This is a genomic window from Halosolutus halophilus (assembly GCF_022869805.1).
GTDB classification, from domain to species: Archaea; Halobacteriota; Halobacteria; order Halobacteriales; family Natrialbaceae; genus Halosolutus; species Halosolutus halophilus.
The window spans coordinates 2600785-2716127 of the sequence record NZ_CP094974.1 but is presented as its reverse complement, the minus strand read 5'-3'; the positions used below and the strand labels follow the sequence as shown (position 1 = coordinate 2716127).

At 64.0% G+C, this 115343-nt stretch carries 107 protein-coding genes (2 of these 107 only partly in view); 54 read left to right on the top strand and 53 right to left on the bottom strand.

Annotated elements, in window-relative coordinates; translation table 11 throughout:
- On the top strand, positions 1 to 374 hold the 3' end of the coding sequence (locus MUG98_RS13250; protein WP_265107923.1) for a cobyric acid synthase. Its footprint begins 1234 nt before the window's first position; 374 of the gene's 1608 nt are visible here — the last part of the coding sequence; its start codon lies beyond the left edge, outside the window; it ends in the stop codon at positions 372 to 374.
- A gap of 71 nt (positions 375 to 445) precedes the next feature.
- On the opposite strand, the gene MUG98_RS13245 is transcribed toward MUG98_RS13250, so the two are convergent.
- Positions 446 to 835, bottom strand: coding sequence for a ribbon-helix-helix domain-containing protein (locus tag MUG98_RS13245; protein ID WP_265107922.1), 390 nt, complete (start codon positions 833 to 835; stop codon positions 446 to 448).
- Positions 836 to 1206: 371 nt separating this feature from the next.
- On the opposite strand from MUG98_RS13245, the gene MUG98_RS13240 reads away from it, so the two are divergent.
- Together MUG98_RS13240 and MUG98_RS13235 are read left to right on the top strand one after the other, a co-directional pair.
- Positions 1207 to 1458 (top strand): MTH865 family protein, encoded by a 252-nt coding sequence (locus MUG98_RS13240; RefSeq protein WP_265107921.1) that lies wholly within the window; start codon positions 1207 to 1209, stop codon positions 1456 to 1458.
- Positions 1459 to 1690: 232 nt separating this feature from the next.
- A complete protein-coding gene (locus MUG98_RS13235; RefSeq protein ID WP_265107920.1) occupies positions 1691 to 3775 on the top strand; it encodes a bacterio-opsin activator domain-containing protein in 2085 nt (694 codons plus the stop codon).
- Between the two features lie 230 nt (positions 3776 to 4005).
- Here the strand turns inward: MUG98_RS13235 and hutH are convergent, their stop codons facing one another.
- Positions 4006 to 5628, bottom strand: coding sequence for a histidine ammonia-lyase (gene hutH, locus MUG98_RS13230; RefSeq protein WP_265107919.1), 1623 nt, complete (start codon positions 5626 to 5628; stop codon positions 4006 to 4008).
- A 122-nt stretch (positions 5629 to 5750) separates the two neighbouring features.
- Between hutH and MUG98_RS13225 the strand changes: the two genes are divergently transcribed.
- Entirely contained in the window at positions 5751 to 6104 is a 354-nt protein-coding gene (locus tag MUG98_RS13225) for a DsrE family protein (RefSeq protein WP_265107918.1), read from the top strand.
- A gap of 113 nt (positions 6105 to 6217) precedes the next feature.
- Here the strand turns inward: MUG98_RS13225 and hutI are convergent, their stop codons facing one another.
- The 3 genes from hutI to hutU are packed head-to-tail and all read right to left on the bottom strand — an operon-like array spanning position 6218 to position 10262.
- Positions 6218 to 7510, bottom strand: a complete 1293-nt coding sequence (hutI, locus tag MUG98_RS13220) for an imidazolonepropionase (protein ID WP_265107917.1) — start codon at positions 7508 to 7510, stop codon at positions 6218 to 6220.
- Positions 7507 to 8523 carry a formimidoylglutamase gene (gene hutG, locus MUG98_RS13215; protein ID WP_265107916.1) on the bottom strand — a complete coding sequence of 339 codons (1017 nt, stop codon included), beginning with the start codon at positions 8521 to 8523 and terminating at the stop codon, positions 7507 to 7509. Before hutG ends, hutI begins: the two co-directional genes overlap by 4 nt.
- Complete coding sequence (gene hutU, locus MUG98_RS13210) at positions 8520 to 10262, bottom strand: urocanate hydratase (protein ID WP_265107915.1); 1743 nt, start codon at positions 10260 to 10262, stop codon at positions 8520 to 8522. Before hutU ends, hutG begins: the two co-directional genes overlap by 4 nt.
- A gap of 82 nt (positions 10263 to 10344) precedes the next feature.
- Between hutU and MUG98_RS13205 the strand changes: the two genes are divergently transcribed.
- The 4 genes from MUG98_RS13205 to MUG98_RS13190 all read left to right on the top strand — a co-directional run bounded on the left by MUG98_RS13205 (position 10345) and on the right by MUG98_RS13190 (position 15838).
- Complete coding sequence (locus tag MUG98_RS13205; RefSeq protein WP_265107914.1) at positions 10345 to 11013, top strand: helix-turn-helix domain-containing protein; 669 nt, start codon at positions 10345 to 10347, stop codon at positions 11011 to 11013.
- A gap of 441 nt (positions 11014 to 11454) precedes the next feature.
- Positions 11455 to 11724 (top strand): hypothetical protein, encoded by a 270-nt coding sequence (locus tag MUG98_RS13200; protein WP_320443078.1) that lies wholly within the window; start codon positions 11455 to 11457, stop codon positions 11722 to 11724.
- Positions 11725 to 11795: 71 nt separating this feature from the next.
- A complete protein-coding gene (locus MUG98_RS13195) occupies positions 11796 to 13304 on the top strand; it encodes a ribonuclease H-like domain-containing protein (RefSeq protein WP_265107913.1) in 1509 nt (502 codons plus the stop codon).
- Between the two features lie 2 nt (positions 13305 to 13306).
- Positions 13307 to 15838, top strand: coding sequence for a DEAD/DEAH box helicase (locus MUG98_RS13190; protein ID WP_265107912.1), 2532 nt, complete (start codon positions 13307 to 13309; stop codon positions 15836 to 15838).
- Here the strand turns inward: MUG98_RS13190 and MUG98_RS13185 are convergent.
- On the bottom strand, positions 15835 to 16158 hold the full coding sequence (locus MUG98_RS13185) for a hypothetical protein (protein ID WP_265107911.1): 324 nt from the start codon (positions 16156 to 16158) through the stop codon (positions 15835 to 15837). The two genes, MUG98_RS13190 and MUG98_RS13185, sit on opposite strands and share 4 nt — an antisense overlap.
- Before the next feature lie 162 nt (positions 16159 to 16320).
- Here MUG98_RS13185 and MUG98_RS13180 point away from each other — a divergent pair, with 162 nt between their 5' ends.
- Positions 16321 to 16446 carry a hypothetical protein gene (locus MUG98_RS13180; protein ID WP_265107910.1) on the top strand — a complete coding sequence of 42 codons (126 nt, stop codon included), beginning with the start codon at positions 16321 to 16323 and terminating at the stop codon, positions 16444 to 16446.
- A 60-nt stretch (positions 16447 to 16506) separates the two neighbouring features.
- Here MUG98_RS13180 and MUG98_RS13175 read toward each other — a convergent pair whose 3' ends face one another.
- Together MUG98_RS13175 and MUG98_RS13170 are read right to left on the bottom strand one after the other, a co-directional pair.
- Positions 16507 to 16731: a DUF8149 family protein gene (locus tag MUG98_RS13175; protein WP_265107909.1), complete on the bottom strand. Its 225-nt coding sequence runs from the start codon at positions 16729 to 16731 to the stop codon at positions 16507 to 16509.
- A gap of 203 nt (positions 16732 to 16934) precedes the next feature.
- Positions 16935 to 17921 carry a PGF-CTERM sorting domain-containing protein gene (locus MUG98_RS13170; protein WP_265107908.1) on the bottom strand — a complete coding sequence of 329 codons (987 nt, stop codon included), beginning with the start codon at positions 17919 to 17921 and terminating at the stop codon, positions 16935 to 16937.
- 410 nt (positions 17922 to 18331) lie between these two features.
- On the opposite strand from MUG98_RS13170, the gene MUG98_RS13165 reads away from it, so the two are divergent.
- From MUG98_RS13165 to MUG98_RS13155, 3 genes are all read left to right on the top strand, one after another.
- Entirely contained in the window at positions 18332 to 18547 is a 216-nt protein-coding gene (locus tag MUG98_RS13165; protein WP_265107907.1) for a hypothetical protein, read from the top strand.
- Between the two features lie 118 nt (positions 18548 to 18665).
- Complete coding sequence (locus MUG98_RS13160; protein ID WP_265107906.1) at positions 18666 to 21497, top strand: DEAD/DEAH box helicase; 2832 nt, start codon at positions 18666 to 18668, stop codon at positions 21495 to 21497.
- A 282-nt stretch (positions 21498 to 21779) separates the two neighbouring features.
- The gene (locus MUG98_RS13155) at positions 21780 to 22574 is read left to right on the top strand and encodes a protein sorting system archaetidylserine decarboxylase (protein WP_265107905.1); all 795 of its coding nucleotides are present in this window, start codon (positions 21780 to 21782) and stop codon (positions 22572 to 22574) included.
- Positions 22575 to 22623: 49 nt separating this feature from the next.
- Here the strand turns inward: MUG98_RS13155 and MUG98_RS13150 are convergent, their stop codons facing one another.
- On the bottom strand, positions 22624 to 24834 hold the full coding sequence (locus MUG98_RS13150; RefSeq protein ID WP_265107904.1) for an AAA family ATPase: 2211 nt from the start codon (positions 24832 to 24834) through the stop codon (positions 22624 to 22626).
- 598 nt (positions 24835 to 25432) lie between these two features.
- Here MUG98_RS13150 and MUG98_RS13145 point away from each other — a divergent pair.
- Positions 25433 to 25567 carry a DUF7128 family protein gene (locus MUG98_RS13145; protein ID WP_265107903.1) on the top strand — a complete coding sequence of 45 codons (135 nt, stop codon included), beginning with the start codon at positions 25433 to 25435 and terminating at the stop codon, positions 25565 to 25567.
- A gap of 3 nt (positions 25568 to 25570) precedes the next feature.
- Here the strand turns inward: MUG98_RS13145 and MUG98_RS13140 are convergent, their stop codons facing one another.
- Both MUG98_RS13140 and MUG98_RS13135 read right to left on the bottom strand, forming a co-directional pair.
- Positions 25571 to 25816: a DUF7508 domain-containing protein gene (locus tag MUG98_RS13140; RefSeq protein WP_265107902.1), complete on the bottom strand. Its 246-nt coding sequence runs from the start codon at positions 25814 to 25816 to the stop codon at positions 25571 to 25573.
- A gap of 4 nt (positions 25817 to 25820) precedes the next feature.
- Entirely contained in the window at positions 25821 to 26300 is a 480-nt protein-coding gene (locus MUG98_RS13135) for a DUF5796 family protein (protein ID WP_265107901.1), read from the bottom strand.
- Between the two features lie 117 nt (positions 26301 to 26417).
- Between MUG98_RS13135 and MUG98_RS13130 the strand changes: the two genes are divergently transcribed.
- Positions 26418 to 27290 (top strand): shikimate kinase, encoded by an 873-nt coding sequence (locus MUG98_RS13130; protein ID WP_265107900.1) that lies wholly within the window; start codon positions 26418 to 26420, stop codon positions 27288 to 27290.
- Positions 27287 to 27610 (top strand): chorismate mutase, encoded by a 324-nt coding sequence (locus tag MUG98_RS13125; RefSeq protein WP_265107899.1) that lies wholly within the window; start codon positions 27287 to 27289, stop codon positions 27608 to 27610. Before MUG98_RS13130 ends, MUG98_RS13125 begins: the two co-directional genes overlap by 4 nt.
- A 325-nt stretch (positions 27611 to 27935) precedes the next feature.
- On the opposite strand, the gene MUG98_RS13120 is transcribed toward MUG98_RS13125, so the two are convergent.
- From MUG98_RS13120 to MUG98_RS13110, 3 genes are all read right to left on the bottom strand, one after another.
- A complete protein-coding gene (locus MUG98_RS13120) occupies positions 27936 to 28319 on the bottom strand; it encodes a PIN domain-containing protein (RefSeq protein WP_265107898.1) in 384 nt (127 codons plus the stop codon).
- Between the two features lie 306 nt (positions 28320 to 28625).
- Positions 28626 to 29075 (bottom strand): response regulator, encoded by a 450-nt coding sequence (locus MUG98_RS13115; RefSeq protein ID WP_265107897.1) that lies wholly within the window; start codon positions 29073 to 29075, stop codon positions 28626 to 28628.
- A gap of 17 nt (positions 29076 to 29092) precedes the next feature.
- A complete protein-coding gene (locus MUG98_RS13110; RefSeq protein WP_265107896.1) occupies positions 29093 to 31051 on the bottom strand; it encodes an MEDS domain-containing protein in 1959 nt (652 codons plus the stop codon).
- 355 nt (positions 31052 to 31406) lie between these two features.
- Between MUG98_RS13110 and MUG98_RS13105 the strand changes: the two genes are divergently transcribed.
- Positions 31407 to 31964 carry a lamin tail domain-containing protein gene (locus MUG98_RS13105; RefSeq protein WP_265107895.1) on the top strand — a complete coding sequence of 186 codons (558 nt, stop codon included), beginning with the start codon at positions 31407 to 31409 and terminating at the stop codon, positions 31962 to 31964.
- Positions 31965 to 32602: 638 nt separating this feature from the next.
- Positions 32603 to 33679 carry a CNNM domain-containing protein gene (locus tag MUG98_RS13100; RefSeq protein WP_265107894.1) on the top strand — a complete coding sequence of 359 codons (1077 nt, stop codon included), beginning with the start codon at positions 32603 to 32605 and terminating at the stop codon, positions 33677 to 33679.
- 31 nt (positions 33680 to 33710) lie between these two features.
- On the opposite strand, the gene MUG98_RS13095 is transcribed toward MUG98_RS13100, so the two are convergent.
- The gene (locus MUG98_RS13095; protein ID WP_265107893.1) at positions 33711 to 34265 is read right to left on the bottom strand and encodes an ArsR/SmtB family transcription factor; all 555 of its coding nucleotides are present in this window, start codon (positions 34263 to 34265) and stop codon (positions 33711 to 33713) included.
- Between the two features lie 130 nt (positions 34266 to 34395).
- Here MUG98_RS13095 and MUG98_RS13090 point away from each other — a divergent pair, with 130 nt between their 5' ends.
- On the top strand, positions 34396 to 36693 hold the full coding sequence (locus tag MUG98_RS13090) for a heavy metal translocating P-type ATPase (RefSeq protein ID WP_265107892.1): 2298 nt from the start codon (positions 34396 to 34398) through the stop codon (positions 36691 to 36693).
- Here MUG98_RS13090 and MUG98_RS13085 read toward each other — a convergent pair.
- The 4 genes from MUG98_RS13085 to MUG98_RS13070 form a co-directional block, all read right to left on the bottom strand.
- Positions 36690 to 36854 carry a heavy-metal-associated domain-containing protein gene (locus MUG98_RS13085; protein ID WP_265107891.1) on the bottom strand — a complete coding sequence of 55 codons (165 nt, stop codon included), beginning with the start codon at positions 36852 to 36854 and terminating at the stop codon, positions 36690 to 36692. The genes MUG98_RS13090 and MUG98_RS13085 overlap by 4 nt on opposite strands.
- A 75-nt stretch (positions 36855 to 36929) precedes the next feature.
- Positions 36930 to 37235, bottom strand: a complete 306-nt coding sequence (locus MUG98_RS13080; RefSeq protein ID WP_265107890.1) for a plastocyanin/azurin family copper-binding protein — start codon at positions 37233 to 37235, stop codon at positions 36930 to 36932.
- 139 nt (positions 37236 to 37374) lie between these two features.
- Positions 37375 to 38625, bottom strand: coding sequence for a ZIP family metal transporter (locus MUG98_RS13075; protein WP_265107889.1), 1251 nt, complete (start codon positions 38623 to 38625; stop codon positions 37375 to 37377).
- The gene (locus MUG98_RS13070) at positions 38626 to 39882 is read right to left on the bottom strand and encodes a multicopper oxidase domain-containing protein (RefSeq protein ID WP_265107888.1); all 1257 of its coding nucleotides are present in this window, start codon (positions 39880 to 39882) and stop codon (positions 38626 to 38628) included.
- Between the two features lie 626 nt (positions 39883 to 40508).
- Here MUG98_RS13070 and MUG98_RS13065 point away from each other — a divergent pair.
- Entirely contained in the window at positions 40509 to 41339 is an 831-nt protein-coding gene (locus MUG98_RS13065) for a hypothetical protein (protein WP_265107887.1), read from the top strand.
- A 538-nt stretch (positions 41340 to 41877) separates the two neighbouring features.
- On the opposite strand, the gene MUG98_RS13060 is transcribed toward MUG98_RS13065, so the two are convergent.
- A complete protein-coding gene (locus MUG98_RS13060; RefSeq protein ID WP_265107886.1) occupies positions 41878 to 44466 on the bottom strand; it encodes a heavy metal translocating P-type ATPase in 2589 nt (862 codons plus the stop codon).
- A 159-nt stretch (positions 44467 to 44625) separates the two neighbouring features.
- Here MUG98_RS13060 and MUG98_RS13055 point away from each other — a divergent pair, with 159 nt between their 5' ends.
- The 6 genes from MUG98_RS13055 to MUG98_RS13030 all read left to right on the top strand — a co-directional run bounded on the left by MUG98_RS13055 (position 44626) and on the right by MUG98_RS13030 (position 50029).
- Positions 44626 to 44931 (top strand): hypothetical protein, encoded by a 306-nt coding sequence (locus tag MUG98_RS13055; protein ID WP_265107885.1) that lies wholly within the window; start codon positions 44626 to 44628, stop codon positions 44929 to 44931.
- A 204-nt stretch (positions 44932 to 45135) separates the two neighbouring features.
- Entirely contained in the window at positions 45136 to 45855 is a 720-nt protein-coding gene (locus tag MUG98_RS13050; protein WP_265107884.1) for an alpha/beta hydrolase family protein, read from the top strand.
- Between the two features lie 83 nt (positions 45856 to 45938).
- Positions 45939 to 47114, top strand: coding sequence for a thiolase family protein (locus MUG98_RS13045; protein ID WP_265107883.1), 1176 nt, complete (start codon positions 45939 to 45941; stop codon positions 47112 to 47114).
- Positions 47115 to 47204: 90 nt separating this feature from the next.
- Positions 47205 to 47786 carry a hypothetical protein gene (locus MUG98_RS13040; protein ID WP_265107882.1) on the top strand — a complete coding sequence of 194 codons (582 nt, stop codon included), beginning with the start codon at positions 47205 to 47207 and terminating at the stop codon, positions 47784 to 47786.
- Between the two features lie 124 nt (positions 47787 to 47910).
- A complete protein-coding gene (locus MUG98_RS13035; RefSeq protein WP_265107881.1) occupies positions 47911 to 48312 on the top strand; it encodes a universal stress protein in 402 nt (133 codons plus the stop codon).
- A gap of 202 nt (positions 48313 to 48514) precedes the next feature.
- Positions 48515 to 50029, top strand: a complete 1515-nt coding sequence (locus tag MUG98_RS13030; protein WP_265107880.1) for an MATE family efflux transporter — start codon at positions 48515 to 48517, stop codon at positions 50027 to 50029.
- Positions 50030 to 50093: 64 nt separating this feature from the next.
- Here MUG98_RS13030 and MUG98_RS13025 read toward each other — a convergent pair whose 3' ends face one another.
- From MUG98_RS13025 to MUG98_RS13015, 3 genes are all read right to left on the bottom strand, one after another.
- Positions 50094 to 50546: a hypothetical protein gene (locus tag MUG98_RS13025; RefSeq protein WP_265107879.1), complete on the bottom strand. Its 453-nt coding sequence runs from the start codon at positions 50544 to 50546 to the stop codon at positions 50094 to 50096.
- Positions 50547 to 50680: 134 nt separating this feature from the next.
- On the bottom strand, positions 50681 to 51064 hold the full coding sequence (locus tag MUG98_RS13020) for a universal stress protein (RefSeq protein ID WP_265107878.1): 384 nt from the start codon (positions 51062 to 51064) through the stop codon (positions 50681 to 50683).
- Between the two features lie 88 nt (positions 51065 to 51152).
- The gene (locus tag MUG98_RS13015; protein WP_265107877.1) at positions 51153 to 51533 is read right to left on the bottom strand and encodes a VOC family protein; all 381 of its coding nucleotides are present in this window, start codon (positions 51531 to 51533) and stop codon (positions 51153 to 51155) included.
- Between the two features lie 132 nt (positions 51534 to 51665).
- On the opposite strand from MUG98_RS13015, the gene MUG98_RS13010 reads away from it, so the two are divergent.
- A complete protein-coding gene (locus tag MUG98_RS13010) occupies positions 51666 to 52631 on the top strand; it encodes an NADPH:quinone reductase (protein WP_265107876.1) in 966 nt (321 codons plus the stop codon).
- Between the two features lie 155 nt (positions 52632 to 52786).
- A complete protein-coding gene (gene tuf / locus MUG98_RS13005; RefSeq protein ID WP_265107875.1) occupies positions 52787 to 54052 on the top strand; it encodes a translation elongation factor EF-1 subunit alpha in 1266 nt (421 codons plus the stop codon).
- 16 nt (positions 54053 to 54068) lie between these two features.
- Here tuf and MUG98_RS13000 read toward each other — a convergent pair whose 3' ends face one another.
- From MUG98_RS13000 to MUG98_RS12990, 3 genes are all read right to left on the bottom strand, one after another.
- Positions 54069 to 55034, bottom strand: a complete 966-nt coding sequence (locus MUG98_RS13000) for a glycosyltransferase (protein WP_265107874.1) — start codon at positions 55032 to 55034, stop codon at positions 54069 to 54071.
- A 754-nt stretch (positions 55035 to 55788) separates the two neighbouring features.
- Entirely contained in the window at positions 55789 to 56100 is a 312-nt protein-coding gene (locus tag MUG98_RS12995) for a DUF7521 family protein (protein WP_265107873.1), read from the bottom strand.
- Positions 56097 to 56444: an ArsR/SmtB family transcription factor gene (locus MUG98_RS12990; protein ID WP_265107872.1), complete on the bottom strand. Its 348-nt coding sequence runs from the start codon at positions 56442 to 56444 to the stop codon at positions 56097 to 56099. The genes MUG98_RS12995 and MUG98_RS12990 overlap by 4 nt, the downstream gene beginning before the upstream one ends.
- A gap of 607 nt (positions 56445 to 57051) precedes the next feature.
- Between MUG98_RS12990 and MUG98_RS12985 the strand changes: the two genes are divergently transcribed.
- From MUG98_RS12985 to MUG98_RS12975, 3 genes are all read left to right on the top strand, one after another.
- Positions 57052 to 57207, top strand: coding sequence for a hypothetical protein (locus MUG98_RS12985; RefSeq protein WP_265107871.1), 156 nt, complete (start codon positions 57052 to 57054; stop codon positions 57205 to 57207).
- The gene (locus tag MUG98_RS12980) at positions 57204 to 58319 is read left to right on the top strand and encodes a tyrosine-type recombinase/integrase (protein ID WP_265107870.1); all 1116 of its coding nucleotides are present in this window, start codon (positions 57204 to 57206) and stop codon (positions 58317 to 58319) included. Before MUG98_RS12985 ends, MUG98_RS12980 begins: the two co-directional genes overlap by 4 nt.
- A gap of 192 nt (positions 58320 to 58511) precedes the next feature.
- Entirely contained in the window at positions 58512 to 58652 is a 141-nt protein-coding gene (locus MUG98_RS12975; protein WP_265107869.1) for a hypothetical protein, read from the top strand.
- Between the two features lie 20 nt (positions 58653 to 58672).
- Here MUG98_RS12975 and MUG98_RS12970 read toward each other — a convergent pair whose 3' ends face one another.
- Genes MUG98_RS12970 through MUG98_RS12930 form a run of 9 tightly spaced genes read right to left on the bottom strand, consistent with a single transcriptional unit; the run spans position 58673 to position 67120 of the window.
- The gene (locus tag MUG98_RS12970) at positions 58673 to 60508 is read right to left on the bottom strand and encodes a Na(+)/H(+) antiporter subunit D (RefSeq protein ID WP_265107868.1); all 1836 of its coding nucleotides are present in this window, start codon (positions 60506 to 60508) and stop codon (positions 58673 to 58675) included.
- Entirely contained in the window at positions 60508 to 62430 is a 1923-nt protein-coding gene (locus MUG98_RS12965) for a proton-conducting transporter transmembrane domain-containing protein (RefSeq protein ID WP_265107867.1), read from the bottom strand. The genes MUG98_RS12970 and MUG98_RS12965 overlap by 1 nt, the downstream gene beginning before the upstream one ends.
- On the bottom strand, positions 62430 to 64031 hold the full coding sequence (locus MUG98_RS12960) for a proton-conducting transporter transmembrane domain-containing protein (RefSeq protein ID WP_265107866.1): 1602 nt from the start codon (positions 64029 to 64031) through the stop codon (positions 62430 to 62432). Before MUG98_RS12960 ends, MUG98_RS12965 begins: the two co-directional genes overlap by 1 nt.
- Positions 64024 to 64395, bottom strand: coding sequence for a cation:proton antiporter subunit C (locus MUG98_RS12955; protein WP_265107865.1), 372 nt, complete (start codon positions 64393 to 64395; stop codon positions 64024 to 64026). The genes MUG98_RS12960 and MUG98_RS12955 overlap by 8 nt, the downstream gene beginning before the upstream one ends.
- A complete protein-coding gene (locus MUG98_RS12950) occupies positions 64388 to 64915 on the bottom strand; it encodes an MnhB domain-containing protein (protein WP_265107864.1) in 528 nt (175 codons plus the stop codon). Before MUG98_RS12950 ends, MUG98_RS12955 begins: the two co-directional genes overlap by 8 nt.
- Positions 64916 to 65455 carry a DUF4040 domain-containing protein gene (locus MUG98_RS12945; RefSeq protein ID WP_265107863.1) on the bottom strand — a complete coding sequence of 180 codons (540 nt, stop codon included), beginning with the start codon at positions 65453 to 65455 and terminating at the stop codon, positions 64916 to 64918. It abuts the gene before it with no gap.
- Positions 65452 to 65811, bottom strand: a complete 360-nt coding sequence (mnhG, locus tag MUG98_RS12940; protein ID WP_265107862.1) for a monovalent cation/H(+) antiporter subunit G — start codon at positions 65809 to 65811, stop codon at positions 65452 to 65454. The genes MUG98_RS12945 and mnhG overlap by 4 nt, the downstream gene beginning before the upstream one ends.
- A complete protein-coding gene (locus tag MUG98_RS12935) occupies positions 65808 to 66089 on the bottom strand; it encodes a cation:proton antiporter (RefSeq protein WP_265107861.1) in 282 nt (93 codons plus the stop codon). The genes mnhG and MUG98_RS12935 overlap by 4 nt, the downstream gene beginning before the upstream one ends.
- On the bottom strand, positions 66086 to 67120 hold the full coding sequence (locus tag MUG98_RS12930) for a monovalent cation/H+ antiporter subunit E (RefSeq protein ID WP_265107860.1): 1035 nt from the start codon (positions 67118 to 67120) through the stop codon (positions 66086 to 66088). Before MUG98_RS12930 ends, MUG98_RS12935 begins: the two co-directional genes overlap by 4 nt.
- Positions 67121 to 67371: 251 nt before the next feature.
- Here MUG98_RS12930 and MUG98_RS12925 point away from each other — a divergent pair, with 251 nt between their 5' ends.
- From MUG98_RS12925 to MUG98_RS12905, 5 genes are all read left to right on the top strand, one after another.
- Entirely contained in the window at positions 67372 to 67560 is a 189-nt protein-coding gene (locus MUG98_RS12925; protein ID WP_265107859.1) for a CbtB domain-containing protein, read from the top strand.
- A complete protein-coding gene (locus MUG98_RS12920; protein WP_265107858.1) occupies positions 67560 to 68309 on the top strand; it encodes a CbtA family protein in 750 nt (249 codons plus the stop codon). The genes MUG98_RS12925 and MUG98_RS12920 overlap by 1 nt, the downstream gene beginning before the upstream one ends.
- Positions 68306 to 68647, top strand: a complete 342-nt coding sequence (locus MUG98_RS12915) for a (2Fe-2S) ferredoxin domain-containing protein (RefSeq protein WP_265107857.1) — start codon at positions 68306 to 68308, stop codon at positions 68645 to 68647. The genes MUG98_RS12920 and MUG98_RS12915 overlap by 4 nt, the downstream gene beginning before the upstream one ends.
- 126 nt (positions 68648 to 68773) lie before the next feature.
- Positions 68774 to 69961 (top strand): thiolase family protein, encoded by a 1188-nt coding sequence (locus tag MUG98_RS12910; RefSeq protein WP_265107856.1) that lies wholly within the window; start codon positions 68774 to 68776, stop codon positions 69959 to 69961.
- A 72-nt stretch (positions 69962 to 70033) separates the two neighbouring features.
- Entirely contained in the window at positions 70034 to 71104 is a 1071-nt protein-coding gene (locus MUG98_RS12905) for a quinone-dependent dihydroorotate dehydrogenase (RefSeq protein WP_265107855.1), read from the top strand.
- A 50-nt stretch (positions 71105 to 71154) separates the two neighbouring features.
- Here the strand turns inward: MUG98_RS12905 and MUG98_RS12900 are convergent, their stop codons facing one another.
- Both MUG98_RS12900 and allB read right to left on the bottom strand, forming a co-directional pair.
- Complete coding sequence (locus MUG98_RS12900; protein WP_265107854.1) at positions 71155 to 71364, bottom strand: hypothetical protein; 210 nt, start codon at positions 71362 to 71364, stop codon at positions 71155 to 71157.
- Between the two features lie 209 nt (positions 71365 to 71573).
- Positions 71574 to 72941 carry an allantoinase AllB gene (gene allB / locus MUG98_RS12895; RefSeq protein WP_265107853.1) on the bottom strand — a complete coding sequence of 456 codons (1368 nt, stop codon included), beginning with the start codon at positions 72939 to 72941 and terminating at the stop codon, positions 71574 to 71576.
- Positions 72942 to 73101: 160 nt separating this feature from the next.
- On the opposite strand from allB, the gene MUG98_RS12890 reads away from it, so the two are divergent.
- Positions 73102 to 74097, top strand: a complete 996-nt coding sequence (locus tag MUG98_RS12890) for an NAD-dependent epimerase/dehydratase family protein (RefSeq protein WP_265107852.1) — start codon at positions 73102 to 73104, stop codon at positions 74095 to 74097.
- Positions 74098 to 74409: 312 nt separating this feature from the next.
- Positions 74410 to 74769, top strand: a complete 360-nt coding sequence (locus MUG98_RS12885; RefSeq protein WP_265107851.1) for a hypothetical protein — start codon at positions 74410 to 74412, stop codon at positions 74767 to 74769.
- Between the two features lie 111 nt (positions 74770 to 74880).
- Here MUG98_RS12885 and MUG98_RS12880 read toward each other — a convergent pair whose 3' ends face one another.
- Positions 74881 to 75543 (bottom strand): MaoC family dehydratase, encoded by a 663-nt coding sequence (locus tag MUG98_RS12880; protein ID WP_265107850.1) that lies wholly within the window; start codon positions 75541 to 75543, stop codon positions 74881 to 74883.
- 495 nt (positions 75544 to 76038) lie between these two features.
- On the opposite strand from MUG98_RS12880, the gene MUG98_RS12875 reads away from it, so the two are divergent.
- Together MUG98_RS12875 and MUG98_RS12870 are read left to right on the top strand one after the other, a co-directional pair.
- On the top strand, positions 76039 to 76506 hold the full coding sequence (locus MUG98_RS12875; RefSeq protein ID WP_265107849.1) for a helix-turn-helix transcriptional regulator: 468 nt from the start codon (positions 76039 to 76041) through the stop codon (positions 76504 to 76506).
- A gap of 150 nt (positions 76507 to 76656) precedes the next feature.
- Positions 76657 to 78333 carry a DUF7282 domain-containing protein gene (locus tag MUG98_RS12870; RefSeq protein ID WP_265107848.1) on the top strand — a complete coding sequence of 559 codons (1677 nt, stop codon included), beginning with the start codon at positions 76657 to 76659 and terminating at the stop codon, positions 78331 to 78333.
- A 171-nt stretch (positions 78334 to 78504) separates the two neighbouring features.
- Here MUG98_RS12870 and MUG98_RS12865 read toward each other — a convergent pair whose 3' ends face one another.
- Positions 78505 to 79008, bottom strand: coding sequence for a DUF7344 domain-containing protein (locus tag MUG98_RS12865; protein ID WP_265107847.1), 504 nt, complete (start codon positions 79006 to 79008; stop codon positions 78505 to 78507).
- A gap of 182 nt (positions 79009 to 79190) precedes the next feature.
- Positions 79191 to 79352 (bottom strand): DUF7563 family protein, encoded by a 162-nt coding sequence (locus MUG98_RS12860; RefSeq protein ID WP_246969724.1) that lies wholly within the window; start codon positions 79350 to 79352, stop codon positions 79191 to 79193.
- A gap of 530 nt (positions 79353 to 79882) precedes the next feature.
- On the opposite strand from MUG98_RS12860, the gene MUG98_RS12855 reads away from it, so the two are divergent.
- The 4 genes from MUG98_RS12855 to MUG98_RS12840 all read left to right on the top strand — a co-directional run bounded on the left by MUG98_RS12855 (position 79883) and on the right by MUG98_RS12840 (position 82034).
- Positions 79883 to 80011 carry a hypothetical protein gene (locus MUG98_RS12855; protein WP_265107846.1) on the top strand — a complete coding sequence of 43 codons (129 nt, stop codon included), beginning with the start codon at positions 79883 to 79885 and terminating at the stop codon, positions 80009 to 80011.
- Positions 79992 to 80336: a winged helix-turn-helix domain-containing protein gene (locus MUG98_RS12850; protein WP_265107845.1), complete on the top strand. Its 345-nt coding sequence runs from the start codon at positions 79992 to 79994 to the stop codon at positions 80334 to 80336. The genes MUG98_RS12855 and MUG98_RS12850 overlap by 20 nt, the downstream gene beginning before the upstream one ends.
- 228 nt (positions 80337 to 80564) lie before the next feature.
- A complete protein-coding gene (locus MUG98_RS12845; RefSeq protein WP_265107844.1) occupies positions 80565 to 80840 on the top strand; it encodes a PadR family transcriptional regulator in 276 nt (91 codons plus the stop codon).
- 204 nt (positions 80841 to 81044) lie between these two features.
- Positions 81045 to 82034: a DUF1616 domain-containing protein gene (locus MUG98_RS12840; protein WP_265107843.1), complete on the top strand. Its 990-nt coding sequence runs from the start codon at positions 81045 to 81047 to the stop codon at positions 82032 to 82034.
- A gap of 251 nt (positions 82035 to 82285) precedes the next feature.
- Here MUG98_RS12840 and MUG98_RS12835 read toward each other — a convergent pair whose 3' ends face one another.
- Positions 82286 to 82822, bottom strand: a complete 537-nt coding sequence (locus MUG98_RS12835) for a DUF7344 domain-containing protein (protein ID WP_265107842.1) — start codon at positions 82820 to 82822, stop codon at positions 82286 to 82288.
- A gap of 413 nt (positions 82823 to 83235) precedes the next feature.
- On the opposite strand from MUG98_RS12835, the gene MUG98_RS12830 reads away from it, so the two are divergent.
- The 5 genes from MUG98_RS12830 to MUG98_RS12810 are packed head-to-tail and all read left to right on the top strand — an operon-like array spanning position 83236 to position 88531.
- Positions 83236 to 83814 carry an acyltransferase gene (locus tag MUG98_RS12830; protein ID WP_265107841.1) on the top strand — a complete coding sequence of 193 codons (579 nt, stop codon included), beginning with the start codon at positions 83236 to 83238 and terminating at the stop codon, positions 83812 to 83814.
- Positions 83811 to 85025 carry a DegT/DnrJ/EryC1/StrS family aminotransferase gene (locus MUG98_RS12825; protein ID WP_265107840.1) on the top strand — a complete coding sequence of 405 codons (1215 nt, stop codon included), beginning with the start codon at positions 83811 to 83813 and terminating at the stop codon, positions 85023 to 85025. The genes MUG98_RS12830 and MUG98_RS12825 overlap by 4 nt, the downstream gene beginning before the upstream one ends.
- Entirely contained in the window at positions 85022 to 86005 is a 984-nt protein-coding gene (locus MUG98_RS12820; RefSeq protein WP_265107839.1) for a Gfo/Idh/MocA family protein, read from the top strand. Before MUG98_RS12825 ends, MUG98_RS12820 begins: the two co-directional genes overlap by 4 nt.
- Positions 86006 to 86037: 32 nt before the next feature.
- Entirely contained in the window at positions 86038 to 87489 is a 1452-nt protein-coding gene (locus MUG98_RS12815; protein WP_265112456.1) for a nucleotide sugar dehydrogenase, read from the top strand.
- Entirely contained in the window at positions 87482 to 88531 is a 1050-nt protein-coding gene (locus MUG98_RS12810; protein WP_265107838.1) for a glycosyltransferase family 2 protein, read from the top strand. Before MUG98_RS12815 ends, MUG98_RS12810 begins: the two co-directional genes overlap by 8 nt.
- On the opposite strand, the gene MUG98_RS12805 is transcribed toward MUG98_RS12810, so the two are convergent.
- A complete protein-coding gene (locus MUG98_RS12805; RefSeq protein ID WP_265107837.1) occupies positions 88516 to 88719 on the bottom strand; it encodes a hypothetical protein in 204 nt (67 codons plus the stop codon). The genes MUG98_RS12810 and MUG98_RS12805 overlap by 16 nt on opposite strands.
- A 438-nt stretch (positions 88720 to 89157) precedes the next feature.
- Here MUG98_RS12805 and MUG98_RS12800 point away from each other — a divergent pair, with 438 nt between their 5' ends.
- Entirely contained in the window at positions 89158 to 90144 is a 987-nt protein-coding gene (locus tag MUG98_RS12800; RefSeq protein WP_265107836.1) for a polysaccharide deacetylase family protein, read from the top strand.
- Positions 90145 to 90313: 169 nt separating this feature from the next.
- On the opposite strand, the gene MUG98_RS12795 is transcribed toward MUG98_RS12800, so the two are convergent.
- Together MUG98_RS12795 and MUG98_RS12790 are read right to left on the bottom strand one after the other, a co-directional pair.
- Positions 90314 to 91351: a CARDB domain-containing protein gene (locus MUG98_RS12795; protein WP_265107835.1), complete on the bottom strand. Its 1038-nt coding sequence runs from the start codon at positions 91349 to 91351 to the stop codon at positions 90314 to 90316.
- Positions 91352 to 91635: 284 nt separating this feature from the next.
- Positions 91636 to 92754, bottom strand: a complete 1119-nt coding sequence (locus tag MUG98_RS12790) for a DUF354 domain-containing protein (RefSeq protein WP_265107834.1) — start codon at positions 92752 to 92754, stop codon at positions 91636 to 91638.
- Positions 92755 to 93246: 492 nt separating this feature from the next.
- On the opposite strand from MUG98_RS12790, the gene MUG98_RS12785 reads away from it, so the two are divergent.
- Entirely contained in the window at positions 93247 to 94272 is a 1026-nt protein-coding gene (locus MUG98_RS12785) for a GNAT family N-acetyltransferase (protein ID WP_265107833.1), read from the top strand.
- Positions 94273 to 94494: 222 nt separating this feature from the next.
- Here the strand turns inward: MUG98_RS12785 and MUG98_RS12780 are convergent, their stop codons facing one another.
- From MUG98_RS12780 to MUG98_RS12760, 5 genes are all read right to left on the bottom strand, one after another.
- Positions 94495 to 95901 carry a sulfatase-like hydrolase/transferase gene (locus tag MUG98_RS12780; protein ID WP_265112455.1) on the bottom strand — a complete coding sequence of 469 codons (1407 nt, stop codon included), beginning with the start codon at positions 95899 to 95901 and terminating at the stop codon, positions 94495 to 94497.
- A 444-nt stretch (positions 95902 to 96345) separates the two neighbouring features.
- A complete protein-coding gene (locus MUG98_RS12775; RefSeq protein ID WP_265107832.1) occupies positions 96346 to 97845 on the bottom strand; it encodes a hypothetical protein in 1500 nt (499 codons plus the stop codon).
- A gap of 220 nt (positions 97846 to 98065) precedes the next feature.
- Positions 98066 to 98995: a hypothetical protein gene (locus tag MUG98_RS12770; protein ID WP_265107831.1), complete on the bottom strand. Its 930-nt coding sequence runs from the start codon at positions 98993 to 98995 to the stop codon at positions 98066 to 98068.
- 191 nt (positions 98996 to 99186) lie between these two features.
- Positions 99187 to 100710: a flippase gene (locus tag MUG98_RS12765; protein ID WP_265107830.1), complete on the bottom strand. Its 1524-nt coding sequence runs from the start codon at positions 100708 to 100710 to the stop codon at positions 99187 to 99189.
- Positions 100710 to 102338, bottom strand: a complete 1629-nt coding sequence (locus MUG98_RS12760) for an alkaline phosphatase family protein (protein ID WP_265107829.1) — start codon at positions 102336 to 102338, stop codon at positions 100710 to 100712. Before MUG98_RS12760 ends, MUG98_RS12765 begins: the two co-directional genes overlap by 1 nt.
- A gap of 451 nt (positions 102339 to 102789) precedes the next feature.
- Here MUG98_RS12760 and MUG98_RS12755 point away from each other — a divergent pair, with 451 nt between their 5' ends.
- Entirely contained in the window at positions 102790 to 104373 is a 1584-nt protein-coding gene (locus MUG98_RS12755) for an alkaline phosphatase family protein (protein WP_265107828.1), read from the top strand.
- A gap of 164 nt (positions 104374 to 104537) precedes the next feature.
- Here the strand turns inward: MUG98_RS12755 and MUG98_RS12750 are convergent, their stop codons facing one another.
- Positions 104538 to 106238, bottom strand: a complete 1701-nt coding sequence (locus tag MUG98_RS12750) for a hypothetical protein (RefSeq protein WP_265107827.1) — start codon at positions 106236 to 106238, stop codon at positions 104538 to 104540.
- A gap of 547 nt (positions 106239 to 106785) precedes the next feature.
- On the opposite strand from MUG98_RS12750, the gene MUG98_RS12745 reads away from it, so the two are divergent.
- Entirely contained in the window at positions 106786 to 107769 is a 984-nt protein-coding gene (locus MUG98_RS12745) for a glycosyltransferase (protein WP_265107826.1), read from the top strand.
- A gap of 316 nt (positions 107770 to 108085) precedes the next feature.
- Here the strand turns inward: MUG98_RS12745 and MUG98_RS12740 are convergent, their stop codons facing one another.
- From MUG98_RS12740 to MUG98_RS12730, 3 genes are all read right to left on the bottom strand, one after another.
- Positions 108086 to 109111 carry a CARDB domain-containing protein gene (locus MUG98_RS12740; protein ID WP_265107825.1) on the bottom strand — a complete coding sequence of 342 codons (1026 nt, stop codon included), beginning with the start codon at positions 109109 to 109111 and terminating at the stop codon, positions 108086 to 108088.
- A gap of 387 nt (positions 109112 to 109498) precedes the next feature.
- Positions 109499 to 110605 (bottom strand): CARDB domain-containing protein, encoded by a 1107-nt coding sequence (locus tag MUG98_RS12735; RefSeq protein ID WP_265107824.1) that lies wholly within the window; start codon positions 110603 to 110605, stop codon positions 109499 to 109501.
- 149 nt (positions 110606 to 110754) lie between these two features.
- On the bottom strand, positions 110755 to 111984 hold the full coding sequence (locus tag MUG98_RS12730; RefSeq protein WP_265107823.1) for a DUF1616 domain-containing protein: 1230 nt from the start codon (positions 111982 to 111984) through the stop codon (positions 110755 to 110757).
- Between the two features lie 433 nt (positions 111985 to 112417).
- Here MUG98_RS12730 and MUG98_RS12725 point away from each other — a divergent pair, with 433 nt between their 5' ends.
- Together MUG98_RS12725 and MUG98_RS12720 are read left to right on the top strand one after the other, a co-directional pair.
- A complete protein-coding gene (locus MUG98_RS12725; protein WP_265107822.1) occupies positions 112418 to 113746 on the top strand; it encodes a PGF-pre-PGF domain-containing protein in 1329 nt (442 codons plus the stop codon).
- Positions 113747 to 114114: 368 nt separating this feature from the next.
- On the top strand, positions 114115 to 115343 hold the 5' portion of the coding sequence (locus MUG98_RS12720) for a prenyltransferase/squalene oxidase repeat-containing protein (protein WP_265107821.1). 70 nt of this gene lie beyond the right edge of the window; 1229 of the gene's 1299 nt are visible here — the first part of the coding sequence; the start codon lies at positions 114115 to 114117; its stop codon lies off the right edge, out of view.

Here is a 115343-nt window from a genome sequence, read left to right as displayed (position 1 = left end):
AGCACCTCGAACGGACGACGGTCTCGGTCGACGGTTCGGCTTCGCCGCTACTGGCCGGTGCCGACGGGACTGCCTCGGGATACGAGATCCACGCGGGGCGGACGGCGGCGCTCGAACCCGTCGATCGGCCCCTTGGTGACTCGAGCGCCGCCGTGGGGGCCGTGCTCGGCACCTACCTCCACGGCGCGTTCGACAACGCGAACGTCCGGGAGGCCTTTCTCACCGCCGTCGCCGCGTCGGCGGGCGTCGATCGACCGGCAGGCGGGACCGGCGATGTCGCCGCGAGGCCCGCGGACGAGACGCCGTTCGATCGGGCTGCGACGCTCGTCCGCGAGCACGTCGATCTCGCGGCGCTGGGTGCGCCGTTCCAGTGAAAACGGACCCATCACGCTTCGAGGTCGTCCGGCGACGATCGTTCCGACGCTGTGGCGGGATGCCGACCCGCTCAGGCCGACCCGTCCCGGTACGTCCCGAGCAGTTCCTCGAGGATGATACACTCCTGGTCGGTCGGATCGTAGTGGGTGTCGATGAACCGTTCCGCGGCCTCGTAGTTGCCCCGAAGTCCCTGTTTCCGGACCGTGATGACGGCATCGAGGAAAAAGGTGCCACCGTCGGTACCCAGCGCCTTCCCGTGGTCCTCTTCGCTGATGTCGAGTTCGGCCTTGATCTCGTCGAAGTTGAATGTCTTCACCTCGTGGTCGGCGTTGACCAGAGTGAGTACGTACTCCGCGGAGAACCGATAGAACTCGGATTTGCTCTCGAACATACCGTCTTCGACGAGCGCGTCGATCTGCTCGACCACGTCGTCCGGGTACCGGACGGTATCCTTCGCCATGTCATCTCGTTTCACGTTCTGGCTCATTATTGTTTCGACGCGTATCACCGTTCGTCCGTTTCGTACGTGCCTTGGTCCCTGATCGACGGCGGTGAGGCGGGCGAGGACCCTCCCCGAGTTCGTGCACCGACTCTGACCAGTCACTGAAACCACGAGTCCGCACTGACTGGCATGCAAGCGAATTCGCGCGTCCTCGGTGATCGACTACCCGTCCGGTGGACTCGCCGACTCGACCGATCGATCGAGGAGATTGTTCGCAGATATGACGAATGACGGACTAGAAATCGTTTAGAGACCCCCTCCGACTAACTGCGCACGGTACCGCAACTACCTGCAAATTTATTATTTATCGTGCGCAACAGTGAGACGCAATGGTAGACGAATCCGAACTCCGCGAGCAGATGATCGACGCGTTCGAAGGCGCAGATTACCCCATCTCGAGTCCGATGGACCTCGTGCCGGCACTGCCGAACGGACCGGGAACGAAGTTCGAGTCCGGTGACTACTCGATCACCGCGATGGAACTCAACACCAAGACGTCCGGTGGTGACTTCCCGTACGACGACCCCGAAACGTTCGTCGACGACATCATCGAGGACCTGAAGGAGCAGGGCGAAATCTAGGAACCGCTCCTGCGGTCGAGGGGCCGATCCGTATCCGTTCGACCGTCGTTCGCTACCCGGGGCAGCGGCGCGTTCCCCGGTCATCGATTTCCGACGTCGACGCGGCCGCCGGTCCCGTATCATCAGGTTTTTATTTTGGAATGTTATCGAGGTAAAAGAGAGCGGTCCGCCGGAATCGGTGGGCCAGTGGGCTTTCGAATCTCTGCGTCGAACCCGATCGAGCGGACTCCACATGGCAGGAACGAACCGGGACGACTGGATCGTCGTGATTACGGGATCGGACGAGCGCCAGCGCCGGCTTCTGTCGGCGCTTCGAGACGAGACGTCGATGACGGTCACTGCGCTGCCGCCCGACGCCGACTTCGAGACCCGTCTCGACCCGCCCCCGGACGCCCAGGGGGATGCTGTCTCAGGTCGGAACGACGAGGCGACGACTCGTGACGACGGCCAGCGGACGGCTGCCCGTCCGGCTGGTATCGTGGTCTCGCTCGATCGGCCGACCGCGCTCCGGACCACGCTCGAACGCGTCCACGAGGAGGCCCCGTCCGCCCCGACGATCGTCGCGCCACGAAACGGTTCCGAACGGGTCGCGACCGCCGCTCTTCGGGGTGGCGCGACCGAATACGTCCCCGCCGAGAGCGACGAGGACGCGATCGATCGGATCGTCGCGGCGATTCGGTCCGAGCGCGACGCCGAGCAGGAGAACAACGTGGAGCCGGAAGCTACAGACGAGTGGCGGGTACTCCGCAATCTCGCCGACGAACTCCCGGACGAGGCCTTCATCATCGGCGAGGAGGGGACCTATCTCGACGTGAGCGTCCGTCCCGACGCTGCGGAGCTGTATACGCTGTCCCACGACAAACTGGTCGGGAACAACATCGACGAGGCGTTTCCGAGTGCCACCGCAGCACAACTCCAGTCGTGTATCGACCGCACGATTCGAGCCGGTGAAGCGCAGTCGATCGAGTACGAAGCTGAGACGAGCGACGGGAAACGTTGCTACGAAGCACGGATCGTTCCGATCGACGACGAAATCACGGAATCCAGTGCAGTCCTGTGGTTGGCACAGGACGTCACCGAGCGCGCCCAGCGCGTCAGCGAACTCCGGTCGCGGCGCGATCGGCTCGAGACGCTCAACAGGATCAACGCGGTGGTACGGGAGGTTATCGAGACGCTCGTCGAGGCCCCCTCGCGGGACGCGATCGAACGCGAGGTCTGTGACCAGCTCGTCGACTCGGAGCTGTACTGTGGCTCGTGGATCGCCGAACGGACCACCGATCGGCAACTCGCCTACCGGACCGGATCCGGCAGTGCCGACACCTTCCTCGAGAGGGCCAGGGAGCTACCTGCCGATCGGCAACCGCCGCTGCAGCGGGCGGCTGCGACCGGCGAGGTGCAGACGGCGAACGGACTCGCCGAGGCCGACGCGCTCCCCGAGCCGCTACAGGAGGCTGCGGCCGACGACGACGTGGCGTCTCTGATCGCCGTCCCGATCAGTCACGAGGACGCGACCTACGGAGTTCTTACCGTGCTCGCGAGTCGCGACGACGCCTTCAGCGATCGCGAACAGGCCGAGTTCCGGCTGCTCGGCGAGTCGATCGGGTTCACGATCCAGGCGGTCAAGAACCGCCAGTTGCTCTTCGCGGACACCGTCGTCGAACTCGAATTCCGCATCCACGGCGGCGATACCCTCTCGTTCGACCTCTCCGAGACGTACGACTGTACCTGCTCGCTCGAGTGGGCCGGGACGACGGCGAGGGGCCGGTCGTTCCAGTTCGTGACCATCGAGGGACTCGACGGCGAGACGGTACTCGAGGAAGCGACCGATCACGACTCGGTCGAGTCGTGTCGGGTCATCCACGACGGCGCTCGTCGCTGCACGATCGAACTCCAGCTGTCCCGCTCGGGCGTCCGGACCCTCGCGAATCACGGGGCGACGATCCGGGACGTGACGGTCGAGGACGGCGTCGGCTCGTGTCTGGTCGAGGTGTCACAGGACGCCGACGTCCGGGAGATCGCCGAGGCGCTGACCGCCGTCTACGAGAACACCGACCTGGTGGCCCGGCGGGAAGTCGATCGACCGGTCCTGACGGCCGCCGAGCGCCGCTCCCGGATCCTCGACGAGTTGACCGATCGCCAGTTGACGACGTTGCGGCTGGCGTACTACGGCGGCTTCTTCGACTGGCCACGCGAGAGTACGGGCGAAGAAATCGCCGAGGCGATGGACGTCTCGCCGCCGACGATGCACCAGCACCTCCGGAAAGGTCTCAAGACGGTCCTCGGCGAGTTCTTCGAGGAAGGCAGCGGGACCGAGTAGCGCCCGTTCGGTCGGCTAGCCGGCGGGTACAGCAACAGAAACCGCCGATCCGACGGGAGCGGGAAGTGGTAGGTGGTGTGTTCGAATGGATTCCCGCCGTCGGACGGCCTTCGTTCGAGTCGAAGGCACGGCGGGCTACGAACCGGATACGGAAAACGTTATTCAATACCGATGTCCGTCGCGAGTCCCCCGGTCTGCGACGGGCGAGCCACGGACCGCCTCGATCGCGTTCACGACGGTTCGAACGACTCGAGTGCCCGATCGAGTGCGGTATCGAGACAGCCCGCGGCGAGCAGCGCCGCGACCGCCTCGAGGTCCGTGTGGATGGGGCGGTCCGTCGTCAGCGGTGGGACGACTTCCCGGACCAGGTCCCGGACCGCACTCGTGCCGACGCCGAGCGAGAGGTCGTCCGCCGCGAACGCGTCGTCGACGTACTCGGTGGCCTCCGTCCCGCAGACGAGTTCGGCAGCCACGATCGTCCGGGCGTTCTCGACGGCGGTTCGCGCGTTCAGTCCGGCCTGTGCGCTCATGCTGACGTGGTCCTCCTGGTTCCCGCTGACGGGCGTGTTGTCCGTCGATGCGGCCCCGATCGATCGCATCTCGTTGAGCAACGCCGCGGCCGTGTACTGGGCGATCATGTACCCCGATTCGAGACCGCTGTCTGCGGCGAGAAACGGCGGGAGGTGGTCCTCCTGGAGGTTCGGGTTGAGAAGCCGATCGACCCGCCGTTCCGCGATCGCCGCGAGGTCGGTCAGCGCGAGGCGGGCGTACTCGAGTCGGAGGGCCAGCGGTGTGCCGTGGAAGTTTCCCCCCGAGAGGACCGCGCCGCGATCGGTGCCGGAGGCGCGATCGTCGACGTCGTCCGCGGGGAAGACGAGCGGATTGTCCGTCGCGCTGTTCAGTTCGATTTCGACGGCCTCGCGAAGGTGTGCGAGCGCGTCCCGGACCGCGCCGTGGACCTGCGGGAGACAGCGCAACGAGTAGGCGTCCTGGACCCGATCGCAGTTGCGGTGGGCCTCGACGATTTCGCTCCCGTCGGTGAGCCGACGGATCAATTCGGCACTCTCGCGCTGGCCGGCGTGTGGGCGGACGTCCTGGATCGCCTCGGCCGACGTCGCCGTCGTCCCCAGCGTCGTCTCGGTGGTCAGCGCGCCGGCGGCGTCCGCGGCGCGGACGAGTCGTTCGCCGTCGACGACGACCATGGCCGCGAGGGCTGCCGTCAACTGCGTTCCGTTGATGAGGGCGAGTCCCTCTTTCGGGGCGAGCGACAGCGGTTCGCGATCGATCGCCGCGAGCGCCTCGTCACCGGACACTCGGCGTGTCGTCCCGTCGTCGGTCCCGAGATTTGCGCCGTCGACGATCGCCTCGCCCTCGCCGATGAGCACCAGCGACATGTGAGCGAGGGGGGCGAGGTCGCCGCTGGCTCCGAGGCTCCCGCGGGACCTGACGACCGGGTGGACGCCCGCGTTGCACATGGCCACGAGCGCGTCGACGACCCGTTCGCGAACGCCCGAGTACCCCTTGACGAGGGCGTTGATCCGCGCGACCATCATCGCACGGACCTCCTCTCGCGCGAGTTCGCGACCCGCGCCCGCAGCGTGACTCCGGAGGAGGTTGATCTGCAACTGTTCGAGGTCGTCCGGCGGGATTCGTTCGTCGACCAGTTCGCCGAACCCGGTGTTGAGACCGTACACGGCGTCACCGCTCTCGATCACTGATTCGACCCTGTCGCGGGACTCGCGAACCCGATCGCGGGCCGACTCGGGGACGCTGACCGGTGCGTCGTCGCGAGCGACTGCGACGACGTCCGCCGGCGTGAGGCTCTCGCCGTCGAGTTCGACGGTCGTCGTCATCGTCCGTCACCTCGTGGCGATTCCAGCGCGTCACCCGTCCCGGTCGTCGTCGCGATCGATCGTGGCCCCCACGCGCACGACCGCGGAAGGCCCATGCCCGTCATCTCGAAAGGGGTGACCGCATGCCAGACGCAGCAATCGTCGTTCTCGCGGGTACAGAATCGCCGTCCGACCTCGGTCGCGTCGTCAACGCCCTCCAGGTAACCAAGGAGTTCGACGACGCGGGTGACGACGTCGAACTGATCTTCGACGGGGCCGGGACCCAGTGGGTCGGCGAACTCGAGGACGAGGATCACGACTACCACGCGCTGTACGCGGCAGTCGCCGACCACGCGCAGGTCTGTGACTACTGTGCCAGCGCCTACGGCGTCGAGGACGAGGTCGACGCGAGCGAGGCCGACCCGATCGACGAGTTCGAGGGCCATCCGAGCATCCGCTCGCTCGTCGGCGACGGCTACGAGATCATCACGTTCTAACCGGCCGAAATCGAGTCGTTCTCCCCGTTCGATCGGTCGCGTCTGGGCGTTCGCCCGCCGCTCGATCGGCCGCCGAACCGTTCGAACGGAATCCGCTGCACGCGCTGCGGTGGTCATGGTCCCACCTCGACGCCCGTTTTGATGACCGTATCGACGGCCGAGCTATCGAACCGGTACGCGAGGTGGACGAAGGACGGGGCCTCGAGTACCACGGCGTCCGCTGGTGCACCCTCGCGTAGCGTCCCGGTCCCGTCGTCTCGATCGATCGCCAGTGACGCGTCGTGAGTCGCTCCACGCAACGCCTCCGCCGGCGTGAGCCCCATCTCGACGGTGGCGAGCGTCTGGACGAATTCCATCGTGCGGGCGTGACAGTTCGGGTTGAAGTCCGTCGCGAGCGCGACGGGTGCACCCGCCTCGAGGAAGGTTCGGGCGTCGGCGTACGCTTCGCCGAGGCCGAACGCCGTCGCGGGCAGGAGCACGGGAACGACGTCCGCCGCCGCGAGCGCCGCCGCGTCTTCCTCGGTCGCGTGGAGCAGGTGGTCCGCACTTGCAGCCCCGAGGTCGGCGGCCAGTTGCGACCCGCCGAGACGGGTGAACTCCTCGGCGTGGACCTTCGGGGTGAGACCGGCCGCCGCCCCCGCTTCCAGCACGCGCCGCGACTGGGCGACGTCGAAGACGTCCGCCTCGCAGAAGACGTCGCAGAACTCGGCGATCTCCTGGTCGGCGACGGCCGGGACCTGCTCTCCGACTACCCGCCCGACGTACTCGTCCGCCTCTCGCCCCTCCGGCACCGCGTGGGCTCCCATGAACGTCGGCACGACGTCGATCGGGTGCCCGTCGGCGACTCGATCGATCGTCTCGAGCAGTCGTAGTTCGGTCTCGACGTCGAGTCCGTACCCCGACTTGACCTCGACGGTGGTGGTTCCGCTGGCGAGCATGACGTCGAGGTGCGCCCGCAGATTCGCGCGCAGGTCCGCGTCGCTCGCGTTCCGGGTCGCACGAACCGTCCGAAGGATGCCGCCGCCCTCCGCGAGGATCTCCTGGTAGCTCTTCCCCCGGAGTTTGGCCGCGAACTCGTCCGATCGATCCCCCGCGAAGACGGCGTGGGTGTGCGGGTCGACGAACCCCGGCACGACCGCGTTTCCAGCGGCATCGATCGCCGTCTCGGCGTTCTCGGGCGGATACTCGCGCGTGATCTCGTCGCTCGACCCGACGGCGACGACCTCGCCGTCGATCGCGGCGAACGCCGCGTCCTCGCGGATCTCCAGCGGCCCGTCGTCCGACTCGCGGTCGATCGCCCGCGAGTCGTCGGGTCCCGCGGCCGGCCCGACGATCAGTTGGCCCGCGTCGTAGACGACGCAGGTCGAACCGTCGGGGTGGCTATCGGCCGGCGAGGTACCGGTCATCGTCGCCCCTCCAGATAGCCCGCGAGAACGTGTGCCACGGCTCGCGCCGCGGCGTCGACGGTCAGCCCGTCCCGATCGAGCGGCGGCGCGCACTCGACGATCTCGACGCCGGCGAGCCGATCGTCGCTCGCGAGCAGTCGCAAACAGCGGAACAGTTCCCGCGTCGTGACGCCGCCCGGCGTCGGCGCGCTCACTCCTGGCGCGGCGCTCGCGTCGAGGACGTCGCAGTCGACGCTGACGTAGAGCCGATCGACGTCGCCCGTCGCGTCGAGCGCTCGCATGGCCGCGTCCACGGGATCGTCCTCGACCTCTTCGGCCGTGACGATTTCGCCGCCGCGATCGCGAACGAACTCGTGGTACGTCGTCGAGTTCTCGAAGTGTCGCGCCCCGAGACAGGCGTACCGATCGAGCCCCGCCTCGAATAGCTGTCGGTAAGGCGTGCCGCTCGTGGGTCCAGCGCCGTCCCTGACTTCGCGCACGTCGAGGTGGGCGTCGAGGGTGACGACGCCGACCGAGCCCTGATCGAGCAGCGGGGCGACGTTGGGGTACGTGAGCGAGTTGTCGCCGCCGAGGAAGACGGGGAGTGCGTCGACGTCGTGGACGCGATCGGTCGCCTCGCGGACTGCGTGCTGGACCGCGTCGACGGAGTCGTCGGCGTCACCGTGCTCGTGGTCGTCGACCAGCGAGCGGAGGTCCCCGAGGTCGCCGATCGATCGGACCGGCCCGCCGTCGACGTGGTGCGTCTTCGTTCGCGCGAGCGATCGGCGGATCTCCAGTGGCCCCTCGCGTGCTCCCGCTCGTCCGATGACTGCCCCGTCGTAGGGTTCGCCGACGAGCACTGCCTCGACGTCGGACCCGCCGGACGCCGAGAGCCGATCGATGGCCACGTCCGCGACGACGTGACCGAACAGTTCGTCGTTCGGATCGGCCGATGCCGATCGAGCGGTCTCGTCCCAGCCGCCGGCGGCGTCCCAGTCGGGATGGGTGACGAACGTCGCCTCGTTCGCCGTCATTCCCGGTCCTCCATCGGGACGTGAACGCCCGACTCGCGGGCCTCGGCGATCGCGTCCTCGTAGCCGGCGTCGGCGTGGCGGATGACGCCCATCCCCGGGTCCGTCGTGAAGACGCGGCGGGCTTTCTCCGCCGCGAGGTCGCTCCCGTCGAGGACCACGTGGTTGTTCGCGTGGATCGCGTTGCCGATCCCGACCCCGCCGCCGTCGTGGACGCTTACGACGTCAGCACCGGCTGCGCAGTTGAGCAGGGCGTTCAGGATCGGCCAGTCGGCGACGGCGTCGGAGCCGTCTTTCATGGCTTCCGTCTCCCGGTTCGGGCTCGCGACGGAGCCCGCGTCGAGGTGATCGCGCGTCACGACGATCGGCGCGGAAACCTCACCGGACGCGACGAGGTCGTTGATCCGGAGGGCGAAGCGAGCGCGTTCGGTTAGCCCGTCTTCGTTGCCACCGGAACGATATCCCAGCCAGCAGACCCGTGCCGGGAGTCCCTGGAACTCGACTCGCTCCTGTGCGAGGTCGATCCAGCGGTGGAGGTGGTCCTTGTCGGGGAAGAGTTCTTTGACCGCCTCGTCCGTCCGGTGGATGTCGGCCGGATCGCCCGACAGCGCGACCCAGCGAAACGGTCCCCTCCCGCGGCAGAACAGCGGCCGGACGTACGCGGGGACGAACCCGGGGTACTCGAACGCCGCGTCGTGGTCGCAGTGGTCGGCGACCTGCCCCCGGATGTTGTTCCCGTACTCGAAGGCGATCGCGCCCGCGTCCTGCATCGCGAGGATCGCGTCGACGTGGCGCTCCATCGTCGCGAGGCTCTCCGCGACGTACGTCTTGGGGTCGTCCTCGCGGAAGCGATCGGCCTCCGCGACGGTGTAGCCGGAGGGGTAGTACCCCTCGAGTTCGTCGTGGGCGCTGGTCTGGTCGGTCACCACGTCCGGGACGAATCCCCGATCGAGCATCGTTTCCAGCATATCGGCCGCGTTCGCGTGGACGCCGACGCTGTAGGGCTCCCCGGCCTCGGCCGCGGCTTCGGCGCGCTCGATCGCCGCGTCCAGGTCCTCGGTCTTTTCCTGGCAGTACCCCGTCTCGATGCGGCGATCGATCCGCTCTTCGTCGACCTCGGCGGCGATGCAGACGCCGCCGTTCATCGTCACCGCGAGCGGTTGCGCGCCGCCCATGCCGCCGAGACCGCCGGTGACGACGATCTTGCCCCGCAACCCCTCCGTGTCGGGGTAGTGCTGGGTCGAGAGTTCCGCGAGCGTCTCGTAAGTCCCCTGGATGATCCCCTGCGTGCCGATGTAGGCCCACGAGCCGGCGGTCATCTGCCCGTACATGATCAGGCCCTTCGCCTCGAGTTCGTGGAAGTGCTCCCAGTCGTCCCACTTGCCCACGAGGTTCGAGTTGGCGATCAGGACTCGTGGCGCGCGCTCGTGGGTCTCGAACCGGCCCACGGGTTTGCCGGACTGGACGAGTAGCGTCTCCTCGTCCCCGAGTTCCCGGAGTTCCTCACAGATCGCGTCGTAGGCGTCCCACGATCGGGCCGCCCGGCCGGTGCCGCCGTAGACGACCAGTTCTTCGGGCTTCTCCGCCACCTCGGGGTCGAGGTTGTTGTTCAGCATGCGCAGCGCCGCCTCCTGTCGCCAGCCGCGACACTCCAGATCGGTGCCGGTCGACGCTCCCCGGTACTCGCGCCACTGATCGCTCGGTTCACCGACCGCCGAGTCGCGGGAATCGGACTCCTGCATGCGTCGGTGTTCGTCACTCACTTCCAAGGCCGTGTGGTGGGCGCACGCCTGTCCTTTTATAATTGGACGGGGATCTAGACCCGTGCACGAGGTCACGTTTCGCCTGTCGGGGACGGACGGCTACGCCGCGGTAACGGACGCTCTCGCCGTCGAGATCGCGCTCTGGTGCAACGACCACGCCGACCTGTTGCGCGTCCGCGGACCGCCGACCGACGTCGATCGGGTCTGCGATCGCGTCGACGCGATCGCTGGCGTCGACGACGCGCTGGTCGACGGCGGACGCGCCGTCGTCGTCACGGACGCGTGCGTTCGCGGCGCGGACGAACCGACGGTCGACGCTCACCTCGCCGCCACCGGCTGCGTCCTCCTCCCGCCGTTGCGGTACGAGGACGGAAACCGGTGGTGTCGCGTGCTCGCCCTGTCGGCCGATCGGCTCACGGCGCTGTACCGGTCGCTGCAGGCCGAGTTCGACGTGACCGTCGCCGAGAAGCGATCGCTCGAACCGGGAATCGACGGGGCCGCCACCGAGTCCCCGCTCGGTCTCGAACGGGTCCTGCCGTCGCTCACGCGCAGACAGCGACAGGTGTTCACGCTGGCCGTCGAGCGCGGCTACTACCGGTCCCCCCGGGAGACGTCGATGGAAGCCATCGCCGACACCGTCGGGATCGATCGGCGGACGGCGGAGGAGCACCGCCGCCGCGCGGAGGCGAAACTCGTCGACGCCGTCGTCGAGTACTATCGTCGACACTGACGGCCCGATCGCACTGATTCCGTCTCCGATCGTCGACGGCGGTTGCTATTCGCGTGGTTCGAATCGTCCGGTAGAACGCAACCGAGTACGTCGCGTAGAACGCGCCGACGGTCGCGACGAGAGACGCGACCCCACCCAGGACGAGTAGCGGCAATGGGAGTTCGGGAACGGCCAGTCCGGAGAAGAGGTCGTCGTCGCCGTCGTCTCTCCGTTCGGTCTCTTCCGTGTTGCCGCTCGATCGAGACCACCCGGCGACGAACTCGTTCGGCACGGGTCTCTCCGGAGATCCGTCGCCGTTCAGGCAGCCGTGATAGTCACGGAATCTTAAAAGTCACCTATGTGAACCCGAGCACCGATCCGACCGACCTCTCATCGTTCGAGTGAGAATGGTGCACCGACGCAGGCGACGGCCGACGGAGGGTGGCTGGAGGTGACCGGCGCGTGTCAGTGAACGCGCCGGTCGACGCGCTCTTCGCGGGGTCGAACGGCCGGTACTACACCGAGTGGCAGGTGCGTAGACGACTCAGTGCCGGGAACTGGAAACGCTGCATTCGACAGCGATCGCCGGACCGTCGGCTCGTCGGAACCGGGGACGGTGCCCTGCTCTTGCTCGTCCCGATCGAGCCGGACGAACTGCCCGCGTGGGCGGAGATTCGCGTCGCCGGGCGGGGTGCGCGCGTGGTCGATACGCGGCGTCCGATTCCGAAGTGACGACCCGAACACGTCACCACACTCGCCGCGGTCCGCAAACGCTTTTCAGCGATCGGTCTCACCGTACGAGTATGACCGTCGAACACGGTGCGGGTGCGGCGCTGCTCGCGGTGCGCTGTGACGCGCTCGCCGGACCGGCCGGCGACGCACCCGCGGCGGACCGGCTGGCCGACGTCCTCGCCGTGTTCGACCCCGACCTCGTCACCGTCGTCCGCGACGGGGTGGACGTCCGGACCGTCAGCCGACTTCGTCGGACGTTCGACGGGCCGGTGCTCGATCCCGGCGGCTCCGCGTCGGTTCGATCGGAGACCGTCGGCGGCGTGACGGTCGGCTTCGCCTCGCGACTCGCTGCGCTCTCGGACGCCGCGCCGGGCGCTGGCACCGAGGCCGGGACCGGCGTCCTCACCGACGCCGACTACGTCGTCTGCGACGGCCTCGAGACGAGGGCCGACGAGGTCGCCATGGAAGCCGCCCTCGAGGGTCGCGACGCGATCGCCCGCTACCAGGCCCGATCGACGACCGAGACGACGTTCCTCACGGGATCGCTCCCGGCGAATTACGAGCACGTGTGGACGGCAACTGCAGACGGCCGGGACGTTCGACTCCCCGTGCGCGGACTCGGTCCGATTCGGCGATCGGGCGCGCCGGAACTGGCCCGTCTCACGTGCACCGCCGGCGGTTCCGTCTCGGTCACGTCCGTCCCGGCGGACCGGTTCGGCTTGCAGGCCGTAGACGGGGTCGGGCCGACGACGGCGCGACGACTCCGCGAAGCGGGGTACGACTCCCGGGCGGCCGTCGCCGACGCGTCGCCGGACGAGTTGCGATCGGTTCGAGGCGTCGGCGACGCGACGGCGCGAACGATGCGTGCCAGCGCCCGGGCGCTCGCCGAGGGACGGGTCGTTCGCCGCACGTCGGAACCCGTTCCGCCGGCGGATCGAGAACCGCTGTTCCTCGACGTCGAGACGGACGGCCTGTCGCCGACGGTCATTCCGCTGCTCGGCGTCTACGACCCGGAACGCGACGCGTACGTGGACTTCGTCGACACAGACCCGTCGCGGGAGGATCCCGGGACGGCGACGCGGGCGTTCCTCGAGTGGCTGGCCGCCGAGTACGATCGCCCCGCGCTCGTGACCTGGAACGGCTACGAGTTCGACTACGAGCACCTCGATCGGTTCGTGACCCGCTACGCGCCCGCGTTCGCCGAGTACTGGCAGGAGGACGTGGTCAAGTACGATTGCTACGACTGGGCCGTTCGGCAGGACCACGCGCACTTGCCCGGCCGAACGAACCGGCTCGAGGACGTCGCGGGCGCGATCGGCTGTGAGCGCGAGGGCCCCGCCGGCACGATCGACGGGGCGACGTTCGCCCGGCGGCTCCGCCGATCGATCGAGTCGCCGGAACCGATCGAGATCGACTGGGAGGCGGCCAGACGGTACTGCGAGGCCGACGTGCGCGAACTGGCGGCGGTCTACGACGCGGTCGCGGCCGCCGAACCGGCGAGCGACGAGCAGGCTGGCGATCGGTCGACGGGGGCGGCCGAGGACGACGAATCGACGCAGGCAGCACTGGGTGACTTCTGACGATGGGCGACGAGAACTGGACTCGCGGGCGGGCCGAATCGGCCACCGACGACGGACTCGCACTGTCCGCCGACGAGTTGCGGGAGACGTATCCCTCGCGTCGCTATCGAGGTCAGATCGACGAGCGAATCACGATCCCGGCGCAGGCGGCCAGTCACGTCCCGGCCGCCGAGGTACTGCCGCCGGACCTCGCGTCACGGCTCGGGTTCGACCTCTGGAGCCACCAGGCCGACGCCCTGGACGCGCTCGGGAACGGCGAGAACGTCTGCGTGGCGACCTCGACCTCGTCGGGGAAGACGTACGTCTACGCGCTCCACGTCGCGCGGCGGTACCTCGAGGACCCCGAGACGCGGGCGCTGATCGTCTACCCCACGAAGGCGCTCAGCCGGGATCAGGAACGCGAACTGAACGACCTGCTCCGGGGGACGCTCGACCTGGACGTCACCGTCGGCGTCTACGACGGTGACACGAAAAGCGACGAGAAGCGTCGCATTCGCGAGGAAGCGAACGTCGTCATCACGAACTTCGCCGGGCTGAACCAGTACCTGGAGGGTCACCACAGATGGGCCACGTTCCACGCCAACTGCGACCTGATCGTCGTCGACGAGGCCCACTCGTGGACGGGACTCGGCGGGATGCACGCCGCGTGGATCCTCCGGCGGACCCACCGGATCGTCGGCTGGTACGGCGGTGACCCCCAGTACGTGCTGACCTCGGCGACGATCGGGAACCCCGCCGACCACGCCCGGGAACTCACGGGCGACCCGGCGACGGTGATCGACGCGGACGGATCGCCGCAGGGAAAACGCGATCTCGTGTTCTGGGATCCGCCCGCGACGGACGGAGGCGGGACCGGAACCGGCGCCACGACGGACGACGGTACCGCCGACGGCTGGGAGACGATCTCGAAACGCCCCGCGACCGTCGAAGCGCCCGAGGTGTGGGCCCACCTCTGCTACCACGGCGTCCCCTCGTTGCTGTTTTGCGGGTCCCGAAAGGGGACCGAATTGGCCGTCGATCGGGCCGAGTCGTTCCTCGCGGAGTCGAGGCTGCCCTACCAGGGAGCGGCCGCGCTCGCCCCGTACAACGCCGGTCACGGCAAGCAGTCGCGCCGGGCGACCGAGAACCGCCTGAAGGGGGGCCGCCTCGACGGGGTGGCGACGACGAGCGCCCTCGAGGTCGGGATCAACGTCGGCGGCGTCGACGGCACCGTGCTGCAGGGGTATCCCGGCTCCAGACAGTCGTTCTGGCAGCGGATCGGGCGCTCCGGCCGGGACGAGCGCGACGCCCTCTCGGTGTTCGTCCCCAGCCACGCGACGCTCGACCGGTACATCCTCGAGCACCCCGAGTACGTCCTCGAGGAGGACCACGAGAGCGCCGTCGTCGACCTCGAGAACAATCCCGTCTACAGGCAGCACGTCAACTGCGCCGCCCAGGAACTCCCGCTCACCGAGGCGGACGCCGATCGGTTCGGCGGGCGGGAGCGACTCGAACGCGCGGTCGAGTTCGGTCGCCGACTGGGTGACCTCGAGGGCTCGCTGGCCGGCGGCGTCACCTACGCCCACCGCGATCGACCCCAGGACGAGGTGAGTCTCTACGCCTCGGGCGGCGACACGTTCGAAGTCCGCCTCGTGGGGGAGGAGTCGATCGATCACGAACCGATCGGGCGCGACCGGGCCTACCGGGACTATCACGAGGGCGCGATCGTGCGGTTCCAGGGCGAGCAGTACGAGGTCGTCGCCCTCCGCGAGGACCGCCCGCAGCCGGTCGTCGAACTCGAGCGCGTCGACGTGGACTACTACACCCAGTCACAGGGACAGGTGCGGATCTACGACACCGAGGTTCGGGAATCCCGAGCGGTCGGCCCGTTCCGGCTCAACTACGGCTACGGCACGGTGACGATCCACTACGGGACGTACATGCGACGCGAGGTCGGTTCGGGCGACGTTCGCGCGGTCGGACTCGAGACCGGCGTGGGACCGCTCGAGATGCGCACGCAACTGTGCTGGGCCGAGGTTCCCGACGACGTCGAACGCGCGGTCCGGGTCGCCCACAGCGACTATCACAACGACGAGTGCGACGAGATCCCGCCCCGCCTGCACGGCTACCTCGGCGGGATCCACGCCATCGAGCACGCGATGATCGCCGTCGCACCCCTCGAGTTGAACGTGGACGCCGCCGACCTGGGCGGCCTCGCGACCAACCGACTCCCCGAAACGCCCGAGACCAGCGGCTGGTTCATCTACGACGCGATCGAGGGTGGCGTCGGGTTCGCCCGGAGCATCTACGACGAGTACGAGGCCGTCGCGCGGCGCGCTCGCGAACTGATGGTCGACTGCTCCTGTGGTCGCGACGAGGGCTGTCCGGCGTGTCTGATGGACGATCGGTGTGGAAACGACAACCGGCCACTGTACGCGCCCGCCGCGACGGACGTAATCGGCGCCCTGCTGGGCGATCGCGACCCCGAAGTCGACGGTTCCGAGACTGACGACTCCGGGACGGGACAGCGACGACCGCCTGCTTCGATCTCCTAGTCCTCGCCTGCGTCGTCTCCGTCCACGTTCTCGGCGTCGTCGGCTCCGTCTGCGTCATCGTTCCCGCCAGCAGCCAGTTCCTCCGGATCGACTTCGCCCGCGAGGAACCGTTCGCCCAGGTCGGTGACCTCGTACATCCCGATCACGGGTTTGTTCAGCAATCCGTGTTTGGCGAGTTCGCGACACCGCGTGGCAACTTCCGGGCCCCGCAGGGGAACGTCCTCCGCGACGTGGTCGGGAGAGAAGACGTCCTCGGACTGCAGCAGTTCGAGTATCTCATCGTCTCCGTAGTTCATCCAGTCGGGTAGCTCCTCGTCCATACGGTCGTCTTTCTCGCGAACCACCGTTTGTGTGTCGTCTCACACCGCCACTCCAGGGGGATCTTTCGTAACGGACCGGAATCGACCGTTCTCGACGGCGTGGTCGAACGGGTGCGATCGCAGGGCCAAGGCTTGTGACTCGTTCCGGGAAACAAAGCGGGTATGGATTCGAAACGTCCGGACGTCCGTGTGGACGATCGACCCGACGAGGAAGGACGCGTCACTCACACTTCCGACGAATCGGACCGCTCGCTGGTCGACCGCCTTCTCTCGTATCTGCGACCGTGACCGGAATACCCGATCGCGTGCGCGTTGCTGGAACCGATACCTGTCGACGTCGTCGGGGGACTACGCCCCGTCGAGGAGGCCGAGTTCCTCGGCGACGAGATCGGCGATTCGATCCGCGACGTCGGGATCGACCCTCGCGACTTCGTCCCCGTCGTGGAGCTGGTCGTTGTGGCGATCGATCGCGTCGGCCACGTCCGCGAGCGGGACGCGGGACGTCGTCTCGCAGTCGGGACAGTGGATGGGCACCGCTGGCTCGCTGTCGTCGTGATCGGCTGGCGGGGTCATCTGTCGACTCTCTCGTGGCGAGCGTCAAATTCTCACTGGTTCGTCCCACCGTGCTTCGTCGGCTCGTTCTCGTAGCTCGTTCGATCGGGACGACACCGGATCACGGACCGCGCCGGATCTCGGATCGCGTTCTCGTTCGACACCGACGAGCGGCGACGAACGAGACTGCCACAGGCCACGGCGGAGCGGCGACGAGTGATCCGTCACCGACGCGTCGCGAGGAGACCAGCGATCGCCAGGACGGCGATCGCGACGGCCGCGCCGAAGCCGGGGAGCCCGTCGCTATCGTCGTCGGAGTCGTCGGTCTCGACGTCAGCGTCGTCCGTCGACTCGTTTCCGTCGTCCGTCGACGCGTTCTCGTCGCTTTCGTCGTCACTCTCGTCGTCGAATTCGAACGTGGCCGGATCGCGATCGAGTTGGAGGACGACGACGACCTGCCCGTGGGTGTCGTCGGTCCGATAGGTCCACTCGCCGCCGACCTCCTCGTAGGACTCGGCGGCCTCGGTCGGATCGATGTCGGAGTCCCAGCCCTCGCCGCCCGGTTGCTGCTGGATGTAGCCCACGACCTCGATGTCGTCGGCGTAGTCGCCCTCGATCTGGGCCTCGCCGTACTCGATCGTGGCGTTTTCGGGCTGGCCGTGCATCTCGATGCAGTGGCTGTCCATGTAGCCGTCGCCCTGCGGCAGGTCGCTCGTGCCGAACTGGTCGGCGTCGAGTGGCTGCTCGTAGCCGTCGGTAAGCGGGTACTCGACGGTCATCGGATCGGCGTGAGGATGCCACTCGAGTTCCTCGCCTGTCGGTATCGTCACGGTCGTGTTCGGGACGGTCTCGCCGACGATCGAGTCGCCGGCCTCGTTGAGCAGCGTCACGCAGATTTTCCCGGAGCCATCCCCGAGGTAGGGGTCCCGGTACTCGTCGCGGGGATTGACGTAGCTGATCCAGGTGTCGTCGTTCGCGACCGCCTCGAAGTACTCGTCGCCCTCCTCGGGCGCGGGTTCGACGTACGCCTCTTCCGTGACGTTTTCCTGCATCGTCGCGGTCGTCACGCGATCCGAACTCGTCGTCTGGCTGCCGACGGCGGCGGGCGTTCCCGTGACGGACCCCACCACGAGGAGGCCACAGAAGAGGACCGCACCGAGTGCGGCGAGACCGCGTCCGTCGATCGGCCGGGGAAGTCGGGATCCCACCATGATTACGCCTCCTCGGGAGCGTCACGATTCGGCCCTCCTCGGTCGCCGATTCGGGTTGTCGAACCGTACGACCACGCGACTGACCGTGTCGTGGGAGTGTCTGCGAGCGATTCGATTCGCGTGACCGTCGTTCGATCGTTCGGTGCCGATGACTGTCGTGGACTTGGACTGGTCATCTCTCCGAACGTCCGGAATCATCGGTGTATACTATGAGCCACGTACTGGGGCGTAAAGGCCGTCTACCTGGGAATACGCCGATTTAGGCGCTCGCTATGGCACGGTAGGTGTCGACAACTCGCGACCGCTCTCCGACCCCTCTGGAAGCGACCCGCGATCGAGCGGCGAGGACGGGCGGCGGGCTTGCCTGGACACGCCCAACCGATTTCCCACGGGCGATCCTACGGTCGGTAATGCTCCCACTGGCTGGTGTCGACGAGCAGCAGTCGTCGAACCGGACGTCGCCGTCTCCCTCGATCCGGAACCACCTTCGAGACATCGCCGTGATCGTCGGCTTCGTCGGCGTCACGTACGCCGTGCTCCGGTACCTCGAATTTCGCGAAAACGACCGCCCGCTGTCGGAGACGACCACCGATCGCATCGAGGAGACCGTGGCGATCGACGGGTGAGAGCAACGGATCGGGCGGCGAAGAGGGGGACCGCTCGGCAGCCGAATCCGACGTCGAAAGCGTGCTCGATCGTGCCGGGAACGTGGCCCTTATCCGCCGTTCACCCCTAGACCCGCCGATGACCGACGGGGACGTCGCGGCCTTCACGCACCTCGGATCGACGGTTCGCGGGGCGCTCTCCGAACGCGGGTTTTCGACGCCGACCGCACCACAGCGACTGGCGATTCCGCCGCTCGCGGCGGGCGAGAACACCCTCGTGATCGCGCCCACCGGGAGTGGCAAGACCGAGACGGCGATGTTGCCGGTCTTCGATCACCTCGTTGCGGACGACGGGCCGCCCGAAGGATTCGGCGCGCTATACGTCACCCCGCTGCGGGCGCTCAACCGCGACATGCGCGAGCGCCTGGAGTGGTGGGGTGACTACCTCGATCTGGACGTCGACGTGCGTCACGGCGACACCACCCAGTACCAGCGGGGCAAGCAGGCCGAGAACCCACCGGACGTCCTCGTGACGACGCCGGAGACGCTGCAGGCGATGCTCACCGGCGAGCGACTGCGCGAGGCGCTTTCGGACGTCTCTCACGTCGTGATCGACGAGGTTCACGAACTCGCGGCGTCGAAACGCGGGGCCCAGCTTTCGATCGGGCTCGAACGGCTTCGCGACCTCGCCGGCGGGATGCAGCGGATCGGCCTCTCCGCGACGGTCGGCGAACCGCGGGCGGTCGCGAACTTCCTCACCGGCGGCCGCGCGTGCGAGATCCGCGAGATCGACGTCGGAAGTAACGTCGACGTCACCGTTCGTCGGCCCGAAATCACCGAGGAGGACGAGGGATTGGCGGGCAAACTGATGACCGACGCCTCGACGGCCAGTCACGTCCGCCTGATACGGGACCTCGTCGCGGACCACGAGTCGACCCTGATCTTCGTCAACACTCGCCAGACGGCCGAGGCGCTCGGCTCCCGGTTCAAAGAACTCGACCTCCCGATCGGCGTCCACCACGGGTCGCTCTCGAAGGAGGCCCGGATCGACGTCGAGGACCGGTTCAAAGCGGGCGAACTCGACGGACTGCTCTGTACGTCCTCGATGGAACTGGGTATCGACGTCGGCCGCGTCGATCACGTGATCCAGTACCAGAGCCCGCGACAGGTCACGCGCCTGCTTCAACGGATCGGCCGTGCGGGTCACCGCCAGGACGAGGTCTCGAGCGGGACGATCGTGACGACCCGTCCCGACGACACGTTCGAGGCGCTGGCGATCGCCCGCCGCGCTCGCGCCGGGGAGGTCGAACCCGCGGCGATCCACGAGGGCAGTCTCGACGTCGTCGCGAACCAGTTGCCGGCGATCGTCCAGAGCCGCGGTGCGACGCACGTGAGCGAGGCCGTGGAGACGATCACGCGGGCCGCTCCCTTCCGGGACGTTCGCGAGGGGACGATCCGCGAGGTCCTGTCGGAACTGCACCGCAACCGGATCGTCTGGTTCGACGAGGACGCCGATCGGCTCGAGACGACCGGCGGGACGTGGCAGTACGTCTACGCGAACCTCTCGATGATCCCCGACGAGGAGACCTACGAGGTCCACGACATCGCATCGAGCACCCAGATCGGGACCTTGGACGAGCGATTCGTCGTCAACTTCGCCCAGCCGGGCGAGGTGTTCGTCCAGCGCGGCGAGATGTGGCGGATCGCCGAGATCGACGACGACGAGGCGACGGTGAAAGTGAGCCCGATCGAGGACCCGGGCGGCGAGGTGCCGTCGTGGATCGGCCAGGAGATTCCCGTCCCCGCCGCGGTCGCGGGCGAGGTCGGGGAGATCCGCGGGGTCGCGGAACCGCAGTTACGGGCGGGCGCGGACGCTGCGGCCGTCGGGCGGGAACTCTCGGGGCGGTATCCAGCCGACGAGTACACGATCACCGACGCCTGCGAGCAACTCGAACGGCAGGTCGACGGCGACCTCGCGATGCCCACCGCGGATCGGCTCGTTCTCGAACGGCAGGGCCGAACCGTCGTCCTGAACGCTCCCTTCGGCCACAAGACCAACGAGACCCTCGGCCGCGTGCTCTCCGCGCTGCTCGGTCAGCGCGCCGGTGGCTCGGTCGGACTCGAGATCGATCCCTACCGCATCGAACTCGAGGTGCCGAGTTCGATCGCGACCAGCGACGTCCGTGCGGTGCTCGACGACACCGACCCGGATCACGTCGAGACGATCGTCGAACTCGGACTCAAGCGATCGGACGCGCTCGCGTTTCGCCTGACGCAGGTCTCGGCGAAGTTCGGCGCGCTCAAACGGTGGCAGGGCTCGGGTCGCCTGTCCAACGAGCGCCTGCTCTCGGCGCTGGAAGAGACGCCGATGTACGAGGAGGCGATCCGCGAGGTGTTCCACGAGGATCTCGACGTCGAGGGTGCGCGTCGCGTGCTCGAGCGACTCCAGTCCGGAGACCTGGACCTGGTGTCCGAACGCGGCCGGACGCCGATCGGCCGGGGCGGCCGGTCCTCGGGCAAGGAACTGCTCGCGCCGGAGAACGCCGACGCGAGCGTCATCGAGACGGTCCGGGAGCGGCTCCAGAACGATCGGGTCGTCCTGCTCTGTACCCACTGCAAGGACTGGAAGGTCACGACGAAAGTCAAGCGCGTGCCCGATCAGCCCGAGTGCCCCGAGTGCGGCTCGACCCGGATCGCGTCGCTGAACCCCTGGGCTGACGAGGTCGTCCAGGCGGTCCGCGCCGAGGAAAAAGACGAGGAACAGGAACGGATGACCGAACGCGCCTTCCGGGCCGCGAGCCTCGTCCAGAGCCACGGCAAGCAGGCGGTGATCGCGATGGCCGCCCGCGGCGTCGGCCCCCACAACGCCGCGCGGATCATCAGCAAACTCCGGGAGAACGAGGACGACTTTTACCGGGACATCCTCTCGCAGGAACGCGAGTACGCGCGGACCCAGTCGTTCTGGGACTGAACCGATACCCGTAATAACCCTGTCCCCAATTCCCGCGTTCGAGCACTGTACCAGCACGCTTACGCGGACGGCGGCCCGACGATCACGTGCGGTTCCACGTATTCACCTCTTCCGTACCCTTCCACCTCTTTCGGGCCGCCACGGCCCGTTTCGTCACGTCACTCCCCCTTCGAAGCTGTCGCTATCGGTAATCGATGCGTCGGGACGGATCGGTGATGGGGTGCCCGCTGGCCCGATCCGAGCACCGTAACGGCCATACGACTTCCCGTCGTTGCCTCGGACATGAACTTCGCGCCGGGGGCCTGGAAGTACGCCATCCCGCCCCTGCTCGCCGCACCTTTCGCGCTGTTCATCAGCGCTACTGCCGGTCTCGTGACGGCCGCGCTCGGCGTCGCCACGCTCGCGTTCTTCCGCGACCCCGATCGGACGCCGCCGCCGACGGGCGTCGTCGCGCCCTGCGACGGGAACGTCTCGGTCCTCCGCGAGGAGGGCGATCGGGTCCGGCTTGGGATCTTCATGAACGTCTGGCACGTCCACGTCGTCCGCGCGCCCGTCGACGCGACCGTGACCGACGTCGAACACGTCTCCGGGGCGAATCGCCCCGCGTTCTCGAAGGAATCCGATCGGAACGAACGGGTCCACGTTCGCGTGGCGACCGAGGACGACGCCCTCGCTGCCGTGTCGGCTGACGACAGTACCGACGACTCCGAACCCGCCGACGAGTCCGATTCGGCGGGTGCAGCGGCGGTCCCCCCGCACGATGCCACGATTACGCTCATCGCCGGCGCGTTCGCCCGCCGTATCCATCCCTACGTCGAGGCCGACGAGAGTCTCGATCGGGGCCAGCGGATCGGCCACATCGCGTTCGGCAGCCGCGTCGACGTGCTGTTCCCGCCGTCGGTGGAGATCGAGGATATCGCGGTCGATATCGGTGACTCGATGACTGCCGGGGAGTCGGTGATTCTCGAGACGGATGCGGAACTCCAGTTCGACGTCGAAAGGGAGGACGTCGAGTCGACGGATTCGACCACGGAGACGTCGAGGTCGACCAACGGGTCCGACGACGCGGCGTCCTGATCGGTTCTCGCTGCGCGGCGAACGGCTACGCGGCGACCGGCCGCGCAGCTCAGTCCGAAGCGTCGACGCTCGATCGCGCGTCCTCGAGGTGACGGCGCTCGATCACTACCTCGTCGGCTTTCTCGTTCGCTCGCTCCGGATCGTACTCGCTTGCGACCTCGCGGATCGCGTTCATCGAGGCGGTCCTGACGAGGGCCTCGAGGTCGGCTCCCGTGTAGCCCTCGAGTTCGGCGGCCAACTGGTCGAGTTCGACGTCGTCCGCGAGCGGCTTCCCCCGGGTGTGGACTTCGAGGATCTTCTCGCGGGCCTCGCGATCGGGTTCGGCGACGAGCACGTGGGTGTCGAGCCGGCCGGGTCGGAGGAGGGCGGGATCGATCTGGTCCTTGCGATTCGTCGCTGCCAGCACGACGAGGTTCGGGTTCTCCCGCATTCCGTCCAGTTCCGTCAGCAACTGCGAGACGACCCGTTCGGTCACCTCGTTGCCCTCGCCGCGGGCGGAGGTGATGGCGTCGATTTCGTCGAAGAAGACGATCGACGGGGCGGCCTGTCTGGCGCGTTCGAACACCTTTCGAATGGCCTTCTCGCTCTCGCCGACGTACCGATCGATGATCTCCGGGCCGTCGACGCGGACGAAGTTGACGTCCGTCTCGCCGGCGAGTGCGCGGGCGAGCAGCGTCTTGCCGGTTCCCGGTGGCCCGTACAGCAGGACGCCCGAGGGTGGGTCGGTGTTGGTCTCCTCGAAGAGCCGATCGTAGGTCAGCGGCCACTCGACCGACTCCTGGAGGGTCCCCTTGGCGTCCTCGAGTCCGCCGACGTCCGAGAAGTCCGTCGTCGGTGACTCGGCGACGTATTCGCGCATCGCCGAGGGCTCGACGGATGCGAGCGCACTGTCGAAGTGTGCTTTCGTGACCTTCGGATCGCGGTCCCACGTCTCGCGTTCGTCTGCGTCCGTCGGCCGGGTCCGGATCGCGGCCATCCCGGCCTCGCTGGCGACCGCGTCCAGGTCCGCGCCGACGAACCCGTGGGTCCGCCTCGCGATCCCGTCGATGCTGACGTCCTCCGCGAGCGGCATGCCGCGGGTGTGGACCTCGAGAATCTCCTTGCGACCCGTCTCGTCGGGAACGCCGATCTGAATCTCGCGGTCGAACCGTCCGCCGCGACGGAGGGCGGGATCGATCGTGTCGACCCGGTTCGTCGCCCCGATGACGATCACCTCGCCGCGGGGATCGAGCCCGTCCATCAGGGTCAGCAACTGGCCGACGATCCGGTTCTCGGCGTCGCCGTCGTCGTCCCGGGTCCCCGCGATCGAGTCGATTTCGTCGAAGAAGACGATCGCCGGCGCGTTCTCGTGGGCCCGCTCGAACGTCTCCCGAAGCTGTTCTTCGGACTCGCCCTTGTACTTCGACATGATCTCCGGCCCGGAGATCGTCTCGAAGTAAGCGTCGACCTCGTTGGCGACCGCCCGCGCGATCAGCGTCTTGCCGGTTCCCGGTGGCCCGTACAGCAGGACGCCCGAGGGCGGATCGACGCCCAGCCGCTGGAACAGTTCCGGCTCCGACAGCGGGAGTTCGATCATCTCCCGAACGAGTTCCAGTTCCTCGTCCAGTCCGCCGATGTCCTCGTAGGTCGGTCCCGACGCGGGTGCTCGATCGCCGGTCGTTCCCGGCTCCGCCCGCTGGCTCGAATCGTCACCGGCGTCGCCGCTCGTCGGCGACGTCTTCCCCGCGTTCGTCGCCGACTCCTGTTCGGCACCGACGACGCGAACCGTCGTCGCACTCGTGATCCGGACGTCACCCGTGGGCGTCGTGTCGACGACCCTGAACGCTTCCTGTGCGAAGCCGTCGATGCGGATCTGCTCGCCGGCTCGAACGGGACGGTTCCGGAGGTGTTTCGTCGCCTCGCGTTCGGCGACCTTCCGCTGGCTATCCGAGAGCGAGGGCGGCGGTGACAGCGTCACGCGATCGGCCTCGCTGATGGCCGACTGTTCCGCCGCGCGGACGGTGACGGTATCGCCGACGTGGACGCCGGCGTTCGCGCGCGTATCACCGTCGATCTGGACGACGTTCTCGGGCACGGACGAGTCCGCCGGCCACATCTTGGCGACCGTTCGCTGATCGCCCTCGATGACGACCGTATCGCCGCTCAACACACCTAGCTGTCGTCGGGCGAGTTCCGGGATGCGAGCGACGCCACGGCCGGCGTCTCGCTTCTCGGCCGCGCGGACCGAAAGCGTCACGCCGTCCGATTCCGACTGACTCATATGGGCGTAGTTGCCGCTCTGTCGTCTTGAGAATTGTCCCACCCTGTCCTCTCGAGAATTGTCCCGCGAAAGCGACGAGTCGGGGGCTCGTCGCCTGTCAATCGTTGGAAGCCCTCTCCGCTGGACGAGCCGGATTGCGCGGTCGCTATCCGGTAGACGGGTCGGACGTGGAGGCGAGAGCGGTGGTGGCCTATTCCCTCGCGCAGTCACACTGCAGTGTGCATCCTTGCTTACCACATCGACGAAAATGAATGTTTGTGTGTTTTACCGGAATTGAGGCGGGAGTGCTCCCCTCGAAGAACGAAGTGAGCGAGTGGGGAGGGGACGAACCGCTGCACGCCGATCCCGCGGAGCGACTGGACCACCACATCGCCGATCATCGCCGGCATCCAACTACGCCCGATACGAATACCCCAACCGACCCGATACCGCCGACAGCGTCCGGTCGGTAACTCGGTTCTACTGGCCGTTCGAGCCCACGACTGTCACCGCGTCCGACTCGACGATCGGTCGCGTCACGACGCTCCCGTGGCGAGTGCCGGATCCCGACGGCCCGTGCCGGAGAAACGCCTTTGAGTGTCCGTGTGAATCCACTCGTATGGTGGTCCAGACCGAACGTGACGACGCCACCTGGTACGAGTGTGAAACCTGCGGCCTGCTCTTCGACGAGCAGTCGGACGCGGCGGAACACGAGAAGCACTGCGACGGATCCGATCCGTCGTACATCCAGTGAGGGTCAGCCCAGGCGATCGCGGTGTTCGGCGGCGAGTTCCCGGGCCCCCTCGCGGGTGTGCGTTTCCGTCCAGCGGACCTGCACGCCGTCGCCGTAGGCCAGGGCGGTCTTGAGTTCATCGCGCAACACGCCGTGATCGATCGACTGTACCGTGCCACTGCCGTCACCGAGTTCGTAGACGCCGGGTCGATCGGGCGCGCTCGCGACGGTCTCCCGGTCGAGGTCGCGCCACGGTTTCTGAAGCGGCATCGGGTCAGTCCCCGCTGTCTTCGTCGACGGCGTCGTCCTCGCCCCTCTCGTCTCCCTCATCTTCCGCGACGAGTTCGTACGCGTGCTCGCTCATCTCGTCCTCGGCGAACACGAAGACTCGCCCGTCGACGGCCGACGGATCCGCCTCCACGCGGATCGAGTAGGCCTCGGTCGAGACGGTGATTCCCGGGAAGAGTTCCTCCTCGTCGTCGCCTGCGAGCATGACGCGGCCGACGCCGGTCGACTCGAGGATGTCGTCGTGCGTGTTGCGATCGTTGACGTAGGTCATGACACCCTCGACGCCGTCGGGATCGGTGACGAGGACGTGGACCTCCTTTCCGGGTGGCGTCGTGATCGCGCCGGCGACGGGTTCGGGCGGGCCGTGGTAGAACACCTCCCGCCCGTCGAGGTACTGGACGACGACGCCACCGTCCACGAGATCGACGCCGATCGTACTGGGTGCGACGTTGCTACGCGCGCTCATAGGACGACGTTCGATCGGATCGGGGAAAAGCGACCGGTTTCGACTTCCGATCCCGGCGTCACCGGCCAGAACCGCGTCGACCGTCAGCCGTAAATACGCGCCCTGAGACGTTTCGGTATGGACGGCCGCGCCGTCGCCCCCGCAGCCGGGACGGTCCTCAACGCGCTCGCGACCGGCACCGGTTCGGCGTTCGCGATCGATCTCGAGACGACTGCTACGGTAGCCCTCACCGACGACGGCGACGTCGCCGGCGAAATCGCCGACCAACCCGGGGCTGACGCGACGCTCATAGAGCGCTGTGCCGCGCTGACGATCGCCGAGTACGCCGACGTCGCCGGCGTCGATCCCGATCGCACGGGCGCGCGAGTTCGAACGGACAGCGAGGTCCCGATAGCCTCCGGCCTGAAGAGTTCCAGCGCCGCGGCCAACGCGACCGTGCTCGCGACGCTCGACGCGCTCGGCGTCGCAGACGGCGTCGATCGCGTGGACGCCTGCAAACTGGGCGTCCGGGCGGCCCGCGAGGCCGGCGTGACGGTGACCGGCGCGTTCGACGACGCCAGCGCGAGCATGCTCGGCGGCGTCACGGTCACCGACAATACGACCGACGAACTGCTCGCTCGCGAGTCGATCGACTGGCACGCACTCGTCTACACGCCGCCGGAGCAATCGTTCAGCGCCGACGCCGACGTCGACGCCTGCAAACGGATCGCTCCGATGGCCGACCTGGTCGAAGAACTCGCGCTCGACGGCCGGTACGGCGAGGCGATGACCGTCAACGGATTCGCCTTCAGTGGCGCACTCGGATTTCCGACGGGGCCGATGATCGACGCCCTCCCCGACGTGACGGGCGTCTCGCTCTCCGGCACGGGCCCGAGTTACGTCGCCGTCGGCGATCGGCCGACGCTGGAAACCGTCAGGAAGCGGTGGAACGAACGGGACGGAACGACACGATTACTTCGCACTCGAACGGACGGGACACGAACGACATGACTGGAGACGATATTACGAACGGGACCGCCGACTCGAATCGCACGCCAGAGGAGATGAGCCTCGACGAACTTCGCGAAGAGATCCAGACGATCGACCGCGAGATCGTCGAACTGATCGCCCAGCGCACCTACGTGGCGGATACGATCGCGCAGGTCAAAGACGAACGAGATCTTCCGACGACGGACGAACAGCAGGAACAGCAGGTGATGGACCGGGCCGGCCACAACGCCGAACAGTTCGACGTCGACGCCAACCTCGTGAAGGCGATCTTTCGCCTGTTGATCGAACTGAACAAAGTAGAGCAGCGGGAGAATCGATAGCAACTACTTCAGCGGAAGATCCCCACTAGTACGACCGTACCTCGAGGTCATCGACACGGTTGAAATATTTAGTGTTTCTCGTGATAATTCCGAGCCTTCAGTCGATCGTAGGCTTCTTCGTCAAGTGAAATCGTTTTCGTCGCCATCGTAGTACACAGTACTACGTGCACGGTTAAAGCCCAGGAGATACGTCACGCTCGTCGCAGACGATAGACAACAGATCGGGAAAGCGGCAAAGTACACAGAACAGTGTAACGTGAGTTATAGGCCTGAACAAGGTCGAGCAGCGCGAGAATTGATACCATATGACACAGCTATTTCTGCGTTATTCATCGGCCGGTTCTAGCGGAACCCGCTCTACCTTGATGTCTTCATAGTCGTTCCCCAATGAGAGCACATCCATACCACGCGTTTCCGCAGTCGCGGCGTGGAACGCGTCGAACGATGTCATCCCCTCGTCGTAGTAGTTGACAGCTTTCAGGACGATTTGTCGCTCTTCTTCGTCCCGTACAGGGACGAGTTCGAGCAGGTTTGCCACGAGTGAGGCGTGCTCGAACTCGTACCGTTCTCGGGCGAGAAGCAGTTCGAGATAGGAAAATGCCGACGTTTCGACGTCGTATTCGTCGAGTTCGTCCTCCGCCGATTGCTGCAACCAGTCCGAGTCCTTAGCGAGCGCGAGTAGAAAGTCGGTTTCAACGTACACTGTCATCTATCGGTCCCCGTCTCGCGGGCTTCAGCTTTCGCTTCCGCTTCAATGCCTGCTCGAATATGAGAGAGTCCATGCTGGATTTCATCTCTCTCAACAAAGTTGAACAACGGAGCAATAGGCGGTCGGAATCGTCGTCTTCAGTTCCCGCATTTAGAGATCAGCGACCGAAGATCTTCCGGCTGCTGGTCACTTGGTTCACTGTTGGATAGTCGCGGCTTCCTGGTGATGCCGACGACACGTTATCACCCGTAGTAGATTGGAGATAGTAACCCGTTCACTAACGATGGTGATTCCCTCATTCCAGGTTCACTGGTCGTTATCATCCGCAGAAACAGGAGGCAGTGTCGCAGTGAATAGCCAAAATTCTACGACTGCCTGAATACGGTCCGCGAACTCGTCCGGATCGACGGGTTTGAGAAGGTACGCGTTAGCGTACGCCTCGTACGCCCTGATCAGGTCATCTTCGGACTCTGATCCCGTCAGTACGACCACCGGAATCCGCTTCAGGCGCGGGTCGGACTTGATCTCCTCGAGCACGGTTTGCCCACTGGCTGCCGGTAGATTCAAATCTAGGAGAACGAGTTCGGGTCGAGGGGTCTCCGCGAATTCGTCGCGCCGGTAGAGCCAGTCGAGCGCCTCTTCCCCCGTTTGTACGGAATGTAATTCGCCCAGAAGATCTCGATCTTCGAACACCTGCTCGATCAAGTGGATATCGCCGTGGTTGTCCTCAACCAGCAGAATATCGATATTATCCATAGCGGTTTGTGCTCCCATCAGTCCGTTGCCGGTTTCGGGAGTGACACACAGAACGTCGATCCGTTCTCCTGCTCGGACTCTACCCAGATCTCGCCGCCGTGGTTCTCGACGATCTCTTGGCACAACGAGAGTCCGATACCAGTTCCCGGATACTCGTCGTCGTGGTGGAGTCGCTTGAAGACTTCGAATATCTGGTCGGTCTTGTCCGGATCGATGCCGATCCCGTTGTCGGCGACGGTGAACTTCCAGCGGTCGGGCCGCTCCTCGGCATCGATTTCTACTCGCGGTGGATCACTGTCGTTGTACTTGATGGCGTTGGAAACAAGATTGTTGAACAACTGCTCGAGTTGCTCGCTATCCGCGAGGACCGTCGGAAGCGAACCAATGGTGATCTCGGCGTCGTTCTCCTCGATTTGCACCTGTATATCGTCTATAACCTGTCCGAGGACGACGTCACACTCGACAGGTTCGAATTCCTCGTCCGCCTGTTCGACCCGCGAAAAGGAGAGCAGGTCGCTGACCATCGCCCGCATCCTGTCCGCTCCATCGACTGCGAAATCGATGTACTCCTGTGCCTGCTCATCGAGATCGTCCTTGTATCGGTTCTCGAGGAGCTGTAAATAGCTCGACACCATCCGGAGCGGCTCTTGCAGATCGTGCGAGGCAGCATAGGCGAATTGTTTCAGCCGGTCGTTCGACTGTTGGAGTTTCGTGACCGTCTCTTCGAGTTCCTGGTGATGCTGCTGATGTTCGAGTTCGTACTTCACCCACTGGGCCATCAGTTCGAGATACGCCCGGTCATCCTCGGAGAACGGGTCCACTCGCGAGTCGGAGGCGATGAAGGCGAATGTTCTGTCTACGCCGCCCTCGATCGGAATGTACGTACCCAGATACGTCTCGACCCCGAACTCCTCGTAGACTTCGAGGTCATCGAATCCCTCTTCGGTAGGATCAGACACGCTCGCGGCTTCTTTGATATCCGCGGCAGCGATACAGTACGTCTGTGAGAGGGGGTATTCAGCGCCGGGTTTGTAGTACTCGTGCTCACCGTTGATATACTCGACCCGCAATCGATCATCTTCGGGGTCGACGCGGTTGAGAGCCCCCAGTTCGAGATCGAACCACTCACACCCAAGTTCGAACACGCTGTCGAGTTTCTCCTCGAATGAAAGGTCCGGACTACCCGTAATCCCGTTGAGTTCCTGAAGGAAGCGCTTGTGTTCGACGACTTCTGTTTTCGCCTCAGTCCGCTCTTTCAACGTCCCCAACATTCGGTCGGCTTCGTGAGCCGGTTGGGCGGGTCCACAGAACTCCTCCGGCGGAGTATAGTAGAAATTGTGGCAGACAGTGTTATCGTGAATGAGGTGAGGATGGACCCGGACGATATCACGGATTCCCTCTGCCGGGAACAACTCGCGATTGTAGAGACAGAGCGCAATCGCATCCTCGCCCTCGAAGATATCGTTCACCTGGCTTTCGTACTCCATGAACTCCTCAATCGTCAGGTCGTCCTCGACGATCCAAGACGTCTCGGCGACCAGTCGGAACGCCTCGAACTCCTGGGTGGCCTCCTCGATAGCGTTGGCGTATCTCTCCATCATTTCGTCGGCATCGAAGGTACCTCCTTTGAGATACGTCTCTTGGGCGGTTTTGAACACCAGTGCGCTGGATTCGAGAGCGTCATTGACATCGATACCCTTCTCTCGCATCGCACCCTCTATCTTTTCTCTCGTACTCCCATCAATAACGTACATACACTTTTCGCCCCGCTCGAGCCCCTGGCGAATGAACGGAATCGCAGAGGAGAGGAGTTCTTCGTTGGTTTCGTAGACGAGTGCGAAATGGTCGTTAGAGTGGTCGTGGTCATCGAGGGGTTCGACCGGCCCGCGAAACTCCGAACTTTGACGGAGTGCTTCGAGCCCGTTATCAAGACTCAGGACATCAGGCTGTTCGCTGGGCGTACTGCGTTGATTCATTGGACTCTCATACTAGCAGAAGCCCCATAAGGCTAACTCACACCCATGAGTGAAGGGCGCATTCTACAGAGATCGACAGTGGTGTCGTTTTGAAGCGGAAAAGTACATATCACCGCTTAACGTGAGTTATGGGGATGAACAATACATTTTATACAATAAATAGCGGTATATAATACGACTATATCGTAGAATCTGGACGGAAAGCGGTTATAATCTATTCGATTAACGCGGATGCAAACTGAGCATTCTCTCTTCTGAGAGGAACTGTTGCTGTCAGCAAAGAGTCACAACCAACGAGTCAAATGGAGACTTGACCTTTGGAAAGTGCTTTAGTGATGTCAAACTGAAATTACATATGAACCGGCGCAAGTTCCTTACATTGAGTTCTGTGGGAGTAGCCACGGGAACCAGTGGGTGTCTTACTGCATTTGAGGGAAGGAGCGTATCAGATCCAGATGAGAACGAGGCTGAGGGAACCGGGAAAGGGACACCAGATGTCGGATTGCGCTTCGTTGGCGTCTACGCAGATGAAATCGATCGTGAATTCATCGATGGTGAGTATCTCCTCCTCGAGAACGTTTCCGAAGATTCCCTGGACGTGTCAGGATACGCTGTTGAGTATCCTTCCGATCATACGTATCAGATGGAGAAGCTCATACTCGAACCAAGCGCACAACTCATTCTCTTAACTCGGGAAGGAGAAGATGCGACTCTAACGTCGAGCCCGCCAGCCTATCTTCGGTATGCCGGATTCGATGCCGGATCGGCCACATCAGTACTCGGTGTGAACGGGACAGTATGCGTTAGAAACACCCACGGATCTATTATCACCGATATTTCCTACGATAACTTTGGCTGTGATGGCGGTACCAGCACCCCTGAATCAGGTGACGAAATCGAATGTCTCCATTGAAGCCCGTTCTATCACTACGGACGGGAGTACTCATCGGGAGGCGTCCAACGTAGATACCAGAGTTATCGTTCAGTCCGTCGCTGTACTTACCACGAGTCTCACAGGGGATTCTGAGTAGAGAAATCGTACAGTACGAAGGGGTACGTTTCTTAAGTGGACTCTACGTGATTCTCGACCTCGCTCTTCTCGTTGCCCACCGACACCACATCCCTGCCGTCGTGGCGTCGGTGCGCCGATACGCACGTGCGACTGACAGTATCCGCAACAATAGACTGATGATCTCTGTGAGTCGTTACTTCAATTCTTCTTTGTTTTGCAGCGATACATACGGATACAAAGACTGCTGTTTATCTGTGTGCAAACGCTACTGCTACCCAATGTCACACACCGTTTCTCGTAGCCTATCGGCTCAGGAGTCACCGCCCCGAGAAACCCATTGGTATTGGTGGACCGCGTAAGGAGAACTATGGAACGAAGTGCCCTCCTCGTTCTCCTCATGGTGTTTTTTTGGTGCTCCTGTTTCTCGTTCTGATGGCGAGCGATGCAGTTGCAGCAGCGATACTCCCAGCGGCTCTTCGAAAACGTCATCTCTCATCGTCCACAACCCCCTGAGATAAACTCGGGTGAGTGCTATGGTAATGAATACGCTCGAAATCACGGGCCGTCTGATTGCTGGCATCTTGTTGATTCTCACGAACGGCTTTTTCGTCGCAATCGAGTTCGCGTTGACCCGCGCGCGCCAATACACAGAAGAGGAATTCGTCGGAGATAACCTGGCGTTAGAGCGGGCGTGGGAGATGACTCAGAACCTTGAGATTTACCTGACGAGTTGCCAAGTCGGCATCACGGCATCGAGTATCGCGGTCGGCATAGTCGCCGAACCGGCGTTGGCTGCGTTGTTCGAACCGCTGTTCGAGAACACGGCCCTCGCCGCAATCGGCACGGGCGGGATTATCGCCTTCCTGATCATCAATCTCGTCCATCTGACCCACGGGGAACAGACGCCAACGTACCTCGGCGTCGAACGGTCGCGGATGGTGTGTCGATACGGCGCGACGCCTTTGTACTGGTTCCATCGGCTCATCTCGCCACTCATCACCCTGGGAGATTGGATCGCGAAAGCGACGCTCAAACTGTTCGGCGTCGAGATGACCGGCGCGTGGCTCGAAACCGAAGAGGAGGTGATCGAGTCGCGGGCGGATCTGCGGAACCGACTCGGGTCGGTCCTCGAACAAGGTGACCTGACGGACGAACGCTACGACGAAGTGATGAACGCCCTGCAAATCGGTGAGCGACCGGTCCGAGAGATCATGATTTCCGCCGAAAAGATCGTCGCGCTGTCGACGGAAGCCGACTTCGAGGAGAACTTCCGGCGGATGGAAGCGACGCCCCATACGCGGTATCCGTTGGTTGGAGAGGACCTGACGGATTTCCGGGGAATCGTCTACTTCCCCGTGTTCGCGAGACATCGAGAAGACCTCGCAACAGGGGAGATCGACTTCGCCGAATTGGCCGCCCCACCGATGACGGTCTCCCCGGATACCGATGTGAGCGATGCGATCGACCAATTCCAAGCGGAAAACCAGGAACTCGCACTCGTCATCGAGGACGGGGAAGTCGTCGGCCTGGTGACCGTGACGGACGCGTTCGAGTCCGTCATCGGTGACGTCGAAGATCCGCTCGACCAAGAGGAACCGTCGGTGCCGGAGACCTAATCACGGGGTCGGATCGGTTAGTGACGGACTATTACTCCACATCGGCGATCAAGTCGTTTAATGTTCCGTCTTCGTTGACGTTGGTGAGCGCCCGATTGACCAACTCGCGGACGATGAACTCCTCATAATGCTGAGTCTCACAGTATTCACACGGTTTCATCGTTCGGGCTACTGCCTCAATCGTCTCGCCGTGTTCATGAAATAACTCCTCAACCAGAGAGGCAACGCCTTCTCGTGCCGTTTTGTGTGCTTCTGCCAGTTCTTTGTCGGCCTCTTCAGGAAGGTCATACGCGAATACGCGCGTGTTTGATTTGTAGAATTTGCGCGTGCCTCCACTCGCGTCTTCGAGCCGAGCGATCTCGACAAGCCCAGCGTCTTTTAGGACGTTGACGTGGTGACGAACCGTGGTCTCCACCTTGTCCTCGCCGCGTCGCTGAAGTTCCTCGTGAATCTCTCGGATAGACATCTCTTGGTCGGCCAGCATGTCCAAAATCTTGGCGCGAACGTCGTTTTCCAGCGCCTTCGCTTTTTCCGGGTCGGTCGTGATAACGTTCCGCACCGGAACGTCTGTTTCGAGCAGGGACATCTTGCTCTCGACTATGCGAGTATGAACCCTAAGAATGTCGCAATCTCGTTCAACCTATAGAACATAGAATCGTTCCGCTACAACTTTCATCATAATGCCTTTCACCGCTTCAGCCCAAACACGGGTTGCGATGGGCACCGCACAAGTCCGGTACGTCATCGGCGGGATGTCGTGTTCGTTCTGCGCCGAGAGCATCCGTACGGCGTATGAGCGAACCGAAGGCGTCGAGGAGGTGAACGTCAGCCTCGCCCACGAAGAGGTGCAAATCTGGTATGACGATTCGTTGAGTGAGGTCGAACTCAAGGATACGCTCCGCGACCTCGGCTATACGATTCGCGACCCGGACAAACAGAAGCGGTTCGAGGAACAGCAGGCGGGGGTCAAGCAGGCAAAGAGGCGACTAACCCTCGCAGGTGCGGCGTCGCTCGTGACCGCCGGATTAATGCTGTTTATGATCTTCCACAGAGGGTCCTTCGAGTCGGAGGCGCGCTGGATGGCCCTCGTGACTCTGGGCCTCGCTCTGGGGACGATGTTTGGGCCGGGCTGGTACATCATCGATAAAGCGTACAATAGCCTCCAGCGTGGTATCTTCAACCAGCACGTCCTACTCGAAGCCGGAGCCTTCGCCGGACTGCTTGGTGGCTTCCTCGGTCTGTTCCTCTTCCCAGGGTTCCCCACGGTTCATTTCTTCGCCGTCTCCGTGTTCATCACCACGTATCACATCCTCTCCGAATACACGAGCCTCATTGTCCGTACACGAGCCTCACGAGCCGTGCAGGATCTACTTGCCCTCCAGCCAGATACCGCCCGGCGTGTCCGTGCCGGTGAGGTCGAGGAAGTCGACGTAAGTGAACTTACGGAGGGCGATCGCGTGCGCGTCAAACCGGGGGAGAGCCTTCCGGTGGACGGCACCGTCGTCGATGGCGAGACCGCAGTGGACGAAAGCGTCGCCACAGGGGAGTCTGTTCCTGCGGACAAGGAACCGGGAGACGATGTAATCGGTGGCAGCGTCAACGAGACTGGGACGCTCCTTGTGGAAGTGACCGCGACCGGCGACGATGCCTTCCTGAATCAGGTCGCTCGTCAAATCGAAGAGGCGCGGACAATGAAACCCGATGTCGTACAGTTAGCGGATCGAGTGCTGAAGTATTTCGTTCCCGGCGTCCTTACCGTTGCCACCGCGTCGTTCCTGTTCTGGCTTCTGGTTCCTGCCGTCTGGTCGGGCGATCCGTTCGGGACGGGGCCGACCATCCAGCGTGGCACGTTCGCGGCGTTGGCCGTTCTCGTCCTCGGCTATCCCTGTGCACTCGGGATGGCGACGCCACTGGCACTGATCCGCGGAGGCGGTCTCGCCGCGAACCGAGGCATCTTGATGCGAAGCGGTGACGCCTTCCAGATATTCCAGGACGTGGATACCGTCGTTCTCGACAAGACTGGAACGATTACCAGGGGCGAACCTGCCGTCGAGGAGGTCGTAACGTTCGGTGACGACAAGACCGACGTGATTCGTCACGCGGCTAGTGCAGAGGCGTTCAGTGAACATCCCCTCGCGGACGCAATCCTCGACCACGCGGACGAACGGGGCGTCGAATACCCCGACCCGAATGAGTTCGAGAGCGTGACCGGCAAGGGTGTTCGAGCGGAAGTCGCGGAGGAACGGATTCTCGTCGGCAAATCCGGGTGGCTGGGCGAGGCAAGTATCGACACGACTACCGCCCGGAACGACATCGACAGACTCCAGGGACGAGGTTACACCGTTGTCTGCGTAGCAGTCGATGGCAAAGTGATCGGTCTCGTCGCCATCGGAGACCCGATGAAGGACGACGCCACAGAGACCATCGACCGAATGAAGCAGGTGGGTATCACCCCCGTTATGATTACGGGCGACAACGAACGAACGGCCCACGCTGTCGCGGAGACGGTCGGTATCGACCGGGTGATGGCCAATGTGCTTCCTGACGACAAGCGCGACGAGATACGGCGATTACAGGAGGGTGATGAACGTGTGGCGATGGTCGGGGACGGCATCAACGATGCACCCGCACTGACGCAGGCCGACATCGGTATCGCCATCGGCGCAGGAACGGACATCGCCATCGAGTCAGCGGACATCGTGTTGATGGGCGACCGCCTCCGTGGGGTAATGGACGCCTACGAAATCGGGAAGAGCAGTTACCGGAAGACGAAGCAGAACCTCGCCGCCGCATTCAGTTTCAACGGCATCGGCGTCGCTGCGGCTACCACCGGTCTCGTCCATCCGGTGTTCGCAATGATAGCGATGGTGCTGTCCGTCTCAGTCGTCCTTGCGAACAGTTTCGCGGGACAGTTGCTCCGTGGTGAGAATCTCAACACGGACTTCACCGTCGAATCGGATGCCGCTGCGGTCGATACGAACGCGTCCGGTGGAAAAGAAGCAGAGGTCGCCTAAGCGTTTCTCTCGTATCCGGCGTCGTGAATGGCATCCCCGAGGACATCATCGCTCACATCAGCCTCGACTCTTCCCGACTCAGGATCTGCTTCGACACGATGGACTCCGCCGATATTCTTCAGGACATTCTCAACGTTGCGTTCACACTCGTTGCAGGACATTCCTGATTTCAGATCGGCAGGTGATCCGTCGTTACTACCGCAATCGCCGCGGTTTCGGAGAAACCGGTCTCTGGACTATTCGACCTGAACTGCCCCGACCATCCCGGAACTTTCGTGGGGAATGCAGTAGTATTCGTACGTTCCAGACTCTTCGAACGTGTGCTCGTACTCGCCACCCGGAGCAACGAGACCCTCGGTCAGGTGAGTTCGCCCGGCGCGTTCAGATTCGAAGCCGCCGCTCGCGAAGTACGCGGCGCCCTCCGGAATCGTATCTTCGTAGGCGGTGACCGTGTGATCGACGTCGCTCGTGTTCGTCCACGTCACGGTCCGTCCGGATTCGATCGTCGTAGTTTTCGGATCGAACCCGAAGCCATCAGTCATCAGAACGATCTGAGTGGTTGCTGACTGTCTGTTCAAACACCCGGCGATTCCGATCGGCGAAAGTGCCGCGCCGCCGAGGCGTAAGATCGTCCGCCGATCACAGAAACGGGATGGCATGGATGGGGAAGAGCGGCCCGTATTAGAGAGCCACGAAGAGATCGGTCGCGTACATAACGCCGAAGCCGACCAGGAAGGCCAGCAGATTCGCGGCGCTTCCCACTCGACCGCCCGCGGCGCGAACCATCCTGGCGATCTCCCAGTCGACCTGGAGGATCGCGCCGACGCCGATCGCGAGGAAGAACGCACCGATCGTCGGCGAGTAGGCGAGACTCCCGATCCACCCGCCGAGGATGACAGGTGCGCCGGCGAGGAGGCCAAGCGCGGCGAAGTGCCACCATGCGGGGCGCTCATCCCGAGCCACCGGTGCGACGACCGCCGGACCTTCGGTCACGTTGTGGAGCATGAACCCGATGACGAGGAACGCGCCGAGGGACACCCGCCCGAGTGCGAACGAACTTCCGATCGCCAGTCCCTCAGCGAGATTGTGCAAGCCGATCCCCAGGGCCACGAGATACGCGGTCCAGAGCCCGCTGCTCGCTCGGCTGTCACCACCAGCAGCACGTCCCTCACGCCACGCGCTGATCGCCTGCACGAGCAACAGCGCACCGATCGTGCCGAAGACGATCAGCAGTTCACCGTCGTAAGCGCCCGGGATTCGCTCGGCGAGTTCGAACGCCTCGAACCCGGCATCGAACGCGAGAAAGCCGAGCACACCGGCGGCAAACAAGAGGACGGCGTGCAATGCACGATCGCTCATCGTTCGGAGGAATGGGAACCACAGCATCCCGAGTGCGACCGGAATCACCCCGACGAACAGTCCAATGAGCGCCAACGTCCACAGGACATCAGTGCTGAAGCCGGGTGACTGCTGCGGCGCTTCGATCTCGTGGCCGATCGTCGTGCCGTCCGAGAGCACGAGATCGACGCCCAGGTCCCATCCCGGGTTCCAGTGATACGGGACGATGACGCGAGCGTTTTCTCGGGGTTCGAGCGTCCGGTCACCATCGGCTCCTTCGACCTGGAAGTTCCAGTAGGCTTCGTCGACGAGAACCTGCGAGATCGTGACCTCCTCCGGGCCGTTATTTGTCACGTGAAGGACGACCGTCTCGTCGCTCGGCATCGTGGCGTGAGTGACCGTCACGTCCGGAAGCGGTTCGCCACTCTGAACGTCGGCGAGCGGGGACGTGAACGCGAACACCCCCAGAACGAGCACGAGCAACACGACAGGGAGCAACGCGGAGACCCACCGCGGGAGTCCGAGTGGCTGTGCGACCTCTTTGTCAGCCGTCACGCCACCGTCCGTCGTCGTGTCTGGTGTCTTGTCAGCCATCTAGACCACCTCGAAGAAGCTCATCCAGCCGAGTTCGGCGAACTCCGACTGATGAGCGTGGAACATGTACAGCCCGGGCTGGTGGTCGGAATAATCCAGTTCGATAATACCGCGCTGGGCCTGGGTCTGCATGATCGTGTCGACGGTTTTGCTCGTCGGCAGCAGCGTCGTTCCGTGGTCGTAGTAATCGAAGAACTGCGAGTGGGTGTGGAACGAATTGATGAAATCGAACTCCGTCGCGTTCGTGAGGTACACCCGCTGTCGTTCGTTCTTATCGATCCGTATGGGGCGTTTCGTCTGGCCCGCCTTCCAGTTGCCTTCGGCGTCAGTTTCGCCGACACCGTACGCAAAGGCGCGCGTGTTCGCGGCGTACACCTCGTTCTCGCCGTCGAAGTTCGTGTCGAACGAGTTCATGACCATTACCATCTCGTTGACGGCGTCGTTCTCGGCGTACTGGTGATTCCGGCTCTTCGCCTCCTCGACGAGTCGCTCGCGGAACTCCTGGTCGATCGGTCCGTGGTAGTTGACGTAGTCGCGGGGATTTTCCCTGACGCGTTCGGGGTCGGGGTCGACGATGATCGTGCCGTAGAGCCCGCGATGCAGGTGTTCCTTCAGCGGGAGCGAGTGGCAGTGATAGAAGTGCGTCCCGGCGGGTTGTGCGATCCACTCGTAGGTGAACGATTCATCCGTATCGAGTACTCCGGGCCCGTTCTGTGGAATTCCGTCCATTTCCGGGTTGAGATTCTTCAGGTGAGGGTGGATCGTGTGTGCGTGGCGCCCGAAGTTTTCGAATTTGACTCGAATGAGATCACCCTCGACGGCGCGGATCGTCGGTCCCGGAACCTGTCCGTTGAACGCCCACGCTTCGAACTCGATGCCCGGCGCGATCGTTATTGTCGTGTCGACTGCGGTGAACTCGAATTCCCGAACGGTCCTCCCATTCTCTTCGTAGATTCGCTGCGGGACGGACTCTTGACCGCTCGCTCCGGTATTGAACGTCGTCAGGAACTGGTGGGGGTCGAAGTCCGTATCACGGTATTCGTCGACGGCACCGAAGGTGCCGTGTTCGTCGTCATCGTGCCCGGGGTCGGCACCCGTCTGAGCGCTTCCAACCCCTAACGCTGCACTCCCGGCGACACCGAGACCGCCGAGCACCGTCCGGCGGTTGACGCTCGTATCACTACCGAGTGACTTGACAAGCCGCTCTTCGAGGAGTTCTGTGACCTCTGTTGCACTATCGTAATTTATCGATGGCATTTTCTGAGCTACGACCTGATTGTTCTGCCTGTCACATTCGCTAGTTGAGCTGCCGCACACTTAGATTTGACGCATCTAAATTTTGATTGAGCCTAGTCGAGATTTCGAACGAGTCGAAAATCTTCTGAGCGGCGATCAGGAATCCGATCCTGTAACGAACGTGTGCAGTTCAACGGGCTTTGAATCGCCTCGGGATATCGATCTCGAACTACTCTGGAAGCAAACGTGGTGAGTATGAACGATCAGTCCATGTTCTCGTCGAGAGAGTGGGCGTACCCCGGCTGTGCAACCTCTTTGTGAAGTCCGATCCAGAATGCGCACCGGTGTTAGATCTATCTAAATACTGGTACCGCCAGTATCAAATCCCTCGTTTCCCGACTCCGCCATCGAACCAGGAATAACCATTCGAGTCCGGTCGTCTCTACGACAGCCAATTCTCGGAGGTACATCACAGCGCACTATCGCGACGACAGGTCACACTCTTCGACGAACTCGGCGAGGATGGGAAACTCGTTCGCACATCCAGTGGATCGTCATCTCTTCGCGAGATGCCTCCTGTATGATGATTTCCCCGTTTCGGTATTAACAACCGTTATTTATACTGTCATCGGATACCCGATACGTAGATGGTACACAACGAAGCCTTCGGGCTTCTTCTCGGTGCAGTCGCCCTCGGTGCCGTTCACGGTATCGAACCGGGTCACGGATGGCCAGTCGCCGCGTCGTATGCGCTCGACCGGACGAACAAGTGGGTGTATGGATTCGCGGCGAGTTTCATCATCGGCGTCGGACACCTCGTTAGTAGTCTCGTGATGGTGGGGGTATTCTTCTACGCGAAAGCGTATTTCAACCTCACGCAGGTCAACGAGCCGATTACGATACTCGGTGGTATCCAGATCGGTGGGCCGGTCAGTCTCGTGGCCGGCGTCTTGCTCATCGTCCTCGGCATCCGCGAGTACTTCCACGGCCACTCTCACGGGAGTCACGAGGATGATCACGACCACAGCGCCGATCATCACCACGAACACAACGTCGACCACCACCACGGTCACCCACACGATCACGGTCATTCACACGGGCACGATGGCAGCGGATTGTTGTCCCGACTGAAAGGGGCTATTCCGTTCGTCGGTGGGCACTCTCACTCACACGATAGTCTCGACGACGCCGCCGATCGTGGCCTCCTCGGGATCGCCTGGTTTGCATTCGTCCTCGGATTCGCACACGAGGAGGAGTTCGAGATCATCGCCCTCTGTGCCGGGTCGAATTACTGCGTCGAACTGATGAGCGCGTACGCCATCACCGTCATCGCCGGTATCGTCGGTCTGACGATGCTCCTGATCGCGGGCTATCAGCACTACGAGGAGCGCGTCGAGCGGTACACGCCGTACCTCCCCGCGTTCTCCGCTGCCGTCCTCGTTATTATGGGGAGCGGGTTCATCACCGGACTGTTCTAGATCGACGGTATCTGATCATCTCCGCTGAGCGGTAATTCCGGACCCGGCTCAAGGCCTGTAGAGTGAGTTTCTCGCGGGGATAGTGTGTCGATCGGAGTGTCGGTTCGCTATCATCGGGTGGGAATTGAAAGGGTCAGAGGAACTCCGTCTCGCCGATCGATCCTCCGGCGGGGCGTCCGCGACCGTGGTCCGTGCCGACATACTTTAATGAACGTTTATTATATTCCGGGCGGAAGGGTGGGTAACGACCGATCCATCGATGAGCATACGACACTCGACGCCGCGATCCGCCGCGACTGCGCCCTCACAGCAGTCGGTGGGGGATCGTCGAGACGCCGCGATCGATCACGGACGAGGCTCCCGTGACGTTCGCCGCCGCAAATACGAATCGGCTCCAGAACCTCGTCGACGAACACAACGCGGCGTTCGTATCGCTCTCGCTCGCACGCGACGACTGATTCCGTCGATCGAGCCCACTTCGCGCTCAGCGTTTGTCTCTCGCACTCGGCAGGGACCTCCAGCACCACGATCGATCGGACTACGACCGGAGCAACGGACGTGACCCGTTCGCCACGACGAGAAGCGTACAGGCGACGGCTGCAGCGGCCGTGACCAGCGGGTTCAGGAGGCCCGCCAGCGCGACCGGGAGCACGACCGCGTTGTAGCCCAGCGCCAGTCCGAGGTTCTGCCTGAGTCGCCGCCGTGCGGCCGTCGCCAGCCTGAACACCCGATCGACGGCCGCGAGGTCGTCGTCGACGATCGCGACGTCGGCCGCGTCGGCGGCGAGCGCGGTTCCACTGCCGAGGCTGAGTCCGAGGTCGGCCGCGGCGAGTGCGGGGGCGTCGTTCGTCCCGTCGCCGATCATCGCGACGCGACCGCCGGAGCACAGCCGCCGGATCGCAGCCGTCTTGCCATCCGGCGGCACGCTCGCGAAGACGTGGTCGACGTGTGGATGGTCGCGGAAGACGTCGGTGGCCGCCCGATCGTCGCCGGTGAGCACGACGGTTTCGACGCCGCGATCGTGGAGCGTCGTCACCGTCTCCGTCCACTCGGCTCGCGGTTCGTCACCGACGACGATCACGCCGTCGGCCGACCCGTTGCGCCCGACGACGACGGGAATCCGCCCGGAGTCGCGTGCGCTGGCGACCCGATCGGCGATCGTTCGGTCGATCGACCACCCCCGATCGGCGAGGAGGTCGGGGTGTCCGACGAGGAGTCGATCGCCGTCGACGACCCCCTCGACGCCGGTCTCGTGGCTCCGGAACTCCGTGATCTCGTGGGCGCGTTCGTGATCGGCCTGCCCGCCGTCGGTCCGGGGGCGATCGGGTCCGCCACTGCCGTCACCGTCACTCACGCTCCCGTCGGCGGGACTGGCACTGTCGTCGCCGACGAACGCCGACTCGATCGCCGTCGCGACCGGGTGTAAACTCCGCTGTTCCAGGGCCCCGGCCGCTCGTAACAGGTCGGTCGGCCCCTGGGCCTCGAGCACCGTCATTTCGCCAGTCGTCAGGGTCCCGGTCTTGTCGAAGACGACCGTATCGACGTTCCGGATCCGCTCGAAAATGCTCTCGTCGAAGACGACGATACCGTTATCCAGCGCCGCCTGGAGGTGCTGGCCGACGGAAATCCGCGTCGCGAGATCGAGTGCCCACGGACACACGACGATCACGGTCAGTAACATAGGAAGCAGCGTCGTCGTCGCCGTCGCGCCGCGGAGGAGTCCGGCGAGACCGACGATCGCGACGGCGACGAGAACGATCGGGAGCGCGACCACGGCGAGCGCATCCCCGTCGCGTTCGCCCCCGTGATCTGCGCTCTGGACGTTCCAGACGGTCTCGATGAGTCGATCGATGCTGCTCGTCGTTCGATCGCCGACGGCAACGACGGCGGCGTCTTCCCGCACGATCGATCCACCGACGACCTCGTCGCCGGCGCGTTTGGTCACGGGCAGCGAGTCGCCGGTGACGATCGCCTCGTCGACGGTACACGATCCCTCGGCGAGGACGCCGTCGACCGGGATCCGCTCACCCTCGCGGACGAGCACGCGGTCACCGGACTCGAGGTCGCCGACGGCGACCGACGTCGTCGCGCCGTCGCTCTCGAGCCGTCGCGCGTCGTCGACCTGTGACACCGTGAGGTCCGTGAGCCGGTTCATCGCGCGTCGTTTGACCGCCGTTTCGTAGAACGTGGCGCCCATCACCAGCGCGGCGACGAGGATCGTGAGGTCGAAGTAGACGTCGTTTCGCCCGAGCAGTAACGCCGCCGTCCCGTACACGAACGCGCTGACGATCGTGAGCGCGGCGAGCAGCCGGGTGTTGGGCCGGCGGAGTTTCAGGCTCACGTACGCGCCGCGCAACAGCGGCTTCCCGGTCAGATAGAGGATTGCGCCCGTCAATCCGGCGAACAGCGGCAACAGGAGGGGGCCGTCGAGAGTCCCGAACGCGTCCTCGTAGAGCTGGAGCATCCACCAGTCGGTAAAGGCCGAGAGGTAGACGGGGTAGAAGATCGTGACGTACGGCACCAGCAGGAACGAACCGAACACGACGCCGACGACGTACCGCAGTTCGAACAGGTCTTCGCTGCGCCGTTTCCGCATCCCGGTCATCTCGCGATCGCGCCGGGTCGTCCCGGTCGATTCGTCGTCGCCGTCGCCCCCGGCCGTCGCCTCGTCGCGGCGGTAGGCGTTGTAGCCGACCGTACTCAGCGCGTCCCGGAGGTCCGTCTTCGAGACGCGATCGGGGTCGTGATCGACCCGGATCGACTCCGTCACGTAGCTCGCTGCCGCGTTCGTCACACCGTCTATGCCCTCGGCGACCGCTTCCAGGAACGACTCGCACGAGGCGGTGTGCATCCCGTCGATCCGGAAGAACGTTCGCTCGGTCCTCTCCCCGTCACGGTCCTCGCCTCGTTCGTGCGTGGGATCCGATCGATCGCCCGCCGCCCTCGCACGGGAGGGCGATTCCGCCGGCGCAGTGTCGTCACTACTGCTCGACTCGTCCGCCTCGAGTGTCCGGTGAATATCTCGACAGCCGGTCGAACAGAACGCAGTCCCCCGGTCCTCGGTTGCCGGACCGACCGGTGACCCACACAGCGAGCATCGATCGTCGCCCGTGTGATCCGATTCCACGCTCCGCGAGTTCGCTGCCCAGTACAATAAGCGTAGATATCTACCCGCGACGCTCGCGCCGGCGTTTCCGGGCGATTCGTTTTGGCCAGAGACACATTCGCTAATTACTAGTGATAATCAGAGGGTAAAGCTTATGCCCAACTGCCGGAGTTGGCCGGTATGGAAGGTCACGACACGGACCAACGCAGTTCAGACGACGAAACAGCCCTCCCGAACGTCATCACGGTCGACGGACAGGGAACACCAGCCAGCTTCGAAATCACGGTCGACGGCGCGATCGAAATGGTAGACGCCGTCGCGTCCGAAGAAGCGACGATCGTCTCCGGCACGAGCGCCGAGGGGGCGGTCGACGTCGACACGCAGCGCTTCCGGTTCTCCGGTGACGTGACCGACGTGACGATCGTCAACCACGGCGGACTCCCCACCGACACCGTCGTAGACCCCGAAATTTACGTCGAGGACTGACTCGGACGGACCGTTCGGTCGGGCCCGGTGTCGGAAGCGCTCGCATCGGCTGTCGTCGAACAGCCGTTCAGTCGGGCGCGCTACCGTGGCGCCCGGTCGAGTACCACCCCCGCCCACTCTTCTCGCCCCCCTCGACCGCGATCGGGTGCCACTGCCGGCCCGCGGTCCCCACGACTATGGTACTGCACCGGGCTAATCCACGGTATGCCCGAGCGTCACCGCATCGCGGTCACCGACGAATCGGTCGCTGCCGTCCATCACGGTGCTCCCTCGAACCGCTGGCTCGTGTTCTGTCACGGCTTCCTGAGTGACAAGTCCGGGAGCTACGAGCGGCGCTGCCTCCGAGCGGTCGACGAAGGGTTCAACGCCGTCCGGTTCGACTTCAGGGGGTGTGGCGAATCGGACGGCGTCTTCGCCGAGCAGCCGCTCAGTGCGAAACTCGACGACCTCGCCGCGGTCGTCGATCACTTCGACCCCGACTCGCTCGTTCTCTTCGGCTCGAGTTTCGGCGGCAAGGTCGCATTCCACGCAACGGCCCGCGAACGCGTCGACCCGGCGGCGATCGCGACCCGTGCGCCGGTCACGGCGAACGCCGCGTTCGACGAGTACGAATCGGTCGTCCGTCGCGAGGGGACCTGTCGGTTCGACGACGACAGAGCGATCGATCGGCGGTTCGTCGACGATCTGGCGGCCCGTCCGTTCGACGAAGTCGTCGACCGCGTCGGTGACGTCCCCGTCGCGATCTTTCACGGGCGCGCGGACGAGTCGGTCCCGATCGAACACAGTTTCGAGGCCGCCAGCGCGCTCGAGACCGACGTGGTGCTCGAGGCGTTCGCCGGGGAGGGCCACATTTTCACCGACGACGCCGACGAGCGCGTCCTGGATCGGCTGTTCGACTGGCTCGCGACGCTCGACCGGGTCTGAACGCCGGCGATCGCGTCCCGGGAATCGACCCGCCCGGGGACCGATCCCGTACTTTGATATCGTGAGCCAGTCCTGTTTCAGCTATGGATGACGCAGTACTCGTCGACGCAGTGCGGACGCCGTTCGGCGACCGCGGTGGCGTCTTCCGGGACACGCACCCGCAGGATCTGGCTGCCGAACCGCTCCGGGCACTCGAGGAGCGCAACGGATTCGACCCGAGCATCGTCGACGACGTCGTCTACGGCTGCGTGACGCCGATCGGCGAGCAGGGCCTGAACGTCGGTCGACTCGCGCCGCTCGTGGCCGGCTGGGGCGACGAGGTGCCGGGTGTCCAGCTCAACCGCATGTGCGGCTCCGGTCAGCAGGCGGTCAACTGGGCGGCCAGCGAGATCCGGGCCGGGTTCCAGGACGTCATCGTCGCCGGTGGCGTCGAGCACATGACCCGGGTCCCGATGGGATCGGACGGCGACGCCGAGTCCGGCGTGATCGATCGCCAGGCGCTCACCGAGACCTACTTCGACTACTACGACGAGGCGATCGGTCAGGGGGAGTCGGCCGAACGGATCGCCGAGCAGTGGGACCTGACCCGGGACGACGTCGACGGCGTCGCGGTGGACTCTCAGCAGCGGTGGGCCGACGCCTGGGAGGCTGGCCGGTACGACTCACAGCTCGTTCCCGTGGCGACGACGCTCGACGGCGAGTCGATCACGGTCGAGAAGGACGGCCACCCGACGCCGGAGACGACGGCGGAGACGCTCGCCGAGTTACCCCTCGCGTTCCGGCCCGAAGGTGAGGGCGTCCACCACGCGGGGAACTCCTCGGGGATCGTCGACGGCTCGAGCGCGGTCCTCGTCGCCAGCGCGGACGCCGCCGACGAACGCGGCTGGGAACCGATGGCACGCATCGTCCAGACGGAGGTCGTGGGCGTCGATCCGGTGATGATGCTCACCGGCCCCATTCCGGCGACGGAGAACGTCCTCGAGAAAGCCGACATGACGATCGACGACATCGACCTGTTCGAGATCAACGAGGCGTTCGCATCCGTCGTGCTCGCGTGGCTGGCGGAGACGGGCGCACCCTGGGATCGGACGAACGTCAACGGCGGCGCGATCGCCCACGGTCACCCGCTGGGCGCGACCGGTTCGGCGCTGCTGACGAAGCTGATCCACGAACTCGATCGCCGCGGCGACAGGTACGGGCTCTGTACGATGTGCATCGGGTTCGGACAGGCGGTCGCGACGATCGTCGAACGCCTGTAACGGACGACCGCACCGCTATCGTTCCGTCGTCGATGACCGTCGTCGATAGCTGAACAATGATTGATACGGGACGTCGGTCAATCCGGAACTATGCCGGGATTCGATCGACGACGGCTCCGTCCGCCGTCACTGATGGCCGGGAGTCCGAGCGTCCCCGAGTGGCGGACGATCCGGCCGGGAGTTGCGCTCACGGACGCATCGGGAGGTGACGACGATACCGACATCGTGGCCGACCACGATGGGCCCACGGACGGCACTCCGGCGATCGACGGTACCCCGACCACCGACGGATCCGGACCTGCAACCGACGACCAGCACGACACGGGGGGATCGCCGATCGAATTCGTCGACTGTGAAACCGTTCGGGTCGGCGGCGAGTTCGACGACGTCGTTCTCTCGCTGTTCTGGTGGGACGCGGAGGGACTGGTCGGAACGATCGCCGAACCGGTCGGCGGCGTCGACGGTGAGCGCACCATCGTCGCGCCGGCGGAGTTCGGCGACTTTGCCTACGGCCCGATCGTCTCGGGCGTCGACGCGTACCGGGCAGGGACACCCGTGGTGCCCGGCGGCGGCGACGTCTCGGTCGCCAATCCGGACGTCGAGTCGTGCGTCGCATCGGTCCGGGACGTCGCCGGAGACGAGGTCGAACTGGAGGGGCCGTTTCCGGAGTAGACACGGCGTAGGCCGTCGATCGAGCCGTGTCCGGTCCCGATGCCCGTCGCAGTCCCGGGTGACCCAACTCGGGACTCAGTCGGGTCTCAGGACTTTTCACGCGCGTCGTCGAACAGGCACCCCGATGTACGACGACATTCTGGTTCCGACCGACGGGCGGGACAACACGGAGCGGGCGATCGACGAGGCGGTCGAACTCGCGACCGTCCACGGGGCGACGCTGCACGCGCTCTACGTCATCAACTCCGCGGAAATCGCGCCGGGGATCGACTTCGAGGATCTCGAACCGATCGGCGAGGAGGCCGTCGAGTACGTAGCCGCCCGCGCGCGCGAGGCGGGCGTCGACGACGTCCGAACGACGGTGACCCACGGACTGCGACACCAGGCGATCCTCGACCACGCGGACGAGACGGGAGCGGATCTGATCGTCATGGGTCGCAATCGCGGTCTCGAACGCTTCCTGCGAAAGAGCGTCTCCGATCAGGTCGCGACCGAAGCGTCGATCCCGGTCCTCGTCGTCGAGTAGCTGGCCCCTACCGGTCCGTCCTCACGGTGGCCGGGGGACCCGTGTCTCGGTCGGTGATCCGAACCCGACCAGTCCCGGTATCGCGGCTCCGCCGCGCACCGCGTCCGGCCGATCGGAGACGGGTATTTCGTTTCGAAACCGGTCCGTGCTGCCGCGTCGGGAAGGTCTTTTTGTCGGAGTTGGGTAGCAAGAGTCGATTCTCGTGGTCCGCCGCCCCCCGAACCCGATCCGGCTGTGCATCCTCTGGATCGGGCTCGCGCTCGCCAGAGTCGGGCTTATCGAGCCCCACCGAGCGCGTCGCACCGCCGATCTCGCGTGGCCGCGCATCGTCACCGGGCTCGCGCGGATGTCGAAGAACGCGGTCGACGTCGCGATGGTCGGAATCGCCGTCGGTTCGGCCGCGATCGCGGGTGTCGGCTTCGCCTCCCCGTTCTGGGGTCTCGCATTCACCGTCGGCGGCGGCGTCGCCGGCGGCACGATTGCGCTCGTCTCCCAGCGCTACGGCGCGGAGGCGTTCGACCAGCTCGGCCAGGCGATTCGATCGAGTGCGCTGCTCGTCGTCGTCCTGTCCGTGCCGCTCACCGCGGTCTTCTGGTCGTACCCGACCGAACTGATCTCGCTGCTCAGCTCCGATCCCGAGGCGGTCGGTCTCGGCGCGACGTATCTGCGGATCGTCGGCTTCGGAATCCCGTTCGCGGGACTAAACCTGATCGGAAGCCGCACCTTCGTCGGGATGGACGACGCGTGGACGCCGATGGTGGTCCGCGCGGGTGGTGCCGTCGCCAACATCGTCCTCAACGCGGTGCTCATCTTCGGCTTCGACATGGGCGTCGCCGGGGCGGCGATGGGGACGGTCCTCTCGAACGTCGTCGTCACCGCGACGTTCGCGACCGGGCTCGTCGCGGGTCGGCTCCCGGGGGTTGGAACGTTTCCGGTCAGCATCGACCCGTTCGGCAGCTACGTCCACAGCGAGACGGTCAGGGATTTGACCACCATCGGACTTCCCGTCATGGGGACGAAACTGGTCTGGACCGTCGCCGAGTTCCCGATGCTGGCGATCGTCGACATCTTCGGTTCGGACACCGTTGCGGCCTACGTCATCGCCCGGCGCATCTGGGGGCTGATGAACACGCCCGGCTGGGGGTTCGGCCTGGCCGCCTCGAGCCTCGTCGGGCAGGAACTCGGGACCGGCGACGAACGCCGTGCCGAGCAGTACGGAGGAGAAATCGTCCGGTTCGCCGTCGCCGTCTACCTCGTCTCGGCCGTGATCGTCGCCGTTTTCGCCGAGCCGATCGTCCTCGCGTTCACGAACGATCCGACAGACCTGTCGGTCCCGATCGCGGTTTCGCTCATCCACGCGGCCTGCGTGGCGGTGGTCTTGCAGGGGATCTACACCGGTGCTGCGGGCGCTCTCAAGGCCAGCGGTGATACTCGCTGGCCGTTCTACGGCCAGTTACTCGGGATGTTCGGGCTCGCGATCCCGATCGCGTATCTCGGCGCTGCCGGCCTGACGATTCCGTCGCCGGGGACGATTCCGATCCTCGGGGTGTCGATTCCCGGCGTCTCGATCCCGGCGTTCGGGATCGCCGGCCTCTATCTCGCCTTCGTCGCGGAGACGGCGACGCCGGCCGTGATCAACTACTACCGCTTCGCGACCGGACGCTGGAAGGTCATCAGTCGCGGCTACCGGCCGGAGACGACGCCGAGCGACGACTGACGGGGTTCGCCGACGGGAGCCGGGTCCCGGTGGTTTTCCGGGGCGCGGAGACGGAGCAGCCCGTTCACCCCGCCGCCGTCGGTTTCCTACCCACGAGGTGCTCGATTTTGCTGGCGTGGTGAGCGACCTGTCTCCGCATCACGTCCGCCGCGGTGAGGTCGGAGACGGGGCCGTCCGGGGTCCAGCGCTCGGCCGGCGGTCCGACGCGGCCCTGAAGTTGAGACTCCGCAAAGTTCGGGTCGGCGGATTCGGCGACGTAGTGGGTGACCAGGTTCGCGTACTCCCACGCCGTCCGGACGTCCTCGAACGACACCAGCGTGGTTTCCGTCTCGAACACGCTGTCCATCGGACGGCGCATCGTCACGGCGTACGCGGTCGCGGCCGGTTCGTCGGTATCCGTTTCGGGAGGTGTCGGTCCGTCTCTTCCCTGGACCGAAATCGGTTCGACGAATACACCGACGCGTCCCCGCCGATAGCCGTCTTCGACGTCCTTCCAACTGTCGTGGGGCGAGACCATTTTCTTCGCCTGTTCGCCCGGACGTCATAAATCTATCCACCCGACCGGATTTTCGGTCTCGATCGGTCCGGGGGATCCGACCTGCCGGCGTTTCGACACGCCGACGATCCGGTCTGCCGGCGATCGACCGGCGACTACAGATCGGGAACCGGCACGACGACGACGGGACGGGCCGCGTTCGCGAGGACTGCCCGGGCCGTCGATCCGACGTCGGCGGTCGCCTTCGGACTGCCACCGTGAGCGCCGATCACGATCTCGTCCGCGTCGCTCTCGCCCGCGGCCGCGAGCAGTTCGGCGGCCGGTTCGCCCTCGCGGAGGTGCGTCTCGACCGATCCGATCGCAGTCAGGCGGACGGGGGCGACGTTCAGCGCCTCCTGACTGTCCCGTTCCGCGGCGGGATCGTCCGGCGGAGCGATCGAGACGACCGCGACCTCGTCGTCGGCCGTCGCCCGATCGTCGAGGTAGTCACAGATCGCGGCCGTCGTGTGCACCGAGTCGGTTCCGGCGAGATACCGCATATCGGCTGCAGGACGAGTACCCAAAAGAACCTGTGGGTGAACGGCGGGTAGTGGCTGCCCGCGGTTCCGATACAGGGCCTCGCTGCCGTTACTCCAACCGCGAGAAGAGTTCGACCTCGTAGCCGTCCGGGTCCTCGACGAACGCCGCCCGGGCGTTCGCCGCCTCGATCGTCGTCGGTTCCCGCACGACCGTGCAATCCGTCCGATCGAGGACCCGATCGAAGGTCTCGTCCGCGTCGTCGACGAGGATCGCGAGGTGGACGATTCCCGCGGCGTCGATCGGCGCGTCGTCGTTCGGGTCGTGGACGAACTGGATCTCGGTGTCTGCGGTCTCGCCGGTCACGTAGTAGTTGTGAACGCCGTCGTCGGTGTGGAAGTCGTAACTGTAGGCGAGGCCGAGACCGTCCTCGTAGAACGCTCTCGTCGCGTCGAGATCCGAGACCTCGATCGCGGTGTGGTGGATATCCATGGGGTTGGATTCAGCGCTGGCCGGTTAAAACGTTCCGTCGCGGCGGGGTGGGGCCGCCAACGTACTCGTTCCCTGTCGTGAACGCCCGCGATCTGTATTCTTATGCCGGTTCGGTCCGTGGACCCACTCGACATGCAAGCCGTACGCCTTCACGAGCACGGCGGTCCGGACGTGTTACAGGTCGACGAGGTCGAACGCCCCGAACCCGGCGCGGACGAGATTCTCGTCGAAGTCGGTGCTGCGGGGGTCAACCCGGTCGACACCTACTTCCGGGAGGGATCGTACGATCCGGCCGACGTCCCGTTTACGCCCGGCGTCGATTTCGCGGGGACCGTGGCCGACGTCGGTGACGGAATCGAGGCGTTCGCGGCCGGCGATCGCGTCTTCGGGACCGGGATCGGCAACGGCTCCTTCCAGGGTAGCTACGCCGAGTACGCGACCGTCCCGACCGATCGCGTGGTCCACCTCCCCGATGACGTCGACCTCACGGAAGCGGGGGCGGCCGGCGTCGTCGCCGTTACCGCCTGGCGGGCGCTGATCGATCACGCGAACCTCGATCCGGCCGAGTACTGTCTGGTTCACGGCGGTTCCGGCGGCGTCGGTCACGCCGCAGTCCAGATCGGCGCCGCGGTGAGCGCGCGGGTCCTCACCACCGCCTCCCCCGACTACCACGAGGCCCTGAAGGAGTACGGCGCGGCGACCGTGCTCGACTACGATCGGAACGATCTCGCGGAGGCCGTCCTCGAGGATTCCGACGGCGGGGTCGACGTCGTGCTCGATCATCGACTCGACGACTACCTCCAGTTCGACGCCGACGTGGCCGCGACCGGTGCCCGGGTCGTCGGTATCGGCGAAAACTCGCCGGACCCGGGGTTCACGAACGACGGCGCCGCCCGATCGAAGGACGTCTCCTACCAGTTCATGAGCATGTTCAACACGCCGGATCTCCGCGTGCCGCTGCGGGGCGTGGCCCACCTCATGGAGACGGACGCGCTCTCGATCGAGGTCGCGGACACGTACGATCTCGCCGATGCGGGCGAGGCACAGCGAGCCGTGATCGAGGACAGCGTCTTCGGGAAACTCGTCGTCGAACCGTAGCCGGGTTCGATCGAACTGCGTCGTCGGTATCGACCGGCGGAGTCGGTGTCGGTCGAATCGCAAGTATCGATTTCGCCCGTTGGCAGCGTGTTAGTCGCGTGCTAACTGTTACCAAGAGTTTTGGGGGATCGACGCGTAGATTTCAGTGGAGAGCTATGACAGACAAACCCCACCAGAACCTGGCCATCATCGGCCACGTAGACCACGGGAAGAGCACGCTGGTGGGACGCCTCCTATTCGAGACCGGGGGTGTCCCGGAGCACATCATCGAACAGCACCGCCAGGAAGCCGAGGAGAAGGGCAAGGGCGGCTTCGAGTTCGCCTACGTGATGGACAACCTCGCCGAAGAGCGCGAGCGCGGCCTGACGATCGACATCGCCCACCAGGAGTTCGAGACGGACACGTACTACTTCACGGTCGTCGACACGCCCGGCCACCGCGACTTCGTGAAGAACATGATTACGGGGGCGTCGCAGGCGGACAACGCCGTCCTCGTCGTCGCCGCCGACGACGGCGTCGCACCCCAGACGCAAGAACACGTCTTCCTGGCGCGGACGCTCGGCATCAACGAACTGATCGTCGGCGTCAACAAGATGGACATCGTCGACTACGAGGAGAACCGCTATCGCGAGGTCGTAGCGGAGGTCAAGGAACTCCTCGATCAGGTCCGTTTCGACACCGAAGACGCGAGTTTCATCCCGATCTCGGCGTTCGAGGGCGACAACGTCGCCGACCACTCCGACAACACGCCGTGGTACGACGGGCCGACGATCCTCGACGCCCTGAACGACCTGCCGGAGACGGAGCCACCGACCGACGCCTCGCTGCGCCTCCCGATCCAGGACGTCTACACGATCTCCGGGATCGGGACGGTTCCGGTCGGACGGGTCGAGACGGGCCAGATGCGAACCGGCGACGACGTCGTCTTCCAGCCGTCCGACGTGGGCGGCGAGGTCAAGACGATCGAGATGCACCACGAGGAGATCGACCTCGCGGGACCCGGTGACAACGTCGGGTTCAACGTCCGCGGCATCGGCAAGGACGACATCCGCCGCGGAGACGTCTGCGGCCCCGCGGACGATCCTCCGAGCGTCGCGGAGACGTTCCAGGCCCAGATCGTCGTCATGCAACATCCCTCGGTCATCACGGTCGGCTACACGCCGGTCTTCCACGCCCACACGGCCCAGGTCGCCGGCACGATCGAGTCCCTCGATCGGAAGATGGATCCGGCCAGCGGCGAGGTCGACGAAGAAGAGCCGGACTTCATCCAGTCCGGCGACGCTGCCGTCGTCACCGTTCGCCCGCAGAAACCCCTCAGCATCGAACCGTCGGACGAGATTCCCGAACTCGGGAGCTTCGCCATCCGCGACATGGGCCAGACCGTCGCCGCCGGCAAGGTCCTCGACGTCAACGAGAAGTAGCGGCGGCCGGGCGACGTCATCGTCGCCGAACGGCCGGTTCCGGCCGTTCGACGTCGATTTCGTGGCCGACTGCTCGCTCGTAGACGTCGAGCAGCCGATCGATCGTCACCGACTGACTCACCTTTTCTGCGGCGGCGCGGCCGTTCGATCGGTCGCCACGCTCGAGGACCTCGACGAGACTGCGGACGAGTTCGCCGTCGGACGTCGCGACCCGCGACGGTTCGACGCCCGCGAGTCGCTGTCTCACGTCGCCCACGTCCAGCGAGACCACTGGGAGGTTACACGCGAGGGCCTCTTTGACCGAGGTCGGGGACCCCTCGCTGTCAGAGGTGAGCAACAGTGCATCGGCGGCGTTCATGTACGTCGGGACGGTCTCGTGATCGACGCCGTGAACGACCTGCAGGTTGACCGGTCGATCCACGTGGTGGTCGACGGCCGCGACGATCTGTTTCGCACGGGGATAGTTCTTGACGGTCCGTTCCGGGGAGTAGGGAAACAGGACGTGGTGTTCGTCGGCTGCCCAGCCGACGCGCGCTCGCGCTCGTTCGCGGTCTCGCGGCCGGAACAGGTCGAGGTCGATCCCGAAGGGGATCACGGTACAGTCCGATCCGAGGGTCCGTTTCATCCCGTCGGTCATGACGACTACCTCGTCACAGCGCGGCGCACACACTCGCGTGAGCGGTCCCGCAGGGCCGTTGAGGTCGGTTCCCCACAGGGTGAGCACGACCGGGAGCCGACGCTGTGCGAGCGCCATCGGTGCCGTCAGTCCGTAGTGTGCGTGGAGGAGGTCGTATCCGTTGCGGGCTTCCCGGATCACCTGGGGAAAGTATCGGAGATAGTCACTCGGGCTCCGGGATTCGCTCGCCGAGACCTGACCCGGAACGGTGAGTCGCTCGAACGACACGCCACGTCGCTCGAGCGCGGTGATCTGTTGATCCATGAACGGGGCGTCGTCGTACGTCGTAAGGGCGAGCACATCCATCGATCGGCGTTTCCCACCCTCTAACGGGTACGCGCATTGTTAATGATCTGCTTTCCTCTCGGTCGCGACGACACTCACGTCCGCGGACGGACCGTAGGCAGACTGAACAGCATCGTCGGCCCTGTACCGTTCGCATTACAATACGAACCTAGATCCCGTACTACCGGCGGTAAATGGCCCCAAACTCGCGAACAGGAACGTCCTTCTCACGGGGGGTGTGGATCAATCGGATCCAAAATTGTCAATGATCTCATCAAACGAGGTCCGAACCTAATCCGCGTGCCGGACAACAGCGAATCGAGTCCGATCCGAGGTCACGACGGAGCGGTCCGTTCGCGAGCGGATCGCGACCGCCGTCGTCCGCCGAACGAACCCGTAACCGGCTTCGGCCGGGACACTCGTCCGGGCCGGTCATCGCGGATTTCCACCGATCGTCGCGCTCGCGGACGGGTGTTCTGTTCTTCCGTCGCGTTTTCTGGATCAGAAAACGCGCTGGCGGGTTGAAGAGGTAACCGCGACACGGTTCTCGTGGGGAACGACAGAATCCGAAGCCCACCCGACGCTTCCCCCTCACTCGATCGCCGACTGCGTCGAGTGTTCGACGACGCGTGTGCGGGACCCTCCCGTGACCCCACATCCTCCGTCACGCACATCCTTCTTCCATCGCTGCTTCGGCCCTCCAGTCGGTTCCCGTCGTTGGGTTTCGTCGATCGCCTTCGATTCTTCGCAGTCGTCGCTCGTTCGCGTCGGGTCGCTAATGCTGCCCGTACAGCGAATACATGATCGCAGCCAGTCCGAACAGCCGACTGACGTTCTCGAAGAACACCGTGACGACCTGGTCCGGACTGGCGAGCGTGTTGATCGTGACGTTGATCACGAACGGACACAGGGTGAGCAACAGCAGTCCGATGGCGAGATAGAGCATCGACCGTGCGTCGTTGCGTCGGTACCCGCGGTACGCCTGGTACGCGATGAGCGTCCCCATGATCGCGACGAGGAAGAGCGTCCCGATGGTGAGGAGTTCGAACACCGACGCCTCGTCGATGCGGACGACGTTCCCGTTCATCGCATCCCCTCCCACATCCGCGTGAACTTGTCCGCGACGTCCTCGTCCTGGTAGGTCAGTTCGAGTTCGAACGAACCGTCATCGAGCGACAGTTCCAGTCGATCGAGGTTCGCACTGTAGATGCTGTAGTGGTTGCCATCCGGAGCGAGTTCCGTCTCTTCGTTCACGAGTTGACACTCCTCGAGACGGTCAAGACGACGATAGATCGTCGGCAGGGAGGCGTCACACCGTTCACTCAATGTGCTAGCGGACATGGGTTCGACGCTCGTTTCGGTGAGGATCTGTCGGGCGTAATCGTCGTCGAGAACGGCGAGCACCGTCGACAGATCAGTCTCCTCACTCACTGCTACCGGATGGTTCCGGAATAACTATGAAAAGCATCCCGGTTTTTCTGGTCGAGAGAATCCGCCGTACTGCGGATCGATAGCTGCGGATGCGGCCCAGTTTACCGATCGATCGACGGTTCACTCGCGGTTGGGTTCGATCTCGATTTCGTGCGCGAGTCGCTTCCGCCGTGCGTCTCGCCACTCCGCCTCGTCGCAGTTTTCGAGACGAGAGCGATCTAGCAGGCAGCGGGTGGCAGTTCGCCGTGGGGATCCCCGTCGCGAAGAACGTGGTACACGTCGCGTTCCGCGGCGACGGATGCGCCGAAAGTGGACCATCTCCGGTCGGGACGATCTATTTTGAGACTGATAGTCTCGTGGGACGTATTCACGTCCACCCTCGGCAATAATAGGCGCGAAGCGACGAACGATGCTCAAACTGGCGGGCGGGGCTGGCGTGGTCGGGTGTTCGATGCCTGGTGGGTGTCTCGGCTCCGCCGCCAGTACCAGCTATCGATGGACGTACGACGTTGGCGGGGAACTTCCCTCGGATCGGTCCGGCGGGCGAGCATCCCGTCGCTGCGGAAAAACACAGTTTTAGGGTCGTGGAACCGTAGCGTACGAACAGATGGCTCCCGGCGTCGATCCCGCCGATCCGCGATTCCCTCCCGTCGGCAGTCCGGACGGACCGTGGGTGATCGATCGCCACCCGCCGGGAGCGGTGCCGCGAACCGGAGCCGGAGCCGAAACCAGAACCGGGGACGGCGAGGTGATCGAGCCGTGAGCAACGTCGCCGTCGTGGACGCGATCGACGCGTACCTCCAGCGGAAAGCGGTGGGCGATCCGGACGGGTCGGGTGCGGGAACGTACGCGACCAACGCCGAGTCGATCCTCCGACGCTGGGCGGAGTGGCTCGAGGGTGAGTACGGCGTCACGACGCTGTTCGAACTCGAGACCGCACACATGCGCGCCTACGCGGCCGAACTGAACGAGCGGACGTCGAAGGGTCAGTACACGGCCTCGACCGCCGGCACCTACTACGCGGTCGTCCGGGCCTTTCTCTCGTGGTGTGTCCGCGGCGGGATCGTAGGGGAGAATCCAGCCGCGACGGCACACGCCGAATCGGCGCTCCCGTCGGGGGACGATCGATCGGAGCGAGAGAGCTGGACGGCCGACCAGCGGCGCGCCCTGGAACGGTACGTCCGCGACCGCGCACTCGAGACGTCGAGCGAGGACTCCGAGGAACGCCGGTCTCGACTGCGCGAGTACGCGATGGTCGCGGTGCTCGCCCACTCGGGTGTGCGTGGCTCGGAACTGTTTCGGGTGCCCGAGGACGACCGCCGGACGGGTGCGACGTGGGACGACGTCGACTTCTACACCGGGACGATCCGGGTGCTGGGGAAGTCCCAGCGACTCGAAGACGTGCCGCTCCCCGCGCCGGCACGGACGCCGCTGCGCAAGTACCGGATCGTCCTCGATCCGCCCGCGAACGACTGGCCGCTGTTCCCGACGCGCCACGCCCCGTCGATCGCGCGTCGCGTCCGGGAGACCCTCGCCGAGCGCGGTCACGACGACGCGGAGATCGATGCCCTGCTCTCGGAGTCGACGGCCCAGGAGCTCGCGCGGGAGCGATCGATCGCCCCGCCCGCGATCACGACGGAAGGCGCACGATCGGTCCTCAAACGGCTCTGTCAGGAGGTCGATATCGACGTCGAGGGCGATTACCTGACGCCCCGCGGCGTCCGTGTCGATTCGGGCGACGATCGGTTCCGCCGGGAGGCGACCTCGTCGAAACCGGCACTTCGTGCGTCCGTCGACGAGCAATCGATCGCCGTTCCCGAGGACCGGCCGTCGGTGTTCGACGACGTGAGTAAAGAGGACGAGTCGACCGACTGAGTTCGTCGAGCGAGCCGAGGGCATCTGCGCATCTGCGGTCCATCGAGCGCTCGCCTGTCACCTTCCGACGTTCCGTCTTCGAGACGACGGCCGTTCCGCCTTCACCACGAGGCGCGTACCGGCCCGATCGGGTCCGAAACCGTCCAGTGTCCCTGAAAAAGGAGTATGGTCCCACGTGACGTAGCTCCGTCTATGAACGCCGAGTGTGAACACTGCCACTGGCACGGGACCGCGAACGAACTCAACTGGATGATCGTCGAAGACGACGACGCCGTGGGCGCCAGGCGGGTCTGTCCCGAGTGTCGGCACGCCGATATCGTTCTCGTCGCGTGAGGCGGCCGGATCGGTGCCCGTCAGACGACGAGCAACCACAGGATGACCGTCACGATGATCGTCAGCAGGAAGACGGTCGTTCCGATCCCCGCTCGGAGGTGGATCGTCGACGGCCGGCCCCCGTCGGTCGGCTGGCGTTCGTCGACGTCGACCATCCAGTCGGGGAGCCGGCCCGCGGCCGCGTCGACGGCGAGGACGGGATTGTTCCCGACCCAGTAGCAACGCGTGACCGCGCCGACGACGGCGGCGTCGACGGCGGCGAAAGTTTCGGTAACGGCCAGCATCGTCCAGCGGCTGACGGAGTACGTCGCGGGGTAGACGACCATCGCCGGATCGCCCAGATCGAGCTTCGAGAGCGGTTTTCGGACGACGACGAACGTGAGGGCAGCGACCCCCGTCAGGATCCCGGCCGTCTCGAGGTGGGACGGACTGTAGGGATGGAGGTGGCCCTCGCCGCCGGAATACGTGAAGGCGAAATCGCTCCCGTGAATCGTCGGCGCGAGGTTGGCCAGTCCCTGCCACCAGACGCCAAAGAGGAGACAGGCGCCGCCCAGCCCGAGCATCGCGACGATCTGGCCGGGCTTTGCGTCGGCGACCTCGACGTCGCTCTCGCCGTGGAAGAAGACGTAGTAGCCGAGCTTGATGAACGAGAGCAGCGTGCCGATCGCGCCGAGCCAGAGCAGCCAGTACAGCGCCTGATATTCGGGCTGTCCGTAGTAGTGCGGGTCGGCGGCGTCGAAGATCATCCCCTTGCTGACGTAGCCGTTGAACCCGGGAATCGCGGTGATCGAGAGCGCACCGAGTCCGAACCCGATCGCGGTTAGCGGCATCTCGCGCCAGAGACCGCCGAGCCTGTAGAGGTCCTCCTCGCCGGTGCGGTAGATGACGACGCCGACGGCCATGAACAGCAGGCTCTTGAAGAGCACGTTGTTGAACAGGTGGCTCATCGCGCCGGCGACTGCGAGATTGGATCCGATTCCGATTCCGGCCACGATGTAGCCGAGCTGGGCCTGGATGTGGTAGGACAGCAGCGCCCGCATGTCGTGTTGCAGCAGCGCGAACGTCGCGCCGTAGACGGCCATCAGGCCGCCCATGTACGCGACGTAGATCGAGAGGTCGCTCTCGCCGCCGACGGGGAACGCCCGGTAGAGGACGAACGCGCTCGTCTTGGTCGTGTAGACCGAGAGGAACACCGACGCCGCGATGTGCGGTCGGGGGTAGGTGTCGGGCAGCCAGGTGTGAAAACCGATGAAGGCGACGTTGACGCCCATCCCGAGCACCGCAAGCAGCGCCGGGATCCCGTCGGCGATGCCGGCCTCGGTGTAGACGAACGTCCCGGTCTGGACGTAGTGGACGGCGACTGCCATCATCACGAGCACGCCGCCGGTCCCGTGGAAGATGGCGTACCGGAAGCCCGCTCGAACCGCCTCGCCGCCGTAGTGCCAGACCACCAGCGTGCTGGTCACGGCCATCAGCTCCCACATGAACAGGAGGACGAGCCAGTCGCCCGCGAATGCCGCCCCGATCGACGAGGCGACGTAGACGAGCGCGAACGCGACCAGCGTCTCGCTGGCCTCGCTCGAGTAGGCGTAGATGACGCTACAGATCCCGAGGAATCCGAGCCCGAGGCCGACCATCCGGGAGAAGTCGTCGACGTAGAACGGGACGACCTCGAACCCGAGGAAGGTACCGGCCAGGTGCTGGCCCTCCGGCGCGACCAGCGAGATGGCGAGTACGGCCGCGAGGCTGAGCGCGCCGACCGCGAAGCCGGCGATTCGCGGCAACGCGAGCACGAGCAGCGCCGCCGCGAAGACCAGCAGCGGCGGGTAGGCGAGCGACAGGAATTCGATCGCCATCAGTCGTTCACCTCCGTCAGGAGTTCGTCGAACGGAACGTCAGTCAGTTCCTCGAACGGCATGCCGAAGACGGCCTCGACGATCCGGATCGCCAACTCGAGGAAGACCGCGTAGTCGGGACCGATCCCCAGGACGATCGCACCCGCGGCGATGACGGCGATCGGTGCGAGCATGAGCCACGTACTCTCGGCGAACGGCGAGCGGCGTTGCCAGCCCTCGGCGGGCGGGCCGCCGGTGAGGTGGTCGTCGTGGTCGCCGTGGTGGTCGACGCTGCTGACCCGCTCGCCCTCGGATCGGTCGGGGATCTCGGCATCGCTGGGGTACTCGTCGACGGCGTACTCGTACTCCTCGTCGGGCGCTTCGGTCTCGTCCGACGGTTGCTCCGCGTCGGACGTTTCGGAGCGGTTCGTTTCACCGCCGTCCGCGGCGACGTGTTCGTCGTCCGGCTCACCCGCGCCGTAGGACTGGAGCACGCCGCCCAGCGGGAACTCGAGGAACGGTTTGGCGTTGTGCCGGTCCTCGCTCTCGAAGAACGCGGTGTAGACGACCGGCCAGAAGTAGCCGATGTTGAGCACGGCCGAGAGCAGGAGTGCACCGGCGAACAGCCAGTAGCTGCCGCCGACGTCACCGGCCCCGATCAGCATGTAGAACTTACTGACGAAGCCGGCGATCGGCGGCAGGCCGGCCATGCCGGCCGCACCGACGGTAAACGCGGTCATCGTCAGCGGCATCCGCTTCCCGATGCCGGCCATCTCGCTGATGTAGTCGGTGTGGGTCTCGACGTGGATCGCGCCGGCACAGAAGAACAGAGTGAGTTTCGCGAACGCGTGCGCGGGGATGTGAAACAGCGCGCCGACGACCGCGTACGGGTGTAACAGCGAGAGCCCGAGCACGATGTAGGAGAGCTGTGCCGTCGTCGAGTACGCGAGCCGCCGTTTGAGGTGGTCCTTGCGGAGCGCGATGATGCTCGCCGCGGTCAGCGTGAACGCGGCGACGAGAGCGACCGGGATGTTCAGCCCGACCTCACCGATACCGGGCACGTCCAGCGGCAGGTCGTGGATCAACCCGGGGCCGTAGACGTCGAGGATGACGCGAGCGATGCCGAAGGCACCGGACTTGACGACCGCCACCGCGTGGAGCAGCCCGGAGACGGGGGTCGGCGCGACCATCGCGTCGGCGAGCCAGGAGTGGATCGGCATCAGCGCGGCCTTGACGCCGAAGCCGGCGATCAGCAGGAAGAAGGCCGCCTGCGCGTACCCCGGTTCGGCCCCCGCGGCCGCGGCGAGGGCCTCCATCCCGCCCGCCTCGAAGGCGAGCGTCGGGCCCTGGTCGACCAGACTCGTGAGCCAGTAGATCATGGCGGTGCCGGCGAGCAGAAAGACCCCGCCGCCGAAGAACGTGTACGTGAGGTACTTTCGCCCGGCGATGCGGGCCTCGTCGTCCTCGTTGTGGGCGACCAGCGGGTAGGTGACCAGCGACAGCAGTTCGTAGAAGACGAAGATCGTCACCAGGTTCGCCGCGAACGCGATCCCGACGGCGGTCGAGAGGCTGGCCGCGAACGAGGCGAAGAAGCGTGTCTGGGAGTGCTCGTCGAGCCCGCGCATGTACCCCGTCGCGTAGAAGGCCGTGAAGATCCAGAGGAAACTCGCGAGGAGTGCGAAGAAGATCCCCAGCGGATCGGCACGCAGGGCGAAGTCGATCCCGTCGAGGAACTGGATCCCCGTCGAGTCCGCGAGACTCCACGTGTAGACGGTGCCGTCCATGACGGCGGGGAGCATGCTGGCGATGATTCCGAACTTCGCGAGGGCGGCCAGGACGGACCAGCCCTCGCGGAGGTTCGGACGGCGATGCGAGGCGACGATCAGGACGATCGCCACCGCCGAGACCAACACGGCAGCCAGCGGACGGATATCTGCAACCATCAGTTGATCACCTCGGTGAGGAACGGCTCGAGCAACTCGGCGAACGTCCCGCCCGCGAAGCCGAGCGCGACGGCACCGAGCGCGGCGACGACGACGATCGCGATCATGCCGGCCGAAACGGCGTCGGGGGTGGCTCTGCCGCCGTCGCGGATGGCAGCGGCGGCGGGCCCCTCGTCGTCGAACCCGGAGTCGGTGGTGTCGGAGTCGTCAGTACCGGCGTCGCCGCCGTCCGTCGCCACCGGCTCCGCCGCGTGGGGTCGTTCGACCGCGGTAGGCGGCGTGAAGTACATCTTCTCGAGCAGGCGGGCCGCGTAGGCGAGGGTGAGCATGGTGCTGAGGAAGATCACGGCGGCGACCGGCCAGATCTGCGATTCGACCGCACCGAGGGCGATGTACCACTTGCCGACGAAGCCGACGCCCGGTGGGACGCCGACGAGCGAGAGCAGGAGGACGGCCATCGCGCCGGCGGCGATCGGTCGCTCCTTGGCGAGTCCGGTGTACTCGTCGACGGTGCGAGCGCCGTAGCTCGCCGTGACGAGCGCGGCCCCGAGAAAGAGCCCGGCTTTCAGCAGTCCGTGACCGACCAGGTGGATCGCGGCTCCGATCAGTGCCGTTTCGGAGTTGCCGGCGATGACGACTCCGTAGGCGGCGATGACCAGCCCGAACTGTGAGACCGACGAGTAGGCGAGCATCCGTTTGACCTCGGTCTGGATCACGGCGAGTGCCGTGCCCGCGAGGACGCTCACGCAGCCGACGGTGAGGACGATCGGAGCCGCGTTCGGCATCGCGGCGAGGTACTCGACTTCGAAGACGGTGACGATCAGCCGTCCGAACGCGTACGCGGAGGCCGTCGAGACGAGCGCCGCGATCAGCGGCGTCACGCCGTCGGGAGCCTGCTGGTAGGCGCTGGGCTGCCAGGTGTGCAGCGGCCACTGAGCGACCTTGACGGCGAAGCCGACGACGATGAACGCGAAGCCGGCCCGGATCAGGACGGGCCGTTCCGCCGCCGGAATCGCCGACGCGAGTTCGACCATGTTGAGCGTCCCCGTCGCCATGAACACGAAAGCGACGCCGATCAGGTACATCGACGCGGCGACGGTCCCCAGGATCAGGTACTTCAGGGCGGCGACCGCCGACTCGGGGCCGTCGCCGCTGGCGACCAGCGCGTAGGTCGCGAGACTCGTGATCTCGAGGAAGACGAAGAGGTTGAACACGTCGCCGGTCAGCGAGATGCCGAGCAACCCGCCGGTGAGCAGCAGGTAGGCGGTGTAGAAGGTGTTCCCGCGCGGGCCGCCGCGACGCGTGTACGCGAGGACGCCGGCGGCGACGCCCGTCACGAGCAGGGCGATCGGCGTCGAGAACTCGTCCGCGACGAGTTCGATCCCGTACGCCCGGGGATAGCCGCCGAGCGTGTGAATCACCTGCCCGTCGGTGTAGACGACGCTCGCGAGGGCGACGGCAGCGGCGAACAGCCCGGTCGTCGTGATCGCGGCGACGGGCCACCCGGTCCAGTCGTACCGCAGGCCGAGCGCGATCGGGAGCGTCGCCGCGAGGATCGGCACGACGATCAACAGCGGGAGGAGCAGGTCGACGTTACTCATCGGAACGCACCTCCCTGAGGGTATCCTCGCGGAGCGTTCCGTACTCCGAGTAGATGCGGATGATCAGCGCCAGTCCGACCGCCGTCAGCGCGATCCCGACGACGATAGCGGTCAGCACGATGACCTGGGGCAGCGGGCTCGCGACCAGGACCTCTCCGGGGTTCTCTTCGTGAGGGACGATCGGTGCCGCGCCGCCCTCGACGTAGGCCATCGAGATGAAAAACAGGAAGATCGCCGTCTGGAAGAGGTTCACGCCGATCAGCTTCTTCACGAGGTTCTCGTTGGCGATCATCATGTAGAGTCCGACACCCAGCAGGACGAACAGCAGGGCGTAGGTGTAGCGGCTTGCGAGCAACTCAATCATCGTCGCTCACCTCCGTGTCCACAGGTCTCCGGTCCTCGCCTGCGCCGCTGGTTCCGCCGGTCCCGCCTCGGCGTTCGGGCGTAAACCCTGCTGCCATCGCGAAAAAGAGGGTGATGATGACCCCCGAGACGATCAGCGAGATGCCGCCGATCTCGACGGCCTCGAGTCCCCACTTCGGTTTGATCTGGAAAACCTCCTTGAGCTGATAGAACTCGAGAAAGTTCCCGCCGAAGGCGATCATCGCGAGGCCGATCGCGCCGAAGACGACGACGCCGCCGGTGACGAGTCCGACGAGGAACGAATTCCGAAGCCACTGTCGGGTCGGTTCGATCCCGAAGGCGAAAGCGAGCATGAGGACCGTGACGCCGACGATGGTGCCACCCTGGAACCCGCCACCGGGGGCGTCGCCCCCGTGGAAGGTCATGAACAACCCGTAGGTGAGCGTAAACGGTGCGATGATCTTCACGGCGGTCATGATCACCTGACTCTCGGTGTAGGTATCGTCGAACGATTCGGGCATTTAGGCGAACACCTCGCGGTTCAACACGAGCAGCGTCGAGATGCCGGCGGCGAAGACGACGACCGCCTCGCCGAACGTGTCGAACCCACGGTAGGCAGCAAGCACGGACGTGACTGCGTTCTGAACGCCCGTCTCGTGGTACGTCTCCTGAATGTAGTGTTGTGTCACGTCGGGGTTCGACCAGACGGGCGTCTCCGTGAGTCCGACCGCGTACATCTCGGGCAGGACCGCGGTAGACAGGAGAACCACGAACGCGCCGACGGCGACGACTGCCGGGACGTGAATCCGCTCTCTGAGTTGATCGGTCGAGGGTCGCGCCGTCCGAGCGATCGTCAGCAACAGCAGGAGCGTGGTGACGCCGGCACCGATCGCGGCCTCGGTCATCGCTACGTCGGGAGCGAGCAGGAACGTATAGAGGATCGCCATCCCGAGGCTGTACGCACCGAAGACGATGATCGCCGACAGCACGTCCCGGAACAGCGCCGTGGCGACCGCGGTCGCGAGGATAAAGACGACGAGCGTGTACGCGAGCGCGCTCATCGCGACTCACCTCCGGAGTCGATCGTCACGTCGGCCTCGTCGTCTGTCTCGTCGGCGAGCAGGGGTTCCACGCCCGTTTCCGCCGCGGATCTGGCGATCGCGTGTGCCGCTGTGGGGTTCGTGATGAACACGAAGAACAGCAAGAGGACGGTGTATACCGTCGCTTGCTGCCAGCCGAACGCTACCGCGACGCCTGCGAGCGCGAAGCCCGCCCCGAGCGTGTCCGTCTGGGACGCGGTGTGGGCCCGCGCGTAGATGTCCGGGAGGCGGATAACGCCCACCGTCGAGACGAGCGTGAAGAGCACGCCGAGTCCGAGGAGGCCGACGACGGCCCAGAACCGGATCGTCTCGATCACAGCACACCACCCCGCTCGACGGTGAACTTCGAGATAGCGATCGACATCAGGAAGTTCAGCAGGGCGTAGATCAGCGCCACGTCGAGGAACCACGCCTGGTCGAGTGCCGCCGCCAGCAGGGCGAGGATCACGACCGTATTCGTTCCCAGAACGTTCACTGCCAGCAGCCGATCCTGCGTCGTCGGTCCCGCGACGGCGCGATAGAACATCGCGATCGCGAGGACGACGAACAGCGTCGCGGCTGCGAGAAAGACGTCGGAGAGCGGAACCGGCGTCACAGTTCGTCACCTCCGACGATCTCCGCGTCGTCGCGTTCGCGCGGGGAGGGGATCCTGGCCGACTCTCGGCCGTAGAAGACGAACCGAATCGCACGCTCCAGTCCGCCGTCGAAGAGGTCTTCGCGGGCCGACGGAATCAGCGTGTGGACGAGCAGTTGCTGGTCGTTGGCCCGGACCGTCAGCGTCCCCGGCGTGAGCGTGATGCTGTTCGCGAGTGCGAGCAGCGGCAGGCCGCTCCTGACGCGAGCGTTGACCCGCGTCAGCGTCGGCTCGATCGGCATCGACGGTCGGAGGATCACGATCGAGACCGCGATATTGGCCTTGACGATCTCCCAGAGCAGATACGGGATGTAGACGACGAACCGGAGGGTCCGGAGCGGGGACCGGACGCGATCGAGCGGCACCGAAAACGTCACCCGCGCGAGCGAGAGGGCGACGATTCCGGCGACCGCCACGCCGGTGACGAGATCGAACCAGTAGGTCGGATCCCCGAGGATGAGGTAGAATCCGTAGGAGATCCAGAACATGGCGAACAGTCGGTCGAAGCCCTCACCGGCCCCGACGAGGCGCCCGTGACGGGCCGGCCGCTCGACCGGTGCCTCGTCGTATGCCAACCCGAGACGCTCCAGTTCGCGCTCGAGCGGCTGGAGCATCTGTGCGGTGACGCCGGGCTGGTACTCCGGATCGAGGACGATTCGGTCGATGCCGTGATCGTCGACGTAGGCGTCGAATATCTCGGCGTAATCACGGGGTCCAAAGAGGTACTCGTCGGCACCGATCGCCGCAGTCTCGATCGTCACGTCGGTGTCGCCGGCGTCCTCTTCGACCCAGTTTCGCGCCCGCGAGAGCAACTGCTCGGCGCCCTCGCGTTGCTTGTCGCTCTCGGGCACGTCGGCGTCGTAGGGCAGCGCGACGACGAGGTGACACTCGAGCGAGTCGGCCGACTCGAGGGCGTCCCGGACGGCGTAGCCGATCGTTTGCCGGACGGTCACCGTGTCCGACAGCGGGACGAGCACGCGTTCAGCCGCCATGGAGGTCCCCTCGTGGTGACCGTCGTTGGGTACTCATGACTCCAGTCGTTAGTCGGACCAAGCGGTAGCCGTAGGAAAACGATTTCGTTATTCGCCAGTCATCCCGTGATTCCGGCGGAGTTTTTCAGATCGGTACCGACGGTGCGGGTCCGTTCACCCGCATCAGCCGACGAAAGGGCGGCGAGTGGCGATACCTCGATCTCGGGATCGTAAGTTTTACAATCTGAGTTTCAGTACTGAAAACTGAGTTTATGACGGCAACCACGGAACCCGTTCGCGACCGAATCGACACCGCTCGTGGCGATCTCACGCCGATTCAGCTGGCGACGATCCTCCTCTTCGCGGCTGCGATCGGGTTCACGCTGCTGTTCCTTCAGGAAGCGATCGCCCACGACGCGATGCACAACTTCCGGCACGGGGCCGGGATCACCTGTCACTGATGCTCGTCGACTACCTCCAGCGGGGCGTCCTCGCGGGAACGATCGCCGGCGCGTGCTACGGCGGCTACCTCGCCGCGGTGGCCAATCCACTCGTCGAGTACATGGAGGGGCTGGACCACGGGGCCGGGCACGGTCACGAACACGCACACGGTGCCAGGGAGGCGGCACACGCCATCAGCGAGACGACCGCGGCCATCGTGAGCGTCGGAAGCGGCGTCCTCTGGGGGATCCTCCTCGGCGGGCTGTTCGCGCTCGCGTTTTACGTCCTCGAGCCGGCGCTGCCCGGCGGCACAGCCGTCAAGGCGTTCGTCCTCGCAGGAGCCGGGTTCCTGACCGTTTCGGTTACCCCGTGGCTGGTGCTCCCGCCGGCGACGCCGGGCGCGGAGCAGTCACTCGGGACGGACGCACGCATCGCGATCTACGCCGGGCTGATGGCTCTCGGTGCGATCGTGGCGACGGCGTCGATCCTCGGGTACGAGCGCGCGACGGCGCGAACGGGCGACTGGCGCTTCGGAACCGTCGTCGCGATACTTCCCGTCGTCGTGACGGTCGCCGTCGTTCCGCTCGTGACGCCGACGATCACGACGACCGCGCTACCGGCCGACCTGGTGACGGCGTTCCAGGGCTTGACGGTCCTGAGTCAGGCCGCTCTCTGGGTACTCGTGGCGAGCAGTTTCGCGTGGCTCCACGATGGCGTGGCGACGACCGACGACGCGGCGGCGTTCGACGGCAACCCGACGACACCATGAACCGCCGCACTGACCAGCAACGCGATCGGATCGGCGCGCAGGTCCTCGTCTGCACGACCGATCGCGACTCGGCGTACGCCTGCTGTGCGGACGCCGGCGCGGACGACGTCGTGGCCGCCGTCGAATCGTGGCTCCGCGATCGGAACGCGTTCTGGTCGCCGATCGCCGTGACGACGACCGCGTGTCTCGGCCTCTGTAGCGAGGACGGGACGGCGATCGCGATTCAGCCGCGCGACGAGTGGTACAGCGACGTCACGCCCGCCGACGTCCCCGATCTGCTCGAACGGGAGTTCGGTCCCGACGCCGAGTCGATCCATCGGCGGGCCGCGGACGCGTGAGCGGCCAGTCGGAACGCGTGAGTTCCCGTTGGAACGCGTACGTAACCCGTCGGCGACGGACGATCGACCCGACCGGTCGTCCCGGGACGGCAACTTTCTTTCGTACCTGTTACGTCAGCTATCGGTATGCCAGACCACGATTCCGAGACCGACGTCGTACTCGTCGACGGAGCACGAACGCCACACGGAACGCTGCTCGGCTCGCTCGCCGACGTCGAGGCCGTCGAACTGGGGCGGATCGCCCTCGACGGGTTGCTCGATCGCGTTCCCGTCGCGGGCGAGGCCGTCGACTGGGTGGGCCTCGGGAACGCCATCCAGGCCGGGATCGGCCAGGTCCCGGCCCGGCAGGCCGTCGTCGAGTCGTCCCTCCCGAACGAGACGCAAGTTACGACGGTCAACGAGGCCTCGGGATCGGGGTTGCGCGCCATCACGCTCGCCGCCGATCGAATCGCGGCCGACCGGGCCGACCTCGCGATCGCGGGCGGATTCGAGTCGATGACGAACGCGCCGTGGATCCTGCCCGACTACCGCAAGGGTCGCCGCCACGGCGATATCGAGGTCAAGGACTCGATGATTCTCGACTCGCTGTGGGACGTCAATCTCGACGTCCACATGGGCGAGATTACCGAGCGACTGGTCGATCGGGAGGGGATCTCCCGCCGAGCCCAGGACGAGTACGCGCTCGAGAGCCACCGGCGGGCGGCCGCGGCGATCGACGCGGGCGAGTTCGACGACGAGATCGTCCCGGTGGAGACGAACGGTGGGACGGTCACGACGGACGAGGGGCCACGACCCGATTCGACGCTGTCGGACCTGTCAGATCTACCGGCGGCGTTCCGCGAGGACGGCACCATCACGCCCGGCAACGCCTCGAAACTCAGCGACGGCGCGGGCACGGTACTGCTGGCCGACGCCGAGACGGCGGCCGATCGGGACCTCGAACCGATGGCGCGACTCGTCGACTACGATCTCGTCTACCGCGACCCCGACGAGTTCAACGAGGCCGTCGGCGACGTCGTCGAGCGACTGCTCGATCGGAACGGGCTGGAAGCCGGGGATATCGACGCCTACTGGATCAACGAGGCCTTCGCCGCCCAGTCGGTGTACGTCATGGACCGACTCGGTATTCCCCGCGAAGCGATGAATCCCTGCGGCGGCGCGGTCGCGTTCGGCCATCCGATCGGGGCTTCGGGAGGGATGCTCGCGGCCAGCCTCGCGTACCAGTTCCGTGACGACGAAGACGTGGACCGCGGACTGGTCGGCATGAGCGTCGGCGGTGGCGGGGCGATCATGGCGCTGTTCGAAGCGGCCTGACGGGCCGTTTCGGAAGCGACCCGATGCATCGTTCCGAGAGGTTTACCTATCGGCCGTTCCGATCTGTGACCGATGACGCTGTACTCGCGGGTGCGCCCGCTCGCGTTCGAGCTACCCGCCGAGACCGCACACACGCTCGGCAAGCGGACGCTCCGGGGCGTCCAGTCGACCTGGCCGACGCGGACGGCGCTATCGTACGCCTACCAGTACGAACATCCGGCACTCGAGGTCGACCTGTTCGACGCGACGTTCCCGAATCCCGTGGGCGTGGCGGCGGGCTTCGACAAGAACGCCGAGGTGACCCACGCCCTCGCGGCGCTCGGCTTCGGCTTCGTCGAGATCGGCACCGTCACGCCGTACCCGCAACCGGGGAACGATCGGCCCCGCCTGTTCCGACTCCGGGAGGACGAGGCGATGATCAACCGGATGGGCTTCAACGGGCAGGGGATGGAGCGCGTGAAAGCCCGTTTAGAGCGGGACGGCACGCCCGGAATCCCCCTCGGCGTCAACGTCGGCAAAATGAACTCCTCCTCCGAATCCGAGGCGATCGAGGACTACCGCCGGGTCTTCGATCGACTCTCACCGTTCGCCGACTACGTCGTGGTGAACGTCTCCTGTCCGAACACGCCCGAGGAGTTCGACGAGGGGGCGCCCGAACATCTCCGGGCGATCTTCGAGACCCTCGAGGACGAGAACGACGCGAACGTCCCGATCCTCGTCAAGATCGGTCCCGACTCGCCCGAGGAGTCGATCTTCGACCTCGTCGACATCGTCCAGGAGTTCGCCCTCGACGGGATCGTCGCGACGAACACGTCGACGCGCAGGGAGGGACTCGAGTCACCGAATCGCGAGGAGTGGGGCGGTCTCAGCGGGAAGCCGCTCGAAGACCGATCGACTGCGGTCGTCCGTTCGATCGCCGAATACACGGGCGGTGAGCTGCCGATCATCGGCGTCGGCGGCGTCGACTCGCCCGAGAGCGCCTACGAGAAGATCCGGGCCGGGGCCTCGCTCGTGCAACTGTACACCGGCTTCGTCTACGGCGGCCCCTCGACCGCGAAGCGGATCAATCGCGGGCTGGTCGAGTTTCTCGAGCGGGACGGATTCGCCTCGATCGAGGACGCAGTCGGGGCCGATCTCGCGTAACGGAAACCGTTCGCCCGCATTGATCGTCGTGCGGTACCGACGGTCCGTTATCAGCCGGGTTCGGGGTCGTCGATCGCGTCGTCGAGGCCGTGGTGCTCGGCCGGGCCGACGGCCTCCGCGGCCTGTTCGTCCCGGAGTTCGCGCGTGCTCGACTCCTCGACCTGCGTTTCGACCACCGGTTCCGTATCGCCCCCGGTGACGGAGAGATACACCGACTTGAGTCGATCCGTCTTGTCGGTCTCGGCTTCGGGTTCAGTCATCGTTCGACGTCGATTCTGGGTCACGGCAGGCGGGAATATATAAACGCATCACCACTTTCACGCTCTGGGAACGGTCCGAAACGATCGCCAGCACCGGTTCCAATCCTTCGACGGGCTATCGACGCCGTCAGCTACCCGCGGCTGAAGCCGTGGACCTCCGCCTCGATCATCCGGGAACGCGCCCCGCGGACGAGCAGACCCGGACCGCGTTACTCGACGTCCACGCGCGTCCCGTACCCCGATTCGCCGACGATCGAATCCTCCTCGAAGACGACCTCGCCGCGAACGATCGTTGCGATCGCCTTCCCGACGAACGACTCGCCCTCGAACGGCGTCACGCAGTTCTTCGAGTGCAGTTCCGCCGCGTCCGCGAGGGTCCACTCGCGATCGGGATCGACGATCGTGAAGTCGGCGTCGGTGCCGATCTGGAGCGACCCCTTCTGCGGGTACATTCCCCAGACCTGTGCCGGCCGGGTCGAGTGGCGGCGAACCCACTCCTCGAGCGTGAATCGCCCCTGATCGACGAAGGTGAGCATCGTCGGTACCTCGGTCTCGAGGCCGACGAAGCCCGAGACCGCGTCCCAGGTGTTGCCGAACGGGTCGTCGACTTTCTTTTCCTCCGGGGTGTGGGGCGCGTGGTCCGTTGCGAAACAGTCGATCGCGCCGTCGTCGATGCCGACGGCCCACAGTTGCTCCCGCTCCGCGGCGTCGCGGATCGGTGGCTGGATGCGCGCCGGGTTCCCTTTCTCCCGCATGACCTCCTCGGTGAACCAGAGGTAGTGTGGCGTCGTCTCGGCGGTCACGTCCACGCCGCGATCCTTTCCGCGCGCGACGGCTTCTGCGGCCGACCCCGACGAGACGTGGAACATGTGGATCTTCGCGCCGGTCTCCTCGGCGAAGGTAACCATCCGCTCGACGGCCTCTCGTTCGGCGATCACCGGCCGCGAGTGGGAGTGATCGATCGGGTCGTTCTTTCCCGCCGCCCTGAACTGGTCGGTGTAGTAGTCGATGATTTCCCCGTTTTCCTCGTGGAAGCCGAGTCGCTTCCCCGTCTCGCGGATCCGTTCCATCGCGTCGAGGATCTCGCCGTCGTTCGGCGGCGGGACGTCGCCCACCGTCGACCCGAGGAAGATCTTGTAACCCAGGACGCCGGCGTCGTCGAGATCGGGGATCAGATCGAGGTTCTCCGAGGTGACGACCGCGTAGCTCTGGAAGTCGACGTGCGCCGACGACTCCCCCCGATCGTACTTTACCTCGAGGTGTTCGGGCCGATCGATGACCGGATCGGTGTTGGGCATCCCGACGACGGTCGTCACGCCGCCCGCCGCCGCGGCGCGAGTCGCGGACTCCCAGTCTTCCTTGTACTCGAGTCCGGGTTCGCGGTTGTGGATGTGACAGTCGACGATCCCCGGCACGAGCACGTTCCCCTCGGCGTCGACGACCCGATCGGCCTCCGGAAGTCGATCGCTCCTGCCGACGGCCGCGATCCGGCCGTCCTCGACAGCGACGCCCGCGTCGGGGGTCCGCCCGGCGGGCGTCACGACGGTACAGTTTCGCACGACGAGGTCGACGGTCATTGCCGGGGGTTGTGGAGGGGCGCGCATATAGGTTCTGTTGCCCGCTTGCGGGTCGATGGCGGCCGGGCAGTAGCAACGAGTTACCCGATCGTAGGACGGGCGTAGGTGTCGGTACCGGTGAGATACTAATCAGCGCGAATCCCGTGGCCAGGGACAACCAATGGGTTCACACGCGCCCGAGACGCTCCGCGACAGGACGGTACTGGTGACCGGCGGTGCAGGCTTCATCGGCAGCCATCTGGTCGAGGCCCTGGCCCCGGCCAACGAGGTTCGCGTCCTCGACGACTTCTCGACCGGATCTCGCGACTACGTGCCCGAGGACGTGACCGTGATCGAGGGCGACGTTCGCGATCCGATCGCGCTTCAGAAAGCCGCTCGCGGCGTTGACGTGATCTTCCACCAGGCTGCCGTCGTCAGCGTCTCCCGGTCCGTCGGCGAACCGCGTCGGACCAACGGGACCAACCTCGACGCGGGCCTGCTGGTACTGGAGCAGGCCAGACAGGAGGACGCCAGGGTCGTCGTCGCCTCGAGCGCGGCCGTGTACGGCCATCCGGCCGAGTTGCCCGTCCCGGAAACCGCCGCGACCGAACCGACGTCACCGTACGGCGTCCAGAAACTGGCGATCGACCAGTACGCTCGTCTCTACGAGGAGTTGTACGACCTACCCACCGTCGCGTTGCGATACTTCAACGTCTACGGCCCCCGCCAGCGAGGTCCCTACAGCGGCGTGATCTCGACGTTCTTCGAACAGGCGCGCGCGGACGAGCCGATTACGGTCGCCGGCGACGGCGAACAGACGCGCGATTTCGTCCACGTCAGCGACGTTGTCCGGGCGAACCTGCGCGCAGCGACGACCGACGCCGTCGGGGCCGCGTACAACGTCGGTACCGGCGACCGGACCTCGATTCAGGACCTGGCGGAGACGATCCGGGAGGTAACCGACTCGTCGTCACCGATCGTTCACCGGGATCCCCGGGCGGGCGACATCAGACACAGCGGAGCGGACCTTTCCAGAGCGACGCGCCGGCTCGGGTTCGAACCCCGCGTGAGCCTCGAATCAGGGCTCAGGTCGCTCGCCGACGGGACGTCGATCGCCCCGGTCGTCGACCCCGACGGAACGCCCGACTCGAATACCGAACATACCACGTACGGCTGACGGTTACCCTCACGGTCGGTTCCCGGTGTCCCTGCACGGTCGGTTCCCGGTGTTCCTGTACGGACGAATGATCGTATCCCCTGCTACAGAGGGATCGATCGTCCAGATCGACTGGTGTCACCGATTCCGTACCGTCTCGAGCGCACTCGCCGATCGGTCATAACGGTCGGAACCGTTACGAAATCCCTGATTGATTTCGACCACGGGGTCGGTAGCCCGAAACCGCGTATACTCCTCGCACAGCCCGGTAAAGCTGGTTCTCATTGGCGTAGGTGAGAGATAACTAACGGTATCGACGGCCAACTACGCGGTATGAGTCTACTCGAAAGCTCCATCGTCTTCGCCGTGAGCCTGCTCATCGGCGCGGTGGGAATTTACGCCGGCGCGAAAGTGATCGTCGACGCGGAGGATTACACGTACGCGATTGTTACCGCACTGATCGGGGCGATCGTCTGGGGGCTCGTGGGATTCTTCTTCGGATGGATCCCGCTACTCGGCCCCCTGCTGGTCTTCGTCGCGTACCTCACGGTGATCAACGCTCGCTATCCGGGAGGGTGGGTCGACGCCGCTGCGATCACGATCGTCGCCTGGATCTCCGTCCTGGTCGTCCTGTACGTTCTCGCGCTCCTCGGCGTGACGGGATTCGAGGCGGTCGGCGTGCCGGGCGTCTAGACCGTCGATATCGGTCCGACGAACGGTCCGCGGTCCCGCTGTGTCGGTTCGGGTACGAACGAGTCCGATACCGCGCCGAGACCGGCGTCCGACGACGGACGTCGCCCCGGATCAGTTCGTCGCGACCGATTCCGGAAGCGGGTCGATGAGGACGACTGCTTCGCCGGTGACGACGAGTTCGTCCGCCGTTTCGACGATCGTCTCGAGGCGGTACCGGTCGCCGCCGAGGTCCTCGAGGACTTCCACGGTCGCCGTCAGTTCGTCCCCGACAGTGACCGGCCGGACGAACTCGAGATCCTGCGAGAGATAGACGGTGACACCCGGAATTCGGGCGAGTGCTGCGCTGATCAGTCCCGAAACGAGCGTCCCGTGGGCGATTCGGCCGCCGAACCGGGTTTCATCGGCGAACGAATCGTCGAGATGGAGGCGGTTCGTGTCGCCGCTCGCGGACGCGAAGTCGGCGACGTCCGACTCGTCGATCGGCTTCGCGAACGTAACGGCGTCGCCGACGGTGATCGCCGACTGCTCGTCGACTGTCCGGTCGGTCGTCCATCGCTCGTGGGCGATCGACGGAATCGAGGGCTCCGCAGTCGTCGATTCGCCAGCAGGGGCGGTGTCGGTCGTCTCAGCAGCGATCCCGTTGCCGTGACCGGTAGTGTACGTGTCGGACACGCCGAAGGCTGCGAGCGTCGCACGATTCGCCTCCCGCATACTCGCGACGACGTGATCGGATGCGCGGGACCAGGCCTGAATGGTCTCTGTGAGCGAAGTCATCTGTGTAGTTCGTACCTGCTCCTGGTACTCGAGGAACGATCGATCGTAATCCTCCCGGACTGTCCCATCGAGGTACGTGAGTGTGTTATCAGGTCTCGATGCTAATAAGAATAGTGGACAAAGTCACGGCTGACTTCATCTAGTCCGTACAGACGATCGTCGAAACGATAACTTAGTTCGTAAATCCGGGTGTAACTCGCGATAATAGTTGCGAACGTCCGAGCGTGTTTATTCGCGCGCTCAGACAACTGCGTGCCAGACCAATGAAAGATGACCGTATCACCGAGAGGAATCCACTGCCGGCGGGAACGGTAGGGGGACTCTGAACGCGAATGACGCCGAAATACCCCGCCGGTTGGCCGATCGAATGTTCCAGCCGGTCTGAGATACAGACAACACAGTAACACAACATGTCTTATAAGAAATACTTTGTAGAGCGGTCACGACGGTACAGGACGGGAGAACCGTGAGCGAGGTCACACCATCCCAGTTGCCATGACCCTCCGAACACTTCCATCCATCGCGTTCGCGTCGTCAATCGTCGCGGAGGCCGCGGGTCCCGCCCAGTCGGTGGCTCCCCTGCAGCTCCAGTGGGGGCCCCACCTCGCAGCGCTGGCCGGGATCGTTGCACTGGCAGTTCTCGGGGGTGTTCTCGCGCTCCGAAACCGACTCGAGGAGGCGAACTCGCTGGCGAAGACGGGCGATGACGGTGCGTCCACCGACGAGTTCCTGACCGATCGAGAGAGAGTCCGTCAGCTTATCACTGAGAACGGAGGCCGGATGAAACAGTCGGAAATCGTCAACGCCGTCGACTGGTCGAAAGCGAAAGTTAGTCGACTCCTCGCGGATCTCGAGGAGGACGGTCAGGTGACGAAACTTCGTCTGGGGCGGGAGAACCTGGTGTGTCTGTCCGGTCACGAACCGACTGCCTCCAAATCGCCGGAACGACCGCAGAACGAGTAGCACGAGGGATATCAGCAATCGTGGTTTTCCGCCATCGAACGAGTCACTGAAACCACCGCTGTCCGCGTAGTATCCAGTTTCTCGCCGTAATGGTAGTGTCGGTTTATACGTCCCAGCCCTCGATTCGGGAATGCCTTCACGGCACAAGACATGAACGCACGCAACCAGCTACTCGTAGTACTCACTGCGCTGATGCTGTTATCCTCTAGCGGGGCGATGGTTGCAGGGGCGGCCCCTGCTGCAACCGTCGACGAGCACGAGGACAGCGACAGTGATGACGAGATAGAGACAGAAAACGAGACACTCCCGAAGGACGACGAGAAAGCAGCTGACGACGACGCGGAGGTGCAAGCCAACGACACCCAGGGAGATGGACTCGAGGAAACTCCCGAGGAGGATCACCGATCGGCGATGGTGTCCTTCGAGGATCAGACGACCGACGGTGACACGGTCGTCGTCGAAAGCGTCACGATGGCCAGCGGTGGCTTCGTGACGATCCACGACAGCAGTCTGCTCGCGGGCAACGCGATCGGGAGCGTCATCGGTACCTCCGAGTATCTCGAGGCGGGAACGCACGAGAACGTCACGGTGACTCTCGACGAACCGCTCGAGGAGGACGAGACGCTCATCGCGATGCCGCATCGCGACACGAACAATAACCAGGTGTACGACTTCGTCGAGACCGAGGGCCAGGAGGACATTCCGTACCTCACCCCTGACGACGAACCGGTGACGGACGATGCCGTCGTCACTCTCGACGAAGAACCGGATGCCGTCGACGAGGAGGACGAACTTGAGGACGAAGACGAGTTCGACGACGATAACGTAACCGACGACGAAGACGAGCTCGACGACGATAACGTAACCGACGACGAAGACGAACTCGACGACGATAACGTAACCGACGACGAAGACGAACTCGACGACGAAGAGGTAACCGACGACGAAGAGGAGCCGACCGAGGACGAGCGCGCCCTCGAAGTAACCGTCGAACAGGCGACCGTCTACATCTTCGTCATCGGTGATGTCACCGACGAAGACGCCGAGCTAGACGACGAGGAGGACGAACTCGATGAGGAAGACGAGGTAGACGAGAACGTCACCGAAGACGAAGACGAACTCGATGAAGAGGACGAACTCGATGAAGAGGACGAACTCGATGAAGAGGACGAACTCGATGAAGAGGACGAACTCGATGAGGAAGACGAGGTAGACGAGAACGTCACTGACGACGAGGAAGACGAACTCGATGAGGAAGACGAGGTAGACGAGAACGTCACCGAAGACGAAGACGAACTAGACGACGAGGAAGACGAGGTAGACGAGAACGTCACCGAAGACGAAGACGAACTGGACGAGGAACCGACCGAATCCTTCACGGTCGAGAACCTCTCCGCGCCGGAGAACGCGACCGTCGGTGACCAGATCACCGTCTCCGCGGACGTCTCGAACCCCAACGACGAGGAGGCGACCCAGGAGATCCAGTTCCGACTCGAGGGTGACCTCGTCGACTCACAGAACGTGACGCTGGACGCTGGGGAGAACGAAACGGTCGAGTTCGACGTCGACACAACCGACATCGAACCCGGCGAGTACGTTCACATGGTCCTCAGCGACGAGTTCGGTGAGGTCGCCTTCATCGAACTGACCGAAGCGGAGGACGACGGCTTCGACGACGAAGACGAACTCGACGACAACGAGACCGACGACGAGGATGGACTCGACGACGACGACGAACTCGACGACAACGAGACCGACGACGAACTCGACGACAACGAGTCCGACGACGAAGCGGACGCAGCGGTAATCGGCTACGCGAACAGCTAACCGTTCGCAGCCGCACAGCGGACAGGGAGTCTTTTTAGCGGTCGACGGTGGCAGAGCGGATGGTACCGACGGTTCGTCGGGCGTCGACTCCGTTCCGACTCCGTCCGCGTCGTGCACGTCGGGCAGTTCGCCGACTGCACGACGCGATCGAGACGACCCGTCGGCAGTCGGTCAGGAGAACAGACTGTAGAGGCTGGTCGCAGCGACGGCGAGCAACACGAGGACGCTCGACAGGACGGAATCCACGCTCGCGAACAGCGGCAGTCCGAGGCCCGCGAGCGCGATCACGACGAGACCGAAGACGCAGAGCCCGAGGTGCAGTTTGAGGATCGACGATCGATCGGAGTCGTGGCCGTCGACGTACTGGAGGACGTCGTCGAAGTTCGGGCCGGGCTGGATCGTCTTCGCGTCGGAGTCGTACTCGATGACGGCGTCTTCCTGGAGCTGAGGCAGATGGGTCTGCTGGAGGGAGACGTAGACGCTCTTGTAGAGGTTGTTCGGGACAGGGGTCGTATCGGATTCGTTGGCGGCAATCTCGGTCGCGACGTCGGAGACGTCGACCGTCCCCGATTCAGCGGCGAGCAGTTGGACGATAGCCCGTCGTCTATCGTTTCCGAGGATGTGGAAGACCTCGCTTTCCGCGAGCGACTCAGTTCGGTTCCTCTGAACGGACATTGATCGGGAAGAAAACGCGATCGACGGACAGTCCACCACCTTGTACCATGTACCACCCTGTTCGCTAACCACTAACTTTAACGTGCGGTATTAGTTGCGACGTATATTCTCCGGTAACAAAAGTAACGACAGCGAACTATTTCGTGACAGAAGACGACGTTTCGGACCGTGCGCGAGCGGGATCAGTCGCCCGGAAGGTGACCGCCGGACTGCATCTCCCGATAGGTCGTACAGGCGGGACACCCGTGGACGACATCGCCGTTGTCACCGAATACGCGCGCAAACTGCTGCGTGACGTGTGTTCCGCAGTTACGACAGCGGGCTCCTGCCGTCGACGATTCCATCGGCTTCCAGTTGTGCTGTGTGGGTGTCATGTATGGGGGGTTTGGACGCGGACGAGTGACCGATCGTCCCTGTCGGGGCTGTGCGCGCGCCGGAAGTGGATCGACGCATCGCACGGTCCACAGTCGTTCCCTCGGCCCGGGTGCAGTACTCGGTGGCCGATGGCCGGTGGAACGCACTCGTCCGACATCACCCATCAGAGGGAAGCAGATGTGAATAAAGGACGTTGACTGTTCACCTCGGACGCGATTCGACGGCGCGGGAAATACACTGTTTCTGACCGGCATCCGCGGATACCAGCCGTGAAGAGGCCACAAACCGGCTAGTCGAGAGAGCGGACGTCAACGTGAATTCAATCGGGTTGACCTGCATTCGACGGCAAAACAGCCGATTGAATCTCTGGTGATTTCGACGAAAGCTATAATTTCTCGACCGTAACGAAATATTTCGCGTTCGAATGAGCACCCTTCGGAAAATAAAGTACATCGTTATAAAATACCACTATCGCTTATCGATTCTATCGCTGGAAGAAATGGAGGACCTCGCGCGAGTGGTGGACTGCGAGTCCGAACAGCTGGCATCGACGCCTCTCGACACGGAGAGCGAGCGAATCGACCCGGCGAAGACGGGTGATCACGAGCATGTCAACGCAAGCGAGTAATACGCGATCGGAACCGTCGAACGATCCGGCAGCCCAGCTCGACGTCCTCGGGGACGAGTGTGCCCGGACGATTCTCGTTGCGACGAGCGACGGGCCGAAGACGGCGAAGGAACTGACCGAACGGACGGATAGCTCGTCGGCGACCGTATACCGACGAATAAACAATCTCCTCGAAAGCGATCTGCTGGCCGAGTGCGTGCGGTTCGACGAGGACGGATCGCACACGACTGCGTACGAGGCGACGGCCGAGACCCTCTCCGTCCGGATCGGGGCCGACGGAATCGAGGTATCGGTAGCACGTAATGACAGCTACAGTAGTCACTGATGGCCGGTGGAGACGCGATCAGGCGTCGGCTGTGCGATCGGTGTGTGAACCGTTTCGGGTGAGACGATAGTCGTCACGGCAATCATACTCGGACACTGTTCAGAAACTGAAACGGTCACCGGAACGAACCGTTTCGTACGGGTAGCTAATTCTGAAAGAAGCGCTAATACGGCTGTATGATACGGATAACAAATATCTACTCAGTGGAACGGTCACTGTGATTGAGCAATGCACGATCTGACCGGTTTCCAGCGAGACCTCCTGTACGTGATCGCGGGTGCCGACCGCCCGTCGGGGCAGACCGTCAAAGACGAAGTCGAGAAGTACTATAGCTCCGAAATCAATCACGGCCGTCTATATCCCAATCTCGACACCCTCGTCAACAAAGGTCTGGTCGAGAAAGGGCAACTGGACCGACGGACGAACTACTACGCGATCACCGACGAGGGCCGCCAGCAGATCGACGAGCGTCGCGAGTGGGAAGAACAGTACGTCGAATTCTAACGGTCAGGCCGTGTCGATGGAGCAGCGGTGCCACCGGCACCTCGACCGTCGATCGCCGAGTCGGCACAGCTTTCTCACGAACGATTCGGCGTCGTCGGCACGTACGAGTGACATAACAAAGCGATTGAAAACGAACTACGAGTCGGATATGACCGTCGTATCGTCCGCAGTCGACGACAACCGGATCGACGTGGTGTCGCAGCGATGAGTCATCGAACGAACACCTGGACACGGATCGGACTCGTCAGACGGTATCCGAGCGATCTCGCGCTCGTGTCCGTCGCAGCGGTCCTGGCTTACGTCGTGATAGCGAACCTCCCCGCTGGGAGTGCACTGCGACTGGCTGCCACGGTGCCGCTCGTACTGTTCCTTCCGGGGTACGCCTTCGTCTCGCTGTTGTTCCCGGCCGCCGAACGCGACGCTCAGGCCGCGGCGACGAGGGCGCCCGAGCAACGACCCCGCGGCATCGACGCGATCGAGCGGTTCGGACTGGCGATCGCGCTCTCGCTCGCGATCGCGCCACTGGTAGCGCTCGTCCTCCCGTTGACCGACTGGGGATTCGATACGGCGTCGTCCACGGCTGCTCTCGCCGTCGTGACGATCGGGTTCGCACAACTGGGCGTCGTTCGCCGGCTTCGAACGCCGCAGTCGAAACGGTTCACCGTCTCGCCGCTCGCCGCGCTGGACCGACTTCGGGGGACCGGAAGCGGCAGCTTCAGGTTGTCGTCGGTGCTCCTGGTCGTGACGATCGGTGTCGCCGCCGGTGCGCTGGTGCTGGCGTTACTCGCACCGGTATCGGCGGGTGGCTTCACGGAGTTGGGGCTGTACACGGAGAACGAGGAGGGCGAACTGGTCGCCGGCGAACTGCCGGACGAGGTCGCCCCCGGTGAGTCGATCCCGGTCACGATCTCGATCGAGAACCAGGAGGGTGACCACAAGGACTATACGCTCGTCGTCCAGCAACAGACCGTCGTCGACGGCGAGGTCGTCGAACGAGAACAGTTACGCGAAATGGACGCCTCCGTCTCGGACGGGGGAACCGGAACCGGCGAGCGGGAGATCACGCCCACGGCGGACCCGGGTGAGACCGTCCGCATCAGCATCCTGCTGTACGACGAGGAACCGCCGGCGGAACCGACCAACGAGAACGCGATGGAGGATACCTACTTCTGGGTGACGGTCACGACGGAATAGCGCCATCGATGCTCGCGACGATAGCGTAGCGTCGCTGATCGTCACGTCGACAGTACGTGACCGATCCTCACACCGTCAGCACGCTGTCGATCCTCACACCATCAGTACGTCGCCGATCGTCACACCGATAGGAGCGCGCCGTCGACGGTGGTGGCGTCAGAGTGCGCGTCGCGGAACCGCAAAATAGCGGCTCGACATCCCGTTCGATCGGGGCGTCGATCCACCCGAACTGTGACTGGAGACGGCGTCGACTACCGGCCAACGTTGCCGAAAGAGCGCCCGACGTCGGGCTGGCGAGCGACGTGCTGTGCGAGCGCGACGCCGAGGACGACGACACACAGCACCAGCGCGACGACGGGAGCGATCGCGGTCGATATCGGACCGATCGAGAGCCACGACACCGCGAGTCCGACGACGCCGAGCGTCGTCACCGACGCGTAGATCCGGTGCCACGATCGCTGATCCTCGAGTCGGCGATCGAGGTAGGGTTCGAACAGTTCCTCGCTGGGCAGGAGATCGATCGTGTGGTCGTCTGGATTCCAGTCGACGATCGCGTGATCCTCGAGCATGGGCAGGTGCGTCTGGTAGAGCGAGATGTAGACTCGGCGTCGTTGCGTCCGGGTCACGTCCTCGGGAGCCGTCTCGTTCTCCCAGGCGGCGACCTGCTCGACGAGGGGAGCGAGGTCACAGGAGCCACCGTTTCGTTTCAGATACTGGACCGTCCGTCGTCTCCGGGCGTTACTGAACACGTCGAACAGTTCAGCTTGCGTGAGTTCACTGTCAGTCATGGGATGCTCTCGCGTTCCCGGCGTCCGGGTGTGTTCGGATACCGCACACACCAGTGTGACACCCTGAGTCCCTTTACTATCGCTCAGCTACCCTCGAGAAAGGGAATTGTACCAGTTAGGGCTCGTGACTGACGGCTAATCTAATGTTTCCGGTACCGTGAACGACGAAGGCGGAAGAATACGGTATCGACCGGTCCCCAGCCGTCGGACTCCCGACTCCGATATCGTTGCCCGTGTAGTTCGCGGCTACGGACCACTCAGGGTCGGGATAACAAAGCCTCGTTACCGGCTGTGTCAGGACGACTGCCCACGCGGGTATCGATACTGCATGAAGGACACTGATTCCGACGAGAACATCGACGAACGGACGGCGATCGGGTCAACCCGCCCGAACGTAATCGAGGTGTGTCGCGGTGGCTGAGTTCGTCAGCGGAACGAACTGTACCGTCGACGACGACGCCACGATCGGCTACGGCGAGTTCGACGAACCGACGCGGGTCGGCGACGGGGCGACGATCAGGGCCGGCTCGATCGTCTACGGCGACGTGACGATCGGTGACGGGTTCACGACCGGACACGACGTGCTGGTCCGGGAGGGCACGACCGTGGGTGACGACGTGCTCGTCGGGACGAAGACCGTCATCGACGGCCAGACGACGATCGGCTCCCACGTGAGCTTACAGACGAACGTCTACGTCCCGACCCAGACCACGATCGCGGACAACGTCTTCGTCGGCCCGGGTGCGGTCCTGACCAACGACGAGTACCCGATTCGGACCGACGACGGGCTCGAGGGTCCGACGATCGAGGAGGGTGCGTCGATCGGGGCGAACGCGACGTTGCTCCCCGGCGTCACGGTCGGGGCGAACGCGTTCGTCGCGGCAGGTGCCGTCGTCACCGAGGACGTGCCGGCCGACACGCTCGCAGTCGGAACGCCGGCCACGGTACGATCGCTTCCCGAGCCCCTGGAAGGGCCGAATCAGCTCGCATGACGAACACAGACACCGATACTGACGTCGAAACTGACATCGACGCCGGAACGGACAGCAGCGACGCCGGTGCCGACGCGGAGTCGCTCGAGTCGGACGCCGGGTACGAGACGGTTCCGATCGCGGATCCCGACCTCGGCGGGGCCGCCGTCGATCGGGTCCGGTCGGTCCTCGAAAAAGGTGCGCTCGCCGACGGACCGGAAGTCAGGGCCTTCGAGAAGGAATTCGCCGCCTTCTGCGGCGCCGATCGTGCCGTCGCGACCTCGAACGGGACGACGGCCTTGCACGCCGCACTCGAGGCCCTCGGTCTCGAGGAGGGAGACGCGGTCGTTACCTCCCCGTTCTCCTTCGTGGCGAGCGCGAACGCCATCAGGCTCGCGGGCGGCGTCCCGGTCTTCGCCGACATCGACCCGGAGACGTACACGATCGATCCCGAAGCCGTCGAACGCGTCGTCGGGAAGCGAGAGGACGTCGTCGGCCTGTTGCCCGTTCACCTCTACGGGCTGGCCGCTGACATGCCGGCGCTGCTCGACGTCGCCGACGACTACGACCTGTTCGTCGTCGAAGATGCCTGTCAGGCCCACGGCGCGACGATCCGGGGGAAGCGCGTCGGCCAGTTCGGAGACGCCGCCTGCTTCTCGTTTTACCCGACGAAGAACATGACGACCGGGGAGGGCGGGATGGTCACCACGACCCGGACGGACGTCGCCGACGGCGTCGCCCGCTACGTCAACCACGGTCGCGCCGAGACGGGGACCGGCGGGTACGACCACGTCGAACTGGGCCACAATCACCGGCTGACGAGCCTCGCCGCGGCCATCGGCCGCGCCCAGCTCGAACGCTTGCCATCGTTCAACGACGCACGACGGGAGAACGCGGCGGTCTACGACGAGGAACTGGCCGAACTGCCGGTCGAGACGCCGACGGAGCCGCGGGGGTATCGCCACGCCTATCACCAGTACACGGTCCGGACGGACGATCGGGCGGAACTGGCGGCCACGCTGGACGCACACGGCGTCGACACCGCAGTCTACTACGAGACGCCGATCCACCGCCAGCCCGCCTACGAGTCGGTGAGTACGGCCGCGACGCGGCTGCCGCGAGCGGAACGGGCGGCCGACGCCGTGCTCTCGTTACCCGTCCACCCCGGACTCTCCGAACGGGATCGCCGTACCGTCGTCGAGGCAGTACGGGACCACTACACCAGCAAATGACAGACGATACTCAATTTCGGGCCGGCGTCATCGGCGTCGGCTCGATGGGCGAAAATCACGCACGCGTGTACAGCGAACTCCCGAACGTCGACCTCGTCGGGGTTTGCGATCGGGATCGAACCGTTGCACGGCGAGTCGCGGGCGAGTTCGGGGCAGCGGCCGTCACCATCGACACGTTGCTCGATCGCTGTGACCTCGTGACCGTCGCCGTGCCGACACACGCCCACGTCGACGTCGTCTCGACCTGTCTCGAGGCCGGGACCCACGTCCTCGTGGAGAAACCGATCGCCGGGTCGGTCGCCGACGGGCGTGCGCTCGCGGCGAAGGCCCGGGACGCGGGACTCGTCCTGCAGGTGGGCCACATCGAGCGGTTCAACCCCGCCGTCCAGACCCTGACCGAGTTGATCGACGACCTCGACGTGATCGCCGTCGAGGCCGAACGGCTGGGACCGCCGGTCGATCGCACGGCCCGCGGCAACGTCGTCTTCGACCTGATGGTCCACGACGTCGACGTCGTCGGAGCGATTCTCGACGAACAGCCGAGCACGATCACCGGGACGGGAACTGACGACGGCCAGTACGCGACGGCGACAATGCAGTACGACGGCGTGATCGCGTCGCTGACGGCGAGTCGCCTGACACAGAAGAAAGTCCGGAAACTGACGGTGACCGCTCGCGAGTGTCTCGTGGAGGTCGACTACCTGGAACAGTCCGTCCTGATCCACCGGGACTCGTATCCCGAGTACCTCACGGACGACGGGCAGAACCGGTATCGCCACGAGAGCGTCGTCGAACGGCCGCGGGTATCGAACGGCGAACCGTTGCGACACGAACTCGAAGCGTTCGTCGAGGCCGTCCGGACCGATTCGAAGGCCGAAGTTCCCCCTGAAGACGGAATCGCGGCACTCGAGACGATCCAGCGGATCGACTCGCTCGTCGCGGACGACCCGTCCCCACCGGAACGGGAGGTGGAAGCGTGACGGATCCGGTCGGGGCCGACGATCGCGACGCGATCGGGCCGTACGACACCGAACTTCCCGAGGACCGGCTCCGTGCGTTCCTGACGGGGGGAGACGTCCCGGTCGCCGTCTACGGACTCGGCAAGATGGGGTTGCCGCTCGCCGCGGTCTACGCCGAAACGACGGGGAACGTGACCGGCGTCGACGTGGATCCGACCGTGGTCGAGACGGTTGTCGACGGCGAGAGCCACGTCGTCGGCGAACCCGGCCTCGACGACCTCGTCGCGGACCAGGTCGCGGCCGATCGGCTCGACGCGACGACCGAGGGCCCGGCGGCCGCCGCGGAAGCACGGATTCACGTCGTCATCGTCCCCACGCTGCTCGACGAGCACGACAGGCCGACCCTCATCACCGTCGAGTCCGTCGCGGACGACATCGCGGCCGGGCTCGAACCGGGTGATCTGGTCGTCGCAGAATCGACCCTGCCGCCGGGAACCTGTCGGGACGTCCTGAAACCCCACCTGACGAGCGAAAGCGGTCTCGACCCCGACGAGTTCGGTCTCGCGTTCTGTCCGGAACGGACGTCCTCGGGAACCGCACTGCGGGACATCCGCGGCCACTACCCGAAGGTCGTCGGCGGCGTCGACGACGAGAGTACTCGCGCAGCCGCGATCGTCTACGACGAACTCTCGGCCAACGAGGTGCACCCGGTCTCCGACGCGACCACCGCGGAAGCGGTGAAGGTGTTCGAGGGCGTGTACCGCGACGTCAACATCGCGCTCGCGAACGAACTGGGTCGGCTGGCCGACGAACTCGAGATTTCGGTCAGGGAGGCGATCGACACGGCGAACGATCTGCCGATGTGTCAGTTGCACGATCCCGGTCCCGGCGTCGGCGGCCACTGCATCCCGTACTACCCGCACTTCCTGTTGTCGCGAATGGACGAACCGATGGCCCTGACCCGGACCGCCCGGGAGGTCAACGACGCGATGCCGACCGTCGTCGTCGACCGACTCGAACGGGAACTGGCGGCGACTGGCGACGCCCTCGCGAACGCCACGGTGGCCGTGCTCGGACTGACGTACCGACCCGGCGTCGAGGAGACCCGCGCCTCGCCGGCACTCGGGGTCGTCGACGAACTGACCGAGCGCGGCGCGGCCGTCGCCGGCGTCGATCCGCTCGTCGATCCGGGCGATTACGGGGTTCGGCCGATCGAGATCGACGAACTCGCCGCGGCCGAACTCGACGCCGCCGTCGTCGTGACCCCCCACGAGGCGTTCGACGAGATTCCGTGGGCCGAACTCGATCCGATGGTGGTCGTCGACGGTCGCGATGCGTTCGATCTCTCGGGCACCGGCCACCGGACGTACACGCTCGCCGGCTCCCGTGACGGGCGCGCACCGCGCGGATTCGAGGGGGACGGGGCACACGACACCGGGCGGACGCCGGACGAACTGACGACCGCTCCCGGTCGCACCGAGACGGACGGAGGTGACGATGTATAAGGGCAAATCGATCGGGGTCGTCGTGACCGCGTACGAGGAGGAATCGTTCGTCGGCAGCGTGATCGAGACCATCCCCGCGTTCGCCGATCGGATTTACGTGGTCGACGACGCGTCGCCGGACGCTTCGTGGGACGTGATCCAGCGGGTCGCATCCCGGATCAACGACGCGTCCGAACCGGAGAAAGCGATCGCCGACGGCGGCGACGGACGACGCGTCGTCCCGATCCGCCACGAGGAAAACCGGGGTCCCGGCGGCGCCGTGAAGACGGGCTACGAACGCGCCGCCGCCGACGGGATCGACGTGATCGCCGTGATGGACGGCGACGGACAGATGGATCCCGAAATCCTGGACCGGATCGTCGACCCCGTCGCGATCGGCGAGGCGGACTACGCGAAGGGGAATCGACTGCTCGACCCCGAAGATCGGAACGGGATGTCGACGTTCCGATTCGTCGGCAACGCCGCGCTGACCGGCCTCTCGAAGTTCGCGTCCGGCTACTGGGGGATCGGGGATCCCCAGAACGGGTACACCGCCATCTCCAGGGAGACGATCGAGGAACTCGACCTCGACGCGATCACCGACCGGTACGGCTTCCTCAACCACCTGCTGACCCACCTCAACGTCCACGGCTGTCGCGTCGCGGACGTACCGATGTCGGCCGTCTACGGCGACGAAGAGAGCAGTATCCGGTACCTTCCGTTCGTCAGGTTCGTCTCGTTGCTCCTGCTCCGGAGTTTCATCTGGCGACTGAAGACGCGATACGTCGTCCAGGAGTTCCACCCCGCGGTCGTCTTCTACGCCGGCGGGGCGACGGGGCTGGCCGGTGGCGTGGCCGGACTCGCCGGTGCAGTCCGGCGAGCGGCCGGAGACGGCGACGGGTTCACCGCAGTCCTGACGTCGTTCGTCGCCGTCCTGATCGGAATCGTCTCGCTCGGCATCGCGATCTGGCTCGACGCCGAGGAGAACGAACCGCTCGAGGTGACGCGAGACGACGAGCGAACCGACAGGCCGCCTCGACGAGCGGCTCAGTCGATCGAGTAGGTCACGATGTCCTCGCCGTCACAGGCCGGACAGCGAGTCGTGTCGGTCGACACGTTCGTTCCGCAGGTCCGACACTCGTGGACGACCGCCGCGGAGGACGCGTCGTCGTCTGCGGACGCGGTGGCCGGTGTCTTCGATTCCGGGTCCGACGCAGGGAGCAGCGCGGAGAGCAGGTTAGAGAGGCTCATCAGACAATGATACCGGATGGTTTTCCAGATGTGAAAATAAGTCTTTCGTATATCTTCACCTGGAAATCGACGGTCTGAACTGCGAGTCGGCCGTTCCGCGGGCGGTAGCCGGATCGATCGTCGACGGATCGACCAGCACCGGGCCGGACCCGAGTGTCGCTCCGGGACGTTCGACGATCGGATCGTCTCCGCGGGCGATTCGACGATCGTCGTCTGTTCGCGGGTCGTTCGACGATCGGATCCGCGGCGCGACTCCGCGTCGGTCCGCCCTCCTCGCGGGCGTAGAAGTACCGTAAGGTGATTATTTACTAAGCCGCTATCTGTTCGCCGTACTGATGAGTTCGATCGATCCATGGTTACTTGTCATCTCATCAACAGACTGTTCCCGCCCCCGTCGGACGGATTTCGGGTCCGCGCCCGGTCCCGGGCGGTGGTTCGATGACCACCGGATCCCGTCGTGATTCCCCGCCGGGGACGGCGGAACGGATCGACGACGTCCCCAGAGACGACGGGGCAGTGCCCGGTGACGCGTCGTTCGCACTCTGTCTGACCCACGACGTCGATCGGCCGTACAAGGGGCTCCGATCGTTCTATCGGGCGACCCGGGATCGACCCGGCTACCACCTCCGAACCGCGCTCTCCTCGTCGAATCCGTACTGGCAGTTCGAGGAACTCATGGCGCTGGAGGAGGACCTCGGCGTCCGATCGGCGTTTTACTTCCTGAACGAACAGCACCTGCTCGCGGATCGGCCGGTCAGGGACTGGGTCTCGGCGTCGAACTGGATCGAACACCTCGGTCGTTACGACGTGACCGCGCCCGACGTGGCCGCCGTCATCCGGGACCTCGAAGCCGGGGGCTGGGAAGTCGGCCTCCACGGATCCTACCACACCGCCGACGATCGGGAGCGGTTACGCGAGGAGAAGGCAGCACTCGAGGCGGTGCTCGACGGCCCCGTGACCGGCGGGCGACAGCACCACCTCCGGCTCTCGATTCCCGAGACGTGGCGTCACTATCGATCGATCGGACTCCGGTACGATTCGAGCCTCGGGTCGGGAACGGAGTGCGGATTCACGGCGGGGTACCGGCCGATCCGCCCGTTCGGGGACGGGTTCCGGGTGTTTCCGTTGACGATAATGGAACAGGCCCTTCCGGATCCCGGTACCCGATTCGATGCTGCCCGCGACAGGTGCGACGAGTTGCTTGCCGAAGCCGCGGCCAACGACGCCGTCATGACGGTCCTCTGGCACCCACGATATTTCAACGAACGGGAGTTCCCCGGTTACCGGACGCTCTACCGGTGGCTCGTCGAACGGGCGCTCGATCGTGGAGCGTGGGTCGGTACTCCGCGACGGCTCTGTAAACGCCTCGACAGCGATCCGGACTCCAGCGCACAGCAGGCGGAACTCGGCAACCGGAAGCGGTGACCACACGATATCACCGGCACATCCTATCGAATACCGAGACGCATCTTCGGTCGATTGCTGTACCCTCCGATCGATTGCTGCGAGCCGTGGAAAAACGGACGATTGTTGTGAATCAGGAGTCGTGGGAAAACGGACGATCGATCCGTTCCGCCGCCGAATTCCGTTCGGTCTACGATCGATACCGTGCGAACAGTGCGACCGCAACTGCGGCCAGTGCCGCCACGGTGATCCCGAACCCGGATAGGGAGTCGTTCTCGGCGCCCGCGCCTCCGTCGGCTTCGGCGGTGACGTTCGCGGTCTCGGTACCCGCATCGACGGTGTAGGTCCCCGGATCGGCGACCGTCACGGTCGACGTCACCGTGGTCGTTTCGCCGGGATCGAGCGTCACTTCGTGTTCGGCGACCGGTTCACCGTCGATCGAGATCGTGAGATTGTGTGTCCCCGCGACCGCCCCGTCGTTCTCGACGGCGGCCTCGATCTCGGTCGATTCCCCGGCCGTCACCATCTCGTCCACGGCGAGGTCCGTGACTCCGATCGAGACGCAGTCGCCGGACTGGATCGTCACTGGTTCGTCGAAGTCCAGCGACGTTCGTTCGTAACCGTCGTCAGTCGCCGACAGGACGTCCCAGTCGGTGATCGAGCCGGAACTATCCTGGAAATCGGCCTCGTCGTTGAACGCGGGATCGATCGCGATCGCGAACTCGTCCTGCAACCCTCCCTGGAAGGCGGCCCCGTCGGTCCGGTTTTCGGACCAGGCCCACGTGATGTGACTCGACGTCCCGTCGTGATCGAACTCGTCGTCGGGGCCACCCTGGAGGACGTCGCTGTAATCATCGTCTTCGACGATCCACTCACCCTCTTCGGGCAACCCGTCGAACTGCATCGTCGCTGCACCACCAGGGGAGTCCCCGTCGTACTGGTCGTGGACCAGCACGAGACTGGGCCCCGCAGATCCCTCGTACAGGAACAGGGTGTTCGTATCGTCCTCCTGAAGATGGATCGTCCCGTGGGAGCTGTAGGTGTAGTCACTCGGAGACGTCTCCGGCGTCCGGTAGTCGTAGCACTCCTCGACGCTCTGCGTGCCGTTTCCGAGCGGTTCGATCGCGACACGCTCCTCGCCCTGGATCACCGCGTATTCGTCGTCAGGCGGCGCGGTATCGGCAGCGACACCGCCGACACTGACCGTCAATCCCGCTACGAGGGCCACCGCTAACGCGATACCGATCGACGAGGCTGCATAATTCTCGTAGTCAGTCGATATTGGTCATCTTCGGATTATACATTTTCCCCAGGCGTTCTACCGAGTGTGACTATCAGAATATTGTAGTCGTTATGCGGTGAATGCGGGGGTGTAATCGTCTCGTGAATTGTTGCATCGAGACGGATATTACAGTTCGAGTAGACGGGAGAGACTCGATCGGGTAGTACCCGATTCGAACCGAATCTGACCCGAAGTAATATCGCTCAGGTAGACCGAGCGTGTACCCGTAATCAATCTCCGTTGACACTAACGGCCGCTACCGGTTTGCTCGATGACGCGCGTTTGAACAGGGACAGAGACTCGAGTTCTTCGACGTGGCCCCGAACTGACGCAACGTCGACGATCAAATCCGTGAGGTTCGCTTTATTCGAGAGGTAGTCATTGCGTCGTCGTTGCCACTTCTCGTCGGTTCGCTCGTCACGGAGCAGCGAAATCGAGAGTTCGAGGACGTCGTCGAAGGCGGCGACGTTGTGGATCAGGCCCTGGTCTTCGAGTTCGACGAAATTTCCCATGTCAGAATCACCCACGAACGAGTTGGACCGGATCGCCGGCGTTCCGAGGAGCGCCGCCTCGGTGACCATCGTCTGGGTGTCGGCGACCAGCAGTTCCGCTTCCGCGAGCGCGTCGTGTATCAGCGCGGGATGGAGGTCGAACGGACGTGCCGGGAGCCCCTCGAGATCGGTGTCGTCGCCTTCGTCGGAGACGAGGATCGTCGCCTCCTCGCTCAATCGTTCGATCAGGTGGTGGCGCTGCTCGCCCGTGATCCCTCGCTTTCCGACGTCGTGTTGCGATCCGAACGCGTTGAGCCGGACGATCGCGTACGGTTCGTCGGCCCCGAGTCCGAGCCGGTCTCGAATCGATGGATTGGGCGTGTAGATATCCGGATGGAGGTACGCACACTCCTTGAAGCCGGGGAACACGTAGTGGTTGTCACCCAGATCCTTTCGGAACGTGTTCGGCGTGAGGATCGTGCGAGCGAACGGCGTCGAGACCGTGTGGTCCAGCGAGGCCGGCTCGGAGTCGATGAGCAGGACCGTCGGCGCTCGGGCCACCGCACCGGTGTGGGCGGCGTAACTTCCCATCCCGAAGATCAGGTCCGGATCGAACCGTCGTGCCAGCCGGAACGCTCTAACGTAGTGGGCCGGCAGGCGACTCAACAGCGACCCCTTCGAGGTGTCACAGTAGCCGTAGACCTCGTATGACAGGTCGTACCAATCGAGCAGATCGATCGTACAGGTGTAGTCGCGGGCCAGGATGAGTGTTTCGTGGCCTTCCTCGCGAAGCGCCTGGACGGCGTGTTTGTACAGGTGGACGTGTGCCGGCGTGTTCGTGAAAAACAAATATTTCATGCTGAAAGCTCCCGTCTCCTGATCGGACGATGAAGCAATCTACCGGGTTTGTTATCTACCTCATACCTCCTGGATCCGACAGCAACGAGGCTTCGGACGACTCGTTCGGGGCGGTAGCAGGAAGATACTCCTCGCCTACGGTGGATCCGATCGGATTAGCACCGGCCAACGACCACCGTTCATCGGAACGGACCGTCGTAACGCCGACCGTTCCCGGCGAACGGCCAAAACGGAGAAGCTGTTCGATAACACCTCTCGAATGGCGTCCGTGCAGCACCGGATCTCCTGTCCGACGTGGAAGGGAGTCGATCGCGATCGGAAAGGTGGTGTCGTCACGAACGGGTGCCAGGGCGAACCGATCGCTCCGTTTGCAGATCGAACACGTCGTGGATCGCGCCGATCGCCTACGGGCCGTTAATCTGCGTCAATGACTATCATCGAAACCGTACAGTGTGAATAACAAGACCCGTCGCAGTCTCACGGGGGAGTAGTATGGATATCGAACGAATCGGTCTCGAGGACTGGCGCGATGCGCTTCCGGCGAACGGGTTCGAGGTCTTCCACGATCCGGACGCACTCTCCGTTCTCGACGACTATACCGACGCAGAATTGCACTGTTATGCGGCGTACAAAGGGGACCAGGTCGTCGGGATGGTACCACTGTTCGTCTCGGATCGATCGATCGGACGAACGGTGTTCTCGCCGCCCGTTTCGCAGGGGGTCCCCCGGCTCGGGCCGATCATCAACCCCCACAGCCCGAAGCAACGCAAGTGGGAGCGAATCAACAGCGGACTGGCGAATGGGGTAATCGACGCACTCGGACTCGGCGATCGGACGACGCTCTTCCGGATGACCTGTCCCCTCGGGTACGCCGATCCGCGGCCCTACGGCTGGAACGATCTCGCGGTGGAGCCCGAGTTCACGTACGTCGTCGACCTGGAGGGCTGTACCGACATCGAGGACGCCATGGCGGGGTTCAGCAAGAGTCTCCGGAACGAGATGCGTCGCCTGGACGACGTGGACCTCGCGATCGAGACCGAAGGGATCGATTCCGCCCTGCGTGTCTACGATGACGTGGTCGATCAGTTCGAGGAGCACGGCGACACCGCACCGATGTCGCGCGCATTCCTCCGCGATCTCCTGTCGTCGCTGGACGTCGATCGGTGGCGCGTCTACGTCGCTCGGAGCCCCGACGGGGAGTACCAGAGCGGTATCATCACCTTGTTCTCGAACGATCTGGCCTACTACTGGCAGGGTGGCGTCGTCGCCTCCTACGAGAGCGTGAGCGTGAACAATCTGTTGCATCGAGCGATCCTCGAGGATCTCGTTACCGATCCTCAGTTCGACTCGATCGAAGGATACGATCTCGTCGGCGCGAATACGGAACGGCTCTGCGAGTACAAGGGCAAGTTCAACGGCGAACTTCGTCCGTACTACGTGGTCGAATCGTCCGGTCTCGAGATGCGAGTGGCGAAATCGACCTATCAGAGGTTGTCCGGGTCGTTCGGCAAGGGGTAGCGTCGGCGGACACCGCAGTCGCTGCGTCGCGGTGCGGGGTTCTCGTCCGTGTTTTCACGTGTCCCCGATACCTGCGTTACCGATCGATAGCGAGTTACCATCTCGAATACTGAATCGGTCGCAGCGTCCTTCTGTTCGCGTCTCGTCGACAGTGGTACCAACGCGTCGCCGAGACCGGGCCTCTGGCGGTCCACGAATGCGACGCGCTACTGTCGACGGCTGTCAGCGGATGTTGTCGACGTAGCCCAACTGCTCGAGTTGTTCCACCGTTTCGTCGGACAGCATCTCGTCGAACCGTCTCGTCGCGATCTCGCCCCGGTCTTCGCGGAGCCGTCGACGCAGTCCGAGCCACCGGTCCCGTTTCCTGGTCTCCGACGGGTGCGCGTTCGCATCGAGTTGGCACTCGAACTCGATCGACTCGGTGTCCCCGTCAACGCGGGTGAGTAACGCGCGCTCGTGATCCTGATCGGCGCCTTCGTCGTCGGTGCCAGTCAGTTCGACGGACTCGGAGTCACTGATCCGGTCCGAAAAGAGCTTCCAGCCGGAACGGCTCCGAACCCCGTGATAGGTTCTGTACGGTCCGGTCGCCGTGAAGAAGACGTGGTCTCGACACAGATCGGTCGGGCGAGCGGCAGCGGTCCCGTCGACCGACGACGGAACCGGGGCACCGGCGGCTTGCAGGACCGTCGGCATGAGATCGATCTGACTGACCTGACAGTCGACGGTTCCTGGTTCCCAGTCCGGAAGGCTGACGACGAGCGGGACGTGGACGAGATCGTCCCAGAACGACGGGGTCGGCGTGTGACCGAGCATTCCGTGACGATCCCGGTCGAACCCCTCGCCGTGATCCGCGGTCAGGACGATGATGTCGTGACCGGGCACGTAGTGATTACGATCGATCAGCGTCTCGATGAAGGAGACGAGCTGATCTCGCAAATATTCGCAAGCGGCGCGGTAGGCCTGGACGATGTCCTCGATATCCTCGTCGGTCGTTCCCTCACCGCGATTCTGGATGATCGCCTGAGAGGAGAGTTCGGCGAGTTCGGAGGGACTTCGATCGGTGTTCAGCGATCGTGATTCGAGATAGTCTGCGGGCGGCTCGAAGGGATGGTGAACGTCCATGTAGTGGATCCAGTGCATCTGCCCTCCGGATGTCCCCTCGAGGGAGGCGAGAACTGCCTGGTGATGCGTGTCGGCGGAGATGTAATAGTTGCTCTCGGTCGTTATCCGCTCCTCGATGCGACCGACGACGTTGAAATACGCCCACCGGCACGCGTTGAATAACCGATCGGAACCGGTCTGTTGGACGAGTTTTTGCGCGCGCTTTTTCCAGTTCGGGGTTCCGGCTCGCCCATCGTCGAACCCGCGGTCGTAATTCCGTTCTGCCCCGAAGATGACGTTGTCACACCAGAGTGAACAGTCGTATCCCGACTCCGAGAGCGCCTCCGCCATCGTGACGACGTCGTCGTCGTCCCTCGATTCACCGAGTTTGAGGTTGGGCGAGCCGTTTGCGACACGGTCACAGAACACACCAGCGGCCAGAGCCGGCATCGAACTTCCGGTGTTACTTGCGGCCGCGAATGCGTTCGTGAATTCGACTCCCTGAATACTGGCGGTGACCTCTCTCATCAGTTCATCGTACGCGTCTCCCCGGAGCGAATCGATCGTCAGGACGAAGACGTTAGGTGAGCGCGCGATCATTCCGAGTTCTATATTCGAACAGTTCAGTGAAGGATGTCAATAGTAATCATCGAGCTACCATTTCCCTGGCAGAGAGTACGGTAGTCATACTAAACGGTATAATTACATCTTTTTTCCACCAGGTTTCCGTCTACCATCAGAGGCGGCGTTTGCAGCGCCCTGGACTGCGCGAACGGGGGAATTTCGAGCGAAAGTGGTTCCCGAAGTGGATTTCGAAAGAGGGAGTGACGATCGTCGATCGATCGTGTCGATGGATAGCTGAAGCGCGATCACCCGATCACCGCTACAAACGATACTCCCGACGATCGGAGTAGAAGTCAGGGTACGGTGAGCCGTCGACGACGTGTTAGCCGAACGGGGTGTGCGCGTCGGTTACTGGCGAGCGTTGTACTCGACGTCGACGCTCGCGTTCCCGGCCAGTGTAAAGTCGACGATATCACCGTCAAACCAGTAGGCGTCGATCCAATCCTCGACGGTTCCGGTGACGGATCGGCCGTCGATTTCGTCACCGGAGTCGACCGACGCGTCCCGATAACTCGAGGAGATAACCTCGCCGTCGACGGTAAACGAGTAGCTCGTGTTACCGTCGGCGTCGGATCCGTCGATCACCAGTGCGTTCGGGGGCAGGTCCTGATCGTCCTCGTGGGAGGATTCGCCGTACTCGGCTGGATCGACCTGTTCGCCGTTGACGATGACGCGCGCCGGTCCATCGACGGTCAGGTCAGCGAGCTCACCGCTGAACCGGAACGCGTCTCGCCAGCCGACGACAGCACCCGTAACCTGGCCGCTATCGATCGTATCTTCGTCGTCGATCGAGGCGCCGCCGTGCGTCGAGCGTTCGGCAGACCCTGAGACAGCGAACCCGTATCGGGTGACGTCGTTGTTCCCGGCCCCGTCGACGAGGATCGTGTTCTCAAGTTCGTCCACGGCCTCGTCCGTTGGGGATTCGTAGTCCCCGCCCGATGCCGCTTCCTCCGCCGACGTCGGAACGCCGTCGGGCATCCGGTGTTCGGGTTTGCCCGCTGACGACCCGACGATCCGGTTGGAACTCGTTGCCCTGTTCGTAGAGCCGAACCGACAGTTCTCGACTGTGACGGTTGCACTCGGTCCAGCGTTCCACGAACGGGAGCCGGCGTGAATGTCCGTCGGTGAGCCGCCGAGATCGCAGTCGATCAGTTCCGTGTCGTTGTAGTAGCCCCAGAAGCCACGGTGGGCGTTGCTCCACACGACGCAGTTCTCCGCGTAGGAACCGTCCGTCCCGAGGCGAATACCGGCCGTCTTGCCCGCACGGACGTACGAGTTGGTGACGTGCAACTCGCCACCGCCACCCGGATTCGGGTGATCGCTACTGTTGCCCGGTGCGGAGCCGTAGATCCCGTTGTCCGGGTGTTCCTGGATGTTCACGCGATCGATCTCGATCGTACCCGCGTGATACCACCACGCGTAGATCCCCGTCGGGTTCGACGAGGACGGAAGATCCGGAATCACGCCGTCACCGAGGTAGACGTTCTCGATCCGGCAGGTGGAACCAGCGTCGGCAGCCACCCGAATCGGCGACGTGGGATGTTCGTGATCCCACGCCCCCTTGACGCCGACGTTTCGAATCGTCCAGTCGCTTCCTCTCGCGTCGATATCGTAGGCCGCGCCCTTCGCCGAGATATCGATCAGGACGTTCTCGAGAACGTCGCCGTCACGGAGCTTTCTCCGGAACGTTCCACCCGCTGGAACCGTGACGACCTCGTAGTCGTCTTCCGACGCCATACCGGTCCCGGCGGCGACCATTGCGGCCGTACCGGCGGCAGCTGCTGTGAGATACGATCGACGACTGAGTCGTCGATTCGAATCGATCTCCTCGTCAGTGTTGTCCCTCATGTACTCCACCGGATGCCCCCCATCCGGAATTAAAACGCCGTTAACCGGTACAGTCTTTATACTCTGGTAGTCAAAATAGCCGTGAGCTCAGATCACACGTTATGTCGTTCGAATCCGGCTGATACGTATCGGTCGTAATGACTGATTACCGGAGAAAATCGGAGGGAACGACCGCGATGAAAAGCAGTGAAGAGGGAGCCAGAGAAGGGGCTGACGTGGGTTAGCTCGAATCGCCGCCGGACGCCGCCTCCGTCGCCGACGTCGGGACGCCGTCGGGCATCCGGTGTTCGGGTTCACCGACAGGCGAGCCGATGATCTCGTTGCTGTTCTGGGCCGTGTCCGTCGCGCTAAACCGGCAGTTCTCGACCGAGACGGTCGCGTCGCGTCCGGCACTCCACGAACCGGATCCCGCGTGAATGTCCGTCGGTGAGCCGCCGAGATCGCAGTCGATCAGTTCCGTGTCGTTGTAGTAGCCCCAGAAGCCACGGTGGGCGTTGCTCCACACGACGCAGTTCTCCGCGTAGGAACCGTCCGTCCCGAGGCGAATACCGGCCGTCTTGCCCGCACGGACGTACGAGTTGGTGACGTGCAACTCGCCACCGCCACCCGGATTCGGGTGATCGCTACTGTTGCCCGGCGCGGAGCCGTAGATCCCGTTGTCCGGGTGTTCCTGAATGTTCACGCGATCGATCTCGATCGTGCCCGCGTGGTCCCACCACGCGTAGATCCCCGTCGGATTGGACGACGCCGGAAGATCCGGAATCACGCCGTCGCCGAAGTAGAAGTTCTCGATCCGGCAGGTGGAACCAGCGTCGGCGGCCACTCGGAGCGGCGACGTGGGATGCTCGTGATCCCAGGCTCCCCTGACGCCGACGTTCCGGATGGTCCAGTCGCTGCCTTTCGCGTCGATGTCGTAGCTTGCGCCCTCCGCCGAGATATCGATCAGGACGTTCTCGAGAACGTCGCCATCACGGAGTACGCGCTGGAACGTGCCGCCCTGCGGAACCTCGGCGACCTCATACTCACGGTCCGCTGCGGCGACTCCAGAGCCGGCGACGACAGTCGCCACCGTTCCGGCCGCCGCTGCGAGGTACGATCGGCGACTCAGTCGTCGGGACGAATCCTGCTCGGCATCTGGCTTGTCGAACATACAGGTCAGCGGAGACCCCCGATGCGGAACTAAGGGCTCATTAACGAGTGCGCTATTTAATTAGAGGACGATAGTTCGAGCGTGAGAGTGCCACTCGTGCCATTTCATGGCAGACGCTACGAGTCGACGAGAACTGGACTCGACGACGATCGTTCGAGCGAGGGTGACGGTAGCCAATCGACCGTGGCGACTCACTCGGGGTCCGGGATCAGTTCCCGGACGTACGGGATTTCGGTCCCGAGGGCGTCTTCGAGGAACTCGACGATGACGATGTCACCGTGTTCGAGAGAGCCGGAACCCGCTGCGACGAGGAGTGTGAGGAGACTCGTGCTCGCGAAGAACAGGCCGATGCCGGTTGGACTCGCCGGAAAGACACTGTCGAGTGCGAACCCGGCAGGGAGGACGACCAGCGGGAGTATCCCGATCAATCGGAGCGAGGTCCGATTGTACGGCCGGATATCGAACTTGCGAGCCAGGAACAGATACACGAAGAGATTCAGCCCGACGAACGAGCTGGCGGACGCGATCGCCGCGCCGACGAACCCGTAACGCGGAATGAGTGCCACGTTCGCAACGATATTGATACCGAGTGCGCCGACGTTCGTGACGAGGATGAACTTCGTGTATCCCAGTGCCGAGAGCGTCTCGCGGTTCCGGCCGACGGCGGCGTTGGTGAAGAATCCGATCGATAATATCGCGAGTGCGATCCCGCCGCTCGCGTACTGCTGGCCGAAAGCGAGGGCGATCACGTCCGACGGCATCACCACGAACGTCACGAACAGCGGAAACGTCAACACGAATACCCACTTCGTCGTCATCTGGTAGACCCGGTTCATCGACTCCCGTTCGCCATCGCCGTCGAGGCGTGAGGCGACGGGGAGGTACATGTATCCGAACGTCCCGAGAATCACGACGAGCGAGTTCGCCAGCGGATACGCGGCGTTGTATATGCCGACCTCACTCGAGGCACGGAAGTACCCCAGCATGAGCGTATCGGTCTTCGTCATGAGCGTCGCGGCGACCGTCGAGACGATCAGTGGCACCGAAAAGGCCGTCATCTCCCGGATATGGAACCGTGACGGGCCCGTAAGGGTAAGCAGTCGTCGCAAGAGGACGTAGGTCACGAGCGTCGTGACGATGGCGGCGATCAGGTAACTGTACCCGGCCGCGTGAACGCCGAAACCGAGCGACAGGAACGTCCCCAGGAGCAGGAGACGGACGCCTGGATAGGTGACGTTTCGCGCCAGAATCTTGTACGATGTGTTCTCGTACCCGCGAATCGCCGCGATGCCGAGCTGAAAGGTAATGACGAGGGGAATCGTGACGACGAACAGCGTGAGCAACAGTTCGGATCCGACGCTCTCGAACAGTTGTGCGACGATCACATCCCCGGCGAGGACGAGGACGGCACAGAGCGCGAGTGCGATCGGGAGCGTCACGACGAGACCGGTGAGCAACGCGCCCCGTTCGTCGGCCGGGTCGTCGAAGCGGGCCATGTACCGCGGGATTCCCTGGCTAAACCCGGCCATCGCGGACGTGACAGAGAGTGTCAAAATCGCCAGGCCGATACTGAACTCGCCGTACGCCTCAGCTGACACCGTTCGGCCGATGAGGACGCGCTCAGCCAGCCGCGCGAAGTTCTCCAGTAGCGCCCCGACGAAGACGAGACCCGCGCTCAGAAGGACCTTCGCAAGGTCGTCCTTCTCGTCGGTCATTAGAGGTAGCCGAGGTCACTCAGTCGCTCTCGGACATCGTCCTGGTCTTGTTCGTACGTGCTACTGTCCACGACGGTCGTGTCGTACGCGGTTCGCGAACTCGAGCGGGTAACGAGCTCCGTCGGAACGCTCCCGGTCATCCGCTCGGGAACCGGCTGCTCGAGAAGCGTCATCGCGAGCGGTGCGATATCCGTCAGCGAGAGCCGATCGACGTCGGCGGCCGCGTCGACGTCCGGACCGGCGGCGACGAAGACGCCGTTTCGCTTGTGATCGAAGGACGTGATCGGATGGAACTGCACCCCGTGTATTTTCGGCCAGATCACATGGTTCATCTCGTTAGTCCTGAAAAAGATATCGCAGGCCCCGGCCGTATGAGGACCGTCGTAGACCTTCTCGCGCCGTTTAACGAACTCGAACGCAGGCTCTCCGTCGGGCGTCTGCAGGCTAGAGAGCCGATCGATGAGATCGCTCCGAACGGTCTCGTACCCGTCCGGATCGATAACTCCCGACGGGTCGCGACCGCGGACGTTGAGTCGAATCCCCTGTTCGGACTGACTCCGACAGTAGGCGGCCGACGCCTCCCAGTCGACGCCGCGGGCGACGCCGTGCGTAACCCAGTCCGGAGCGACCCGTACGAGCGGTTCGGCGAGTCCGACACGGTCGGCGAGGCCGTGAACGTCCGATGGCGACAGTCCTGCCTTCGAAGAGATCGCGATCAGCCGATCGAAAACCGCGCCGGCGCCCGAATTAGCCACCGACTCGTCCTCCACGACGGGCTTGAAGCCACCTGCCCCGTTGAGTTCGCTGCACGAGTCGAGATACCCCCAGTCCTCGAGGATCTGGTTGATGTGGATCTGGTAGCCGTCCACCGGGCCCATTCCGTGGTCGGAACAGACGATCACGTTTGTCTCATCGCCGAACAGGTTCAGAATGCGCCCGAGCGCCCGGTCGGCGGCGGCGTACACGCGCTCGAAGTCCGTCGTTCGAGTGGAGTTGTGGAAGACGGCGTCGGTCTTCTGGAACTGGACGATCGCCAGCTCCCAGTCCGCCGACTCGAGCAGGTACTCCGCGGCGGCGCCCCGGTGCTCGATAAGGTTGACGTAGCCGTCGACTTTTTTCTCGGTATCGGAGGCCGTTTCGCACTCTGAGTAGATCCGGTATGGCTCGCCGAGTGCGTCCTCGATCTCGTCGCGGATCCCGTCGGGGTATCCGGGTTCGTCCGCCGGCGCGAGGTAGCCCGGAACGAGAACGCCGTCCATCGGCCCCGTGGGATGGGTCACCGGGAGATTCAACACGATCGAGGAGAGTTCGCGGTCGGAGAGGTAGTCCCAGAGCGCCGGTGCCTTCACATCCGACCTCGTAACGGCCGCGGCCGAGTCCGGATAACTGTCGCGATAGTCGAAAAAGTCGAATACGCCGTGGTAATCCGGCGTAACACCGGTGTACATCGACGGCCAGGCGCTGCCCGTCCACGGCGGATACGTCGACGTCAGATCGGCGCCGACGCCGCGTTCGCGAAGTTCCGAAAGGTTATCGAGTCGATCCGAGAATCGATCGACGTACCGCCAGTCCATTCCGTCGAACCCGACGATGACGGTCTTACTGACATTGTGGTCCGCCGAACTCATCGTTTTACTCCACCGACACGTGAAGTGATACGATCGCTGTTCCCGCTTGCGAGAGGGACCGCCACGGCGATTCCGATCGATCCCTCGGCGGCCGTCTGCAGCGTGCCGTCGCTCGAACTGTGACGGTTCATCTAGTCATCTTCGGTGACAGGAGCAGTCATTGTTATAATCTCGCTACGGAGCGTTTTCCCGGAATAACTGTTCGGACAGAGAAAGGGTGACGCGTCTCGATACTTCGCCGAGTGACGGTGAGTGACGTTCTACGAGTTTGCCAACGCGGTTCTCCGACCCGCCGAACCAAGCGGGATTCGACGCGACCGAACGGAGTACCATCGATCGCGTAGTTCTCGCCGCGTCTAATACCGACTTCAGTCCTCGCCGCAGGCGACGAATAACAATGGCTGCACGGGGAGTGCCTCAGCACAGCGGAACCGGGAGCTGAAATTATTTCATGAATGGAAATGCGACATCGAAGGCGTTCGTACTGGGTATCGACGGCGTACCGTGGAATCTACTCCGAAAGTGGGGTGGAGACGGCGCCTTGCCGAACGTCAATCGTCTCTTCGAGGAGGGCGCGTCCGGACCACTGACGAGTACGTTTCCGCCAACGACGCCGCTGGCCTGGCCCTCGATCGCGACGGGCGTATGGCCCGACAAACACGGCATCTACGGATTTACGGGACTCAACGGGGATTACACGCACGAGTGGTATTCCGGTGAGGATCGCAAACGACCGGCCCTGTGGGACGTCTTCACGCCCGCGGTCGCCGCTAACGTCCCGATGACGTATCCGGCCAGCGAGATCGACGGCGCGATGGTCTCCGGAATGTTCACACCCGAAATCGGCGACGGGTTCGCTCGTCCGACCGAACTCCGCCACGAGATCGAACGAGAGATTCCGGAGTACCAGATTGCACTCGACTGGTCCGAGTACACCGACGATCAGGACGAGTTCGTCGACGACCTCGAGGATCTCGTGTCAGGTCGGCGATCTCTGATGCGCAAACTCGCCCGAGAGCACGACTGGCGACTGTTTTTCTTCGTCTACACCGCACCCGATCGGCTCCAGCACCTCGTCTGGGACGAGGACGTTATCCTCGAGCACTACCGCCAACTGGACGAGATTATCGGCGAAGCGATGGCGTACGCGGAGGAAGCGAACGCGACGCTGTACGTGGTCTCCGACCACGGATTCGGCCCCATCTCGTCGTTCGTCAACCTCAACTCGCTCCTGTCGTCGGAGGGATTCCTCTCGCGAAAAGGGAACGACGGCACACGCAGTTCGCTCGAACGGTTCGGCGTCACGAAATCGACCGTGCTCGATGCGCTCGATCGGGTCGGAATCACGACCGAGACGCTGGTCGAGCACCTCCCGGAGAGCATCGTCGACGGAGTCGCCGAGCGGATTCCGGGCGACCACTGGCTTTATGACGTGGAATTCAGCGAAACGACCGCGTTCGCACACGATCCAGCACAGATATACGTCAACGATACGGAACGGTTCGATCAGGGGATCGTCCACCCGGACGAGGTCGAATCGGTCAAACACGACGTGGCCGCCGCGCTGTCCGAGGTGACGGACCCCGAAACTGGCGAGCGAGTCCTCGACGTTCGGGACGGGGACGATCTGTTTCCGACAGATCCCGACTCGCCGGATCTGATCGCGGTCGGTCGCGGGGAGTACGAGGAGAAGACGAAGGTGACCGACGACCCGTTCGAGCCTGCCGGCAGTAAAGCGGCAAGCCACCGTTCCGACGGAATCTTCCTCGCGTGGGGCCCGAACGTCGATGCCGGCGTCACGGTCGAAGACGCGTCGGTCGTCGATGTCGCCCCGACGATCCTTCACGGGGCCGGGCGGCCGGTTCCGGAGACGGCTGACGGTCGAATCCTCGAAGACATCTTCGATCCGGAAACGATCGGCGCGGTCACTACTCAACGGTACGCGGACACGACCGCGGACGGATCGAAAGAGTCTGAAACCGAGGATATGGACGGTATCGAGGATCGGCTTCGCGGTCTCGGATACCTGGAGTGACGAAAGAGGATTACCGCGGAAGGACGATTCTCGACCGAAGACGGTGATTCGGCCGACACTCCGATACGTCTGCGCGATCCCTCGGTCGCCTCGAACGGACCGTTCGATCAACAGTGGGCCGTTCGGTGCTCGCATACCGGTCGCGGTTGGAGCCGCGCGATCACTCACTCGGCCTGCCCGCGGACGTAATACAGTTCGAATTCGCCGTTCGACTGCACGCGATTGACGTCGGACTGGGACGAGATCGAGTCGAGTTGGGACTCCGTGTAGCGTAACTCTTGGAACGCACGGACTTCCCGTTCACGATCCGTCCGGGTCACCGTGAGATATCGATCGTCGGAGTACTGTCCCGCGAGACCCTCGTCGATCTCCTCGCCGGAGACTCCCTCGTAGTGTCTCGTCCGTTCCAGTTCACCGTTCGAGGCGTCTGCGTATCGATTCGGCCCGGCCCGAATACCGGCAAACGAAACCTCCGGATCCTGATTTTCGAACGCCGTCTCGTGACCGGACATCGACATCTCGGTAACGTGTGGGGACGCGCTGTAGATGTACGGTGACGGGAACACGGCGATCAGCGAGAACAGTATCAACAGCCCGAACGCGACGACGGCGGCGCCGTGCACCAGGCCGGTTGGGACTCGGCGCGAGAGTCCAGTGATAACTGCTGAGATGGCGACGGCTCCGACGATCGTGACGAGCAACAGCATCAGCCCGAGCACCCGGAAGTACATCGTCCCGTAGGATCCGAGGTAGTACAGCGCGAAAACCCCACTCAATCCACACAGACTGACGGTGAAGTAGGGAAGGAGCCCCTCAGTCTCGCGGGTCATCGCCCCGTCACGCTCGAATACCGTCCACAGCACCACGAACCCGACCAGCGCGATGAAAACCAGACTCGGGGCGAAGAGTTTCAGGAACAATTCGACGACGCTCGCGCCGAGTTCACTGAGAGAGGCACTCTGCGAGTTAACGGATTCGCCAGCCGACCCGTCCGCAAGGAAATACGCGGCGGCGCTCGACGCAGCGTACTCGATGACGCCCGTGAAGAACCCGTGGTTCGAGGTCCAGACGAGAAACGCACCAGCGAGGACGACGATTTGGCCGAAGATCGAACGGTGATTCGCGATCGGATGATTCGACCGGAATCGCCGGTAGAGTACCTGTAACGCGCACACGCTGAACAGGGCAACGAGCAGGTGCGCTGCGAGCTGCGGGTGGTACACGACGAGGGCGATCAGCGCGATCGAGAGGCCCAACCCCGTCGCAGACCGGCGTGCAAGCGAGTCGGGATCACGGACGTACCGCAGAAAGAGGTAGAAGACGATCGACGAGAAGAGGATCGCCTGCGACATCGCGTGCGGTACCATAAACGTGCTGAGCGTCGTAATCGGCAAGAATAGCAGCGCCGAGAACGTGCCGACGGTAGTGCTGTACCGGCTGTCGAACACGGTCCCGATCGAGAGCGCCACGAAGAGCACGAACAGGCAGGCGAGGAGCACGATGACCAGCATCGCCGCACGTGTGAGATCGACCTCGAGGGTTGCGGAGAGAAAGACCGCGAGCGTGTGTAGTGCCGGATATTCTAGTGCAACCGGGGCGAACGCTCCCGCCTCGATTCCACGCATCCAGCCGAGGTGCGTGAGCGCGTCACCGGTGCCGTAAAAGCGGTATCCCCTGAGTACAGGGAGTCCGACGAATACTGCCGCCGCCCCGCCACCGAGGACTAGCGCTACGCCACGATCCCAGGTTGTCGTCGCCCTGAGCGCGGCGATCACGGAGACGACCACTGTACTCGCGAATAACATCCAGAACTGAATGGACGTCCCCGCGTACAGGGACAACTCGTATCCAGTCGCCGGTGCCATATGCGCTACGAGCACGGCGGCGGAGAGTGCGAGAAATCCGACAACGAGAAGTGCGCGCTTCCCTAGTCTCGACGACCCCGATCGCGCGTGTGACATTATCGGCGTATCCACCGGGCCGGTCCTTGTTATGCTGACTGTGACCGGTAGTAGCAGTTATTTGTGATCGACGGGAGAGTACTCTGCGCACTTCGGAATCGTATCGACGACCACTGTCCGAACACGGAATACACACGAAAGTGGCCACGGTGTCCCCAACGGACGCGGACAGATCCTGTAGCACCGACGAGAACGGCGATCGGAACCAACGTGATTGATAGGTGATGTTTGCGTGCATCGTGACAATACTGCGACCATAATCGCCAAGTTTTGGTATTGTCCGTGGCTCAATCCCTCTCACGAGCCGTTCACGTTTTGGGATAGTAGTGGAAACAAACTGATACACCTGACTATCTTCGACGTTGATTTTCGATAATTTACACGTACAGCTATCGATGACGAGATAACAAAGGCCGATAGTCGGAAACGTCCCCGTAGATCCACTCTCAGTATGAATGTTCTAAATTTGACGTCCAAGGAGAGTTCACCACCGTTTGCGCTCCAGGTAGAAGCACTCGAGGAACGGGGCATCGAGTGTACGACCGTTTCGGTACCGGGGTCGGTGACGGCGAACACGGGTCGATCGATCGTCGACTACCTCCGATTTCACCCCGCCGTATTGAGAGAGTCGTTCGGATCTTACGATCTCGTCCACGCGAATTACGGTCTCACGGCGCCGTTCGCACTGGCACAGCCGAATCTCCCCGTCGTCCTGTCGCTCTGGGGCACGGATCTCGACGGCGAACTCGGCTGGCTAAGCAGGCTGTGTTCGAACCACTGCGACGCCACGATCGTCATGTCCGAAGCGATGAAACGCGAACTGGGACGGGACTGCTACGTCATTCCGCACGGGGTCGATTTCGATCTGTTCAAACCCCGGCCACAGACGACGGCGATCGATCGGCTCGGGTGGAACCCGAACGCGAAACACGTGCTCTTTCCCTACAAACCCGAGCGCGAGGTGAAGAACTATCCGCGAGCAGAACGGATCGTGAACGCGGTTCGAACGGACGTCCCCGAACCGATCCATCTCCAGACCGCCCGCGACGTTCCTCACTCGCAGATGCCCCTCTATATGAACGCTGCGGACTGTCTCCTGTTGACCTCGGACCGCGAAGGATCGCCGAACGTCGTCAAGGAGGCGATGGCGTGTAATCTCCCGGTCGTTTCGCTCGACGTGGGGGACGTACGCGAACGACTCGAGGGAGTGACGCCGTCGGAAGTGTGTCGCAACGAGGTCGAACTCCGACTTGCACTCGCCTCGATCCTCAACAGGGGCGACCGATCGAACGGTCGGAAACGGGCCGACGGAATCAGCAAAGAACGGATGGCAGAGCGGATTCACGGCGTCTACCGTGACGTCCTCGATGGCCGCGGTCGGGACCGGGGAGGTCCGGCTGTGGGGAAACGTCGAGAGCCCCAATCGAGGCAGTAGCTCGGATCTAGTGGAGCAGGCATCACAATAGCGATCGGTCGAATGAGATAGCGAAGCGTAGCTGTCGAAGCGGTGTTCCTACCCCACTACGGACGCCTCTGTGGCCACTCGCGACGGAACGTCGGTCGGTTCGTTCTCGGGCGTGCGTCTCGCTCGACGATGAGAACCGGCACCCGGATCGCAGACGACAGAATCGATGACGTCGAGTGGAACATCGGTTTCGATCACAGCATCCGCCGCCGGTTGAGAGGAAAATAGCCGAAAGGATCGCTGGGGAGCCGGATCCGAACGCCACAGCGTCCCGACAGTTCCGGCGCTACAGACGATAGCGAGCGACGAGCGCGACGAGGAGTGCCGCCAGTGCCGCTGCGGTGACGCCGAACCCGGGTAGCGATTCGTCACCGACGGTTACCTCCTTCGATTGCTCGCCTGCCCCGACCGTGTACGTCCCCGATTCGTTGAATTCGGTGGTCGTCTTCACCGTCGTTGTCTCGCCTGGTTCGAGCGTCACGTCCTGTCTGTCGACAGACTCGTCGTTGACCGTGAACTCCACGGTTGTCGTCACCGTCGACTCACCGTTGTTCTCCGCGACCGCCTCGATTTCGACGGGTTCGCCCGCCGACGCCGAATCCTCCACGTTGAGCTCGGTGACGCCGAACGAATCGCAGCCGCCGGACTGAATCACGATCGGCTCGCGCATGTCCAGCGAGGTTCGCTTGCGGTCGTTGGGCGGACCCGAGATGACCTCCCAGTCGGAAATTTCGCCGTCGTAGACCCTGAAGTCGGCTTCGTCGTTAAACATCGGGAAGACTTCGATCGCGAAGTCGTCTTCGAGTCCCCCGTTGAAGACGGCACCGTCCGATCGGTTTTGGGCCCAGACCCAGGAGATGCGACTCGTCTCGTTTCGGTGGTCGAACTCGTCGTCGGCACCGTCGTAATTGTCGTCTTCGATGACCCACTCGCCGTCTTCCGGAAGGCCGCTGATCTGAAACGTCGCCGCGCCGCCCGACGAGTTGCCGTTGGTCCGATCGTGGACGAATCCGAGACTGAGGCCGTCGCGGCTCTCGTGGAGGAAGACGATGCTCGTATCGTCTTCCTGGAGGTTCCTCGTCCCGTGAGAGCTATACGTGGGCGAGCTCGGATCAGTATCCGGTGTACGATAGTCGTAAAACTCTTCCGCGGACTGGTGAGCGAATCCGAGCGGTTCGATGGTGATACACTGGTCTCCCTGAATCACCGAGTACTTGTCCGAACCCTGCTGCGCTGGTGCCGCTCCGACCGTAGCTACGGCGACCGTCGAACCGACGACGACGGCGATCACGATCGCGATCGTGGCGAACACCGAGTGCAGTGTGATAGGGATACGATCTTTCTGAGATTGGTTCATCTCACCTCAGACAACATCCTTTGTTCCCAATTGTTATGACATCGTTTGCTGCGCTGAACGTCTCGATTTCGGCACCCGGAACGAAACGGCGATGATTCCTCCGACGTTCGCTCCGAGAAATCGGTTGTTTCCCGCAGTCGATCGCTCGTGACGGGCGAGACACGGCGCCGCTGTAACCTGTAGGGCGGTCATAGTGTCTGCCGTAACGGCCGCCATCACCCGTCGATCGTTCGACTGCACCGCACTTTCTGGCCGGATCGAAGCGCAGTGATCGTCGACCTCGAGACAACCGTACGCGGTCGGCGACGGGGTCGGAACAGAGTGGACTCACGAGGGTCGGAGTTATCTCCTTCGAGAACGCACGCCGATCGCGAGAAGAAGTATCGCCGTCGACACTACCGCTGCAGTAACGCCGAACCCGTACACGTCGTCGATTCTATCTCCCGTCGTGACTGTCACGTCAACCGTAGCGTCACCGACACCGACGGTGTACGTTCCCGGTTCGTCGAACGTGACGGACGTCGCCACGGTCGTGGTCTCACCGGGATCGAGTGTCACGTCTCGTTCGTCGACCTGCTCGCCGTCGATCGTGACCGGCACGGCGGACGTACCCGCTTCGTGGCCCTCATTTTCGACCAGTGCCTCGACGTCGATCGATTCGCCGGCCGTCGCCGTCTCCGGCACGTCGAGGTCGGTTACGGCCATCGACGTACAGCCGCCGGACTGGAGTACGGCCGAGTCATCCATCTCGATCGAGGTTCGCTCGTAACCATCCTCGGTCGCCGAAATCACCTCCCAGGCAGTAAGTTCGCCCTCGTACAGCTGGAAATCGGCCGCCTCGTCGAACGAGGGTTCGATCTCGATCGCGAACTCGTCGTCGAGTCCGCCGCGGAAGGCGGCGCCGTCGGTCCGGTTGTCGGTGTACACCCACGTGATTCGACTCGATGTCCCGTCGTGGTCGAACTCGTCGAACGGACCGGGACCGAGGTCCTCGCTGTAGTTGTCGTCCTCGACGACCCACTCTCCGTCGGCGGGAAGCCCGTCGAACTGCATCGTCACTGCCCCGCCCGGGGAATTCCCGTCGTACCGATCGTGGACGAGGACGAGACTGAGGCCGTCGCGACCGTCGTACAGAAAGAACCCGCTCGTATCGTCTTCCTGGAGGTGCGTCGTCCCGTAGGAACTGTACGTGTGAGAACTCGGTTCTGTGTTCGGCGTGCGATAGTCGTAGAACTCCTCGACGCTCTGGGAGCCGTCACCGAGAGGCTCGACGGGGACGCACTCGTCTCCCTGGACGACCGAGTAGTCGGCCGCTTCGTCGCCCTCCTGGGCACCAGCGGCGATCGCAGCTCCGCCGGGACCGATCAGCAGTCCGACGACCAGTACGATCACGAGCGAAGCCGAGAGCGAGAACGGGACGAATCGACCGATAATGCGACATGGTATCATGGGTTTGACGACGTGTTACGTACCTCAAGGGTTCGATACTCCGGACTGCCCCCCATCGGCCTATTGTTATGTGGTCGATTAGTCAAAATTCGAATTCCCGGTTGGACCACGGATCGGGGCGAACGGAGACGATCGTGGCACGGATGCTGTCACTCGTCTTCATCCTCTTCGTCCCCTTCACCGTCCTCGTCTTCTCCGCCTTCTTCACCACCGCCATCGCCTTCTCCGCCTTCTTCACCACCGCCATCGTCGACCTCGTCCTCCTCTTCGTCGACCCCTTCACCGTCGTCCTCGTCCTCTCCGCCTTCTTCACCACCGGCATCGTCGACCTCGTCGCTCTCAGCCGCGTCTGCGCCGGCCGAATCGGTCACCTCGGTCCAGATGTGAGTGTACCGATAGGCGTTCTCCTGGGTGGGCGAATCGGGAACCTCGTTCTGGTACAGGAGGATCGAAATCCGAACGGGGCCGTCCGCAGTGGTGGGCGTGATATCGCGCTCACCGTATGCGGTACCGCCGTCATTGACGATGTAATCGATCCGTCGCAACTCCGTTCTCTCGACGACCTCGCCGTCCTCGATACGCTGTTCCTGGACGACGACGGTGTAATTCATGTCTTCCTGTTCCTGGTTTTCGACCCCGATGACGAGCGGGATCGATTCGCCCGGTTGGATCTCCTCCGGATATCCCGATGCGACGAGTTCACCGGACTCGTTCTCCGTGAGCAGTTGAAGGCTGGTGTACTGTTCGCCCTGTTGCGGGGCCATGAGCGCGTAGCCGACGGACGTGAGCGCGAGCAGCATACTGAGCACGAGGGCGACGTTGACGGCGGTGTGAATCGTCGATTTCGTGTCGAAGATCGCCGCATGCAGGGCCTCGAGTCGACGACCGAACTGTACTTCGTATCGATAAGCCCGGGCGATCAGTAGCCGCCGAGCGGTCGCGATAGAGGCGCCGATCAGCGCGAAACAACTGACCGTTCCGACGACGACCGGTTGCGTAAACCCCCACGGAGTGGCCGCGATCACCAGTCCGAGAAGGGGTAACAGGGCAAAACTCAGTCCGAACGAGAGCGCCGCACGCTCGATATCGCTGATCGCCCGGGTTTGCGTGACGAGTAACGACGTGTCCGCCACGGTTCCCCGAGCCGGGGTTTCCCGCGGAAACAACATCGAGACCGTTACGTATCCCGGAACGAGGAACAACAACGGAAAGCCGATCGCTGCGCGCACGAGTTGTGACGAGACGTCCACGACGGCCAGCAGGACGGTCGCGACGAATACGAATACACCCGTGAGAAGCAGGTCGACTGGCGCTCCGGCGAGCAGCGACCTGCTTCGTCGCTGTATTACTGCGAACGGTTTGAACAGAACGTCTTTCATAGGATGTATCAATTATCGACTGCTCAACAGTGCCATCTATTGTTAGTCGTCGGGTAACGGCGTTCGAAGGGAGAAGTCGCCCATCGTTTCAGGAGTAGAACGTCGTGACAGGGCTGGCAACCGACTCAGTTCGATCGTTCCGTTAGGCCTCCGTTTGCCCCGCAACGGGTTTCGACGAGACCGACGAGAACGGCCAGCCTTCGGGACGTCCCCCGTTCCGGTTCGGTCTGCCGTAACGCGAGCCTAGACGTTCACTCCGGGCGCGACTCGACCGGTTTTGATCGAAACCGATCATCGCGGATGACGGAAATAGATTCCTTACAAAGTACGTGTGAAGCGATGGTCCGATCGTGACCCTACGCGCGAGACTGTCGGGCCATGAGAACACGAACGTCCCGATCAGTGTCGAGACGATACTCACAGTACCAAGATTATGAAAGTACGAACACTGATCGCGTTGATCACCGCGATCGCGCTGATCTGTAGTGGAACGGTCGCGACGATACACCAACCCGCGACCGGGACTGCCGTGGCGTCGACGTCGTCTACCGTCCAGCCGAGCGATTCGTACGTCCTCGAACAGGGCGGGGAGTGCCGGCGAATCGAACCGCTGCAGTCCGGTGAATCGATCGAAGAGTTCTACGACTATCGGAATCACGAGACGCACCCAGAGGACGTCGAACGACGGTATAGCTCGCACGGGACGACGCACCTTCAGGAGGACGACACGAGCATCCTCTTTCTTCACGAAGGCACGAACGGAACGAGCCTGGTGATGGTACACGACCGGCTGGGCGGTGAGACGAGCGGCGGCGTCGTGACGTTCGACATCGTCGGTCTTCCGAGCGACGCCGAGTGGGTCGTTCAAGACGACCTCTACGACGGTGAAACGAACATGGTAGAGTGGTATCGCGGCGAACGGTACGCCGGCGCATCCTGGATCTGGTCCGAGAGTCGCACCGACGGCGGGGCGATCCGGGGTGGCCTCGACGACGACTTTGCCGTGACGATTCATCCAGCGTTCAACGAGGACGCGGAACACTACGACAACGACGACCTGCACGATCCCGACTACTTCGAGGACGGGGAACTCACGGAGTGGGAGGCGCTCTCCGGCAGCGCGGAGGACCCCGATCGGACGACCCTGTCGATGGACGAACCGGTCACGATCAGGACCGGAACCTGCGACGATCCATCTGTGTCGTACGAACGAACCGACGACGGGATCTCGGCGACCGTCACGGGCGCGGAGCCAGACGATCGCGTGGCAGTGACGCCGACGACGGGGTCGAACGACGCTATCGAGTTCGAGGAGGTCGAGTTGCGTGACGTCGAATCCGATGGATCGATTTCGTTCGTGAACGGGCAAACGGACGTCCCGAAGACGTCGCCGAACGGGGTCGAATCGTTCACCGACCTGACGATCACGACGGATGGGGGGATCAGCGACGCCGCAGCAACCGTTTCGTTTACCGTCAACGGATCGTATCTGGAAGACCGGGAGATAGAGCCGGAGCGAGTGGCACTCTACGTCCAGGACGGGGAGACGTGGACCGAATCGCCGACGACGCTTCGTGACGAATCCGGCGACTCGTATCGCTTCACCGCGAACGTAACGTCGCTTTCGACCGTGACCGTCGCACCGGCGCAGGAAAACGAAGGAGCGGCCCCATCGTCTCTCTACGGGATCGGACTCGGACTGACCGTCGGCACACTCCTCTGTATCGGATTGCTGATAACGGCGAAACGGCGGCGCGGATGACGACGCATCAGCGGTCACCCGATTCGATCGGAATACGGGCGGATCGGGTAGCCGCAATCCCACCTCGATCGCCTGTATAGCAATTTCGGCCCTCGGATTCGACGAATCCACCGAGTATCTGCCGAGTCCGCGTTCAACGGGGCTCTGTCGGAACGTTTGACGGCGTCTTCGAACCGGAATCGAGACGTTCACCGCCGGATACCATCGTCGTACGTCTCGAACAGACGGTCACAGGCACGGTAACGAGTGTATAATAATATATACAATTTTCTAGATGGCAATAGATGCAGTCTCACAGTATTTCGGATATCGACGTGGGTCGGGTACTGAAAGCAGCCTCCTCACAGAGCCAGCTGGAGGACGCAGGGATGAGAAGGGCGGACACTCCCGGCGAATCGGTGACGGAGACGCATCCCCTGGACCGGTACGTTTCCGTCCTCGATGCGACGCTCGAGTATGCACGAGAGCGGGACTACGCCGGTCCGGATTACGGCGACGGGATGAGCAGCAAACTCCTCGCGGCCGTTCCGATCGAGAACAGGTGGCTCAACCTCGCGGTCCAGGAGGTCGTCAAACGGGCGCCGATGAACGTGAGACCGCTCCTCCGCGTCGAACACCGCCGAAATTACAAAGGCGTCGCGCTGTTTTCGATGGCGAATCTAAACTACCACGTCCTCTCGACCACGGATCGAACTCCGACTCCCGATTTCGACCCGCTCGTGGAGGCCGAACACCTCGTCGAGTGGCTCCTCGACGAACAGTGCACCGGATACAGCGGGTTCTGTGGAGGGCATCGCCACGAGATCCAGCACATGCACTGCAAGGGCGTTCCGAACGACGCGGACATCGTCTCCACGACCTACGCGGTCAAGGCGCTGTTACGCGCCGCTCGCGTCGACGGCGGTGACCAGCGATACGCTGCGATCGCACGATCGGCAACGTGGTTCCTGATCGAAGACCTGAACTATCGGGAGGTTCCGGAGGGCGCGAAGATCGATTACCACATGAATCATCCCGAGGACTCCTACACGCTCAACGCGGCCGCCCTCGGGGCACAGATGCTCGTCGATCTGTACGAGTACTTCGGGGACGAACAGCTCCGCGACCGCGCGACGAAGATTCTGGACCACGTCGCCGCACAACAGACCGATCTCGGCGGCTGGCCCTATCGGATTCCAGCAGACGCCTCGCACCTGTCGATGGACAACCACCACAACGGGTTCATCATCGAATCGTTCCAGCGATACCGAGATGTTATCGACGCCGATCGGTACGCAGAGACGCTGGATTCGGCACTCGAGTTCTACCGAACCGAGCTGTTCGAGCCGAACGGGGCACCGAACTTCGACGAGCGGAACGCCTATCCGCGGGACATCCACGCGAGCACGCAGGGACTGCTCGTGTTCACGCGAGAAGGCGATCTCGAGTTCGCAGAGCGGATCCTTCAGTGGGTACTCGAGAACCTGCAGGTTCTCGAGGGACAGTTCTACTATCGGAAGTACCGGTTTCACACGAAACGGGTGACGCTGATGCGGTGGTGCCAGGCGTGGATGGCGTACGCGCTGTCGGAGTTCCTCCTGGCCAGTGAGACGCCGTT

Coding starts and splice junctions, on each gene's coding strand:
- hutI (WP_265107917.1), bottom strand. CDS start 7,510: ATGACCGGTACCTCGCCGGCCGATAGCCACCCCGACGGTTCGACCTGC.
- MUG98_RS13045 (WP_265107883.1), top strand. CDS start 45,939: ATGGATGACGCAGTACTCGTCGACGCAGTGCGGACGCCGTTCGGCGAC.
- MUG98_RS12750 (WP_265107827.1), bottom strand. CDS start 106,238: ATGGCACCGGCGACTGGATACGAGTTGTCCCTGTACGCGGGGACGTCC.
- MUG98_RS13035 (WP_265107881.1), top strand. CDS start 47,911: ATGTACGACGACATTCTGGTTCCGACCGACGGGCGGGACAACACGGAG.
- MUG98_RS12890 (WP_265107852.1), top strand. CDS start 73,102: ATGGGTTCACACGCGCCCGAGACGCTCCGCGACAGGACGGTACTGGTG.
- allB (WP_265107853.1), bottom strand. CDS start 72,941: ATGACCGTCGACCTCGTCGTGCGAAACTGTACCGTCGTGACGCCCGCC.
- MUG98_RS12755 (WP_265107828.1), top strand. CDS start 102,790: ATGAATGGAAATGCGACATCGAAGGCGTTCGTACTGGGTATCGACGGC.
- MUG98_RS12805 (WP_265107837.1), bottom strand. CDS start 88,719: ATGAGCCTCTCTAACCTGCTCTCCGCGCTGCTCCCTGCGTCGGACCCG.
- MUG98_RS13170 (WP_265107908.1), bottom strand. CDS start 17,921: ATGGTGGGATCCCGACTTCCCCGGCCGATCGACGGACGCGGTCTCGCC.
- MUG98_RS13165 (WP_265107907.1), top strand. CDS start 18,332: ATGCTCCCACTGGCTGGTGTCGACGAGCAGCAGTCGTCGAACCGGACG.
- MUG98_RS13100 (WP_265107894.1), top strand. CDS start 32,603: ATGAATACGCTCGAAATCACGGGCCGTCTGATTGCTGGCATCTTGTTG.
- MUG98_RS12915 (WP_265107857.1), top strand. CDS start 68,306: ATGAACCGCCGCACTGACCAGCAACGCGATCGGATCGGCGCGCAGGTC.
- MUG98_RS12950 (WP_265107864.1), bottom strand. CDS start 64,915: ATGCCCGAATCGTTCGACGATACCTACACCGAGAGTCAGGTGATCATG.
- MUG98_RS12725 (WP_265107822.1), top strand. CDS start 112,418: ATGAAAGTACGAACACTGATCGCGTTGATCACCGCGATCGCGCTGATC.
- MUG98_RS13240 (WP_265107921.1), top strand. CDS start 1,207: ATGGTAGACGAATCCGAACTCCGCGAGCAGATGATCGACGCGTTCGAA.
- tuf (WP_265107875.1), top strand. CDS start 52,787: ATGACAGACAAACCCCACCAGAACCTGGCCATCATCGGCCACGTAGAC.
- MUG98_RS12850 (WP_265107845.1), top strand. CDS start 79,992: ATGTCAACGCAAGCGAGTAATACGCGATCGGAACCGTCGAACGATCCG.
- MUG98_RS12930 (WP_265107860.1), bottom strand. CDS start 67,120: ATGGCGGCTGAACGCGTGCTCGTCCCGCTGTCGGACACGGTGACCGTC.
- MUG98_RS13110 (WP_265107896.1), bottom strand. CDS start 31,051: ATGAATCAACGCAGTACGCCCAGCGAACAGCCTGATGTCCTGAGTCTT.
- MUG98_RS12785 (WP_265107833.1), top strand. CDS start 93,247: ATGGATATCGAACGAATCGGTCTCGAGGACTGGCGCGATGCGCTTCCG.
- MUG98_RS13095 (WP_265107893.1), bottom strand. CDS start 34,265: ATGTCCCTGCTCGAAACAGACGTTCCGGTGCGGAACGTTATCACGACC.
- MUG98_RS12800 (WP_265107836.1), top strand. CDS start 89,158: ATGACCACCGGATCCCGTCGTGATTCCCCGCCGGGGACGGCGGAACGG.
- MUG98_RS12835 (WP_265107842.1), bottom strand. CDS start 82,822: ATGACTGACAGTGAACTCACGCAAGCTGAACTGTTCGACGTGTTCAGT.
- MUG98_RS12945 (WP_265107863.1), bottom strand. CDS start 65,455: ATGAGCGCGCTCGCGTACACGCTCGTCGTCTTTATCCTCGCGACCGCG.
- MUG98_RS12745 (WP_265107826.1), top strand. CDS start 106,786: ATGAATGTTCTAAATTTGACGTCCAAGGAGAGTTCACCACCGTTTGCG.
- hutH (WP_265107919.1), bottom strand. CDS start 5,628: ATGACGACGACCGTCGAACTCGACGGCGAGAGCCTCACGCCGGCGGAC.
- MUG98_RS12790 (WP_265107834.1), bottom strand. CDS start 92,754: ATGAAATATTTGTTTTTCACGAACACGCCGGCACACGTCCACCTGTAC.
- MUG98_RS12730 (WP_265107823.1), bottom strand. CDS start 111,984: ATGAAAGACGTTCTGTTCAAACCGTTCGCAGTAATACAGCGACGAAGC.
- hutU (WP_265107915.1), bottom strand. CDS start 10,262: ATGCAGGAGTCCGATTCCCGCGACTCGGCGGTCGGTGAACCGAGCGAT.
- MUG98_RS13225 (WP_265107918.1), top strand. CDS start 5,751: ATGCCAGACGCAGCAATCGTCGTTCTCGCGGGTACAGAATCGCCGTCC.
- MUG98_RS12875 (WP_265107849.1), top strand. CDS start 76,039: ATGACCCTCCGAACACTTCCATCCATCGCGTTCGCGTCGTCAATCGTC.
- MUG98_RS12770 (WP_265107831.1), bottom strand. CDS start 98,995: ATGTTCGACAAGCCAGATGCCGAGCAGGATTCGTCCCGACGACTGAGT.
- MUG98_RS13135 (WP_265107901.1), bottom strand. CDS start 26,300: ATGAGCGCGCGTAGCAACGTCGCACCCAGTACGATCGGCGTCGATCTC.
- MUG98_RS13075 (WP_265107889.1), bottom strand. CDS start 38,625: ATGGCTGACAAGACACCAGACACGACGACGGACGGTGGCGTGACGGCT.
- MUG98_RS13120 (WP_265107898.1), bottom strand. CDS start 28,319: ATGACAGTGTACGTTGAAACCGACTTTCTACTCGCGCTCGCTAAGGAC.
- MUG98_RS12910 (WP_265107856.1), top strand. CDS start 68,774: ATGCCAGACCACGATTCCGAGACCGACGTCGTACTCGTCGACGGAGCA.
- MUG98_RS12970 (WP_265107868.1), bottom strand. CDS start 60,508: ATGGCGATCGAATTCCTGTCGCTCGCCTACCCGCCGCTGCTGGTCTTC.
- MUG98_RS12955 (WP_265107865.1), bottom strand. CDS start 64,395: ATGATTGAGTTGCTCGCAAGCCGCTACACCTACGCCCTGCTGTTCGTC.
- MUG98_RS12735 (WP_265107824.1), bottom strand. CDS start 110,605: ATGATACCATGTCGCATTATCGGTCGATTCGTCCCGTTCTCGCTCTCG.
- MUG98_RS12920 (WP_265107858.1), top strand. CDS start 67,560: ATGCTCGTCGACTACCTCCAGCGGGGCGTCCTCGCGGGAACGATCGCC.
- MUG98_RS12760 (WP_265107829.1), bottom strand. CDS start 102,338: ATGAGTTCGGCGGACCACAATGTCAGTAAGACCGTCATCGTCGGGTTC.
- MUG98_RS12975 (WP_265107869.1), top strand. CDS start 58,512: ATGAACGCCGAGTGTGAACACTGCCACTGGCACGGGACCGCGAACGAA.
- MUG98_RS12995 (WP_265107873.1), bottom strand. CDS start 56,100: ATGAACGGGAACGTCGTCCGCATCGACGAGGCGTCGGTGTTCGAACTC.
- MUG98_RS13085 (WP_265107891.1), bottom strand. CDS start 36,854: ATGTCCTGCAACGAGTGTGAACGCAACGTTGAGAATGTCCTGAAGAAT.
- MUG98_RS13055 (WP_265107885.1), top strand. CDS start 44,626: ATGGAAGGTCACGACACGGACCAACGCAGTTCAGACGACGAAACAGCC.
- MUG98_RS13160 (WP_265107906.1), top strand. CDS start 18,666: ATGACCGACGGGGACGTCGCGGCCTTCACGCACCTCGGATCGACGGTT.
- MUG98_RS13180 (WP_265107910.1), top strand. CDS start 16,321: ATGGATTCGAAACGTCCGGACGTCCGTGTGGACGATCGACCCGACGAG.
- MUG98_RS13070 (WP_265107888.1), bottom strand. CDS start 39,882: ATGCCATCGATAAATTACGATAGTGCAACAGAGGTCACAGAACTCCTC.
- MUG98_RS13245 (WP_265107922.1), bottom strand. CDS start 835: ATGGCGAAGGATACCGTCCGGTACCCGGACGACGTGGTCGAGCAGATC.
- MUG98_RS12965 (WP_265107867.1), bottom strand. CDS start 62,430: ATGGTTGCAGATATCCGTCCGCTGGCTGCCGTGTTGGTCTCGGCGGTG.
- MUG98_RS13065 (WP_265107887.1), top strand. CDS start 40,509: ATGGTACACAACGAAGCCTTCGGGCTTCTTCTCGGTGCAGTCGCCCTC.
- MUG98_RS12780 (WP_265112455.1), bottom strand. CDS start 95,901: ATGAGAGAGGTCACCGCCAGTATTCAGGGAGTCGAATTCACGAACGCA.
- MUG98_RS13000 (WP_265107874.1), bottom strand. CDS start 55,034: ATGGATGTGCTCGCCCTTACGACGTACGACGACGCCCCGTTCATGGAT.
- MUG98_RS13015 (WP_265107877.1), bottom strand. CDS start 51,533: ATGGATATCCACCACACCGCGATCGAGGTCTCGGATCTCGACGCGACG.
- MUG98_RS13190 (WP_265107912.1), top strand. CDS start 13,307: ATGGGCGACGAGAACTGGACTCGCGGGCGGGCCGAATCGGCCACCGAC.
- MUG98_RS12810 (WP_265107838.1), top strand. CDS start 87,482: ATGTATAAGGGCAAATCGATCGGGGTCGTCGTGACCGCGTACGAGGAG.
- MUG98_RS13020 (WP_265107878.1), bottom strand. CDS start 51,064: ATGCGGTATCTCGCCGGAACCGACTCGGTGCACACGACGGCCGCGATC.
- MUG98_RS13125 (WP_265107899.1), top strand. CDS start 27,287: ATGACTGGAGACGATATTACGAACGGGACCGCCGACTCGAATCGCACG.
- MUG98_RS12960 (WP_265107866.1), bottom strand. CDS start 64,031: ATGAGTAACGTCGACCTGCTCCTCCCGCTGTTGATCGTCGTGCCGATC.
- MUG98_RS13185 (WP_265107911.1), bottom strand. CDS start 16,158: ATGGACGAGGAGCTACCCGACTGGATGAACTACGGAGACGATGAGATA.
- MUG98_RS12885 (WP_265107851.1), top strand. CDS start 74,410: ATGAGTCTACTCGAAAGCTCCATCGTCTTCGCCGTGAGCCTGCTCATC.
- MUG98_RS13145 (WP_265107903.1), top strand. CDS start 25,433: ATGGTGGTCCAGACCGAACGTGACGACGCCACCTGGTACGAGTGTGAA.
- MUG98_RS12870 (WP_265107848.1), top strand. CDS start 76,657: ATGAACGCACGCAACCAGCTACTCGTAGTACTCACTGCGCTGATGCTG.
- MUG98_RS13150 (WP_265107904.1), bottom strand. CDS start 24,834: ATGAGTCAGTCGGAATCGGACGGCGTGACGCTTTCGGTCCGCGCGGCC.
- MUG98_RS12865 (WP_265107847.1), bottom strand. CDS start 79,008: ATGTCCGTTCAGAGGAACCGAACTGAGTCGCTCGCGGAAAGCGAGGTC.
- MUG98_RS13195 (WP_265107913.1), top strand. CDS start 11,796: ATGACCGTCGAACACGGTGCGGGTGCGGCGCTGCTCGCGGTGCGCTGT.
- MUG98_RS13040 (WP_265107882.1), top strand. CDS start 47,205: ATGCCGGGATTCGATCGACGACGGCTCCGTCCGCCGTCACTGATGGCC.
- MUG98_RS13155 (WP_265107905.1), top strand. CDS start 21,780: ATGAACTTCGCGCCGGGGGCCTGGAAGTACGCCATCCCGCCCCTGCTC.
- MUG98_RS13105 (WP_265107895.1), top strand. CDS start 31,407: ATGAACCGGCGCAAGTTCCTTACATTGAGTTCTGTGGGAGTAGCCACG.
- MUG98_RS13235 (WP_265107920.1), top strand. CDS start 1,691: ATGGCAGGAACGAACCGGGACGACTGGATCGTCGTGATTACGGGATCG.
- MUG98_RS13090 (WP_265107892.1), top strand. CDS start 34,396: ATGGGCACCGCACAAGTCCGGTACGTCATCGGCGGGATGTCGTGTTCG.
- MUG98_RS12855 (WP_265107846.1), top strand. CDS start 79,883: ATGGAGGACCTCGCGCGAGTGGTGGACTGCGAGTCCGAACAGCTGGCA.
- MUG98_RS12765 (WP_265107830.1), bottom strand. CDS start 100,710: ATGACCGACGAGAAGGACGACCTTGCGAAGGTCCTTCTGAGCGCGGGT.
- MUG98_RS13080 (WP_265107890.1), bottom strand. CDS start 37,235: ATGACTGATGGCTTCGGGTTCGATCCGAAAACTACGACGATCGAATCC.
- MUG98_RS12825 (WP_265107840.1), top strand. CDS start 83,811: ATGACGAACACAGACACCGATACTGACGTCGAAACTGACATCGACGCC.
- MUG98_RS12860 (WP_246969724.1), bottom strand. CDS start 79,352: ATGGAATCGTCGACGGCAGGAGCCCGCTGTCGTAACTGCGGAACACAC.
- MUG98_RS13025 (WP_265107879.1), bottom strand. CDS start 50,546: ATGGTCTCGCCCCACGACAGTTGGAAGGACGTCGAAGACGGCTATCGG.
- MUG98_RS12900 (WP_265107854.1), bottom strand. CDS start 71,364: ATGACTGAACCCGAAGCCGAGACCGACAAGACGGATCGACTCAAGTCG.
- MUG98_RS12925 (WP_265107859.1), top strand. CDS start 67,372: ATGACGGCAACCACGGAACCCGTTCGCGACCGAATCGACACCGCTCGT.
- MUG98_RS12840 (WP_265107843.1), top strand. CDS start 81,045: ATGAGTCATCGAACGAACACCTGGACACGGATCGGACTCGTCAGACGG.
- MUG98_RS12775 (WP_265107832.1), bottom strand. CDS start 97,845: ATGAGGGACAACACTGACGAGGAGATCGATTCGAATCGACGACTCAGT.
- MUG98_RS12905 (WP_265107855.1), top strand. CDS start 70,034: ATGACGCTGTACTCGCGGGTGCGCCCGCTCGCGTTCGAGCTACCCGCC.
- MUG98_RS13050 (WP_265107884.1), top strand. CDS start 45,136: ATGCCCGAGCGTCACCGCATCGCGGTCACCGACGAATCGGTCGCTGCC.
- MUG98_RS13175 (WP_265107909.1), bottom strand. CDS start 16,731: ATGACCCCGCCAGCCGATCACGACGACAGCGAGCCAGCGGTGCCCATC.
- MUG98_RS12845 (WP_265107844.1), top strand. CDS start 80,565: ATGCACGATCTGACCGGTTTCCAGCGAGACCTCCTGTACGTGATCGCG.
- MUG98_RS13010 (WP_265107876.1), top strand. CDS start 51,666: ATGCAAGCCGTACGCCTTCACGAGCACGGCGGTCCGGACGTGTTACAG.
- MUG98_RS12880 (WP_265107850.1), bottom strand. CDS start 75,543: ATGACTTCGCTCACAGAGACCATTCAGGCCTGGTCCCGCGCATCCGAT.
- hutG (WP_265107916.1), bottom strand. CDS start 8,523: ATGACGGCGAACGAGGCGACGTTCGTCACCCATCCCGACTGGGACGCC.
- MUG98_RS13140 (WP_265107902.1), bottom strand. CDS start 25,816: ATGCCGCTTCAGAAACCGTGGCGCGACCTCGACCGGGAGACCGTCGCG.
- MUG98_RS12820 (WP_265107839.1), top strand. CDS start 85,022: ATGACAGACGATACTCAATTTCGGGCCGGCGTCATCGGCGTCGGCTCG.
- MUG98_RS13115 (WP_265107897.1), bottom strand. CDS start 29,075: ATGGATAATATCGATATTCTGCTGGTTGAGGACAACCACGGCGATATC.
- MUG98_RS13130 (WP_265107900.1), top strand. CDS start 26,418: ATGGACGGCCGCGCCGTCGCCCCCGCAGCCGGGACGGTCCTCAACGCG.
- MUG98_RS12985 (WP_265107871.1), top strand. CDS start 57,052: ATGGCTCCCGGCGTCGATCCCGCCGATCCGCGATTCCCTCCCGTCGGC.